Annotated in this window: 94 protein-coding genes, 1 tRNA gene and 6 pseudogenes (2 of these 101 cut by a window edge); 32 read left to right on the top strand and 69 right to left on the bottom strand. The window is 41.5% G+C overall.

From position 1 onward, the window contains the following. Window positions 1-1,382: the final stretch of a phosphoenolpyruvate carboxylase gene (gene ppc / locus H4W00_RS07560; protein ID WP_209956949.1), read on the top strand. Its footprint begins 1,399 nt before the window's first position; only the last 1,382 of its 2,781 coding nucleotides appear in the window; its start codon lies off the left edge, out of view; its stop codon occupies window positions 1,380-1,382. A 324-nt stretch (window positions 1,383-1,706) separates the two neighbouring features. Beyond that, window positions 1,707-2,894 carry a sugar transporter gene (locus tag H4W00_RS07555; RefSeq protein ID WP_209956948.1) on the top strand — a complete coding sequence of 396 codons (1,188 nt, stop codon included), beginning with the start codon at window positions 1,707-1,709 and terminating at the stop codon, window positions 2,892-2,894. 33 nt (window positions 2,895-2,927) lie between these two features. Here the strand turns inward: H4W00_RS07555 and H4W00_RS07550 are convergent, their stop codons facing one another. The 5 genes from H4W00_RS07550 to H4W00_RS07530 all read right to left on the bottom strand — a co-directional run bounded on the left by H4W00_RS07550 (window position 2,928) and on the right by H4W00_RS07530 (window position 8,536). Further along, complete coding sequence (locus tag H4W00_RS07550; RefSeq protein ID WP_209956947.1) at window positions 2,928-3,311, bottom strand: DUF1971 domain-containing protein; 384 nt, start codon at window positions 3,309-3,311, stop codon at window positions 2,928-2,930. A 615-nt stretch (window positions 3,312-3,926) separates the two neighbouring features. Further along, window positions 3,927-4,688, bottom strand: a complete 762-nt coding sequence (locus tag H4W00_RS07545) for an SDR family oxidoreductase (protein ID WP_209956946.1) — start codon at window positions 4,686-4,688, stop codon at window positions 3,927-3,929. Between the two features lie 224 nt (window positions 4,689-4,912). Continuing rightward, window positions 4,913-5,707: an SDR family NAD(P)-dependent oxidoreductase gene (locus tag H4W00_RS07540; protein WP_209956945.1), complete on the bottom strand. Its 795-nt coding sequence runs from the start codon at window positions 5,705-5,707 to the stop codon at window positions 4,913-4,915. A gap of 3 nt (window positions 5,708-5,710) precedes the next feature. Next, window positions 5,711-6,718 carry an NADP-dependent oxidoreductase gene (locus tag H4W00_RS07535; RefSeq protein WP_209956944.1) on the bottom strand — a complete coding sequence of 336 codons (1,008 nt, stop codon included), beginning with the start codon at window positions 6,716-6,718 and terminating at the stop codon, window positions 5,711-5,713. Between the two features lie 12 nt (window positions 6,719-6,730). Further along, on the bottom strand, window positions 6,731-8,536 hold the full coding sequence (locus tag H4W00_RS07530; RefSeq protein ID WP_209956943.1) for an acyl-CoA dehydrogenase: 1,806 nt from the start codon (window positions 8,534-8,536) through the stop codon (window positions 6,731-6,733). Window positions 8,537-9,045: 509 nt separating this feature from the next. On the opposite strand from H4W00_RS07530, the gene H4W00_RS07525 reads away from it, so the two are divergent. After that, window positions 9,046-10,044 carry a GlxA family transcriptional regulator gene (locus tag H4W00_RS07525; RefSeq protein ID WP_209956942.1) on the top strand — a complete coding sequence of 333 codons (999 nt, stop codon included), beginning with the start codon at window positions 9,046-9,048 and terminating at the stop codon, window positions 10,042-10,044. A gap of 14 nt (window positions 10,045-10,058) precedes the next feature. On the opposite strand, the gene H4W00_RS07520 is transcribed toward H4W00_RS07525, so the two are convergent. Then, window positions 10,059-10,229, bottom strand: coding sequence for a hypothetical protein (locus H4W00_RS07520; protein ID WP_209956941.1), 171 nt, complete (start codon window positions 10,227-10,229; stop codon window positions 10,059-10,061). 477 nt (window positions 10,230-10,706) lie between these two features. Here H4W00_RS07520 and H4W00_RS07515 point away from each other — a divergent pair, with 477 nt between their 5' ends. After that, entirely contained in the window at window positions 10,707-12,065 is a 1,359-nt protein-coding gene (locus tag H4W00_RS07515) for a GntP family permease (protein WP_334684910.1), read from the top strand. A 99-nt stretch (window positions 12,066-12,164) separates the two neighbouring features. Beyond that, the gene (locus H4W00_RS07510) at window positions 12,165-13,313 is read left to right on the top strand and encodes a glycerate kinase (protein ID WP_209956939.1); all 1,149 of its coding nucleotides are present in this window, start codon (window positions 12,165-12,167) and stop codon (window positions 13,311-13,313) included. Window positions 13,314-13,732: 419 nt separating this feature from the next. On the opposite strand, the gene H4W00_RS07505 is transcribed toward H4W00_RS07510, so the two are convergent. Continuing rightward, window positions 13,733-15,259 carry an acetyl-CoA hydrolase/transferase family protein gene (locus H4W00_RS07505; RefSeq protein WP_209956938.1) on the bottom strand — a complete coding sequence of 509 codons (1,527 nt, stop codon included), beginning with the start codon at window positions 15,257-15,259 and terminating at the stop codon, window positions 13,733-13,735. Between the two features lie 574 nt (window positions 15,260-15,833). On the opposite strand from H4W00_RS07505, the gene H4W00_RS07500 reads away from it, so the two are divergent. Continuing rightward, a complete protein-coding gene (locus H4W00_RS07500) occupies window positions 15,834-16,328 on the top strand; it encodes a hypothetical protein (RefSeq protein ID WP_209956937.1) in 495 nt (164 codons plus the stop codon). Window positions 16,329-16,785: 457 nt separating this feature from the next. Here the strand turns inward: H4W00_RS07500 and H4W00_RS07495 are convergent, their stop codons facing one another. Continuing rightward, window positions 16,786-17,250: a hypothetical protein gene (locus tag H4W00_RS07495; RefSeq protein WP_209956936.1), complete on the bottom strand. Its 465-nt coding sequence runs from the start codon at window positions 17,248-17,250 to the stop codon at window positions 16,786-16,788. 271 nt (window positions 17,251-17,521) lie between these two features. On the opposite strand from H4W00_RS07495, the gene H4W00_RS07490 reads away from it, so the two are divergent. Then, window positions 17,522-18,214, top strand: a complete 693-nt coding sequence (locus tag H4W00_RS07490) for a peroxiredoxin (RefSeq protein WP_209956935.1) — start codon at window positions 17,522-17,524, stop codon at window positions 18,212-18,214. A 365-nt stretch (window positions 18,215-18,579) separates the two neighbouring features. On the opposite strand, the gene H4W00_RS07485 is transcribed toward H4W00_RS07490, so the two are convergent. From H4W00_RS07485 to H4W00_RS07470, 4 genes are all read right to left on the bottom strand, one after another. Next, a complete protein-coding gene (locus tag H4W00_RS07485; protein ID WP_209956934.1) occupies window positions 18,580-18,963 on the bottom strand; it encodes a rhodanese-like domain-containing protein in 384 nt (127 codons plus the stop codon). 291 nt (window positions 18,964-19,254) lie between these two features. After that, window positions 19,255-19,593 (bottom strand): RidA family protein, encoded by a 339-nt coding sequence (locus tag H4W00_RS07480; protein ID WP_209956933.1) that lies wholly within the window; start codon window positions 19,591-19,593, stop codon window positions 19,255-19,257. Between the two features lie 72 nt (window positions 19,594-19,665). After that, window positions 19,666-20,913: an NAD(P)/FAD-dependent oxidoreductase gene (locus H4W00_RS07475; protein WP_209956932.1), complete on the bottom strand. Its 1,248-nt coding sequence runs from the start codon at window positions 20,911-20,913 to the stop codon at window positions 19,666-19,668. 371 nt (window positions 20,914-21,284) lie between these two features. Beyond that, complete coding sequence (locus H4W00_RS07470; RefSeq protein WP_209956931.1) at window positions 21,285-23,474, bottom strand: ATP-dependent helicase; 2,190 nt, start codon at window positions 23,472-23,474, stop codon at window positions 21,285-21,287. A 508-nt stretch (window positions 23,475-23,982) separates the two neighbouring features. Here H4W00_RS07470 and ychF point away from each other — a divergent pair. The 3 genes from ychF (at window position 23,983) to H4W00_RS07455 (ending at window position 27,657) form a co-directional block, all read left to right on the top strand. Beyond that, entirely contained in the window at window positions 23,983-25,074 is a 1,092-nt protein-coding gene (gene ychF, locus H4W00_RS07465) for a redox-regulated ATPase YchF (RefSeq protein ID WP_209956930.1), read from the top strand. A gap of 300 nt (window positions 25,075-25,374) precedes the next feature. Next, window positions 25,375-26,847, top strand: a complete 1,473-nt coding sequence (locus H4W00_RS07460) for a deoxyguanosinetriphosphate triphosphohydrolase (RefSeq protein ID WP_209956929.1) — start codon at window positions 25,375-25,377, stop codon at window positions 26,845-26,847. A gap of 126 nt (window positions 26,848-26,973) precedes the next feature. Continuing rightward, on the top strand, window positions 26,974-27,657 hold the full coding sequence (locus H4W00_RS07455) for a TetR family transcriptional regulator (protein WP_209956928.1): 684 nt from the start codon (window positions 26,974-26,976) through the stop codon (window positions 27,655-27,657). A 160-nt stretch (window positions 27,658-27,817) separates the two neighbouring features. On the opposite strand, the gene gspK is transcribed toward H4W00_RS07455, so the two are convergent. The 7 genes from gspK to H4W00_RS07420 all read right to left on the bottom strand — a co-directional run bounded on the left by gspK (window position 27,818) and on the right by H4W00_RS07420 (window position 34,127). Further along, window positions 27,818-28,930, bottom strand: coding sequence for a type II secretion system minor pseudopilin GspK (gene gspK, locus H4W00_RS07450; RefSeq protein WP_334684909.1), 1,113 nt, complete (start codon window positions 28,928-28,930; stop codon window positions 27,818-27,820). A gap of 72 nt (window positions 28,931-29,002) precedes the next feature. After that, window positions 29,003-29,758 (bottom strand): type II secretion system protein GspJ, encoded by a 756-nt coding sequence (locus H4W00_RS07445; protein ID WP_209956927.1) that lies wholly within the window; start codon window positions 29,756-29,758, stop codon window positions 29,003-29,005. After that, window positions 29,755-30,333 carry a type II secretion system minor pseudopilin GspI gene (gspI, locus tag H4W00_RS07440; protein ID WP_209956926.1) on the bottom strand — a complete coding sequence of 193 codons (579 nt, stop codon included), beginning with the start codon at window positions 30,331-30,333 and terminating at the stop codon, window positions 29,755-29,757. Before gspI ends, H4W00_RS07445 begins: the two co-directional genes overlap by 4 nt. Further along, window positions 30,330-31,007: a prepilin-type N-terminal cleavage/methylation domain-containing protein gene (locus H4W00_RS07435; protein WP_209959048.1), complete on the bottom strand. Its 678-nt coding sequence runs from the start codon at window positions 31,005-31,007 to the stop codon at window positions 30,330-30,332. Before H4W00_RS07435 ends, gspI begins: the two co-directional genes overlap by 4 nt. A gap of 407 nt (window positions 31,008-31,414) precedes the next feature. Further along, window positions 31,415-32,098 (bottom strand): TetR/AcrR family transcriptional regulator, encoded by a 684-nt coding sequence (locus H4W00_RS07430; RefSeq protein WP_209956925.1) that lies wholly within the window; start codon window positions 32,096-32,098, stop codon window positions 31,415-31,417. Between the two features lie 198 nt (window positions 32,099-32,296). Continuing rightward, the gene (locus H4W00_RS07425) at window positions 32,297-33,085 is read right to left on the bottom strand and encodes a TatD family hydrolase (RefSeq protein ID WP_209956924.1); all 789 of its coding nucleotides are present in this window, start codon (window positions 33,083-33,085) and stop codon (window positions 32,297-32,299) included. Between the two features lie 178 nt (window positions 33,086-33,263). Further along, window positions 33,264-34,127: an SAM-dependent methyltransferase gene (locus tag H4W00_RS07420; protein WP_209956923.1), complete on the bottom strand. Its 864-nt coding sequence runs from the start codon at window positions 34,125-34,127 to the stop codon at window positions 33,264-33,266. Between the two features lie 533 nt (window positions 34,128-34,660). Between H4W00_RS07420 and H4W00_RS07415 the strand changes: the two genes are divergently transcribed. The 3 genes from H4W00_RS07415 to H4W00_RS07405 all read left to right on the top strand — a co-directional run bounded on the left by H4W00_RS07415 (window position 34,661) and on the right by H4W00_RS07405 (window position 37,206). Beyond that, entirely contained in the window at window positions 34,661-35,434 is a 774-nt protein-coding gene (locus H4W00_RS07415; RefSeq protein ID WP_209956922.1) for a ferredoxin--NADP reductase, read from the top strand. A gap of 160 nt (window positions 35,435-35,594) precedes the next feature. Then, window positions 35,595-35,681 (top strand) — tRNA-Leu (locus H4W00_RS07410). 166 nt (window positions 35,682-35,847) lie between these two features. Beyond that, window positions 35,848-37,206 carry a tyrosine-type recombinase/integrase gene (locus tag H4W00_RS07405; RefSeq protein WP_209956921.1) on the top strand — a complete coding sequence of 453 codons (1,359 nt, stop codon included), beginning with the start codon at window positions 35,848-35,850 and terminating at the stop codon, window positions 37,204-37,206. Between the two features lie 214 nt (window positions 37,207-37,420). On the opposite strand, the gene H4W00_RS07400 is transcribed toward H4W00_RS07405, so the two are convergent. Next, entirely contained in the window at window positions 37,421-40,618 is a 3,198-nt protein-coding gene (locus H4W00_RS07400) for a type III restriction-modification system endonuclease (RefSeq protein WP_209956920.1), read from the bottom strand. Window positions 40,619-40,628: 10 nt separating this feature from the next. Then, complete coding sequence (locus H4W00_RS07395) at window positions 40,629-42,209, bottom strand: site-specific DNA-methyltransferase (protein WP_209956919.1); 1,581 nt, start codon at window positions 42,207-42,209, stop codon at window positions 40,629-40,631. A 99-nt stretch (window positions 42,210-42,308) separates the two neighbouring features. Between H4W00_RS07395 and H4W00_RS12610 the strand changes: the two genes are divergently transcribed. After that, complete coding sequence (locus tag H4W00_RS12610) at window positions 42,309-42,647, top strand: IS630 transposase-related protein (protein ID WP_334684838.1); 339 nt, start codon at window positions 42,309-42,311, stop codon at window positions 42,645-42,647. A gap of 13 nt (window positions 42,648-42,660) precedes the next feature. Continuing rightward, a pseudogene (locus H4W00_RS12605) lies at window positions 42,661-43,152 on the top strand (IS630 family transposase); the annotation flags it as partial. Here H4W00_RS12605 and H4W00_RS07385 read toward each other — a convergent pair. The 6 genes from H4W00_RS07385 to H4W00_RS07360 form a co-directional block, all read right to left on the bottom strand. Continuing rightward, window positions 43,153-43,407 carry a hypothetical protein gene (locus H4W00_RS07385; protein WP_209956918.1) on the bottom strand — a complete coding sequence of 85 codons (255 nt, stop codon included), beginning with the start codon at window positions 43,405-43,407 and terminating at the stop codon, window positions 43,153-43,155. It lies immediately after the preceding pseudogene. Between the two features lie 12 nt (window positions 43,408-43,419). Continuing rightward, complete coding sequence (locus H4W00_RS07380; RefSeq protein WP_334684908.1) at window positions 43,420-45,336, bottom strand: ATP-dependent helicase; 1,917 nt, start codon at window positions 45,334-45,336, stop codon at window positions 43,420-43,422. Further along, window positions 45,333-47,168, bottom strand: a complete 1,836-nt coding sequence (locus H4W00_RS07375) for an ATP-dependent nuclease (protein ID WP_209956917.1) — start codon at window positions 47,166-47,168, stop codon at window positions 45,333-45,335. Before H4W00_RS07375 ends, H4W00_RS07380 begins: the two co-directional genes overlap by 4 nt. 21 nt (window positions 47,169-47,189) lie before the next feature. Beyond that, a complete protein-coding gene (locus tag H4W00_RS07370) occupies window positions 47,190-48,098 on the bottom strand; it encodes a DUF4391 domain-containing protein (protein WP_209956916.1) in 909 nt (302 codons plus the stop codon). Further along, window positions 48,095-51,406: a helicase-related protein gene (locus H4W00_RS07365; RefSeq protein WP_209956915.1), complete on the bottom strand. Its 3,312-nt coding sequence runs from the start codon at window positions 51,404-51,406 to the stop codon at window positions 48,095-48,097. The genes H4W00_RS07370 and H4W00_RS07365 overlap by 4 nt, the downstream gene beginning before the upstream one ends. 86 nt (window positions 51,407-51,492) lie before the next feature. Further along, window positions 51,493-52,572: a hypothetical protein gene (locus tag H4W00_RS07360; RefSeq protein WP_209956914.1), complete on the bottom strand. Its 1,080-nt coding sequence runs from the start codon at window positions 52,570-52,572 to the stop codon at window positions 51,493-51,495. Between the two features lie 111 nt (window positions 52,573-52,683). On the opposite strand from H4W00_RS07360, the gene H4W00_RS07355 reads away from it, so the two are divergent. Together H4W00_RS07355 and H4W00_RS07350 are read left to right on the top strand one after the other, a co-directional pair. Continuing rightward, a complete protein-coding gene (locus H4W00_RS07355) occupies window positions 52,684-53,580 on the top strand; it encodes a competence protein CoiA family protein (RefSeq protein ID WP_209956913.1) in 897 nt (298 codons plus the stop codon). A gap of 161 nt (window positions 53,581-53,741) precedes the next feature. Beyond that, the gene (locus H4W00_RS07350; protein ID WP_209956912.1) at window positions 53,742-54,944 is read left to right on the top strand and encodes an AAA family ATPase; all 1,203 of its coding nucleotides are present in this window, start codon (window positions 53,742-53,744) and stop codon (window positions 54,942-54,944) included. Between the two features lie 196 nt (window positions 54,945-55,140). Here the strand turns inward: H4W00_RS07350 and H4W00_RS07345 are convergent, their stop codons facing one another. Next, a complete protein-coding gene (locus tag H4W00_RS07345) occupies window positions 55,141-56,553 on the bottom strand; it encodes a purine-cytosine permease family protein (protein ID WP_209956911.1) in 1,413 nt (470 codons plus the stop codon). A gap of 163 nt (window positions 56,554-56,716) precedes the next feature. Between H4W00_RS07345 and H4W00_RS07340 the strand changes: the two genes are divergently transcribed. Then, entirely contained in the window at window positions 56,717-57,700 is a 984-nt protein-coding gene (locus tag H4W00_RS07340) for a polysaccharide deacetylase family protein (RefSeq protein WP_209956910.1), read from the top strand. 112 nt (window positions 57,701-57,812) lie between these two features. Here the strand turns inward: H4W00_RS07340 and H4W00_RS12600 are convergent. The 15 genes and pseudogenes from H4W00_RS12600 to H4W00_RS07275 all read right to left on the bottom strand — a co-directional run. Next, window positions 57,813-57,884, bottom strand: a pseudogene (locus H4W00_RS12600) (hypothetical protein); the annotation flags it as partial. 167 nt (window positions 57,885-58,051) lie between these two features. Then, window positions 58,052-58,465, bottom strand: a complete 414-nt coding sequence (locus H4W00_RS07330; RefSeq protein ID WP_334684907.1) for a hypothetical protein — start codon at window positions 58,463-58,465, stop codon at window positions 58,052-58,054. A 115-nt stretch (window positions 58,466-58,580) separates the two neighbouring features. Then, window positions 58,581-58,952, bottom strand: coding sequence for a hypothetical protein (locus H4W00_RS07325; RefSeq protein ID WP_209956909.1), 372 nt, complete (start codon window positions 58,950-58,952; stop codon window positions 58,581-58,583). A 17-nt stretch (window positions 58,953-58,969) separates the two neighbouring features. Further along, window positions 58,970-59,323, bottom strand: coding sequence for a hypothetical protein (locus tag H4W00_RS07320; RefSeq protein ID WP_209956908.1), 354 nt, complete (start codon window positions 59,321-59,323; stop codon window positions 58,970-58,972). A 4-nt stretch (window positions 59,324-59,327) separates the two neighbouring features. Beyond that, window positions 59,328-60,686, bottom strand: a complete 1,359-nt coding sequence (locus H4W00_RS07315; RefSeq protein ID WP_209956907.1) for a hypothetical protein — start codon at window positions 60,684-60,686, stop codon at window positions 59,328-59,330. A gap of 39 nt (window positions 60,687-60,725) precedes the next feature. Beyond that, window positions 60,726-60,890, bottom strand: a complete 165-nt coding sequence (locus H4W00_RS07310) for a hypothetical protein (protein ID WP_209956906.1) — start codon at window positions 60,888-60,890, stop codon at window positions 60,726-60,728. A gap of 373 nt (window positions 60,891-61,263) precedes the next feature. Beyond that, window positions 61,264-61,518: a hypothetical protein gene (locus H4W00_RS07305; protein WP_209956905.1), complete on the bottom strand. Its 255-nt coding sequence runs from the start codon at window positions 61,516-61,518 to the stop codon at window positions 61,264-61,266. Window positions 61,519-61,736: 218 nt separating this feature from the next. Continuing rightward, complete coding sequence (locus H4W00_RS07300) at window positions 61,737-62,162, bottom strand: hypothetical protein (protein ID WP_209956904.1); 426 nt, start codon at window positions 62,160-62,162, stop codon at window positions 61,737-61,739. A 17-nt stretch (window positions 62,163-62,179) separates the two neighbouring features. Continuing rightward, the gene (locus tag H4W00_RS07295) at window positions 62,180-63,109 is read right to left on the bottom strand and encodes a hypothetical protein (protein WP_209956903.1); all 930 of its coding nucleotides are present in this window, start codon (window positions 63,107-63,109) and stop codon (window positions 62,180-62,182) included. A gap of 18 nt (window positions 63,110-63,127) precedes the next feature. Further along, window positions 63,128-63,403: a YkgJ family cysteine cluster protein gene (locus tag H4W00_RS12740; protein WP_442966441.1), complete on the bottom strand. Its 276-nt coding sequence runs from the start codon at window positions 63,401-63,403 to the stop codon at window positions 63,128-63,130. A gap of 12 nt (window positions 63,404-63,415) precedes the next feature. Next, entirely contained in the window at window positions 63,416-64,678 is a 1,263-nt protein-coding gene (locus H4W00_RS07290; RefSeq protein WP_209956902.1) for a tetratricopeptide repeat protein, read from the bottom strand. 577 nt (window positions 64,679-65,255) lie between these two features. After that, a pseudogene (locus H4W00_RS12595) lies at window positions 65,256-65,747 on the bottom strand (IS630 family transposase); the annotation flags it as partial. A 13-nt stretch (window positions 65,748-65,760) separates the two neighbouring features. Beyond that, window positions 65,761-66,099 (bottom strand): IS630 transposase-related protein, encoded by a 339-nt coding sequence (locus tag H4W00_RS12590; protein ID WP_334684838.1) that lies wholly within the window; start codon window positions 66,097-66,099, stop codon window positions 65,761-65,763. A 155-nt stretch (window positions 66,100-66,254) separates the two neighbouring features. After that, window positions 66,255-66,743: a translesion error-prone DNA polymerase V autoproteolytic subunit gene (gene umuD / locus H4W00_RS07280; RefSeq protein ID WP_209956901.1), complete on the bottom strand. Its 489-nt coding sequence runs from the start codon at window positions 66,741-66,743 to the stop codon at window positions 66,255-66,257. Further along, entirely contained in the window at window positions 66,744-67,967 is a 1,224-nt protein-coding gene (locus H4W00_RS07275) for a Y-family DNA polymerase (RefSeq protein WP_209956900.1), read from the bottom strand. 294 nt (window positions 67,968-68,261) lie between these two features. On the opposite strand from H4W00_RS07275, the gene H4W00_RS07270 reads away from it, so the two are divergent. The 4 genes from H4W00_RS07270 to H4W00_RS07255 all read left to right on the top strand — a co-directional run bounded on the left by H4W00_RS07270 (window position 68,262) and on the right by H4W00_RS07255 (window position 73,482). After that, the gene (locus H4W00_RS07270) at window positions 68,262-69,188 is read left to right on the top strand and encodes an NAD(P)-dependent oxidoreductase (protein ID WP_334685000.1); all 927 of its coding nucleotides are present in this window, start codon (window positions 68,262-68,264) and stop codon (window positions 69,186-69,188) included. 3 nt (window positions 69,189-69,191) lie between these two features. Further along, window positions 69,192-70,730, top strand: coding sequence for an aldehyde dehydrogenase family protein (locus H4W00_RS07265; RefSeq protein ID WP_209956898.1), 1,539 nt, complete (start codon window positions 69,192-69,194; stop codon window positions 70,728-70,730). Between the two features lie 222 nt (window positions 70,731-70,952). Continuing rightward, on the top strand, window positions 70,953-72,116 hold the full coding sequence (locus tag H4W00_RS07260; RefSeq protein WP_209956897.1) for a M20 aminoacylase family protein: 1,164 nt from the start codon (window positions 70,953-70,955) through the stop codon (window positions 72,114-72,116). Between the two features lie 49 nt (window positions 72,117-72,165). Beyond that, on the top strand, window positions 72,166-73,482 hold the full coding sequence (locus H4W00_RS07255) for a DUF3100 domain-containing protein (RefSeq protein ID WP_209956896.1): 1,317 nt from the start codon (window positions 72,166-72,168) through the stop codon (window positions 73,480-73,482). Between the two features lie 176 nt (window positions 73,483-73,658). Here the strand turns inward: H4W00_RS07255 and H4W00_RS07250 are convergent, their stop codons facing one another. From H4W00_RS07250 to H4W00_RS07210, 9 genes are all read right to left on the bottom strand, one after another. Beyond that, entirely contained in the window at window positions 73,659-74,564 is a 906-nt protein-coding gene (locus tag H4W00_RS07250) for a LysR family transcriptional regulator (protein ID WP_334684906.1), read from the bottom strand. A gap of 241 nt (window positions 74,565-74,805) precedes the next feature. Further along, window positions 74,806-75,051 (bottom strand): helix-turn-helix transcriptional regulator, encoded by a 246-nt coding sequence (locus H4W00_RS07245; RefSeq protein WP_209956894.1) that lies wholly within the window; start codon window positions 75,049-75,051, stop codon window positions 74,806-74,808. 959 nt (window positions 75,052-76,010) lie between these two features. Next, window positions 76,011-76,922: a recombination directionality factor gene (locus H4W00_RS07240; RefSeq protein ID WP_209956893.1), complete on the bottom strand. Its 912-nt coding sequence runs from the start codon at window positions 76,920-76,922 to the stop codon at window positions 76,011-76,013. A gap of 130 nt (window positions 76,923-77,052) precedes the next feature. Next, window positions 77,053-78,138 (bottom strand): YqaJ viral recombinase family nuclease, encoded by a 1,086-nt coding sequence (locus H4W00_RS07235; protein WP_209956892.1) that lies wholly within the window; start codon window positions 78,136-78,138, stop codon window positions 77,053-77,055. Window positions 78,139-78,269: 131 nt separating this feature from the next. Continuing rightward, a complete protein-coding gene (locus H4W00_RS07230) occupies window positions 78,270-79,262 on the bottom strand; it encodes a DUF932 domain-containing protein (protein ID WP_209956891.1) in 993 nt (330 codons plus the stop codon). A gap of 568 nt (window positions 79,263-79,830) precedes the next feature. Next, window positions 79,831-81,378: an amidase gene (locus H4W00_RS07225; protein ID WP_209956890.1), complete on the bottom strand. Its 1,548-nt coding sequence runs from the start codon at window positions 81,376-81,378 to the stop codon at window positions 79,831-79,833. 255 nt (window positions 81,379-81,633) lie between these two features. Next, window positions 81,634-82,152 (bottom strand): AmiS/UreI family transporter, encoded by a 519-nt coding sequence (locus H4W00_RS07220; protein ID WP_209956889.1) that lies wholly within the window; start codon window positions 82,150-82,152, stop codon window positions 81,634-81,636. 561 nt (window positions 82,153-82,713) lie between these two features. Next, on the bottom strand, window positions 82,714-84,054 hold the full coding sequence (locus H4W00_RS07215; protein WP_209956888.1) for an amidase: 1,341 nt from the start codon (window positions 84,052-84,054) through the stop codon (window positions 82,714-82,716). Continuing rightward, on the bottom strand, window positions 84,054-85,331 hold the full coding sequence (locus H4W00_RS07210) for an MFS transporter (protein ID WP_334684905.1): 1,278 nt from the start codon (window positions 85,329-85,331) through the stop codon (window positions 84,054-84,056). Before H4W00_RS07210 ends, H4W00_RS07215 begins: the two co-directional genes overlap by 1 nt. A gap of 112 nt (window positions 85,332-85,443) precedes the next feature. Between H4W00_RS07210 and H4W00_RS07205 the strand changes: the two genes are divergently transcribed. From H4W00_RS07205 to H4W00_RS07195, 3 genes are all read left to right on the top strand, one after another. Further along, complete coding sequence (locus H4W00_RS07205) at window positions 85,444-86,397, top strand: Lrp/AsnC family transcriptional regulator (protein ID WP_209956886.1); 954 nt, start codon at window positions 85,444-85,446, stop codon at window positions 86,395-86,397. 114 nt (window positions 86,398-86,511) lie between these two features. Further along, on the top strand, window positions 86,512-86,745 hold the full coding sequence (locus H4W00_RS12735; RefSeq protein ID WP_209956885.1) for a helix-turn-helix domain-containing protein: 234 nt from the start codon (window positions 86,512-86,514) through the stop codon (window positions 86,743-86,745). 69 nt (window positions 86,746-86,814) lie between these two features. Further along, a complete protein-coding gene (locus tag H4W00_RS07195) occupies window positions 86,815-87,438 on the top strand; it encodes an IS30 family transposase (RefSeq protein ID WP_209956884.1) in 624 nt (207 codons plus the stop codon). A 243-nt stretch (window positions 87,439-87,681) separates the two neighbouring features. On the opposite strand, the gene H4W00_RS07190 is transcribed toward H4W00_RS07195, so the two are convergent. Together H4W00_RS07190 and arsH are read right to left on the bottom strand one after the other, a co-directional pair. Continuing rightward, window positions 87,682-88,992, bottom strand: coding sequence for an arsenic transporter (locus H4W00_RS07190; protein WP_209956883.1), 1,311 nt, complete (start codon window positions 88,990-88,992; stop codon window positions 87,682-87,684). Between the two features lie 58 nt (window positions 88,993-89,050). Next, complete coding sequence (gene arsH, locus H4W00_RS07185) at window positions 89,051-89,767, bottom strand: arsenical resistance protein ArsH (protein WP_334684999.1); 717 nt, start codon at window positions 89,765-89,767, stop codon at window positions 89,051-89,053. 178 nt (window positions 89,768-89,945) lie between these two features. Here arsH and H4W00_RS07180 point away from each other — a divergent pair. After that, window positions 89,946-90,168: pseudogene (locus H4W00_RS07180) on the top strand (integrase core domain-containing protein); the annotation flags it as partial. A 151-nt stretch (window positions 90,169-90,319) separates the two neighbouring features. On the opposite strand, the gene H4W00_RS07175 reads toward H4W00_RS07180, so the two are convergent. From H4W00_RS07175 to H4W00_RS07160, 4 genes and pseudogenes are all read right to left on the bottom strand, one after another. Further along, on the bottom strand, window positions 90,320-91,759 hold the full coding sequence (locus H4W00_RS07175) for an amidase (protein WP_209956882.1): 1,440 nt from the start codon (window positions 91,757-91,759) through the stop codon (window positions 90,320-90,322). A 461-nt stretch (window positions 91,760-92,220) separates the two neighbouring features. Then, a complete protein-coding gene (locus tag H4W00_RS07170) occupies window positions 92,221-93,705 on the bottom strand; it encodes an amidase (protein ID WP_209956881.1) in 1,485 nt (494 codons plus the stop codon). Window positions 93,706-93,776: 71 nt separating this feature from the next. Continuing rightward, entirely contained in the window at window positions 93,777-94,535 is a 759-nt protein-coding gene (locus tag H4W00_RS07165) for a 5-oxoprolinase subunit PxpA (RefSeq protein WP_209956880.1), read from the bottom strand. Between the two features lie 146 nt (window positions 94,536-94,681). Further along, a pseudogene (locus H4W00_RS07160) lies at window positions 94,682-94,831 on the bottom strand (IS3-like element ISPar1 family transposase); the annotation flags it as partial. A gap of 357 nt (window positions 94,832-95,188) precedes the next feature. On the opposite strand from H4W00_RS07160, the gene H4W00_RS07155 reads away from it, so the two are divergent. The 3 genes from H4W00_RS07155 (at window position 95,189) to H4W00_RS07145 (ending at window position 96,495) form a co-directional block, all read left to right on the top strand. Next, window positions 95,189-95,341, top strand: a complete 153-nt coding sequence (locus tag H4W00_RS07155) for a hypothetical protein (RefSeq protein WP_334684904.1) — start codon at window positions 95,189-95,191, stop codon at window positions 95,339-95,341. Between the two features lie 117 nt (window positions 95,342-95,458). Then, complete coding sequence (locus tag H4W00_RS07150) at window positions 95,459-95,944, top strand: winged helix-turn-helix domain-containing protein (protein ID WP_209956879.1); 486 nt, start codon at window positions 95,459-95,461, stop codon at window positions 95,942-95,944. Next, the gene (locus H4W00_RS07145; protein ID WP_209959040.1) at window positions 95,941-96,495 is read left to right on the top strand and encodes an IS630 family transposase; all 555 of its coding nucleotides are present in this window, start codon (window positions 95,941-95,943) and stop codon (window positions 96,493-96,495) included. The genes H4W00_RS07150 and H4W00_RS07145 overlap by 4 nt, the downstream gene beginning before the upstream one ends. Before the next feature lie 169 nt (window positions 96,496-96,664). On the opposite strand, the gene H4W00_RS07140 is transcribed toward H4W00_RS07145, so the two are convergent. From H4W00_RS07140 to H4W00_RS07130, 3 genes are all read right to left on the bottom strand, one after another. Beyond that, complete coding sequence (locus H4W00_RS07140; protein WP_209956878.1) at window positions 96,665-97,351, bottom strand: hypothetical protein; 687 nt, start codon at window positions 97,349-97,351, stop codon at window positions 96,665-96,667. Window positions 97,352-97,719: 368 nt separating this feature from the next. Continuing rightward, window positions 97,720-98,334: a YceI family protein gene (locus tag H4W00_RS07135; RefSeq protein WP_209956877.1), complete on the bottom strand. Its 615-nt coding sequence runs from the start codon at window positions 98,332-98,334 to the stop codon at window positions 97,720-97,722. 491 nt (window positions 98,335-98,825) lie between these two features. Further along, window positions 98,826-99,956 (bottom strand): S-(hydroxymethyl)glutathione dehydrogenase/class III alcohol dehydrogenase, encoded by a 1,131-nt coding sequence (locus H4W00_RS07130; protein ID WP_327192329.1) that lies wholly within the window; start codon window positions 99,954-99,956, stop codon window positions 98,826-98,828. A gap of 495 nt (window positions 99,957-100,451) precedes the next feature. On the opposite strand from H4W00_RS07130, the gene H4W00_RS07125 reads away from it, so the two are divergent. Then, on the top strand, window positions 100,452-101,324 hold the full coding sequence (locus H4W00_RS07125) for a LysR family transcriptional regulator (protein ID WP_327192328.1): 873 nt from the start codon (window positions 100,452-100,454) through the stop codon (window positions 101,322-101,324). 295 nt (window positions 101,325-101,619) lie between these two features. Next, complete coding sequence (locus H4W00_RS07120) at window positions 101,620-102,003, top strand: VOC family protein (RefSeq protein ID WP_209956876.1); 384 nt, start codon at window positions 101,620-101,622, stop codon at window positions 102,001-102,003. Between the two features lie 503 nt (window positions 102,004-102,506). Here the strand turns inward: H4W00_RS07120 and H4W00_RS07115 are convergent. From H4W00_RS07115 to H4W00_RS07090, 6 genes are all read right to left on the bottom strand, one after another. Continuing rightward, window positions 102,507-104,195, bottom strand: a complete 1,689-nt coding sequence (locus H4W00_RS07115) for an AMP-binding protein (protein ID WP_209956875.1) — start codon at window positions 104,193-104,195, stop codon at window positions 102,507-102,509. A gap of 146 nt (window positions 104,196-104,341) precedes the next feature. Next, on the bottom strand, window positions 104,342-106,036 hold the full coding sequence (locus H4W00_RS07110; RefSeq protein ID WP_209956874.1) for an AMP-binding protein: 1,695 nt from the start codon (window positions 106,034-106,036) through the stop codon (window positions 104,342-104,344). 238 nt (window positions 106,037-106,274) lie between these two features. Further along, window positions 106,275-107,378 (bottom strand): CaiB/BaiF CoA transferase family protein, encoded by a 1,104-nt coding sequence (locus tag H4W00_RS07105; RefSeq protein ID WP_334684903.1) that lies wholly within the window; start codon window positions 107,376-107,378, stop codon window positions 106,275-106,277. Continuing rightward, the gene (locus H4W00_RS07100; RefSeq protein WP_209959031.1) at window positions 107,371-109,548 is read right to left on the bottom strand and encodes a 3-hydroxyacyl-CoA dehydrogenase NAD-binding domain-containing protein; all 2,178 of its coding nucleotides are present in this window, start codon (window positions 109,546-109,548) and stop codon (window positions 107,371-107,373) included. Before H4W00_RS07100 ends, H4W00_RS07105 begins: the two co-directional genes overlap by 8 nt. A 272-nt stretch (window positions 109,549-109,820) precedes the next feature. Further along, window positions 109,821-111,029, bottom strand: a complete 1,209-nt coding sequence (locus H4W00_RS07095) for an acetyl-CoA C-acetyltransferase (protein WP_209956873.1) — start codon at window positions 111,027-111,029, stop codon at window positions 109,821-109,823. 136 nt (window positions 111,030-111,165) lie between these two features. After that, window positions 111,166-112,317: an acyl-CoA dehydrogenase family protein gene (locus tag H4W00_RS07090; protein WP_209956872.1), complete on the bottom strand. Its 1,152-nt coding sequence runs from the start codon at window positions 112,315-112,317 to the stop codon at window positions 111,166-111,168. 307 nt (window positions 112,318-112,624) lie between these two features. Here H4W00_RS07090 and H4W00_RS07085 point away from each other — a divergent pair, with 307 nt between their 5' ends. Next, on the top strand, window positions 112,625-113,359 hold the full coding sequence (locus H4W00_RS07085; RefSeq protein WP_209956871.1) for a TetR/AcrR family transcriptional regulator: 735 nt from the start codon (window positions 112,625-112,627) through the stop codon (window positions 113,357-113,359). Window positions 113,360-114,210: 851 nt separating this feature from the next. Here the strand turns inward: H4W00_RS07085 and H4W00_RS12730 are convergent. After that, a pseudogene (locus H4W00_RS12730) lies at window positions 114,211-114,600 on the bottom strand (GMC family oxidoreductase N-terminal domain-containing protein); the annotation flags it as partial. A 77-nt stretch (window positions 114,601-114,677) separates the two neighbouring features. Continuing rightward, window positions 114,678-115,343 carry the end of a betaine-aldehyde dehydrogenase gene (gene betB / locus H4W00_RS07070; protein WP_442966463.1) on the bottom strand. Its footprint extends 819 nt past the window's final position, so 666 of the gene's 1,485 nt are visible here — the last part of the coding sequence; its start codon lies beyond the right edge, outside the window; it ends in the stop codon at window positions 114,678-114,680.

The following is a 115,343-nucleotide window of genomic DNA, read 5'->3' as shown; positions in this document are numbered from 1 at the left end:
ACAACTTAACCGATAAAACCCGTGAACAATTGGCCTTGATGAACTCGGTAGCGACCTTGCGTAAACTGGTTGGGCAAGATACTTTTGGTAGTTATGTTATTTCGATGACCAATAACGCCAGTCAAATATTAGAAGTATTGCTATTAATGCGCTTTGCAGGTTTATGTAAAATTAATGATCAAGGTCAATTGTCTGCTGACTTGCCAGTAGCACCCTTGTTTGAAACCATTGAAGACCTTAAAAATATCGACAAGATCTTACCTGCCGTTTTGGACAACCCACTTTATCGCGGCCTGCTACAACACTCGGATAATACGCAAGAAATCATGCTGGGTTATTCAGATTCATCCAAAGATGGCGGTATTATTACCTCTGCATGGCAGCTTTATAGTGCACAGCAGACCATCAATCATATCGCTGAAGAATATGGCATCAAAACCCGATTGTTTCATGGCCGTGGTGGATCAGTGAGTCGGGGTGGCGGGTCAACCCATAAGGCGATTGCCGCGCAACCAGCGGGTACCTTGCACGGACAGATTAAAGTGACCGAACAAGGCGAAGTGCTTTATGCCAAATATGCCAATACTGATACCGCTGTGTTTGAGCTCACTATGGGCATCACCGGCACCCTTAAAGCCTGCTCCTCAAGATTTGTGATACAACCGCCTGAGCTGCCAAGTTATGAAGCGCTGTTTGCTCGTTTAGCTGATGCCGGTGAGCATCGCTATCGCGAACTTACTGACCACACTGAAGGGTTTTATAAGTTCTATTCACAAGCGACCCCAGTGGCAGAAATTTCCTTATTAAATATTGGTTCACGCCCAGCGCATCGTAAAAAAGGCTTACCAAGCAAATCTACCTTACGGGCGATTCCTTGGGTATTTGGCTGGTCGTTAGCCCGCTTTACCCTGCCTGCTTGGTATGGTGTCGGCAGTGCGTTACACAGCGTTAAAGAAGACGAAGAATTGATGAAGGAAATGAATGACTGCTGGCCGTTTTTCAGTGTGTTTATTAGCAATATCGAAATGGCCTTTACCAAATCTGAGATGAGTATTGCTCATGCCTATAGCCAATTGTGTGACGACGACACATTACGTGACCAGATTATGACAGCGGTAACCGATGAGCACCAACTGACTTATTCAGGCTTAAACTCTTTGCTTGATCAGCAGTCTTTATTGTCTAGCCAGCAAAATCTTGCTGCTTCCCTACAATGGCGAGATGCTTATTTAGACCCGATTAACTATATACAAATCGAGCTATTAAAACGTGCCAGACAACAAGACATGACAGGCGATGATAAGCATGGTGATCTTGACGTTGAAGATCCATTAATCCGTAGTATCAATGCCTTGGCAGCAGGTCTGCGCAATACGGGTTAATGGCTAAAGCGACGTGTTTATTGAGTAAACATAGTGAACAAACACTGGGTTAATGTTATCGAGCTACTACCAAGAGTTCTGGTAATATTAGCCCCGTTTTATGTGAAATGAGAGTTATGTCATACGAGAATGATTTATTATTAGTATCACACCTGCTATAAAAACCCCTAGTAAACCTGTTTAACGGCAGCTATTGGCTTGGTATTTGGCCACGCCATCCTCATATTATCCCTATTGTTGTACGACTCAGTCGTCATAACCCTAAATCTTCATCCCCATTTTGGGCCAACCGTGCGGTATCAGCACCTTTTTTTGTTGAATTTTATGAAACACAACCTCGAGGCAGGCACAGACTCTCTGCGGACTCAGTATTTTAGAGTAATCTTAATGGGTATCAGTGCGTTCGTGGTGAATACGACAGAATTTGTCCCTGTGGCGTTGTTAAGTGATATTGCTCAAGATTTTTCTATTACCACGGCAGAGACTGGTTGGATGCTGACGCTTTACGCTTGGATCGTCGCTGCCATGTCATTACCGCTGATGCTGCTGACCGGTAAATTAGAGCGCAAGCGGCTGCTACTGGCAGTTTTCGTGGTATTTATTGCCAGCCATGTACTGTCAGTTTTTGCCTGGAGTTTTCAGGTATTATTGATCAGCCGAGTTGGTATTGCTTTATCACATGCAATATTTTGGTCAATTACGGCGGCGATAATATTGCGGGTGGCCCCCGAAGGTAAAAAGGCGCTAGCACTTAGTGTCCTAGCTACGGGTACCTCATTGGCGATGGTGCTGGGGGTTCCTATAGGCCGATTGGTTGGTCAATGGTTTGGCTGGCGAACCACGTTTGGTGGTATTGGGGTGATTGCCTTTGTGGTGTTTGTTCTACAAGCCAAGCTGTTGCCAACCTTACCCAGTATGTTTGAAGGATCTGCCAGAAAAGTGCCAGAACTACTCAAAAACCCATTGTTGGTCTGTCTGTATTTGTTCTGCTTTGTGGTCTTTACTGCCCACTACGCTGCTTACTCTTATATCGAACCATATATGCGTCAGGTCGGCTCAATCAGTGAAAACTTGACCACTTTTATATTACTGCTATTCGGCGGTGCTGGACTGATTGGCAGTGTGATATTCAGCCGTTGGGGTGATAAATCCAATACCAAGTTGATGCTGGTATCCACGATACTAATGTTGCTGTCTATGGTCACCCTATTGTTAGCGGTCAAATCAATATGGTCGCTGAGTGTGATTACCTTACTCTGGGGCACTGCGCTCATGCTGCTGGTAATCTGCACCCAAGCTAAAGTCATTATGATCGATGATAAGGCTCAAGACGTGGTGATGTCGATGTTCTCTGGCGTTATTAACTTAGGTATTGGCACCGGTGCCCTGCTTGGAGGCTATGCTGTCACTCATATCTCGCTGTCGAGCGTAGGGTTCATCGGTGCTGCTGTCGCTAGTATGGCACTGCTACTTATAATATTTATGATCCAACGCTTTCCTGCATTACGCTAAGCGTTCAGAACACAGGCTCGTAGTGATTGATTATTACTCATTTGGTTTATCGAATAATGTTTCAATCGGTTTAGTATGAATACTAGAGCTATTGAACATCGATTTATTGCCAGTATCACCTTCAGTCCAGAAGTTAATGTTAAATTGAGCATCGTCACTTAATTCGACACGATGCCAATATTCAGGCGGGCTGACGGCAAACTGTCCTGCTTGAATGACTATGGTTTTCTCAGGATCAGTGGCGGCCTCATTAGCGAATCCATAGAAGGTAACAGTACCTTGCATGACGCAAATTTGACCGAATACGCCTTCGGCAGTGTTGTGATGGGTGAGTAAGGCTTTGGGAACTTTATCTTTGGTAAAAAAGTGAGTCGAACGTTTTATTTTCCAATGGCTCGGGATGATCAAAGGGCTCATGATAACTCCTCGGTTGATAGGGTTCGTTTATTGTGGTCTGGTTTTAAACTAACAGCGTCATCTAGCAAAATAGATATTTTAATGACACGCCTTGATAATAATGCCTGAATGACCCTTATCTATCAATTACATCTTAACAACCATTGTAGTAACATCCATTACAATTAGTTTGGATGATTAGTTTGGATGATTAGTTTGGATGATTAGCTTGATAATTCATAGTCAATGAAACGTAATATCGATACATAACCTACTGCTGGCATAAGTTTTTCTTGTTTGCTGCGCCTACGCAGACAGAGGCTGCAAAAAGCTCATACCAGCAGTACCGTCACGTTTTTAAGGTATTTTAACGACATATAGCAAATGAGAGGTCTAGCCAGCCCTTTGGATCCATTTACCACGTCTGTTTGATGCAGTATCAGTCATCAAAAAAGCCGCATAGTTTTAATAGACTATGCGGCTTTTTTAAGATAACTCTATTTTTTAGATATGGTCAAACAACTATAAAGCGTCTACCAAGAAGACTAGTGTCAACGGCACTTATCGTATATTAAGCCATTCTAACGCCGTAATAGATTCGTAGTTGGTTCACTTTGTCTAATCTAAGCTAATTAGCTAGGCCAGCATACCACCATCAACAATCACACAGGCACCAGTGGTATAACTTGACGCATCAGATACCAAGTACAAGACCGTACCTGCCATTTCATCAGGTTGTGCAACACGCCCTAACGGAATTGATTTAAGCGCAATATTGAGTATTTGGTCATTTTTAGTTAGCGTAGAGGCAAACTTAGTGTCCGTTAGTCCTGGCAGCAAGGCATTGACCCGAATATTTAAGGGGCCACATTCCTTGGCAAACGACTTAGTCATACTAATAACCGCAGCTTTGGTGATTGAGTAGATACCTTGCATATTGCCAGCGACCACGCCATTAACCGATGCGGTATTTAAGATGACCCCACCGCCCTGCTCGCGCATCATCTTGCCAGCAGCAGTCGACATAAAGAAATAACCGCGTATATTGACATCTACTGTCTTTTGGAAAGCGGCTAAGTCCGTATCTAATATATGACCAAAGTAAGGATTGGCCGCTGCGTTGTTCACCAAAATATCAATTTGACCAAATTCATTTTTGATGTGCTCGAAAATAGCTGTTATTTGCTCCATTTCTCCCACATGACAAGGGAATGCACTGGCTTTGTCTCCGTCAGCTACGATGCTGTCAGCAACCGCTTGGCAAGCATCAATTTTACGGCTAGAGACAATAACATGAGCGCCTCTTGAGGCCAGCAAGCGTGCAATAGATTCCCCAATACCGCGACTGGCGCCAGTGACTAAAGCAATTTTACCTGTTAAATCAAATAAATCTGTCATCGTTATTCCTTATATTTTTGAGCGCTAATTCTTTACTGTTAAAGTTAATGACTCACTTTCTATCATCAATACATAAAATCGATACATAATAAGTGACGGTCAAAAATCTGCCAATGGATTAAGAGGCTGTTGATTACTAGGCAGCCAAGCGTAGACAGTAGCTCTATGCCAGCAGGTACATCGAGCAAGGCTTACACCCTAATGATTTAGCCGTTATTTGACTATCAAGCCAACATACCACCATCAAGAGTAAAGGCCTGACCATTCATAAAGCTGCTCTCGTCACTGGCCAGCCATGCAATGGCACCTGAAACCTCATCCACAGTCCCTAAACGGCGTAGCGGACTGGCTTTTATTAGCGATTGCTGGGCGCGCTCATCCATATTAGCCATGGTGTTACGTACCATCGGCGTATCAATAAAGCTTGGACATACCGCATTAAAGCGAATATTAACCCGGGCATATTCATGAGCGGCAGATTTGGTAAGTCCCATGACCCCGTGCTTAGCAGCGCTATAAGCGGAAAGCAAGGGTGCTGAACGCAAGCCTGCGATAGAAGCAACATTGATCACATGCCCGCCACCATTAGGTGCCATACAAGTAATGGCTGCTCGCATACAATGCCAGACGCCTTTTAAATTAACAGCGATATTACGGTCAAAGTCATCGTCGCTGAGTTCATGCATGGGTGCAGGCTTGTGATCGATACCGGCATTGTTCACCACCACATCAAGGCCACCCAGCTCTTGTATAGCAAAGGCAAACAGAGCGCGTACTTCATCAGCGCTGGTTACATCCACCTTTTTAAACACGACTGTATGGCCAGCATCCTGCGCTTGTTGTGCGACAGCCCTACCAGACTCTTCAGCCAAATCGCCAATCACTAGCTTAGCACCACGACTCGCTAGTAAAAGTGCACTTGCCGCACCAATTCCTGAAGCACCGCCGGTGATTAAAATCCGTTTACCGGCTACATTACTAGCAACCGCTGATGCCAGTTCATTTGTGGTCAGTGTCATAACTTATTCCCCTACCTTAAGTACCAATTTACCAAAATTCTCACCTTTAAAGAGCATCATTAACGTATCGGGGAAGGTTGCAATACCTTCAACAATGTGGTCTTTGACGGTCAGCTCACCCGACTGTATCCAGCCGGCAATATCCTGCGTAGCAATAGGATATTCTTTGATGTTATCAAACACCACAATGCCTTCCATGCGGGCGCGATTGACCAATAACGATAAATAATTTGAAGGCCCTTTAACCGGTACCGTATTGTTGTATTGACTGATAGCGCCACAAATGACAATGCGTGCATGGCGATTAATATGGGTGAGAACATCATCTAAAATCTCACCGCCAACGTTGTCAAAAAACACATCGACCCCTTTTGGACAAGTCTTTCTTAGCGCTTTTTTTACATTTTCATTTTTGTAGTCTATGGCGGCATCAAAACCCAACTCATCCACTAAGAACTGACATTTCTCAGCGCCACCAGCGATACCCACCACTCGGCAGCCTTTAATCTTAGCAATTTGTCCGACTAGCCCACCAACCGCGCCCGCAGCACCAGATACTACGACAGTCTCTCCAGCTTTTGGCTGTCCCGTTTTTAATAAGCCAAAATAGCCGGTCATGCCAGGCATACCTAAAACGCCTAAGTAATAAGGTAATGGCGCTAGATTGGGATCAACTTTATACAAGTCAGTACCGTCACTGAACGCATATGACTGTACACCATTGTGGCCACAAACATAGTCGCCTGCCACAAAACCTGCAAGTTTACTCTCCACTACCTGTCCTACGGTGCCCGCACGCATAACCTCACCGATTTGTACCGGTTCTATATAAGACTTTGCATCGTTTAACCAACCACGCATGGCTGGATCTAAAGAAATATACTCAATTTTTATCAGTAGTTGACCATCAGTAACGACCGGTAGTTCTGACTCGGTATAATCCCAAGTATCGGCGCTAGGTTCGCCAATGGGCCTTGCTTTGAGCCGCCATTGTTTATTTATTGCTGTCATTCTGTTCTCTCCTTAGAACCAGTCAGCTTGCATATCCGTGCAAACTTCATTGGTGTTCATTAATAATTTTATATCACGCTTGATGGTCGGTAGTTCCCAATCAATAAAGTATTTCGCAGCTTGGATTTTACCGTTGTAAAAACTCTGTTTTTCAAGGTCTGGGCTCGCGCTTAATAATTGCTCCGCTTTGCTGGCTTGACGAATCCAAATCCAACTCACCACAATGGTGGCGAAAATATTCATGAATGCTTGAGCATTACCTGTGAGGGTAATCGCCTTGTCAGTCGCTAATACGCCACCTAAATGTACCAATACGTCATGCAGTTGGCCCATATAAGGGGTTAGCTTAGCAGCCAGTTGTGCAGCTTCTGGCGTGCTAATATTTTGTAAATCATGAGTGACTTCACGTTTCAGGATTTGAATCCCAAGGCTCTGGTTTTGCCATAATTTACGAAAAGACAAATCTAAGGCTTGCACGCCGTTCGTGCCTTCATGAATCGGATTCAGTCGGTTGTCACGCCAAAATTGCTCCGCATGATATTCACGTGTATAACCTGCGCCTCCTAATACCTGAATACCTAAGTCGTTGGCTTTGGGCCCATATTCAGAGGGCCAGGCTTTTAAGACTGGAGTCAGTAAATCTAGTAGCTCAGATAGCTCAGCTTTTAGAGTTACGTCGTCACAAGTGTTGATCCGGTCAATTAGGTTTGAGCCATACAAACATAACGATATGCCGCCTTCGGTATAGGCTTTTTGCGCAAGTAGCATACGCTTAACATCACCATGATTGATGATAGCGGTGGCATCATGTTCGGGCTTGTTATTGGGTGCAATTCTACCTTGAGTCCGGTCTTTAGCATAAGCCAAAGAGTATTGGTAACCGCGATAACCGATCATTGCCGCGCCAAAACCAACGGCTATCCGCGCCTCGTTCATCATCTTAAACATATAGCGTAAACCGAAGTGCTCTTCACCGATTAAATAGCCATAACATTCGCCTTCATCACCAAAGCTTAATGAGGTTGAGGTCGTGCCTCTATAACCGAGCTTATGCAATAATCCAGTCAAATGAACATCATTACGCGCGCCTATCGACGAGTCATCATTCAATCGATACTTTGGTACTGCCAACAAGGAGATGCCTTTGACGCCGCCAGGGCCACCCGGAACTTTGGCCAGTACTAGATGGATAATGTTGTCAGATAATTCATGGTCGCCACCTGAAATATATATTTTGCTGCCTTTTACCCGGTAAGAACCATCGTCTTGCTGAACAGCGGTGGTTCTAATATCAGCGAGTGACGAGCCGGCATGCGGTTCAGTTAATGCCATCGTTCCGGTAAACTCTCCAGTCAACATGCGCGGCATAAAGGCCTGTTTAATATCGTCACTGGCAAAGTGCGAAATGACATTAATCGCTGCTGTGGTCAAAAATGGATAGGCTGTGGTTGAAGGATTGGCCGCCATAAAATAGCCTGCCACCGCTGTCATGACAGTTTCAGGTAATTGCATGCCACCATCTTCAAACGAATAACGACCAGCGATAAAACCTGATTCTCTGAAGGCATCAAAAGCAACTTTGACATCGTCTATCATGCTGACCTTTTTACCATCAAACTGCGGTTCGTTCTGATCCGCGATATGGTTGTGTGGCAAAAACAAATTGGTCGCCATTTTTTTTGCTGTGTCTAATACAGCGTCGAAGGTGGCACGATTGTGTTCTTCAAACTTAGTGCTGTTGCAAAGCGCTTCGGTGTTCAATACGTCATATAATTGGAAAGGGAGTTCAAAGTCGTGGATCAAAGTATCGGCTGCCATAATAGGGTCTCTTTAGTAAGGCTAAAAAATAGGGCTGATAAATAATACTGGGAAGCTCAAGTGATCATGAATTATTGATTGTGTCGCTTTGGGTGTTAGAAAAAACGTAAACCAAGCAAAACAATAAATAGCTCGCCGATTAATATTAGTCTACTTTGTACCTTTACCCCATTGTCATTTATGACATAATAATGGTGAAATGAGACATTTAATTCGTTAAGCTATCACTTTAACGATAGCCGTGACGGTCTACGGTTAGACTGGTTTAAAACAGATAGTGCCTGTCAGTTATAGAGGCTTAAAGCATCGAAAAACAGCTTAGTGGCAAAGCGATTGAGGAAATATTACCCTTATCAACTCGACTTGAAGGTTTGTTAATTATTTTTGTCTTATTCAGTATCCGCCACATAATTATGAACAATGACACACCTTATCATTCTAACTTTCACCAGAGCATCTTTGTAAATAACAGCGATCCATCATAAAATTACTAAGGAATCTCAAAACTAATGACTAACGCACAGCCTTTTAAGGTCATAATTCTCGGATTTGATGGGGTTCTGGGTAGCGCATTAACGGGCGCATTAGACTTATTTTCATTTGCTGGCGTCAGTTGGCAACGATTTTTGGGGCTAAGAGTAGAACCCAGATTTAGCGTACAAATTGCCAGTGTCGATGGCTTAGATATTAGGTGTAGCAATCGCTTGGTTATGCAAGCCCATTGCGATATCGGGGATGTGGCTCATTGTGACTTGTTGTTAATTCCAACCATTGGTGATTCAGTTGACAAGGTTTTGGCGCAGAACCTAAGTTTGTTGCCACATTTAAAACGCTTGGCTGATACCCAAGCAGACATTGCTAGTAATTGTAGCGGCGCCTTTTTTCTGGCAAAAGCGGGATTACTTGATGGCTTAATAGCAACCACTCATTGGGGCTATGCGAGTAAGTTTAAAGCAGACTTTCCATTAGTCGACTTACAGGAAAATCAGTTTGTCACGCAGTCAGGTAATATATTTTGCGCGGCAGGCGGTAGTGCCTTTTATGACCTGGCTTTACTATTAATCGAGCGTTATTGTGGACGAGAAATTTCCACCCAAGTGGCGAAAACCCAAATCGTTGATAGTAAAAGAGGCAATCAGAACAGTTATACCAATGTTAAATTATACCGATCACACTCCGACCAACTGGTACAGCGCGTGCAAGAATTCATCGAGGACAACTTTGATCAGCCCATACAAGTTAGTGACTTAGCAACCATGGTAAACATCACCCCACGGACTTTAAATAGACGCTTTCAAACCTGCGTGGCTATGCGCCCTATTGAGTATATTCAAGCGATAAGAATCGAGCAGGCCAAACGCTTATTAGAATCAGGGGATGTGACTATAAAATCTCTCGCTGACCAGGTCGGCTATAGTGATCTGTCTTCATTTACACGCTTATTCAAACGCGCCACAGAGCTCACACCCAAGGAATATCAGAACAAGTTTTCCCGACTGTCGATTTAGAGCAGGTAACACAACTATTGGTTGGCTTGGAGTGCCGATAACGCCGGCGTACTAAGTTCACCATAAGCGACTGAGCGTGGCCATTCGGCAGCCACTTGCGATACTTCTTGCCTAGCATCAATCATCTTAGCAGCGTTAATCCAACCGGCATGACCCACTGCTAATATTGGCGTATTTATAAACAAATTATCTTGCTCAACGACACGAGTACATATAGTTAAAATACCTTAAAAACGCTAGGGTACTGCTGGTATAAGCTTTTTTTAGCCTCTGTCTGCGTAGGCATAGCAAGCAAGAAAAACTTATGCCAGCAGTAGGTTATGTATCGATATTACTTTTCATTGACTATACATAATGTCAAAGTATATAGCCGTTGCTTTATCGAGTAATGGTTTCTACTTTTATAGCCATAGTAAATGCACTCATAAGCGAGAGCCAGCAGCAGCACGTGAACATACAAATGTCTAATCATTGCTAAAAAGTGGTATGGTGAAGTCGCTATAAAATATACAGCTGTGAAACAAATACGACTCCCTAGCAAGTTGTATTTACGATAAGATATGCACCTCAAAAAATCGTCTTGCTGTTGGTAAATAACCGATAGTCAGCTGCATTGACATTCACTCAAGATATAAGCAGAACTCAACCTCATAGGGATCATGATGATAGTATTTTGGCTTTTACTGACCATTCTTTTTATTATTTTTGCCACCGCAAAGTTAAAGTGGCATCCTTTTTTAGTCTTAATACTATCAGCCTTTTTAGTGGCGTTATTTTATCAAGTGCCTCTTGATACGGTCGCAAAAACTATCTCCGACGGTTTCGGTGGTATCTTAGGTTATATTGGTCTAGTAATCGTGTTCGGTACCATCATTGGGCTGATCCTGGAAAAGACGGGCGCTGCTATTGTTATGGCAGAAGCGGTCATTAACTTTCTAGGGCCACGCTTTCCAACCTTGACCATGTCTATCGTTGGGGCAGTAGTCTCAATTCCTGTGTTTTGTGACTCAGGTTTTATCATCTTAAACTCTTTAAAAGAGTCTTTGGCTGAGCGCTTGCAAGTATCCAGTGTGGCGATGAGTATTGCTTTGGCGACCGGCTTATATGCGACCCATACTTTTGTGCCGCCTACGCCTGGGCCTATTGCTGCAGCAGGTAATTTGGGGCTTGAGTCAAACCTAGGTTTGGTGATCATGGTTGGTATTGTAGTGACCAGCGTGGCGGTATTGGCAGGCTGGTTATGGTCAAACCGTTTCCTAGATGTCGAACCAGATAATATAGATGCTGACAATGTGCCAGCAGCTGCTGTCCCTGCAAATATGAAAGCTCGTGAAGATTATAATAAAATGCCATCAACAACGATGGCTTTTTTGCCTATTATTGTGCCTATCGTTTTGATTTGCCTATCCTCTGTGGCCAACTTCCCTACTGCCCCACTAGGCACTAGTTTCCTTATTGATATCTTGGTATTCATTGGTAATCCACTCACTGCCCTACTAATCGGTTTATTTCTAGCATTTTTATTGATAAGTGGTAGCGATAAAACTCAGCAGATTAGCGACAGCGTGGCCCAAGGCTTGGTGGTAGCCGCACCGATATTATTAATCACTGGTGCTGGCGGCGCATTTGGTGCCATGCTAAAAGTCACCCCGATCGGCGACTATTTAGGCACTACCTTATCAGCATTAGGTTTGGGCATATTTATGCCATTTATCGTTTCAGCCGCTCTCAAAACAGCACAAGGCTCTACCACGGTAGCATTAGTAACTACCTCAGCAATGGTTGCGCCATTATTAGGACAGATCGGGCTTGATAGCGATCTGGGTCGAGTTTTTTGTGTGATGGCAATCGGTGCCGGCGCCATGACTATCTCGCATGCCAATGACAGCTTCTTCTGGATCGTCAGCCAATTTAGTCGCATGAGTGTGGCGCAGGCTTATAAAGCCCATTCAGTGGCCACCGGTATTCAAGGTGTCACCAGCATCATCTTTATCTGGCTATTAACATTAGTATTTATTTAATTTAGCCATGACCAATAGCTACTTTTTAAGCACTTGTTAAAAAATTCGTTGATAAGTAAGTTAATAGCAAATAGATAATAGACATTTTAAGAGAGTGTAATGAAGATTTTAATTGCCCCAGACTCGTTTAAAGAAAGCTTAGAAGCCTTAGAAGTTTGCCAGGCTATCAAGTCCGGATTTAGTCAGGTATTTCCAGATGCAAGTTATACCTTGATACCGATGGCCGATGGCGGTGAAGGCACGTCCGCTGTTTTGTCTTATGTACTCGGCGGACGATGGAAAGCCGTGATCGTGCACGACCCACTCATGAGGCTTATTAGCGCAAAATACTTGCTATTGCCCGATGCTACTGCAGTGATTGAAGTCGCGGCAGCATGTGGCCTGCATTTATTGACCGTAGCAGAGCGAAACCCTAGTATTGCTAGTAGCTACGGGGTTGGTGAACTCATCAAAGATGCTTTAAGTGAAGGGGCAAAACGCATTATCATCGGTCTTGGCGGTAGTGCCACCAATGATGCTGGGGTTGGCATGTTGACTGCATTAGGCATGGTTTTTTATGACCAGCAAGGCCAGCCTTTAGTACCAGGTGGTGATCAACTTGCCCGCTTGCAACGGATAGACAGCTCAGCGTTCAATCCGAATATTTTAAATACTGCCTTTGAAGTGGCCTGTGATGTGACCAATCCGTTATGTGGCCCGTTAGGCGCCAGTGCTATTTTTGGCCCACAAAAGGGGGCCAATCCTGAACAAGTTGCGCGTTTAGACCAGTCTTTAAGTCACTTTGCGACCGTTTGCCATCAGCACGGCAGCTATCCCAATAGTGAGAACTATCAAAATATTGCAGGTGCAGGCGCAGCCGGTGGTCTTGGGTTTGCATTGATGACTTTTTGCGGCGCACAGTTACAGTCAGGCTTTGATACCGTGGCTGATGCTGTTGATCTATCGCAGCATATTGCTGGTGCTGACCTTGTGATAACTGGGGAAGGCAAACTCGACGCGCAAACCTCAATGGGCAAAGTGGCTGGTGGTATCAGTCAACTTGCTAAGCTCAGTCACACACCGGTTATTGCTATTTGTGGCAGTGTCGATGGGCTTAAACCGGCCCAGACTACTCAATTCGATGTGGTGATGCCCAGTATTCAAAAAGTAGATTCTATCGATAAGGTTTTAAAATATGCCTATGATAATATCGAAACCACAGCGGTAAATATCGCCGCTGCTATTCGGTTGGGGCAAAATATGAAATAGCTGCTTTGATTAAAAGCAGTTTCACAGAATTCGGGATGGGCTCGAATATTCAGTGCCCTCTTCATAATTCTTAATATTATCTATAATTTTTATAAAGTTTTAAAATACTCAAGGTTGAGTAAAGAGACATATAGTCAATGAAAAGTAATATAGATACATAACATATTGCTGGCATAAGTTTCTCTTGCTTGCTGTGCCTACGCAGACAGAGGCTGCAAGAAGCTTATACCAGCAGTACCATAGCGTTTTTAAGGTATTTTAACTATACCTGTCTCTAGTATCTTTGAAGTCTAAAATTATTTCTAGTCTGGCCATTTCTGTCACCCACAAAAAAGTCCCTTACCTGAATACAGATAAGGGACACTTTATTTTACTGGCTTTGCTTACTTTACTTTTAACAACAGAGTAGCTATATGCACTTACTTAATGCGCATATCGCCCGTTTCGACGTAACGTTGATGCCATGATAACGATTCGTTGAGCATGTGCGGCGTTTGCATGCCAGCCGTTGTAGAGGCACGATCAAAGTAATCTTGCAACATCGGACGATAGTCTGGATGCGCGCAATTATCGATAATCGCTTGAGCACGTTGACGCGGTGCGAGGCCACGCAAATCAGCCAAACCTTGCTCAGTGACAATTACCATCACATCATGTTCAGTGTGGTCATGGTGCGATACCATCGGCGTGATGCAAGAGATAGCACCATCTTTGGCCACTGATGGCGACACAAAGAATGAGGTGTAAGCGTTGCGCGCAAAATCACCTGAACCGCCAAGGCCATTCATCATGCTAGTGCCCATGACGTGAGTCGAGTTGACGTTACCATAAAGGTCACACTCGATCATCGCATTGATCGCCAAAACACCTAAGCGACGTGCCACTTCAGGGTGATTGGTGATTTCTTGTGGACGTAAAACAATGCGAGCACGCAGCTCTTCAATATTGGCATTGAAAGTTTCAAGCGCATCTGGGCTTAATGACAGCGCAGTAGCAGACGCCATAGTCATTTTACCAGACATGATCAGATCCAACATACCATCTTGTAACACTTCAGTATAGCCAGTCAAATTCTCAAACGGGCTATTCTGCAAGCCTGCCAATACTGCGTTGGCCACGTTGCCCACCCCAGACTGTATCGGCAATAAATTTTCTGGCAGACGGCCTTTTTCGACTTCATTATGAAAAAAGTCAATGATATGGCTGGCTATTTTATTGGATTTTTCATCTGGATCTGCAAACTTGCTATTGCGATCTGGCGAGTCGGTTAAGACAATAGCCACCACTTTATCTAGGTCACAATGTAAGTACGGAACGCCAATACGCCCACCTGGAGTGACTAGTGGAATTGGTTTGCGATTCGGCGGCATACCAATATCATTATAAACGTCATGCATACCCTCAAGCATTAGGCTTTGCTGGGCGTTAACTTCTAAAATGATTTTATCGGCATTTTCCAACCATGCATTACTAGTACCAATGGAAGTAGAAGGAATGAGGCGACCATCTGGCAAAATACCAGACACTTCAACCACAGCCATATGCATGTCGCCATAGAAGCCAATCGTACTTTGTTGCGCCACATGCGATAAATGCATATCAAAATAATATGCTTCACCGGCATTGACTTGTTTACGAAGCGCCGGCTCTGATTGATAAGGGGTACGCCATTTGATGCCTTTGGCTTCAGCCAATACGCCATCACACTCGGTAGCAGTAGACGCTCCGGTCAACAGACCAATTTGAAAATCTTCACCGCGCGCGTGGGCCGCTTCCATATGTTTGGCAAGCGCCGCTGGTATGGCTTTAGGGTAGCCTGCACCGGTGAAGCCACTCATACCGACGTTCATATCATTTTTAATAAATGCAGCCGCTTCATCAGCAGACATTATTTTTTTACTCAAGCCTTCGTGAAGCACGCGCCCTTCATGGTTAATTGAACTCATACAGTTTTTCCTAGTAACTTCCATATTAAAATCAATCCTCATTATTATGAGGAAAAGTTGAAACGAATCCACTAACACGATTTCGTTGCAGCATATTGCCCAATTTTATTACAAATTACCAGTAGATTGGCTTAAATATTAATATATAGCAGCCTCATCATGCTTTTTTTTGGCAAACCTATTTCGTTAGTACGCATTCTAAACGACGCAGCAAAGTTTACGATCATAAAATCTATGCTCTTATGACCGCACTATACAGCTCTCAAATAAATAGACAAGCAGCTGAAATTATTAAGTTTAACTAATATTTTATGTATTCAAGCTATATTATAAAACAGCTGAAATCCTTGATAAATAAGGGAAAAGGTGTTTACAAATTATAAATAGGAGTATATTATCCAGCATGGTGACAAACGCCTTCATGTCGCTCGTCTCAATCTTCGAGATCGAGTACTAGAGTCCACTCCAGCCCTCAGCCAGTGTTATGTGGCGCAGGGCTTTTAAGCCTTTTGAACGCTGACTGAGACCAGCTATTTATCCCATTATTAAGTTGCTCTCAGGAAGGAAAAGCACTATGACCAATAACAACGCTCCAATTGGACGATTTTCGGAAAATAAAGTTTCGTTTATTCTGACGGTACTGTTCGCAGGCGCACTCGCCACGGTTATCTTTGATTTCTGGGGTCCATCGCTGTCTCCCATCCTCGGTTTTACCGAGCTCTCAACCATTAAACTCCCCACGACTATGATCGAGGTCGTATTCGGTGCAGCACCAACAGGTGTCCCTGAACTGGTGCACTACCTCACCGGCTTGATACTTTATCCCTTGGGTTGGCTGATCGTCGTACGACCGATGTGGAAGGCAATCATGCCGTCGCTTCACTGGACAATCACTGCTTTGGCCTACGGAATCGTGCTATGGGTATTCGCGCTCTACGTCGTCGCTCATCTGATTATCGGACTGCCGCCGTTTATCGGTTTCACAGGAGCCACTTGGGTCGCGCTGGTTGGCCACGTTCTCTATGCACTGGTTTTTGCATGGGGTGCAGAGACGCGACAGTTCAGATAAATAAAGAGGGTGTTCTATATTTCAATCTATCAGAGTAGGAATTTAAAATCTGTTATTAACGACTGTTATTGAAATAAAAATCTTGCCCTAGTGCGTTCTAAAAATAAAGTATAAAAACTCCTTGTATGAACTGACCCCCATAAGTTGGACACAACTTATGGGGGTTTTTATGATTTACAGTTATCCAAAACTTCTGGAAACCTGTTGGTCTAAACCAGGTGCATTCAAACGAAGGTACGAATGTTCGAAGATGCCTAGGCTGTAAAGCGCCAACACAGATATAGTTTGATGATTACCGTCAAGCAGTATGATGAAAATTTATTTCTTCGTGCATACCCTGTTATACGACTGCTTTCTTTAGAACGAAAGCCTTTTTTGGAGACGATGAGTACAGGTTAAGACTTTGCGCTATTGATTCCTAAACAGCGTTTCTCTACTGTCAAGGCTAGAAATTTGATTAAAAACTGGCTATCTTAGTTTCTCGGTCAACCATTAGTTTAGCGATGGCTGCTGGGTCTGCTGCGGTCACACCATCAATTAGCGCAGATTGATCAAGACCTTTGCCAGGCAAATAAATGGCACAGACTTCAACTTTAGTTTTTGTCTTTTCCATAACCGTCTTCATCAGGCCTTGAGCGCTCATATTCATAGGCGGTTGACCAGCAGTCACACTTTTTGGCGCATCACGTAGGGCCATATCGCCAGCTGCACCACAGAGCAATACATGGGTTGCCGCACCTTGCTGAGCTGACTGCATAGTAAGCACCATCGACATCAGCTGCACTTGAGCGTCGTCCGAGGTGACAATCACTAATAAAGGCGGTGTTGATACTTTAATATGACGCGTTTCTTCGGCAGAAGCAGAACCAATTGCTAAGAAAGTAACCGCCGCAGTAAGTGCAGTAATAAGAATTCGTTTCATAATTTCTCTCCGTTTGTTGCAAGGTTATCGGCTCTCAAGTTAGCCTACTTGGCGAACAGCCGCTACAGGGTTATTTTGATTGCCCTATTTTGAAATGTAGGACTAAAGGTATATTTGTACATAAAAAAATGGTAATTTACAAAATATGTTTAGAAAAACTCAATAAAATCATTAATCATATAATATTTATTATAATAATAACATGTTATAGTGATTCTGTTGTAATTATTTAACTAGCTACTATATTCAATTACCTACTAAGGATTAGCCAATGAGAAACCGTCAACACGCACGCGAAAACTGTTCATGCCAAGACGACGTGGCACCAACCAACGCCATTCAGTTTCCGCAGCTTAATCAACCTGCACCGGATTTTAATGCGCTTACTACTGACGGTAAGAAGTCATTGGACGATTATAAAGGTCAATGGTTGGTACTATTTTCTCATCCTGCAGACTTTACCCCAGTATGTACTACTGAATTTATCGCATTCGCTAATAAAGCGGTAGATTTCCGTGCTAAGAACTGTGAGTTATTGGGATTATCTATTGATAGCGTGCACTCTCATATTGCTTGGATGCGTAATATCAAAGAAAACTTTGGTGTAGAAATCACCTTCCCTATTATTGCTGATCTATCCATGCAGGTTGCTAAGGCTTATGGCATGATTCAGCCGGGCGCGAGTGATACTTCGGCAGTGCGAGCCACCTTTATTATTGATCCAGAAGGTGTGTTGCGGGCGATGGTCTATTATCCAATGAGCAATGGTCGATCTGTAGATGAATTCTTACGCTTACTTGATGCCTTACAAACCAGCGATGCCAACAAAGTTGCTACTCCAGAGAACTGGAAAGTAGGCGAACCAGTCATTGTACCGCCACCACGCACTGCTAAAGAAGCGGAAAGCCGTGCTGACGAAGGCTATGAGTATACCGATTGGTACTTTAGTCAAAAAACTCTGTAATGAATAGGTATGGTATTTCGATATAGTTTAAATATTCCGAGATAAAGCCAGTCAATAAAAAAGCCCCGCTACTGGATAAGTAGCGGGGCTTTTTTATTTATGCGTTGTTCGCTAATCACTTACTAAGTTTATAATTATCACACTATCATTTAACAACTGATCTATGACCTAACAATAAGGCTGTTTTAGATAGGTAAAATGGTTAAGGGCAGCTCATAATATTTTACCGCCGTCTTATCGTCGTAATAAAGTCAGCCGATGTGATTATCGTCATAATGTGATTATCGTCATAAAGAGTGTTAGTACGTCACAAAGACTAATCTTGCTTTAAAATAAGAGCGTACTTTGACTGTTAACATGCGTTATTAACCAAAATCAACGTTATCATTTGGCATCACTGTTGGCTTACCCGCTTCAACCCAAGCATCATAACCACCAGTAACAGAGACCACATTTTTATAGCCAAGCGCTTCTAAAGACTGAGCAGCCAATGCCCCTCGTCCACTGGATTTGCAATATAATAAGATTGAAGTATCAGTACCATTAACAGCCGGCAGATCAGACACTACAAATTCCAGCATACCACGAGGCACCAATACCGCCCCTTCAATATGACCTGCAGCATATTCAGCAGGCTCTCGTACATCGATAATAACGTCGACTTTGTGGCAAGTAGCTTCTGCCTGCGTCACTGATACTTCTTTAATTTGTGCTTTTGCAGCAGCTACTAAGTCATGTGGAGTTTTCATAGTAATACCTTAAAATATAGCAGGCAGGTAATAACCAGCTAGGTGGCAGCTTCATGCCCAAATGGTTAAAGATATCTATTCAGATACCTTAAAAAGCTAAATATAATACTTCAGAACCAGTACACTATACCAAAGTACAATATGTTATTTGCTAAAAGATGTCTACAAAGTTTCATTTGTTTTAATAGATATGGTCTGCCACTATTCATAAGATAACACCTACCAATAATAAAAGGACCTGATAATAGCTATCAGGTCCTTTTTTTTACGACAAAATATAAGGCTAACGGGTTATTCAGCTGCAATGACCGTCACTTCTACTAACAGCTCAGGACGTGCTAGAGCGGACTCGCCACAAGCACGAGCGGGCGGCTGAATGCCTTCAAACCACTTATCCCATACTTCATTCATCGCGGCAAAATCTGACATGCTTTTTACCCAGACCGTAGCTGATAGCATTTTTGATTTATCACTACCGACTTCTTCAAGCAAACTTTGAACTTTCTCTAGGCAAGTTAACGTTTGCGCTTTGATATCGTCTTCAGCATTGCCTACTTGACCTGATAAATAAATGGTCTGGTTATGAATGACAATTTTGCTCATACGTTGACTGCTGTGCAGCTTTTGCATTACGGTTTGTCCTTATTATTTTGGCGTTACTGTATTAACGTTTAGGTATTAAAAGTTTAAATAAGTAACCGCTTATTTAGAAAAACGCTGGGCGTTAAATGGTGCAACATCGACCGTTGATGGCTTATTATGAATCAGCTCTTCAACCAGACGCCCAGTAATCGGCCCTAAGGTAAAGCCTTGATGGCTGTGACCAAAGGCAAACCATAATTTGTCATGCTTGCCAGCTGGGCCAATGACCGGCTTCATATCTGGCATACATGGACGTGATCCTGCCCATGCTTCAGATTCTACTGCTTCCTCTAATGGTAATATTTTTTTGGCGAGCTTCAGTACAGTTTTTAGCTGTCCGAAATTCTTTGGCGCATCCATGGTAGTCATCTCAGCACCGGTAGTAATGCGGATACCTTGCTGCATTGGCCCCATGACAAAGCCTTTATCCATGTCAAACATACTGTGATTGATAGTGTTTTTGCCGGTAATTTTAAAGTGCTGATGATAACCGCGCATTGGAAATAGTGGCAGGTCATATCCTAACGGTTTGATTAACTCGTTAGACCAAGGTCCAGCAGCTATAACCAAATCATCGCTATAGTAAGTGTCACTATCGGTGATTACTTTCCAACCATCTCCATCAGGAGTAATCGCTTTCACATTGCTTTCTTTTATCTCACCGCCCATCTCTTGAAAGCTCTTAGCATACGCTTTGACCAAGGCACTTGGGTTGGATACTTGCCATGAGTTTAGCCAGTGAATTGCGCCAACAAAACCATCAAAATTAGCATTAGGCTCAATCACTTTTAATTCAGCAATGGTCAATACTTTATGTTCGACCCCTTGCTCGCGATCACTAATAGCGGCAGCGGCAGCCGTTTTCAGAGTTTCTTCAGAACGATGTAGTTGCAGCCAGCCATCACGTCTAATCAGCTCATCGGCGTTTGAAGCGGTAATCATAGTCTGATGCTCGCTAGTACAATGCGCAATCAGGGTCTGCCACTCTGCTTCTATTTTTTTGACCGAGGCTGGCGTAGAATACTTCCAATACTGTAGTAGCGCTTGATGATAACGTAGAATAGCTGGTATTCGATAACGAATATCAGTACCACGATTGGGCATGACTCTAACCAATTCTGTTAGCTGTCGAGGAAAAGGATGGGTATGAATGGCTTCGCGCTGGATCAATCCCGCATTACCGTATGAGGTCTCGAGTCCCGGTAGCTTTCTGTCTAGCAGTAGAACTTTGGAGTTGTTTTTTTGTAGATGCCAAGCAGTCGATGTACCGACCATACCCGCACCAATAACAATAGCTTCGTAGCGCATAGCATAACCTTTTTTGATATGGATATAGAACCTTGAATATTAAGGCCATAGTAACGCCATTATGACAAATATTAAACTACTATCTAACAGATTTTTTTGTTATCCATTACTTTTATTTATGATAAATTCATGAAAGGAAATTAGAAGGAATAGTGTAGAAAATTACATTTGATAGCCATACCGTAACGCAAGACCAAACCGCTTAACAATGATCTGGTTTTGCTTTAAGTTGCTGATTTATTTTAAAGGATGGTTCTATATTGCCTGCAATAAATCACATTCCACCTTACACGCCTACGCTTCCTCAATTTTATATCTTTCTATATCGAGCGTAATGTACACTTACTAGCGATCACGCACAGACTAGTTACTCACCACCACACTGGATCATCACTTTCTTCCATGGAGTTTTTTGCTTTTTCGACCATCACTTTATCAGCAGGCAACTCAGCGATAAATCTAGATACCTTATCAAAGTAACCTGAGTAGCTAGAAAAGTAATCAGGCGCGGTCAAATATAATCTAGTCTTAGCGCGGCTGCAAGCGACGTAAAACAACTTACGCTCCTCTTCTAACTCTTCAAAATTAGCTAAAGATCGGTAGTGCGGCGTCATGCCATCCACTAACGAGTTTACAAATACTATCGGCCACTCCAGTCCTTTGGCACTATGAATGGTCGAGATGGTTACTTTGTCCCTATCTTCACTACTGCCATCATCAGGCTGACCCATGGCACTGACCGAGTCATTAGGCGGATCAAGTGCCAGATTCTCTAAAAATTTATCCAGACTGTTATGTTCTTGTGCTAGATTTTTAAGTACCCGAAAGTCTTCTGTGCGCTCACGCCAATTGTCTTCAATAAACTTCAAAATGGGAATATAAAACTCAAGAATCAACTCGATAATTTCTTCAACAGATTCTACTTGATCAGCTTTACTGAGCAGGGTATATAACGGCTCAAGTTGCGGACTTTTTTTGGTAAATGACGGGATAAGTAGCGGCTCAAACGAATTATTATCCGCATTGATAGCTTGGGTAAGTCTGGTCGCAGTTACCGCCCCCACCCCTTTAAACAAGGTTAGAATACGATGCCACGAAATAGTATCATTAGGGTTATACAGCACTTTGACAAATGCCAAGACATCCTTGATATGCCGTCTTTCAATAAATCTAATACCGCCAACCACGATAAAAGGAATATTACGTTCCATAAATTCTAGCTGTACATAGTTGGACTGAAACGAGGTACGGCACAGTACGGCAAAATCGTCATAATCGTACTCTGATTTGAGTTTGATAATGTTATCAGCAATATACTTAGCCTCTTTACTCTCGTCACTTAGACGGCAAAAGGTAGGTTTTTGTCCTTCAAACCCTCCTTTAGTAGCCGCTTCAGAATAGAGCTGCTTTTGATACCCCAAAGTAATTTGTTCTGACAAAGCATTGATATAGTCTAAGACTGCTGGGGTGCTGCGGTAGTTTTGCTCCAACTTAATCAGCTTGGCTTCTGGATAGGTTTCGCCAAACAATAAAATATTCTCATAATTGGCCCCGCGAAAAGCATAGATACTTTGATTGTCATCACCGACCACCATTAGCGATACCGTTGCAGGCGCGCAGATCAGATCAATCAGCTGCTTTTGTGGAATGTTGGTATCCTGATACTCATCGACCATGATGTAGCGATAGGTCTTTTGTAGCAGCTGGCGAAATTTGTCGTTGGTCTTTAGGTGACGCACTACCTGGCTGATAATATCGTCAAAATCATACAGATGATTGGCACGCTTATAGTCATGAAAGTCGATTGCCAATTGCTCAATGATCGGAATATGAATCGCGATATCAGGATAGTTGCTTTCAATTAGATCACGAATAGGGACACGTCTGTTTCTGGAAGTTGAGATAATATTTTGTAAGGTTTTTTTACGCGGAAAAGCCTGCTTATTGGTTTGAGTGGGATACTTCTTTTCTTTATTAATAAGATCGATGGCGTCTTCTGCATCCGCGGTATCTAAGATAGTAAACCGTGGATTAATACCGAGTAGGCCTGAATATTGGCGCAGCAGCATGTTACAGAACGAATGAAAAGTACCACTAGCAATATCATTTAGCGCTTTGCTATTGTTTGAACTGTCATCCGGTCGATTGTCATTAGGGAGGCTGCCTGCCAGCAAGGTTTTGGCACGACTTTTAATCTCATTGGCTGCCTTTCGGGTGAAGGTTAATAGTAAGATTTGACTGGGCGGCACACCATTTTCTACCAAATAACTGGTGCGGTAGGTTAAAGTTTTAGTCTTCCCTGACCCCGCTCCCGCTATAACCAGTACCTTGCTAGCAATCGTGGTAGCAGCTAATAGCTGATTGGGATTTAGCTCGCGGGCATAATCTACTGTCAAGCCTAGATCAGCACTGAGCCTTTGACTCAATAACTCAGAATCAGCATCAATCAAGTTTGCTTCTAACTTTTTAATCGCCTGCGATAAGCGCTCAAGCTTGGGTTTCATATCAACGAAGTTTTGTGGATAGCTATAATCGCGAGTATCAAAAATTGTGGTATTCATTGTTAAATATTGCCTTTCATATTATTTTTAGCGCGACTTATTATTATCACTGGTTTAAAAAAGTAACTAATTTAAAAGAGTAACCGGCGGTTCGTCATGATTTTGGATAATGCTGACTTTAATGTAGCTACCATCCGCAAGCACGCTCGATAATGACCTATAGATAGCTTACCACAATAATGTAAACACCTAGCTTGACTACTAAAATGTACAAGAACTTAATCACACAAAAACTATTAATTGTTGGTGTTAGTAAGTTCAAAATAGGACTGTTAAACAACATTACTGTTAAACCGCAGCGTTATAAAAAAACTAAGCACAAGCACGACATCAGGACGATTAACAAGGTTGATGGTTAATACCATGCTGATTTTATTGTTAGCAGGCTATTGTAGCAATCTATAACAACCTTCCCCATATTAGAGTAAAGTTTGCTACAATAGCGCCAATTTTTATTCCCTATTATATTAATTTATTTCACACTATACTAATTGATTGAGAGACTGTTATGGGTTTTAACTGCGGTATCGTCGGCCTACCAAATGTGGGTAAATCCACCTTATTTAATGCCTTGACCAAAGCGGGAATCGCCGCTGAAAACTTTCCGTTTTGTACCAAAGATCCCAATACCGGTATCGTGCCAGTACCCGATCTACGCCTAAAAAAGCTGGCGGATATCGTCAAGCCTGAGCGCGTATTGCCGACCACCATGGAGTTCGTTGATATTGCAGGCCTAGTCGCCGGTGCCTCAAAAGGTGAAGGCATGGGCAACCAGTTTCTAGCCAATATCCGTGAAACTGATGCTATTGCGCATGTCGTACGCTGCTTTGATGATGATAATGTCGTACACGTCGATGGCCGCATCAGCCCGATTGATGATATCGAAACTATCAATACTGAATTAGCCCTGGCTGATTTAGACGCCGTTGAGCGTGCTGTTTTTAACTTAACTAAAAAAGCCAAAGGCGGCGATAAAGACGCGGCAGCAATGCTTGATGTATTCAAAAAAATCGAACCATTACTTGCTGAAGGTCAGCCAGCGCGCGCCGCAAACCTTGATGCCGATGAGAAAAAGCTCATAAGAAGCTATGGTTTGATTACCCTAAAACCAACTATGTATATTGCCAACGTTAGTGAAGATGGTTTTGAGAATAACCCGTATCTTGACGCGGTACGTAACTATGCGACTGGCGACGAATCTATTGTCATTGCGCTATGCAATCAAATCGAATCTGAGATTTCCCTGCTTGATGAAGCCGATAAGCAAGACTTCTTAGAAGCTATGGATATGGAAGAAGCGGGTCTTGATCAAGTCATTCGTGGTGGTTATGACTTACTCGATATGCAGACTTACTTTACCGCTGGGGTTAAAGAAGTACGTGCTTGGACCGTTGCTATTGGCGCGACTGCTCCGCAAGCGGCTGGCGTGATTCATACTGACTTTGAGCGCGGTTTTATTCGTGCCGACGTTATCGCCTATGACGACTTTATTGAACATAACGGTGAAAAAGGCGCAGCTACTGCCGGTAAGTCACGTCTAGAAGGCAAGACTTATATCGTACAAGATGGCGATGTGATGCATTTCCGCTTTAACGTCTAAGCTCCCTGCTGATTTGACGACGCGTTTATTATTGCTTTTATTGACAGTACTTTTATTGACAGTCTTTTTATTTAAATGGCCTTAAAATCTAATTACTAACCAGCCAGCCTCGTTGCTGGCTTTTTTGTGCGCCTGATTTTAGTATAGCGTTAAGGCTAGATAAAAATCGCTTCTGGCCACACGGTATCCATTTTAAAGTAAACCGCCTATAGTAGGTATGACAGCTGTATAAAAAACTCAGAAGAAAGAGTCAAAACCAGCGTAGCACTTTAACAAAACCACAATAATGGAATATGAATTATGGGCGCTCATTTTGATAAGCCGCATAACACTAGTGACCATTGGGCGCGATTATTTAACGCCCAGCGCTTGGGTAGTAATAAAAAAATGCCCGCACAAGACACTGCTCGGAGCGCTTTTCATAAAGACTATGACCGCTTGGTATTTTCACACTCATTTCGCCAGCTCAATCAAAAAACCCAAGTGCATCCCCTGACCAATCAATTGGGCATTCATACGCGCTTGACTCATTCACTAGAAGTATCCTGTATTGGGCGCTCATTAGGGATGATGGCAGCAGAAAAGCTGCATGACAAATTACCCAATGGCTTGCCGGCGGGCGTCACACCCGCTGATGTTGGCGTGATCGTGCAAGCGGCTTGCTTGGCGCATGATATCGGCAATCCTCCTTTTGGCCATGCTGGAGAATATGCGATTCGCGACTGGTTTATGCACCCCGAGCGCAAATCGGTATTACGGCACCTTAGTACCAATGAGCAGCTGGATCTCTTGGCGTATGAAGGCAATGCTCAAGGGTTTAGATTGTTAGTACGCAATGAGCATCATCCCGACGTAGGTGGTATGCGCCTAACCTGTGCGACCTTGGGCGCATTTATGAAGTACCCGTGGCTGGCCATTCATAGTAATGAGCTTGCTGTTGATACTAATATTAAAGACCCTATTGATACGTCCAATGGTAATAGTAATCACCAACAACCAGCGCCTAACGTACAAAAAAACCTACAAAAATTCGGCTGTTTTTATAGTGAAGCGGTGCAGTTAGAAAAGTTAGCCGCTTGTTTACACTTACCTCGTTCAGAGCAGCATGATGGTTTCGCGCGTCATCCGCTGGCTTATTTATTAGAGGCAGCAGACGATATTTGCTATGCACTAATAGATTTAGAAGATGGTATTCACCTCAATATGCTCAGTTATACGGATGTGGCCAGTATCCTTTATGAGCTGATTGGTGAACGCCCTGCTACTATCACTCTGTCGCCACAGATGTCTATTAGACAAAGTTTGGCATCGCTACGGGCGCGGGCAATGATGCGCCTAGTCAATACTGTCACCGATGCTTTTGTTGCTAATGCAGATGCCATGCTGGCAGGGACACTCGCCGGTAGCTTATTTACGCATTGTGAGCCTACCGTGCGACGCGGTATCAGCCAGGCCAAGCAACTGGCACGTGAGAAAATTTTCAATCATCCAAGTAAAGTACGGGTGGAGCTGATGGCCAATCAATGCTTGCATCGGCTGCTCGACGCCTTTATGCCACTGGCATGGACCGCCCTTGCTACTACGCCAAAATCGTTTGAGCAACAACGTCTGCTAATCTTGCTACAGCCACATCTTGACGAACACCAGCGTGTGCTATCAGACAATATTTATCATAATATTTTAAATATTCTAGATTTTATTACAAGTATGAACGACCACGAGGCTTATAGATTGGCGCAAGAGTTGCAAGGCCATTGGGGTACAATGGTTTAGATGATGGGCGAAGCAAGGCTTAAGTCAGTTATAAAAACCACTCTACTTGCTACAGCTACGTATTTCATTCGTATTTTGGCAGCGAAATGAGTATGATAAACATCTACCGGGTAATGTTGAACTATTATGAGCAGTCGCGAACAAAAAAAACTTCAAACTCGGCATGCATTTTTCAATGCGGTGCTCGATTTATGTATGACAGGCCAGTCTTTTAGCTCTATTAGTCTTCGACAAGTAACGCGCGAGGTTGGCGTTGTGCCGACCGCGTTTTATCGTCATTTTGATGATATGGAGTCGCTTGGCAAGGCATTAGTGGTTGAAGAATTGGGCAATACCCTAGCTATATTACGTGATAGCCTACAAATTGGCCGCAAACGTAGCTTTGATCGGCAAATTGCTAAGAGCATTCAGCTATTTTTGTACACAGTTAGCGAACAGCCATACTATTGGCAATTTTTGGTCAGCGAACGTTTTGGTGGTTCAGAAGCAGTGCGCAAAGCTATTAACGATCTGGTAAAGATGCATGGTCAGATTTTGGGGGAAGACCTAGCACTACAGCCAGCCTTTGCTCACATCAATACCTACGACCGTCGCCTACTCTCTGAGGCTGGGGTAAATATGTTCTTTTCTTGGATTATTGATTGGTTGGAGCTGACTTATTCTGAGGATCATGATGACGAAATCGACTTGGCAGAAATTGAAGACAAAAAACATGTGATGCTACACAACTGTACTCGCCAAGCGCAAATGCTATTTTATGGTGCTTATAACTGGAAATCGAGCGAAGAAACCCTACTGACTGATGAATAGCATTTATTTTTAGTCTTGTTGGCGTATGCAGTTGGTACATTGAAAAGGGGTTTCTAACAGCTGTAGCCTAAAAAATTAAGCCAGTACCACTCAAGCCAGTACCACTCAAGCCAGTACCACTCAAGCCAGTACCACTCAAGATAATCACTGGGTAGGTCATTCAGAAGCTAGGTCGGAATGCCCATAAGCGCTGTGCGACCACTTTAACAACCTTAGGACTGTCACTTTGCTGACTGCTATCGTTAGCGCCGCTATTTGCATTACTATTATCGTTATTGCTACTGTTGTTAATATCGTTATTACTGTTGATAGCACCATTACCAACGTTATTTATGTTGTTGTCTGCACTGATCTTGCTAATCAATACAGTTGCAAAGCGCTGCCTCGCCTCGTCAATATTTGAGTCATCTGTAGCGGTAATGAGCGCCATGAACGCTTGGCTATCAACGGCTAGTAGCGGCTTAAGCGCTTGACGCTGCTCATCCTCCAAACCGCTCAAGGGTGCCAGTTGCCATAAATCATCAATAGACCCTATGGCCTGCTTAACGCGCAAATCAGTAAGCGCTTGCATCTGATTCGCAGTAGTGCCATCCATTAATGCTGCCAGTAGCGTAGGACTTGCAGTATTGACATTAATAGGTAAATAATAGGGCACAGCGGTAATATAAGGGCGCAAGGTTGCTAACCCCTCAGCGCTGACCCCGCGAATCTCTTGTAGCTGCTCTACACTGACTAAGGGTTGGTTAGGTAGCGTTTCATTTGCAACACTACTTGTCTGCTGAGCATAAACCACACTCTCATCCCCACCATCTTTATAGATCTCGCTATCCGCGTCTTGCCAATCAAGCACAGCAATCGCAATATCAGCTTCGAGGTTTAACTGGGTTAATAAGCGCTGAAATACGGCTAGAGCCGCAATATCCACTGCCCCATCATGATATAAATTATTGATATTAAAACGGCTGGCTTCATCACGCAGTTCAGTAGCAATAGTATGGTTACCTAAAGTGTAAGGCGGTAGCGGCTGCGCCCAAATATCTTGAGCGCTATCAGTATCATTGAGTTTATTATCAGCACGAATCACCGTTACCGCCAGCTGCTGTCCTGCATTAATGTCTTGTAGCAGTTGGTCTTGGTTAAATAATAAGCCACTACGACGAATAGCAATCTGTTGACTGGCCAGCATCGCCCCTGCGACCACTGTAATACTGACGACCAATAATAAAATAGTCAATAGCGCCACACCGCGTTGAGAGTTCGGTGTCATGGGCATAAGCGGCTCTTTTTATTAATGGGTTGGCGCATTTTAAACGCTACTTTTGGTGTTGTTGCTCATAATATTATTCTACGGTAACGATTGCGGAGCAAGTGCCCATCGCCACGTTATAGGCATATCCTGATAGGTAAAATTGAGCGCAATACCTTTAGGTAAAAGGATGGTCTCAGGTTTATCATTGGCTATTTGTCCTAGTGCTATACTAAAATTATTATTATTACCGCTGTCTGTGCTAGGAAATTCGCTACTTATTTCTGGTAAGTAGGCTTGCCAGCGCCCTGCAGTTACTCCGTCAAGCAATACGCTGTCGAGGCTGACACCATCACGACCACCTTGAATACTAGTGTATTGCCGGCGAATTAAACGCTGATCAGCAAAGATATATTCAACACGCTGAACACTGATGCTACTTTGATACCGCGGATCAGGATCAGCAAATCTTACAAAACTAACGTGCTCGCCATCAAGAGTCATAAGTGGCTTAGCCGCGATGGCCGAACTTTGATTACTGCTAGCGTTATTGCTATTAGCATTATTAGAACTGTTATTACCACTGTTATTACCGCTGTTATTACCACTATTATTAATAGTGTTATTACTCGCGTTTTGAGCATCAGGTGCTTGATAGGCAACAATCTGTCCCATATCTTGCTGTAGCTGTAGATAGGCGTATTGCAATACTGCCAAATTGTCAGCATGATATTGTGCGCGCTCACGGGCCCGATTAACGCTGTCAAATACCTGCCAACCAGCGACTGCCAGCATCGCAAATATCGACATTGCTACCATTAATTCAAGTAGAGTAAAACCACGCTGTAATCTCACGGCTTGCCGCCATTTGCATTTGAGCGACCCAGATCCAAACTACCCACATCTTGTTCAGCGTTACTGAGCATCACATCAAGATCAGTAACAGTCGTGCGCGTCTGACCGTCCATCACAGGGGCGACCCTAATGTTTACCTTTTTTAACGCCGACGTCTGAGTATCCACAACGGTCATGGCCACCTGCCAGTCACGACCTTGAGCATTGACGGTCTGTGTGCTGTCAGCAGTGAGCCAGGTTTCTTGAATGCGTAAATCAGCCGCAGCATTTTGCGCTACAAAGTGCGCCAGCGTTCGCGTTCTTAATACATCAACTGAATTTAAGTAAGCACTACTAGCACGGCTAGCAGCGACTGCGACCACGGCTAAGATAGCCAGCGCTACCATTACCTCAATCAGAGTAAACCCGCTCTCGCGCTTTGGTGCTAATAAAGAAGGGGCTGCCAAATGATTGCTTGTTGGCTGAGTGATTAGATTAGCTTTCGGCCTAGTTTTAAAGTTAGTTTCGAGCTTAATATCACACTCAGATTCGAGTTTAGTTTCACGTTTAATTTTATATTTAAATAGTAACGTCATAACCCTTGCCCTATCACAGTACTGCCGTCAGGCATGATAGTAATCACCTCACCAACTAAGCGCGACTGATGCCGTACCTCTATAGTCACTGGCGCGGCTTGTCCCGTACCGAACCATAATACTTGTGGTACTGTTTGAGCGGTAAACCAAGGCTGCAATGCTCTAGTCTCTACTGCGCCATTTGTACTATTCATATTACTGCTGTTATTAACCGCTTCTAAGCTTTGAATGCTCAGGCTAACGCCAGCAGGCATTTCTGGTAAAGTGACTGCAGGCTCAAGATCCCAGCTGGGGGTTGGTGATTGCCTTTCATTGGCACCAGACATATCTGCCGATAGCTCCATCGCATTTTTGGGCGTATTGTCAGCGTTATTGGGATTACCAGTCGTTTGGTAAGCAATATAAGGGTTTGATAAGGTGACAATGACGGGGGTCACTTGACCTTGCTTATCTACCTGCAAACTGAGTCCCATCGGCTGCATACGTTCAGCAGATAATAGCCGGACATAGCTGAGCGAGTCAGTGAGGTGTTCATAAAACGCGCGATTTTTACGGGACTCGCTACTACCGACTGATAAGCTAATCATACCCGCGAATATAGATATAATAACCACTACCACCACAATTTCAACCAGTGTGAAACCAGCCTGCGAATGGCTGACTGTTGATCGTATTAGCCTTAAAGATGATGTCTGAGAAGATAATTTTTGAGAAGATGATGTTGGAGAGGGTAATGTTGGAGAAGGTAGTATTCGAGAAGGCGGTCGCTGAAAAAACAGTATTTGAGGAGGTAGTACGTAATAATGATTTACTGGAGAGTTATGGGGAAAATAAAAACGAAACTGAGATAAGCTAAGACTTATAGGCTTATTCTTATTGAGGTGAGACACCTCGCTGCTCACTAGACACGAAGGGCAAGCAGCCACTGAGCTGGACTGAGTCTTGGCAGTGACTGGCATGCTCCCCCTATTATTATATCGTAGTATGTAGAGCGATGAGTAGATACGGTCAGCCTTTAAACATTTTGGGTGCTTAAACACTGCCGTTTTGCAACAGGTATAGAATACTCTAATGAACGCTGCTAATAGTTAGCGTTACGATGTTCTTCTGACTCCGTTTCAATCTGCTCTACCAACTCTTGCATGTCTTCATCCATGACTTCTTCATCAGCAGCAGGATAATGGCTAGGCAACGCTAGCATCTGTTGGACAAAAGCGTAACGCAGGGTGTCACGGCGACCTAAATAACGCTGATAAAAGCTAGAGTTCAATAGACCTGCACCGCCCTGACCCATAGCCCAAATAGAAGATAAATAATCTCGGGTACTCAGACTACTGCGCTCATCTTTTAAATAAACGCTAATGATTTCAATCAGGCGCTTCATGCGATGGCGACGAATATCATACAGCTCGCCGAACAAGCGATTAAGACCAGTTACCGATGCCGCGAGGCGCTCTTCGATTTGATTCAGGAGCATGGCTTTTTGCGGATTCAATAGCTGCTGAAAAATCACCCTTACGATTCCTGCCGATGGACTGTCATCAATACGATTGATCTCAAACAGTTGCTCTTCGTAACGAAGAATAATACGCAGATATAACTCATCTTTGCTGGAGAAATGCTTATATAATGTCCCTTTGGCCAAATCAAGCTGGTCTGCTAGACTGTCCAAAGTGATATCACCATCGCCCGATTCAAGTAATAGTTGCTCAGCCATCGCTAAGATATTCTCTTCTCGTGCTTTGAACTGGTGTTGACGACTCATGCTTTCTCCTAGAATCTGACAAAATTAAGCGTATGGCCATAGTACGATAGACAGTACAATAAATAGCGTTCTGGCGATGACTATGAAGCAATCATAAAATAACTATAACAAGTTACTGCACTCGCTTGTATCTTATGGATACTTAACAGCTTAATGAGTAATTTAAATAAATGACTGATTGGTCATAGCATAACGATTTTAGTGGTACTGTGCTAGTAAATTCTCGAAGTTTTTTGCAGTCAATGCCGCAACTTCTTCTACATTATAGCCGTACAAATCTGCTAGACAACTTGCGACGTACGGCACATAAGCAGGCTCATTAGATCTACCGCGTTTGGGAACGGGTGCTAAATAAGGGCTGTCTGTTTCAATCAGCAGTCTATCTCTAGGGACTTTTTGCGCCGCGTCGCGTATGGTTTGCGCGCTTTTAAAGCTGACAATCCCTGAGAATGAAATATAAAACCCCAAATCAAGTGCTTTTTTAGCGGTCTCCCAGTCCTCGGTAAAGCAGTGAATGATGCCATGCTCAGCGCCTTCCGCTTTTAGGATATCGATGGTGTCATGTTTGGCCTCACGAGTATGGACGATAATTGGCTTCTTTAGCTGTTGGCTGGCATGAATATGACGTGCAAGACTGGCCTGTTGCTCGTTCTTATTGTCAGTCGACCAATAATAATCCAACCCTGTTTCCCCTATTGCCCATACGTGATCGGCATTGGCGGTCGCCACCAAACGCTCTACAGTCGCTGATTGCAATACCGCGATATCTTCGCACGGATGAATGCCAACACTCATACCCAAATTTAAAGTTTCATCACCATAAGTGCTGACAATAGTAGCAATCTCATCATATTCAGCAAAATCACACATAATCGCCATCGCACGTGTGACATTAGCGTCTTTCATGGCGGCAATTGCCCCAGCTAAATCACCATCGTGACGAGTCAAATCTAAACGGTTAAGATGGCAATGGCTATCAGTAAACATAAATGATCTCTTCAATAGAAAATATATTAATAAAAAATATTCTTAGTTAATAGTTATTGCCTTAGTCGTAAGGTTTTTCAAGACCATTATGGCAATGAAGGCGCAAGCAAGGTTTTTAGACCACGTTTCTACTGCGTCCATTTAGGATCAATAGTCATTAATATGAAATAAGTACGATTCAATCCAACTCTTTAACCGCTATTATCTGTAGCTGTCCTTCTGCTATCTGTTGAAAACTCACATCAATAGATTTATAGCGCATGACAAACAGACTGTTTGGCTCATTGCGACGATAAGCGGGACGTGGGTCTTGCGCGATTAACGCTTTAATGTGTTCAAGATCAGAGTCTATCAGCTGCTGTTGTATTTGATTTATAACGGCAGCCACAGTCGTGCGTTTATCATTACTACTGTCATTAGCCTGCCCTGTGTTGATTAGTTGTCTACACTGCTGTTGGGCCAGCTCAGTCATTGTCACGGTTAATGGCGCTGGTGCTAGCGCTGCAAAGCCACTGTCTGCAGCAATATGAGCATCGCTGTAGGCGACATAAGGCTTGATATCAATAATCGGGGTGCCATCAATCATGTCAGCGCCACTAATCATTAATAGCACTCGCCTTTCTACTACCTCAATACGTTCCAACTTGACTACCGACAATCCTAAAGCGGATGGGCGATACATACTGCGACTGGCAAACACCCCTATCTTTTGATTACCACCCAACCTCGGCGGTCTCACTTGTGGGCGAAAGTTAGTCTCGCTTGGTGTGCTTACTTCAGCTATGGGGCTTGCTTTATCTAAATCGCTTGGTTTATTTATATGTTTGGTTGTTTGTTTGGTCATATGGTTTTGATGAAATTGCCAGCTGATCCAAATATGGCTAAAGGCTTCTAATCCTACAAATGCCACTGGCATATCATAAGGCGCAATCATTTCAATCACACTATTCAGGGCTACTAGATTCGGTTGCCTTGGTGCACCAAATTTCTGTGATAGTGGCGCACGATGATAGCCAATGATCGGTGCAACATGACAAGACATAAACCAACTCCTAGAACCGTAAACTGTCTATAAGAGACAGGCCAATCAAACCATACACAATTATCCGCTAACGATATTCCATATTATCATGCTACGAGAGCCTTGCTTGGCGGATTTTTATTTTAAAGTTTGTTATTATGAACGAAGATGTTTATTGAGAATAGCTTGCATCCATACTTTTAGTTAGCAACATGTAGTTAGCAGCATGATTGTAATTAGAGTCATAATGATTAGAACGGTACTTTGACTTTACAGACATCATTGCGACCTTATAAAGCCCCGTAGTCATGTTAAAATAGCTGGATTAAAATAATCACTTATAAAATACTGACTTAGCTCAATGCACTATTACTGTTGTTAGCACCTTGTAAAATTTAAATATCGCCTTATAACCTTGCTCAAAGTCTTAGACCTAGCATGATAGGCCTTTAACTTAGTCTATTTAATTTAATATCTTTAACTCAATACAGATGCTCAATTTAATATTAACCCCAATTTATTGCCGCAGATAGCGACTAATCAACGAGGACTTTATGTCAAAACTTCGCACCGAAACGGTCACAGAGGTTCAACACTGGAACGACGCTCTATTTAGCATCAAAACCACACGTGACGATGGCTTACGCTTTCGCAACGGCGAGTTTGCGATGATTGGTATGGTTATTGATGGCAAACCTCTATTACGCGCTTACTCGATTGCCAGTCCTAACTATGAGGAACATTTAGAGTTCTTTTCTATCAAGGTTCCTGATGGCCCTTTGACCTCTCGTCTACAACATATCAAAGTTGGTGACGAGTTATTAGTCAGTAAAAAACCAACGGGCACTTTAGTATTAGATGATTTATTACCAGGTAAGAACCTATATATGCTGTCAACCGGCACCGGACTGGCACCGTTTTTGGCGCTAGCACGTGACCCAGAAGTGTATGAGCGTTTTGAAAAAATTATTTTGGTACACGGTGTCCGCCACGTTGATGATCTGGCTTATCGTAATATGTTCGAAAATGAGCTACCGAATGATGAAATATTTGGCGAAGACTTTCGCGAAAAGTTCATCTACTATCCTACCGTTACCCGCGAAGACTTTAGAAATACCGGTCGTATTACCGACTTGATGAAGTCGGGTAAATTCTTCGATGATATCGGTCTACCTCCTATGAATAAAGAAGATGATCGCGTTCTGATATGCGGTAGCATGCCCTTTAATGCTGAAGTATCAGAAATTTTAGATGGCTTTGGCCTGACAGTCTCGCCACGTATGGGCGTACAAGCAGACTATACTATTGAGCGTGCCTTCGTTGGTTAAGCTGAACACCTGTTTATTAAGCGGTCACCGCAAAAATAGTACGATTATGATAAATAATTCTTGACCCTCAAAATTAGGCTGTTATAATATGCAGCCTATACAGCTAACCCTGTAGCCCAATTCGATAATGTTTAGCAGCAAATACATTATCACCTAACACGCCGGTGTGATGGAATTGGTAGACATGACGGATTCAAAATCCGTTGCCTTTAAAAGCGTGTCGGTTCAAGTCCGACCACCGGTACCAATACCTAGTCCTATACTATCTTATAGAGCATCCAAAGCCCCTGATACTAGGGGCTTTGTTGTATCTGACGTCTTATACTGTCCAGCTCTATCTATCCTAATCCATGCATTCTGAGTATACTGTCAAGTATACCGAACTTTGAGTGCACTCACGGAGATCTAGGCTCATGGATAGAAAAGCGATCAGTTCTGACCGTAGTATCAGCAGTCACAAGCCTGAAGATAGGAAATACTTCGTTCCTATCAAAAACCATCCCAAACTTTTCTTAATGGTGCGTCCTACTGAGACAAAGTCATGGATGTATCGTTATTACCCGCCTTCTAATCCTAAGCAAAGCATTATCTCCATCGGTACATACCCAAGTATCTCGTATGCTCGTGCCTGTGAAGTTTGGCGTGAGTATGAAGACTTGTTAAGCAAAGGTATTGATCCTAAAATCCACCGTGAAGATATAAAGAAAAGTCTTATTAGTAAAACTAAAAACTCTTTTAATCACTTTGCTTGGGAATACTTCGATACTCTTGAACAGAGTCAAAAAGGTAATACGCTCATTCGTAAGAAAGGTCGCTTGGAGCTTATCTGCTCTTACATTGGTAATGAGCCTATTAGTGAGATTGACTCACCTAGAATGCTTGAAGTGCTTTTAGACATTCAAGCCAATTCTTTGAATAAAGACGGTAAGCCCACTGACAAAGCGGAACGCTGTGCAGGTATCGCCAGTGATGTATTTGTTTACGCCGGTGCTCGCGGGTTTTGTAGCAGTAATCCTGCTTCGCTTATTAAAAGCCAATTAGCTAAGTCTAGTTACGGTCATCGTCCAGCAGTTACCAAGCCAGAAGACTTAGCTAAACTACTACGTGCTATAGAGACTACACAAGGTGATCTTAATACGATTAATTCCCTTAGGCTATTAGCTATGCTCTTTATACGTAATGGAGACTTGAGACGTATGAGGTGGGCTGATCTAGACCTAAAGGCTAGTAGGTGGCAGTTAAAGCCATTAAAGGGGCAAGGCAAGTTGAACATGGTTAAAGAGATGGTCGTTCCCCTACCACATCAAGCAGTTGCTATTCTACTTGAACAGCAAAAAATTAATGGGCATACCGAGTATGTTTTCTATAGTCAGACGGCTAAGAAATATCACATCATCTCAGACGTTACTGCTAACAACCGCTTAAAAGATCTAGGCTACCAGAACATACATTGCGCCCATGGTTTTAGAGCAACTGCGAAGACTATCCTGCAAGAGCAGTTAAAGTACTCTCTAGTGCTTGTAGAGATGGCCTTAGGTCACACTACTAAAGATCCTAATGGAGCGGCTTACGGGCGATTTGATTACGTTGATGATCGTGCGGAGATGATGCAAAAGTGGGCTAACTATTTAGATGCGCTGCGTGAGGGTAAAGATACGGCAGAGTTTAGAGTAGATGCTCAAACACAAGTTGATCCTACTACCCAGCTGCAAGCATTGATCGCTCAGCTGGGAGAGGACAAGGTACTAGAGCTATTGAGAAATAAGGGATAGACCTTTATTCTTAAATTAATTGAGCGATATACTATCAACTAAAAACTATCTTTTTCTGAATTCTTTAGAATATATCCATCTTATAGAGAATTATTCAACACAGAAAACACTTCGAATAAATTATTGTAAGTTTAATTGTCCGAATTACAATATAAATATTTGAGCATATAAAAATCGAAGACCATGTTAATCATGATCTTCGATTGTCATTCAATTAGCTAAAGTGTGTGGAGAAAGTATTATAGTTATCAGCTTTCACGAATTTAGCTGGGTTTTCTAAATCTACGCCATTGCTATCTTTGCTCAAAGCCTTGAAGTGCTCAATACCACAATCAATCTTGGCCTTTTCAGCTGCTCTCAAATCATCAGAAAAAATGCTTGATTTAGTTTCAACCACAAAGTATAGCTGCTCACCCATCTCATCATCCTTATCAATCAGTACAGCCCAATCAGGGTTATAACTACCTAATGGCGTATCTATTTTGAACCAAGCAGGTAGTTTAGTATAAAGCTTAACTTCTGCTGATTGCTCAAGCTTCTCAGCAAACTCAAACTCAGTATTAGAATCACAAACGATGTAATCATAAACTGACTTGTGTGCTTCAACCATATTTTTTAGATAACCTGTTAACTCTTCTTCTTGAAACAGTTCTTGAGCATAATAATTGTCATCACCAATGCGCTGGTACGAAATACCATCAACAATCGCTAAACGCATTTGTTTACGAATGACTTCCGCACACTGCTGAATGAATAATTGCGGGTTTTTCTTAAAGGCTTCGAGCTTATCACCCAAACCAAGCAGTATATGAATTATCGTTGAGCGTGTTAGATTCGTTTGAGACTCTAAGTAGGTTACAATATCGGGGAGCTTAAAGCTTACCTCTAGCACACCTTGTTTGTCTTGAACTTTATTACCCTCTAAATCTAAATCAGAGACGAGAAGTCCGGATTCAGCAATTTCAACTCTTCGTTTTTTCGACTCATACTTAACACTAGAAACGACAACAGATGCTCTAATCTCTTTGATACACGCTTCTACAAGCTCACTAACGCTAAAATTCACTCTATAGGTAGTTTTATACTTGATACGATCCCAAAGGGCTTTAAAATCATCACCTAATACGACTTGCTTACCCTCTTTCTCCTTCAGTTTAGCAGTCTTCTTTTCCTCGTGTTTCTTGATACTTAAACCTCTTGCAACTTTAGTTAAGGTAGCAAGAATAGCTTCAGTATGCTCTTTTGCACTTTCTGGTAGAACGACCGTATTATCAGCTAAATCGATTTTTAGAGAATCTTGAATTTTGCCTTTATTATTTATATAACCCTGATTTTCAAGATGCTGATAAATTTCTTCTGATTTTTTTGCTCCAAGAAATTCTTTATCATTATGCTCATCGGATATTACGATATTGGCAAACTGATGTTTTTCTACCACACCAAACTTAATACCTTCTTCTTCTTCAATTTCTTTCTGGAACTTAGCTACAAACTGATCATAAGATTCGTTTACCATAACTGTTAGTATGTTTACTTCAAAACCGTAAGGTACTCGCTCACCCGACTGATCTACAGCTAGACGCAAACCACGACCAACTTCTTGGCGCTTTTTCGTTTCCGATTTTGTCTCATTTAAAGTACATATTTGGAATACGTTTGGATTATCCCACCCCTCTTTTAGAGCAGAGTGACTAAAGATAAAGCGTAGTTTCTCATCCATTGAGAGTAATTTTTCTTTATCTTTCATAATGAGGTTATAAGCTGACTCATCAGCAATAGTTTTACCACCTTCACCTTTTGCTGAAAGCTTAGATTCTGCAAACAACGGATTTCCTAGCGCGTCTTTCTTTCTATCTTGCGCAAAGTAACCATCATGAACAGAGCTTGCCAACTCCTTGAGAGCTTGTTCATTGATAATTGGCTTTCCAGCATCATCCTTATCCCATACTGAAGGGTATAAAACACGATACTTTGGTTTTTTAAGCTGTTTTATAAACTCTTCTTCAAACCAACTGGCAAACTTACCTTGTACAGGCACACCATCTTTAGTGTACCCACGGTAATTGGCTACTTTATCAATAAAGAATAAACTAAGAACTTTAATTCCTTTTTGGCTAAGAACTTTAGAGTGATCCATTGGATCAACTCCAGTGGTAATTTTTCGATAAAACTTCAGTTCTTTTTCTAGATGCTCTTCTACTGTTTTTGATACTTGCAATCGTTTGTAGGTGTCTTGATCAACTTCACCAATAGCCTGATTGAGCTCTATGATGTCATCACGACTAGTAAAATCAATATACTCGCTGCCTTCCTCGCAATAAATATCGTTGATCACATAACCTTCATAAAGATCCCTTCCACCAGAGGCTTCGAATAAGTCAGTACCTGCTTTTACTGTGATAGATTTACGAGGCTGCAACTTACCTGTTTTGGTCTGAGCATCGATTTCAATTTTTGCAGTGCTTGGTGACTTCTTGTTATCAACACTAACAAGCTTAATATAGGCTTGGTTATGATTATCTTTAATTTCTAATGAAGCAACTTCAATTTGTTTTACTAATTTACGCTCGAAAGCATCTCTCGAATCCAGCTTATAGAGTTTATTAAAATCCTCATTTAAGGTAGCTGAATAGCGAAATGTACATAATGGATTTAAGCTAGCAATTGCTTTCTTACGGTTGTCTGTAGAAGCTACTGACTGAGGTTCATCAATGATTACTATTGGGTTTGTCGCTTGAATAAATTCAATGGGCTTCATACCGTTAAGTCGATCATCAGTACGATGAATGAGGTTGGCCTTAGTCTCTTTTTCAGGGTCAGTAAATGACTTACTGAAAGCATCAATATTGATTACCATAATCTGAATATAGTCATTAGTAGCGAAATTTCTTACTTGATTTCGATCTGATGAATCATAAATAAAATAATCATACTGGATATTTTTATATTCTTTCCTGAAATGCTCTTCTGTAATTTGTAGAGACTTATAAACACCTTCCCTAATGGCCACTGAAGGAACAACAATAATAAACTTACTCAAACCATAACGCTCGTATAGCTCAAATACGCTACGTAGGTAAACGTAAGTCTTACCTGTGCCTGTTTCCATATCAATAGTAAAATCGAGGCTAGGAAGCGCTTGTTTGGTTGTTTCTGTTTGCTCTAACCCATTCAACAGCTGAACATTGCGAGTATTTTCATACAGCTCTTCTGGTAGCAGACTAAGTGCATTAGCGACACCAATGTCATTATTCTTGGCAAATAGACCTAACTGCTCATTACTGAGAGCGCTACTAGAAACAGAGAAATTGGATTGAAAGGTTTCTTGGCCCTCAAACACACCTACAACAGCGCTAACCGCATCTTTTTGGTGAGATAGGTCAGGATCAAATTTTATTTTCATTTCAGACATTACTTATCCTTTAGATGCTTTTAACATCGTCAACGCCAGCCTGTTTTAATATCTGGATAGCATTTGTTTTTACGTTGCTATCAGCAAAACCTGCATCTTTAAATACAACTTGAGTTGTTTCTGGATCCAGCTTATCTTTAAGCTTAGCAATACCTTCAACCAATTCACTTGTAATTCCATCGTCTAAGCAAACAATCAATGCGCCAGCACCAACAACAAAGACCTCTTTACCATTTATAATTTCAGTCTCTACTGGAACTGTGAGTGCAATACCGTATTTAAGTAAAATCTCATAAAGTACATCTTCGTTTGAGCGACCCGCTTTGATGGATTCAGTTGCTTGTTGAAGCACTTGCTCTAGGTTGTCAAAGTCAGCATCCCAAGGACGGATATTTGTCTCATCGAGCTGAAATACCTTGAAACCATAACCTTCTTTCATATCAAGTTTTGCTTCAGCCCTTTTAATACGTTCGATGGCGAATGTTGATATTTTTTTGAATCCGGATTTAAATGCTTTAGAGTCAGTAGGATACTCCTCTGGCAACTGGCAAAGAATGTATTTTCGCGCTTTATTATCCTCTAGATTTTGTCTATATATAGCTTCTGCTAAAGTTGCTGACCCTGCAAAAAAATCTAAAGCTAAGTCGCCATCGTTTAATCCAAGCTGAACAAACCTCTGTAACATCTTTACAGGTTTTGGGGTTTCAAAAAATACATTCCCATCAAATAAATTAGCTAAATCTTTAGAAGCAGTACTGTTACTCCCAACATCATTAAGCAATGTTGAGGCGGAAACCCCATTTCGTATATCTTTTAAAAATTTCTTATCCATTGGACGACCGTCGCCCTTCTTTCCCCAATATATAGAACCGTCTTTTATTTTATCTAACATTTGATCTTCCGGTACAATCCACATTCTACCTTCAGGTGGCATATGCTTCTGCCCTGTTATAGGATTAACAATTTCATAGATCAAGCTGGGAGTGGCTCTACCACCTTTAGCAGCTGCGGTTAAATTGTCTGGAGCCCATCGACCTCGAGGGTCATTATCAGGATTTTTATACTTCTTGTCTTTTTCAGTATCCCGAGGTAGTAAGTTCAGATTAACCTCGCTTTGGTTTTTTGCATAAACTAAAATATATTCATGCACACCTCCAATAACTACATTGTTTGGAGCAGTTTTTTTAATCCACACAAAAGGTTCGATGAAGTTCTCTTCACCAAATATTTCGTCACAAATAGACTTTACATTAGAGTACTCACTATCATCAATGGATATAAATATCACTCCATCATCTTTCAATAAGTTTCTCGCAAGCTTTAACCGGGGGTACATCATAGATAGCCAATTTGAATGATAACGCCCTGAAGTGTCATAATTTGTACTTAACCTATTGCCACTAAGGTCAACTTGACCTGATATCTCTAAATAATTTTTAATATTATCTTGAAAGTTATCCTTATATATAAAATCTCTTCCAGTATTATAAGGAGGATCGATATAAATCATCTTTACTTTTTTATGGTAAGACTTTTGCAACAGCTTTAGTACCTCAAGATTATCGCCTTCAATAAACAAATTTTCTGTCATGTCCCAGTTTACGCTTTCTCCCTTGCTAGGGCGTATAGTCAATTTCCTTTAAAAATGTTATAAACTAAACCAACTAACCTATTACTATTATAAATACTCATGACTTATTCACTAGATTTTCGCAAACAAGTCCTTAAAAGCTTGGACGGGGGTATGACCTTTGCTCAAGCGGTTGATTTCTATGATCTTAGTCCAACCACCATACAAAACTGGAAGCGGCGTGTCCACAGCAAAACAACAAGGCAAACTAAACCTCATAAGATAAGCGATGACGTTCTGCTCAATGATGTTAAAGAGCATCCTGACGATTACCAGTATGAGCGAGCTCGTCGATTAAACTGTAGCCCATCAGGCATTTATCACGCCTTAAAGCGCTTAGGTATTAGCAAAAAAAAAGACCTTAGAGCATCCAAAAGCTTGCCCCCTAAAGAGAGCTAAGTATCTAAGCAAACTCAACGACTATATCACTCAAGGCTTTGCTATTGTATACATGGATGAAAGCGGCTTTGAGTCTGAAACCCTGCGTCCCTTTGGCTATGCACCCATTGGAACCCCATGCATTGATAGCTATAACTGGCAAAGTAAAAAAAGAACCAACGTTATTGGTGCTTTATATGAAAAGATACTGTTTGCGCTTGATTACTTTAATAAGAATATCAATGGCGACATATTCTACAACTGGTGCAAATATACCTTAATTCCAAGCCTTAAACGTAAGTGCGTGATTGTGATGGATAACGCAAGCTTTCATAAACGTGTGAAAAGACTGCTTAACAGGCATGGTCACAGGCTTCTATTCTTACCCCCTTATAGCCCTGACTTAAACCCTATTGAGAAAAAATGGGCACAAGCAAAGTTTCTACGCCAAGGATGGATGGAAAACGACTTATCTAAATTGTTTTATGATATTAATCCTTGTCATAACACTTTTATTTTGAATTGACTATAGTGTGCCTGTTGAAGGCATTTGAGCGATTTGACGCGCTTTGGTCTTGCCATTCCAAGTAAAGTTATAGCGCTCTTCTGAATCATCAATTTCTTCTCCTAAAACTGCTTTAAGAGCCTCAAAATCAATTTTATTTTCAGAAAAAACATCAGGGAAAAGCTGCTTAAGCTGTTCAATGTTTTGCTGTGTAATGTCTAAGCTTTTCGCTTCTGGGCTATCGCTAGTAATTTTGTCTATAACTTGATTTTTCATAACTTTTCGCTTTTATTCATTAATTATTGGGTTAGCTGACAAGGTGTTGATGAATCTAGAAGCTTGATGAAACTTAGCTTTACCCCAAGGCATCATTCGGTATTGTGGGTAACTAATGTATAACCATCTTTTTGCTCGTGTTACTGCAACAAAAGCATTGTTTTTTTCTTCATTTAAATCTTTTTGGCTGGTTGCTCGGTAGTCTGGGAAAACTCCATCACACATACCAATTAGAAAGACGATATCTTTTTCTAAACCTTTCATTGTATGGACTGTACTTAGTGTTAAACCTTTACCTTGTGTTGCGGAGTCGAGTTTCCCTAATGTCATTGCATTTATAAATGATTTAAGACTTACACCTAAACTTCTACGTCTAAAAGTAGTCCATCTTTTTTGGAACTCATCAAGTTCTTGAATACTAATGACCAATTCAACATGTTCTTTCTCAGTAAGTTTTACTGAATTATATTCATCCAGCTTATCCTTAAGAGCCGTACAAAATTTACGGATATTTGGTTGTTCAGCATCTATTTTGTGAATCTCTTGTAAGAGAAAAGCTTGAGCGTGTACTAACGGTAGATCTGATGACTCAATTAACTGCGACCAAGCAAGTAGAAGGTTATTGTCGTTCCACTGGTCAGGCTGTTGAACTTTCAATAAAGAGCACAGCTTCTTTCCATCGATCCAATCTTTAGGATTTAACTTCAAACGAATTGCGTAATCTAAAACTCTGCCGAACAAAGAATCAGGTTCAGCTTGTCTTTCACCCTTATTGAGGTGATAAGTAATATTATTTTCATCAAGCTTTTCTTTTAATTTGTTAAAAACAAATTTATTTCGTCCAATAACAACCATCTTTTCTAGAGAAATTTCACCCTCAATCTCATTATGCTCTTTTGCTTCTAAAAGACCTTTAATACCTCTAATCAACCAGTTCGCCTCAACCTCTTCATTTAAACAGGGTTGTATTTTTGCACATCCATTGAATGCCGCTTTATGGTTAATCTGAGAGTTAGGCTTAATCACATTCGCCAACTTAATCACTTCTTTGCTACTTCGATAATTTTCTCTCAAAGTGAATGTTTTAGGCTCAAAATCACTTAAGAAATCTTTTTCAAAGTAATCTTTTGATCCATTGAACCCATAAATCATTTGATTAGGATCTCCTACCATCAAGATACTTTTAATCCGCTCCCCACAAAAAACCTTTATCAGTTCATATTGAGCTTTATTTAAGTCTTGAGCTTCATCAACACACACATGTTTATACATAATCTGATATGTTCTGGCGATGTTAGAATGTTCATTTAAGATTCTATAAGCTAAGAACAAAATATCATTAAAATCTATACCACCACTGTTTAATAATGCTTCTTGATAATCTTGGTAGATATCATAAAACCGTGGCTCATTTGGAAATCGAGTTTCAATTTCATCACGCTCAGTTAGTAACTCTCTCTTAATTTCAGCAAAAGCATCCATATAACCTTGCATGACCTGATTTCGCTTACGCTTTTCAGCAGGGTCATTTATGTTTAAATACTCATCTACATCAATATTGCTGTCTCTCAATGACTGTAAAAACAGCTCCATTCGGTCTTGATCTCGCTCATAGATATGCAAGTCGTTGGACAAACCAATAGTATGTCCATAACTTTCTATAATACTTTGAGAAACTGAATGAATTGTAGATACCCAAGTACGCTCTTCTACTCCAACAAAATCAGCCAAACGCTCTTGCATTTCTTGAGCTGCCTTGTTCGTAAAAGCAAGAGCTAATACCTTATCTTTCTTAGTATTATTAAGAATATATCTAATTCTTTCAGTCAAGACTCTCGTTTTACCCGAACCAGCAGAAGCAAGGATTTGAATCGCTGATTTAATGTCAAATTCTACAATCTCTTGCTGTGAGGAGGATAAAGAAATCATAGTTCTGCTCCTGCTTTAATTTGCTCAAACAATGCAATAATTTTAGGTGGCAAAGCTTCAGGCTCTAGAGCGCTTAAGTGATCAGCAACAACTTTGGCGTATTTAGTTTTGTCAGAATCTAAAATTTCCAAAATTGCCTTTTTATAACCATCATCATCAGAATAATCGTATATACCACATTCATAAATTGGCTGATTGCAAGTCTCACATCGTGGTTTATCTGAGATTACAGCTTTAGTCTGGTTGCCTTGTTTGTTTGAAATATACTTGGTAATTCTGTCATCACCATCATGTGCTTTTATGGCGGTCTCGATCTCTCCTTGGAAACCACTGTTTAGCAAATATCCTTCAAAATCAGTATCTTCCAGTATTGTCACGTTTGTGGCAGTCGTTATATCTATCCCACCAAACAAGGAATCAAATACTTTTTGTAAGTCTTTTATTGGTTTTTCTTCCCCATCTGAAAAGATAAAAACAGGTATATTGAAATCTCTGGCAAATGTTAAATATGGCTTGTATTTTGAACCTGACCCACCAACTCCGATGAAATTTATTCCTAAGTTGAAAGGAGCTTTAGAAAAATATCTTTCGAACAATAAGGGAAGAGCCTGAGCTTCAGTCTCTCCTTCTGATAAGACTATTGCAGTAGAGAACAGCAATTCACCTTTAGAGTGAATAACCTCACGATGAATTTTTCTTAGCTCTTCTGGTTGTAAAGCTTCATTTAGAGAAAAAACACGAATACCTTGACCATTACTTTTAGCTATTACCCTCAAGTCTTGTTGATTTGCCAATGCAGCCAAGTAAGGAGAATGAGAGCTTATGATCGTTTGCCCCTTAATGTCAGTCAATTGCTTATAAAGTGTTCGTTGAGCATTTGGGTGTAAGTGTGCTTCAGGTTCTTCTGCTGCAATGATAGGGAAAAAGCACTCTTCCTCCTCTACATGCTTTTTCTCCAAAATGTCTATAAATGCCTTGACTGTGAGCATAGAAGCCCAACTTCTCGTTCCCATTCCATGATATTCCATAGAAAATGAGTTCGCTTCATCTTCACCAAAATGAATTGAAAATTGCTTTGACAAATCTCTTATTTTTTTAGGAAATGGTGTTATATCGGTTTGACCTTGACCTTCAAATGATTGATTTAGTAAATCAAGATGTTTTCTCAACTCACTTAAGACTGTACTTTTCTCTACCGCACGTTCATTGAGTTCTGCTATCAGGTCTTCAAGAGCTTCTTTATCATCACTTTCAAAACTTATGTCAGATAAAACCTTACCCATATAAGAATTTTTCTCACGTAAATCCTGACAAATATCTCTCTGAGCATCTATAGCAACAAATGGTATAGCATCGATAAGCTTTGAAATTTTATTATTTATCTTAGCTGATTCATCTGTCCAATTTTCAAATCTAGGCCATCGAGATAACGGATAGCGACTAACTTTAAAGCCGCCTTTAATACTGTCTTTTTCACAAATCGTTCTTATTGCTACGAAGTCATTTTCTTCAATATCAGCTTGAACCCAGTCACCAAAAACCTCAATCCATTCATCAGAGAACATATTTGTTCTTTGACTATTCTCATCTACAGGGACAATAGAGATGTCCACAATAATTTCTGAGCATACACTGTCATTACTATTAATGTAAAAATCTTCATCTGTTAAGTGTCTTCCATAATCACCAAGAGCAACCTGCAACGCTTTTATAATAGAAGTTTTACCTGCATTGTTCTGACCTATAAGAACTGCAACTTTGGGTAAAGTTATCTCTAAGTTTGAGATCCCTCTAAACCCAGAAATTCTTACTACATTAATTAGAATAGCCATAGAGCCTAACTACCTTAGTATTTACAGAGAACGTTTCAATTTACTGATTGAGTTTTTAACGTTCTTAGCTTCAATGTTGAGACGCATTTTGACGTTCATCTGTGTTTCTTTTTTAATCTTGTTCCTGATGCTACTCAGTTCTGCTTCTAACCCTTCTAACTTTCGAAGCAATGCTGTTTTATCTTCGTTACTCTTCTCAGAAAAACCCAAGCTAGATGATGTGTCACTTTTCTCACCACCAGCTTCAGGCTTATAAGTATTCTGAGATATTGAAGAGCTTTTGAAATTGTAGATTCCAGAAACTTTACTAGCTTTTAATCCAATAAGCATTGAGATAAAATCATGATAGAGCTCAAAGTAATTAAGACTTGAGGCGTTCACCAAAGAGAAGTCATTGAGAAAATCATTTTCATTGTTACTTAGTTTTTCTGGATGCAACCAATCGCTGTTATAAATATGCTCAATGACCAGCCTAGTTTTATCAGCTTGGTTAATGCGCTTATCAGCCAAACTAATTGCTAATTCATTCTGTAGCTCAACTAACAGAACTACGGGATAAGGAATTAAGGTATGCATTAGCTTGGTTATATTTGTGAGTCTGTCTTTGTGCTTCTTACCAGCTTTTAGCACAACACGGATTACCGCTACTTCTAGGTATTCAACTGTATCAGTCACATACATAGAAATATTAACTGTGTCTGGCTTCAGTGTATTGCGCCATTCTATAGATTGAATAACGTCCGTGACTAATTTTTTATCATGACTACTAAGCTCATTGCTATCTATGAGCATTTTTTTAGTGACTCGAGTACCGAGAAATGTAGACTCAGGAAGCTTTAAGTGGTCACATACCTTGTCTATTAAATCACCACGAACTTGAGAATGATCTTTTTCTTCAGAAATAGCTCGAAAATCTATATATTCCATCATAAGATAACCATATAACTGATCACTTCAAAGTCATTTACGTTTTGAGTACTTGATGCTGATAAGACAGTACCGCCTCTATTAAACAGGCTCATAGTACCAATCTCTTCACTTTTACCAGCAATGTTTTCCACCGCTTTAGCTAAAAGATTTTGATAATGTTTCATCTGCTTACCATTTTTAGTTCGTCTAGCAAACTCTTGATAAGCTTTACTGGACTGGCTAATCTCCGTTAGCTCCGACCCTAGCTTTTTACATAGATCAAGAATATTCTTGGACTGGGTAAAGGAAAGTAAGACCTCTTCTTCATCAGAGACATAAACAAGATAGTAAGGTGCGAGAGAATAGCTGTCTTCAACTTGCACTTTACCCTTGATATCTTTTAGACAGAAAATAACACCTGGTTCAACCTCATCCTGTAATCCTGCAAACTGGCTTGATTCTAATTCAAATGCTTCTTTAGATATAATCACAGGAGCGAACAAACCAATTGGAGTTTGCTCTAGCAAGCTAGTATTATCTTGCTCATTGTTACTAATAAAGCCTGTTAAATCCATTCTAAAGTCATTGAGAGTGAGATCTGTGATTGATACACCACCAGATATTTCCTCAAGGTCCACGACGGCATTTTGAAGCTGTTCAAGCTGCTTTCTGCGATACTCAAGGTCATTCATCCCTTTGTTTATTTTTGGGTCTTGCTCAATTATATTTTCTTCACCTGTTGCTGAAATATCAAGTAAGACCATTCGACCACTAACTCTAGCTTCAAGATTAATATACTCATCTAATTCCATGTTTGGCCAAAAGTTAACAAGCTGAATGACATCATTGGTTGAACCCAAACGATCAATACGTCCAAAGCGCTGAATGATACGAACTGGATTCCAATGGATATCATAGTTAATGAGATAATCACAGTCCTGAAGGTTCTGACCTTCTGAAATACAATCAGTAGCAATTAAAATATCAATCTCTTCTTTAAACTCAGGGAATACTTTGTCACGTTCTTTCGATTTAGGTGAGAAGTGAGTAAGAAGACTGTTCAAGTCTGTTTTGAACTTCTTACCATCAGTTCCACGTAAAGTCGTTTCTGTACGTTGCCCTGTAATAATAGCTGAATGGAGACCTAGCTCTTGCTTGGCCCATGGAGAAATATTTTTATACAGGTATTCCGCTGTATCAGCGAATGCTGTAAAAATAATTACTTTTTTATTACTTCCGTTTATCGGGTCTTTACATTTACCATAATAATTACTTTTTAGTATTGCTAGCTTCGCATCCCGTGCTGCATCTATACTTTTAGATACACGTAAGATTTCTTGAAGAAAAACACTATCTGCCTCTAAATCTTGAGTGAACCTTATTAAATCCATATCTTGGATACGAACTTTTGTTTTATTACCTATTAGGTATGGCGCTAACTCTGGAGATTCGAATTCGAGGTCGTCAATTTCTTCAATTGATGGAGCCACAAACTCTTCTGTCTGCTCATTCATCAGGTTGGAGTCAAAATGCTCTATTTTTTCTAGCAGCACGTTCACTTGAGTTAGTAATTTCCCTAATGTTAGTGTGAACGAATGAATTGAGCTCTCCATACGCTTTAATAAGTTAATGCGGATGAGATGAATTAAGCTTTCTTCACGATCAATCTGCTTAAATACGCTTTTCCCACCTTTAACTTCTTGGTCATACCTTCTGGCGTATTCAGCTTTTTTATCTACTCTGACGTACTTTATTGGTGAGTAGAACGCTAAAGATAGTCTACGAATATTTTTATTTACTTCTTCTAAAGGTGGAAACTGATCCTTTATGTCTATTGAAGCCTTAAGATTGATTGGTAGCAGACGTGTAGGGAATTTACCCATGTCTGATGTACCATAATACTTTTCAATATGTTTGCGAGAACGAGCAATAGTATAAATATCAAGCAACTTAAAATAATCAAAGTTCATGGAGTCAAGCAAATCTTTTGAGGTACGCTCATCAGGGTCTTGCTCTGCCCATTTTGAAAACCTTGTTTGAGCTTGTCTTAGTGTTCCTTCAATACTGCTAATGCCATGATCTAGCAAAGCTAGATCATTTGCTTCAGTAATAAAGGCAACTTGGTTTTTTATATCGTTTAAGCGGTTATTTACTGGTGTAGCAGAAAGCATCAGTACTTTCGTTTTTACGCCAGCTTGAATAATATCTTCAAGTAATCTTTGATAGCGATTACGCCCATCTTTTTTAGGATTATTATTCCTAAAATTGTGCGACTCATCGATTACAACGAGGTCATAGTTACCCCAATTAATAGTTTCAAGATTTATATCACCTGAGAACCCAGTGGTACGACTCATGTCCGTATGGTTTAGCACATCATAATTGAAACGGTCACTTGCAAGTAAGTTACGCTTATCGTTCTGTGTATAGATTAGCCAGTTATCACGCAACTTTTTTGGACAGAGAACTAAGACCTTATCATTACGAAGCTCATAATACTTAATTACAGCAAGCGCCTCGAATGTTTTACCTAAGCCTACACTATCAGCAATAATACATCCGTTGAAGTGTTCCAGCTTATTGATTGCACCTAACACGCCATCCTTTTGAAATTTATAGAGCTTATTCCAGACGATAGTATCTTTAAAACCTGTTTTTACTTTCAAAATTTTATCTTCTTGCAGCTCACCAATAAAACCTTTAAAGATGCTATATAAAGTAATGAAATAGATAAATTGCGGTGTTTGATCCGAGGTTAGCTTTGCTAATTCTGCCTGATAAAGCTCTTTAGCTTCTTTGACTTGCGCCTTGCTACCCCAAACTCGATTAAAAAAAGCAAGCAACTCTTTGGCTTGATCAGCATTGGCAAGGGTTATCATATCAAAACCCTTAGATTCAGTTAGACCCAGACCTTGGCCGTTAAATTGAGCCCCGTTGATAGCAACCGATTCAGACATTGAATCAACATGTATGACATGTTGATGAACTGCACCAATCTGTTGTACCAGTCGAATTGATGATTTTTCTTTTAGCCAATGTGCAAAATCTTGAGCTATCGCCTTTTGCTTTAGCTGATTACGAAACTTGTTTTCTAACGCAGTACCATTTAACGCACCAAATGGAGACTCATTATCTGATGAGCTTAAATAATCAAATCCTTTAGCTTGAGAGAAGAGCAGTCTGGCTGAATCAACCTTATTAAGTGATTCTTTCAAATGTTCGTATGCGTATATAGAGAAGAGGCCTGTCATTACTGCAAGCTTGTCATTATCTTGAATCGAACTAATAAGAGTATCAGATACTTTTTCTACTACGTTATCTATTAGCATACCAATTAGTTACCCTTTTATCTTAATCAAAATTCTATCCATATTAACAGCCTCTTAGTTTTTCACCAATGTATCGCCCTTACTTCTTAGTTCTCATACTTTATATCTGCTAAATAATTTGGCACACCTAAAAAGTAGCCTTTCATAGTCATTCGATCAAAGCTGTACACATGAGCATAAGGCGCTTCCTTACAGCGCCCTACTAGCGGTGACTTTTGATCGGGCTTACCATTAGCAAGCTCGATTACTCCAGAGCAAATAGGACAAATTGCAGTGAACTCCGTGATTCTCGCTATATTCAACTTGTCTTTATTACGATACATTTCAATATCCATGTTATCAGCGTTAATATTAGTAAAGAACATAGGTGCTTTAATCACGCGATGTTGAGGTATCGACTGTAACGGCATAAGAAAATATCGCCAGTTAAGATAAGCCACAGGAATAAATAGTACAAAAACCATAATTTGCCAAAGTTTAAAGCCTGGTAAGTCATTCAATAACAAAAGGACTAGTATTGAGCATATGACGATAAAAATATCCAGCAGAGCACTTAGCATTAGCAACAACATAAGTGAGATTCCGCTCACACTCAGCATCTTGAGCTCACCTTTTTTGAAGAAAAGCCTAACAAGTAAAGAGAGCTTAATATCAGAAGTGGCTTTACGCTCGTAAGTGACACTACTTACATCCTCAGTATCCTCGAGCTCCTCATCAGACTCTACAGCAGCAGATTCATCTATCTGTTCCTGCGCTACACCCTCATTTTCGATAACCTCAATATCCATCCATATGAATGTTTTATTCTTTGACCCACCCCCTGATGCTGAAGTGACAATGATCGGCTTATATCCTAGGTCTATAAATGCTCTTTTACAATCCGGTTGGTCCTCAATAAATGCTGCCAAAGTTAGTTCAAGCTTCGACGTCTTAACCGCATTTTTAGCAGTTTGACTGTCTACGCTTTTTTCATCAATATTTTTCGCTTTGGCATATATCTGTTGCCTTGAAAGTTTCTCAGGCTCAAACCCCTCATCTGAATATTCAATTTTTCTCAGCTGCTCATTGACGATAATCTGTAGATACTTATCCCAAAGGGTATCACGAGGGTAATTTAACAGCTGATCCTTCAGCTCATTAAGTACTATTAAGTGCTTGTTTTTCATATTATTGTACCGGTTAAACCCCTGTTAGAACCCTAATAGCCAGCTGTTTTAGAGGCAGGATTCTCCTCATAGTTACCTCACTCCTAACCAACTAACAAGAGGATCGTAACTATGTCAATGTCAATCGCTGTTAATGAGCAAAAGCAAATCGTCAATGTTAAGCAAGTGGATCGAGGGCTGGCTTGTATGTGTTTTTGTTTTGAATGTGGTGAGCCTGTAGTGGCTCGTAAAGGTGAAAAGAATGAGCATCATTTTGCGCATCTCAACAATAAAGAAAGCTGCACTATTCACCCTGAAAGTATCCTACACAAGTTTGCTAAACAAGTCATTATGCAAGAGAGGTATCTAACACTGCCATCACTACCTGATGACGAAAATAGTGAGGATAAAACTTGGGAGTTTGATCAGCTGATTGAGGAACAAGCTGTTGGCTGTATTCGACCTGATATAGTCGCAACGGTTGACGGAGAAATGATGTTCATTGAGGTTGCTGTGACTTCTTTCATCAATACTGATAAAGCAGATTTTATTAAGCAGTTGGGTATTAAGACCGTTGAGATCGATTTGAGAGGAATCATCACACAAGGTATTGAGTTGCCAAGTGAGGAAGCAAAGGATCATATTTTAGACTGTGTCAGTAATAAGCAGTGGATATTTCCAGTACCGAAGTCGCTCACAATACCAGTAGCCCCTACACCATTACCTGAGCCTCTCTATAATTGCCAGAGCAGCACTGATGAGAATAGCAACGGAAGCTTTGATAAAGGCTATACGATCTATCGCTTTACCATTAAGCATGCTTGGGTAGATGTCAGAGTCTTTAATTCAGGCATGGTGTCCATTAAGTGTGTGACCTATAACCATGATGTTATTGAAATACTAAAACAATGGCGTAACGAAGGCGGTGGTCAGTACAATCAAAAATATAAATCATGGAATTACTTTAAGCCGTTTTCAGACACTGTCTTTCAACGACTGCAAGAAATGGATATGACACCTACTGCTTAAATATGACTCAACTTAATAATACGGAGAATAAAACTATGACACTCACCACTATGAGGATACGGAAGATATGCGTGTGCAAACAAGTACCTGATGATACATCATAAAGATAAATATGCTATATTATCAAAGAAACCACAATATTTTGTTAAAAGTGACTTAATATGATTACTTATATTCGCTTTAATAATTTTTATTCTTACTCAGAGTCTACTGAGGTGTCATTCACTCTGGGTAAACAACCTACTAAGACTGACTATGATTTTTATGTTGATACCACGCAAGGCCAGTATCGATTAAATAAAGTCACCGCTGTGCTTGGCGCGAATGGCTCCGGTAAAACACAGCTATTAAAGGCCATTGCCTTTTTACGTTGGTTTATGTGTGAATCTACTAGCAGCCTTGACTCAGAGCAACCTATTTCTTTTAGCCAGTTTGCGTTAAGTAACAATGAGATATCCGAATTTGAATTTGGCTTTTTACTTAAAAATGCTGATGGCATTTATGATGAATATCGCTATGAGTTAACTTTGACACAGCATAGCGTGGTTAAAGAGGCGTTATACAAAAAGACCAGTAGCCAATTTAGCTATATATTTATACGCCATCATGACGGTGACGAGCTTAGCTATAAGCATCGTAACTTTGTAATTCCCTCTTTAGCAGATGATGTGAAAAAAAATGCCTCGCTTATCAGTTATGCTAATTTGCTAGATGAACCCTTGGCAGAATCTATTACAGGCATGTTCGATCACTATAAAACTAATGTGGTCTCAATGGGTAGGCTTGGCAGCCTTAGCCAATCTATACCTGAAATGACAGAATTGTTTGCAAAGGATGATGGTTTAAAACAAACCGCTGAAAGGCTACTTTGTCAGTTTGATACGGGCATAGATGAGATTAATATAAAAAGCGTGATGATGGTAAACGAGGGTAAACAGCAAGAAGTACTGCTACCTTTTGGTGTTCATAAAGTGGGTGATGAATCATTTGAGCTTATGATTTATGAAGAGTCTAATGGTACACAATCAGCCTATAGCTTGCTTGGGCTCATACTGCCAGTGCTTAAGAATGGTGGTGTCGCTATTATTGATGAGCTTGATAATGACTTACACCCCCTACTGTTACCTGCCATTTTTGATTTGTTTCGCTCGTCACATCACAACCCTCATAATGCTCAGCTTATTTTTAGTTGCCATACCCCTGAAGTGTTTAACTTATTAAACAAGCATCAAATTTATTTGGTCGAAAAATACGAGCAGGCTTCAGAATCTTGGCGGCTTGATGAGATGGAAGGGATTCGTAATGACGATAACCTTTATGCAAAATACATGGCTGGCGCGTTTGACGCGATACCAAATCTATAAGGAGCTAGATTATGGCAAAGCGTAAACCTACTAGGTCAGTCAACAAAACCTTAGATACTTCACAGTAAGACAAGAACCCTCTAGCTAATAGCAGAGTGTTCTTTAAAATAAAAGAAACATTATATTTAATTTTGCTAACTTTAACATTCATGTAAAATATTTCAAAAACCTTATTTAATACTTTTCATTCGCTAAATTAACTTGAAATAGGAGATGAAAAACCAGGACTTATAACTTGCTTTTGTTCAGCACGAGAAGACATGAGCATTGACAAAACAATATGTAAAACAAAGGTAATTATTAATGCGGCTAATCCTGCTGGGAAATCAAGTGGTATAGATATTTTATATTGAAATAAAACTCCCATAATCGCTCCAACTATGAATGAAATTATGGCAGGCCATCTAACTGGCGGCATGTCATTTGGATTTGCCGTCGCATACTCAGAACGTCGAATGATATAGAAATCTGCTAGAATTGGTCCTGCCAAAGGAACAAATGCCGCCCCTAAAATTGTAATAAAGTCACTGAAAAAATAACTATAAAAACCTAATGCCCCTAATATGCTACCAATAACTCCCATTGTAATAACGATTTTACCACGTGGTAACCTAATGCCCATGGACTCAGCTGAAGGGCCTATATATAAAGCATTACAGTAAAGCTCAGACATATTAGTCGTCCAAAGAGCTACAACCCATAATGAAACACCCATTACCGTTAAGATGAGCCCATTCTGAACCATCCACGTTATGAAGTTCGCATCTCCAGTTGTTATAGCGCCTAAATAACCGACAACATTCAGAAGAGGATTGGTTAATATAAAGCAGGCCATTGCACCAATTAAGACATGTGATGTGCGTTTAGCATAACGAAAGATATCAACACCCATAATAACGCCAGCAATCCAAGCGCCAATCATTACAGTAATTGCAGTACCTCGTGATAACCCTTCTCGAGTTGACGCCTCAACCATAACTTTATCGAACCCACCAAACTGTTTGACCATTATATACGAAGCGACTACAGCAATAATCAAAACAAATGGTGCCGCGTAAGTTGAAATTTTTTCAATTGCAGCAATACCTTTCCATGCAGAATATGTAAAAATAGCTCCCCATATTAAACAAATTAGAATATATTCTAGACTAAGGCCATTGATAACAGTTATTCCTGTCACGTCTCCTAGTGCTACGTTAAAGATATCACCTACCATACCTACAATTGAAGCAAACCAACCTAAAGTTAAAAAAGCCATGATCAGCATGGGCAGGATCATACCTTTTTTACCATAAGAAATACGAGATATGAGGGAAAGATTAAGTCCCGTCTTCATAGCCGCAAAACCAAGCAAAAATGTAAGTACTAGTAGGACACCTTCTCCAACTGATATAGCGATCAGAGCATCAGTGAAAGACATTCCGGGATTACCGTCTTGACCCGCTAATAATCCTCCAATAATAAGTCCAGTGGGTACATAACCAAAACCTACCCAAATCGCAAACATTGCCCACCATGAACGCCTTTGACTGGCTGGCACAGGTGTAAGCATATATTCTTCATGATCGTCTTGCTCATCCGTCTGAGCTATATGTAGGTGATCAGACATACGTAGTTCCTCCGTTGAACTTTTTAAATATTAAACACATAATTAATATACCTTTACAAGATAGAAAGGTAAAGGTAAGGATTTATTCATTTGTTTCTTTAAGACAGGGTATGTAGAATGGGACATATAGGTTTTTTTATCGAGTTTATTAAACGGAGTTAATATGTCTGAAAAAGAACAGATTACAAAAAATCATTGGTATCGTAATAACGACTTACCAAATATAAGTGGTCCTGATCGTGAGATAGAAGGATACGGAGAACATCCTCCAAAAATACGATGGAATAATGATGCTAAAGTCGCCATCAACATTGTCGTCAACTACGAAGAAGGGTCAGAGAAAACCTTTGCTATGGGCGATGGTATGAATGATGGTATGCATGAGTTGCCATTTGATGTCGATGATCAGCGTGATCTTGCCAAGGAGTCTATGTATGAGTATGGCTCTCGTGCAGGTGTTTGGCGCTTATTTAGGATATTTGATCGTTATAAAATTCCAGCAACCTTTTTCGCAGCCGCTGTAGCACTAGAGCGTAATCCTGATGTTGCTAAAAAAATGAATGACCGTGGAGATGAGATCGTTGGTCATGGTTATCGCTGGATTGATCATTATGAATATTCACGTGAAGAAGAAAAGGATCTTATAAATTTAGCTATGGACTCTTTTCAAGAGACGCTTGGTCGACAGCCAATAGGATGGTATTGCCGTGAAATGTCAGTAAACACGCGCGAACTTCTCGTTGAGGATGGACGCTTTGTTTATGATTCAGATTACTATGGTGATGATCTACCATTTTGGACTTTTGTGGATGGAAAGTCACATTTGGTAATACCTTATTCGTTAGTCAGTAACGACTGTCGATATATCATAGGTACAGGCTTTGGAGCACCCTCAGATTTTGTTGAAACAGCATCACGTATGTTGGATCAATTATTAGAAGATGGTGACGATTGTGGTCGTATGATGTCTATTGGTATACATCCGCGTATTACTGGGAACCCAGCACGTGCACATGGGCTAGCAGAGTTTATTCGATACGCACAGTCTAAAGAGGGTGTCGTTTTTATGCATAGAGATGATATTGCCAAAAAATTTATGGAACAAGTACCACGGCCTACATCTCCAAAAGACCGTCCTAATAATTAAAATACCTTAAGCCTTATATTTTTAAGACTTAGGTATACTTATAATTAGAAATGCATATATAGAAACATTTCTAAAAAAACCTTTTAATTGAATTAAAAGGTTTTTTAATACGTTATATTGAACGCTCAGCAATCTCACTCGCTACCCACACTACCCTAACCTGTGTTAATTGTACCTTTTTGGGAAACGTTAGTTCTTAGCGATAAGAGCTTATTTAGACCGTTTTATAGATGATAGAACGACTAAGAGTAGTGTAGCTACTAAACATCTTTAATACTCATATAATTGATTTTTTCCTGTGAGAAACAATACATTAACGATCGCCAGGCTCACTACTCTCAATCGTTCAAACTAACTATTAGACTTCAGCATATCCTGCTGCTCACCACACACCCTCAGACCAATCTCTCTAGCCTCACTTAGATCAGCACCTCGCTTGATACTGTAAGGCACGTTTGGGATCATATCTGCTTGCTCAAGGGATTCGGCAGCTGCTTTATTGAGTGGCGTGCCAATGTAAGACTCATCGGTAAAGCCTTCTGGTTCAAAATAGACTTCACGACCAAAGCTTGGATGAGAGCCACATGAGATCTCACCACTTGGCACGGTAAATGGGTAGGGTTTGGTCTGTTTTTCTAACCATGTTGTTTCGTTTACTTCAACAAAACCTGAGCCATACAAATCATCATCTTGTGCCGCTGGCGTGCATGCAACTAATGCTATAGCTACTAAGCCAATTAACCATCTAGTAATATGAATTTGCATTATGTGTCATCCTAACCGATTAAACCAATCATCATTTATCATTCGACATTTGCCTATCTGCTTCTGAAGTAGCGACTAGAGAGAAGTAGGCACTGACTGATTTTGATCGAATATCCTACTTATCCATTAATCTCAAAAACTGTGGGTTAGTTACCTGCATCTGCATGTTATTTTTATATTCCTCAATCTTACCTCTGGCACAAAAACGTCTACCGACATACCCATCTATCTTACCAAAACGCTCTTCAAACCAGCGATAATCCTTATTCCACACGAGCACTGTTAGCGATTGGTTAGGATATTTCTTATCTAAGTTGAGGTAATGCCTGTTAGAGAAATGCTTAGTCTCAGCTAAGGTGCCACACGCCATGACTGTTTTCCCAACATTAAACGGAGCCTTGAAAGCTTCGATCTTGGGCTCAGCGGCATGTGACAATGTAGCACTAAACAGCACAGCACTTATAACGACGGTAAGTTTTTTAAACATAATGACCTCAATAATAATTAGCTGGAACTGATACTTTTAAAAAATAGGATAATGGCTATAGCAATAGCTATGAATATAGAAAATCCGATAACAAGCTGGCTCACTGTCATGTGATTTTGGCTTGCTTTTTCTCTTGCTTCAATTTTTCTCGCCTCGTCAGCAAGCCTCACTCTCTCAGTTACAAGTCTCCGCTCTTCTGCTTCATTCAGTAAATTTTTGGCAGCTAACGCAGCATCAGCTTTATCATTTTCTCTCTCTCGCTCTTTCTGCCTCTTTCCTTGTTCACTGTATTCTTGATCATACATTGAAGACAAAGCGGGCAGTATCAGCAAAAAAAAGAAAATGAGTATACCTATCAAAAAGTTCCACATACCTCTACTGCAACTGATTCATGGAAGACAGCTTAATCTGCGGTGTGCCTTTATAAGAGCTGACAGTACCCTGGACGCATATCTCCCTACCTTCATATTTATCTACATTATCAAAGTTACTCATATCAGAATTCCATACCACTATGGTGGCATCTTGATTGGGGTATGATGTACCAAGATTTAGATACTTGCCTTTGCTAAAACCCGTTACCTGAGCAACGTAACCACATACGACACGGTAATCACCAATATGCTTATAGGCTTGTGCAGCGGGTACTGTGTTAGAGACCGCTGCTTCGTAGCTTTGATTATTCTGCGCCTGATTAGAAGGGGGTTGATAGACATCAACTTTCTCAGCTTCTCTTTTAATTACAGCAACAGGGGGCGACGGAATATTTTGGAGTACAGGTTCAACAGGAGTGTCTTCAAACGTCGGTGTATTAACGTTGCTCTGAGCCGCGACGACTGCCGCACTTGTATTAACGTCATCATAATTTGTTGATGCTTGCGCATCATCATTGATTGAATAACTAGTATCGCTATTACCTTGCTCATTTTCTGCCTCATAAACTAAAGACGACGGCTCATCGACTAAAGCTATTGGCACATTATCATTGCTTTTACTAAAGAACGCATTGGCACCTAACGCCACAATTATTAACCCAACAGAACCCGCTATGAGCATCTGATGGCCTGTGATGTTTGTTTTAGCTGGCTCTTTAGGTTTACTTACGATAATTGGTTCACTTGGAATGTTTTGTACTTTAGCGGAGTTATTTTGATTAATGTTGGCTTGTAGCTCTACAATTGCTGCTTGGATGCTAGCAATTTCGCTACCAGTAATCGTAGAAGAGGATTGGTTATGGGTGGCTTTCTGCTGAGTAAGCTCATTCTTTAACTGATTGAGCTCTTGTTGGTATTGATCAACTCGTTGCTGACTTTGTGTTTGCAACATTTTCTGACTGAGCTGATTCTTACTTTGTAGCTCTAGGGTTTTTCGAATCTCGATGACGACCTTGTCTGGCTCGTGATTCATTTTATTATTAGTGTACCTAAGCAGTACACCATAGATAGCCATTAAGTCGTTCTGTCTTTCTAACATGTCGTTAAAGTCACGATAGTTATTTACCTTCCAGTAACCGTCTAACTCAATAGGCAATTGATAGCCTTTTGACTTATTTGAAATCATAAAGTCAATGTATCTATTGCCGCCGTTTGAGTCGTTAAAATGAAATTGAGCGGTTACGTCTTCCGGTCTTATCTCAGGTATTTTAGCTAAAATGGTTCTGACAAAGTTTTCTTCGTAACCTGCAATATGTTCAATCTGCTTGCGATTTGCCGCTATCCATTCGTCCCAATTCATCACTACTTTCTACCTTAGACATTTTGTAATAATTTTCATTTAACTCAGAGCACTTAAACAACTTAGATAGTATTTGGCACCAAATTCAATGATCGCGTTATTTTGGTCTTCTTCTAATGCATAACTAGGCTCTGAATAAGCAGTCACGATTATTGCTTTATAAAACTCTCTATTACAATCATCACTTTCATCAGCTTCTTTCATTGCAGTGACCATGCTATAACCTGATTGTCTAACACTCATTATACCTTCAGCTAAGACTGCCACTGATCGACATTTATCATCATTCCTTATAATGATGTTTTCTTCTGCATAGGAGCTATTTAAAAATGCGAATAACGATAAACAAATTAGTAAGTTTTTTATTCCTTGATTCCACTCTGGTTTATTAAAAGTTAAACTATAGTTTAGAAACGTTATTTTAAAGATTTTGTGCTAGATTATTACAATTTCTTTAAGTTTTGAGTGCCGTAATTATTGTAAGTTTATTGCTACACTACACTTTCATAGACTATCTTTTAACGACTGAACTACAGAGATATGAATCTCTATAGTTGAACTAATATATCCATCATACTTATTTTTTAGAACGAACAGCATTAGCTATGATGTTCTGAGTAATAGTTTTGCCGTTACTCAGAGGCAGATCATTCTCAATGTCTTCCACACTCATACCACCGATCATATAGTCAGTGCCCACAGGTGTTCGCGCTATTACCAACTCAAACTTATGTGGTTTCGGACCTTTCTTATCAACATGACGCAAGGTCAAACCGTTATTACTGGCTAAATCACGTATATCACACCAGTCGTGCTTCCGTCCCTTACTCATATTTTTTTATCCTTGAAAAATGGAGTGATCGCTAACTTTTTTATGCTTGGTTAAAAACAGCAGAAAATAGTCATTTCTCATATAAACCATAAACAGGTTAGCTACTCCAAATTATTTAAACTGACCGCTAAATTTTAGTATATTTATTTTTTTATGACAGAGTTTGAATTCTATATGTGTTAATACTGTCGAAGTAGTGTTTAAATCAACTACGACAATTAAAACTCAATCCTATCAACTGTTGGATCATTCATAGCCATAAGTACTTGAGCCGCTTCTTGGAGAGGTGAAGACTTGACCGTATTTTCAATAGTACTCATCGCCATAGCTATTAATTCAGAATTGTTACTTTCAATACCTTGATCAAGTCGAACGAACATTTCATCAATAACGTGTCTGCGCTCTGCAAAGCGCTCTTTTAAATATGACTCTAAGAACTCTCTCTGATTGTTGGTTTTAGTCAGTTGTACTTCTTTCCAAGCAGCAATTGCTTCACGCTTAGTATGTTCAGTCTGACAAATGGTTTTATAATCTGCGTAAGCATTAACTAACATCTCAAAGCCCTGAGCTGCGCTAGACACAGGGTTTTTAGAGGAAACTGTTTTTATCGCTTTTTTAGAGTTCGCTACAATAACATCTTTCATATTGTCAATCTTCCTAGTTAGATTTCGAGGTAGCCTTCACATTTATAACGAATATTTTTTATCGGTTGTTTATTAGGGTCTAAAATAGGTTGATCCAATATATTCTTGAGCCCTTTACCCATAACAAGCATAGTTTTGAACGCTTGTGAGTCTGAGTCATCATATACTTTTATTTTTTCAAATCTTTGTACACCCCTAAGTAACGCCATTTGGACTTCTAATGCATTGGTAATAATAGATTTTACTTCTATCTCCATTACCTCAATCGCAGAAATATTTACTGCGCTTCTAGCCTCACATTCTCTTGCTTGGGTTAAGGCCTTTTCTCCTTTACCAGCTAAATGCAATCCAGTAATTGCCAACGCAGGACCGGTGACTATGCCACCTAACACCATAGTTCCCCCAGCCATCCCAAATCCTCCTGAAGCAAGAGAACCACCACCAAGCCATGCTAAGGTAGCACTTTTGGCAGCTGCACCTGATAAGGTTGAGATTGCTGTGCCTGTTGATGCTGAAGCTAATAAGCCGACTGATCCGTATGCTCCTACTCCTGTAAGTGCTCCAGCCGCCGCACCGCTTAAAAGACCACTTTCAAGATTAAGTGATGCCGTTACTTTCTTTTGTATCTCTCTAACTTCTTCAGCAGTTATTGTTTCATCAAAGTTTTTAATATTTGCGCCAGCGTTTTTCACTTTTTTTATCGTATCAATGACATGCTTAATTTGGTTGTTGAAAATATCGACTTTTAACTGACCTAAATTTCTAAGCTCATCGTTAGCATCGATATTAAGGCTGACTAATTCCTTACGTTTTAAGTCCAATGCTCTTTGGGATCTTTCAATAATTCCGCTAGCATTAGACAGGTCTGATACGCCTTTAGCGCCTTTTGTCAATCCAAAACCTGAGGCCGCCAGTGCGCCTGCGCCTATAATAAAGGGGATAGGCATAATAGAATCCTTTCTCAGTTATATTTGTATAATTGGTAATTTATTTTCTTGCTGTACTGACTGACATACTTGAATATTTAAACGGATATACTCATCGTAATCTATAGCAGAAAAAGTAGAATGATACATCTTTTCAATATTACAAATTTCGGGTCTTGTATTATATATAGTGCAATTCTTGTTCTTTGTATCAAACCATTTGCATACGCCGTCACCCCTATCCAATGTTGAATATAACTTATTTTTATCGAGGTTTTGACAGCACCAGCCGCACTGATTACAAGGAAAGCTCATTATAAATTCACTTTATGCTGCAGCATCATATTGTAATAAAGCAAGCTTTTCTTCAATCTCTGCTAGCCTATTATCAATGTTGTCTAGCGCGTCTGTTACTAGCTTTGAATTAGAGACAATTTCCTGATTGATCTTCTGCTCACTATTTTGCTCCATGTATGCATTTATACAGTCTGCTAGTCTCTCACCATAGAGACAAGAACTTTTACTTATTAGACTTACCTTATAGCCGTTTATAATTAAAACTTTATTGGCTTTATCATAGTAGGTAGATTTAATATCATCGACTATCTTCCAGTCTTCTGCATAATTTTTTAAATGTAGCCTGTAGCTATGCTCATATAGGTGTAAAAATAAACCTGTACCATAATTTTTAACTACAAGAGAGGTATCAATCATAAGGTCTGCATTTAAAATATCTGCTTCATAATTGGTTTTTTGTCTAATGTCATAAGCTTTGTCACCAAATTTAGATATCTCATCGGAACTCATACTTTCGAAAAATAAAACACCGCCACCTGGGCTTTGAGGAACTCTTTTAGATTCATCACGAAAATAGCTATCAAAAAATTCGCGTAACGGAATAATTAATTCATTGCTACTGTTTGGATGTCCAATGTGGTTTTCAATTTGTTCTGTCCTATTTGAGGTAGCCTTGTCTTTTTCATCAAGTAACTCTTGAAACCACTCTGGTGTCTCAACGTGGCCTTGATCAGCAGCTTTTTGATACCACTCAAATGCTTTTTTATCGTCTTGGCCGACACCTTCACCTTGCTTATACATTTCCGCGATACAGGCTTGAGCATCCGGTAATCCTTGATTCGCTGCTCTTTGATACCACTCAAATGCTTCTATACTATTCGGTTGATCTACAAAGTCTTTATCTCTAAACATTTCTCCCATAAAATACTGAGCAATGGCATGACCTTGTTTAGCTGCTTTCTGCATCCATTCAAAAGCCTTAGCGTAATTTTCTAGATTACTAACACCACCAGCATACGCAAGTGCAAGATTAGTTTGTCCTTCATCATAATCTTGAGTAGCAGCTTTTTCGAACCACTCAAAAGCCTGCTCATAATCCTGCTGAACACCATGGCCGTTTTTAAACATGGCTCCAAGCATATTTTGAGCAGTAGGATAATCTTCACTAGCTGCTTTTTCAAACCATTCAAGCGCTTTGGCGTAGTCTTGAGCAATACCATTGCCGTTAAGATAATCCAATCCGATCAGCGTTTGTGCTTCAAGATAGTTTTTGTTAGTAGGATTACGGAACATGGCGTTACTCCAATTTCTCAAAATAGAATTATAGTTTCTCAAGAATACAATTGAATAATACTAACTTTTGTATGTTACAAATAGGATGATTATACTCAGATATAAAGACTTAATACTAGCTATAAATAATTGGTTTAAAACCTTTATTTTACATGGCTTTTGAACGCCCTCTTTCGGCATCGAACAGCTTACAACAATTTCACTAAGAACAAAAAATAAACTGCCTTACTCATCAGAGTTAAGGCAGTTTGAAGAAATTATTATAAATGCTCATTAAGCACAATATTAATCGATTATGCGATTTCACTTGCTACCCTTAATGATTCAACATTCTACAACTCATCACAACTAGGCTGATATTCATTGTCACAAGATTTGCTATACCACTCTTGCGACTTAACGTTGTCTTACTCCAATCCTCTGCCCTCAAAGTACATCAAACCAAGACTGTTTTGCGCTTCAGCTATACCCTGATTTGCGGCTTTTAGATACTATTCAAAAGCTTTACTATAGTCTTTGGCAACTTCTTCGCCGATGCTGTATTTCGCGCCGAGATTAAACTGAGCTTTCGCTATAGTCAATTCAAAATAAAAGTGTTATGACAAGGATTAATATCATAAAACAATTTAGATAAGTCGTTTTCCATCCATCCTTGGCGTAGAAACTTTGCTTGTGCCCATTTTTTCTCAATAGGGTTTAAGTCAGGGCTATAAGGGGGTAAGAATAGAAGCCTGTGACCATGCCTGTTAAGCAGTCTTTTCACACGTTTATGAAAGCTTGCGTTATCCATCACAATCACGCACTTACGTTTAAGGCTTGGAATTAAGGTATATTTGCACCAGTTGTAGAATATGTCGCCATTGATATTCTTATTAAAGTAATCAAGCGCAAACAGTATCTTTTCATATAAAGCACCAATAACGTTGGTTCTTTTTTTACTTTGCCAGTTATAGCTATCAATGCATGGGGTTCCAATGGGTGCATAGCCAAAGGGACGCAGGGTTTCAGACTCAAAGCCGCTTTCATCCATGTATACAATAGCAAAGCCTTGAGTGATATAGTCGTTGAGTTTGCTTAGATACTTAGCTCTCTTTAGGGGGCAAGCTTTTGGATGCTCTAAGGTCTTTTTTTTTGCTAATACCTAAGCGCTTTAAGGCGTGATAAATGCCTGATGGGCTACAGTTTAATCGACGAGCTCGCTCATACTGGTAATCGTCAGGATGCTCTTTAACATCATTGAGCAGAACGTCATCGCTTATCTTATGAGGTTTAGTTTGCCTTGTTGTTTTGCTGTGGACACGCCGCTTCCAGTTTTGTATGGTGGTTGGACTAAGATCATAGAAATCAACCGCTTGAGCAAAGGTCATACCCCCGTCCAAGCTTTTAAGGACTTGTTTGCGAAAATCTAGTGAATAAGTCATGAGTATTTATAATAGTAATAGGTTAGTTGGTTTAGTTTATAACATTTTTAAAGGAAATTGACTATACACCTTTATCAGCTAACTGTTTAGTTATTTGATAGTCTGAAGCCGTAGCGAATATAGGTATGCTTAATAAGAGACTCAATAAAACTCGTTTATTCATACCTTTGTGCCTTAAAAATATCAGTCATTGATAGCTTACTCTTAACGCTTAAACCGCCTAATACTACTGCCCACCACACCAAACAGCTCAAGCGAACCTTTAACGATAATATCAGAATAGTTGATTCAGAATAGTTGATGTTGTGAGCACGCAAGATAATGTGCTCCCCTAGTATCAGCTGCTTTGCCGTAAAGCCATCATCAACCAGCGCAATGACGATATCTTTGTTCCTAGCACTTATCGATCGATCCACAATTAAAATATCATTAGGGTAAATGCCAATATCGATCATGCTGTCCCCTTCAACTTCCACTAAGTAAGTCGTCGTCGGGCTATGAATGAGCAAGGTATTTAGATCGATACGGTTTTGCACATAGTCGGTTGCTGGACTTGGGAAGCCTGCTCTAACTTTATCACTATAAAGGGATAGTAATATCGTCTCACCTTCATCGGTAAGCCTGCCTATTATCTTAACGCTCATTTAGTCCACCTTAGGGAGTTGTTTGATATTAGTGGTATAGCATTGTGATAGCATATTGCGGTTCATATGCCATTTCTGCTTGTCCTTGATGCCTTCGCTGGCAATAAACACCGCTGCTTGTTGATTGCTGTTTTGGCCGTACTTCTTATTAAGCTTATCCATGATAGCGATTACTTCTGCGCTTCTATTGGTACAGTGACTACTGCTTTTACCTGCATCCTCACTACTATCCTCTGCAAATAAGTCAGGCTGCACCTCATGGTGCTGGCAGATATCAAAGAGCATGACACCTGCTTTAGCGTAGCGTATGTCTTTTTGAAATATCTGAGTCAGTATTTGCTGAGCTGCAGCGATCATCACTCTAGTATCAGCTGTAGGTGTTACAAACTGAGATTGACCGGAGATTGAAGCATAGCTCTCTGTGGTACTGAACGAGCTACTCTTAGCGAAGACGCTAAGGTAACTACAGACGCTCCCTTGCTTGCGTAGTTTGCTAGCCGCTTTTGACACATGACTACAAACAGACTCGCTTAGCTCATCAGGGCAAGTAATGCGGGTAGAGAATGAACGTGAAGAGACAATCTGCTTTTTAGGCTCTACGGTTTCGATACCGATACAGCACTGACCATTCAGCTCTAGGCAAGTGCGCTCTAGTACAACACCAAAGTGCTGTCTTATCTTGGCAGGTGCGCATACGGCCAACTGATAAACGGTATGAATGCCCATCTCATTGAGTCTAACCTTGTATCGACGACCCACACCCCATACCTCACCCACATCCGTGATTTGCATGATGCGACGTATCCATCTAAGATCTTGTAGGACACAAACGCCTTTAGTAGCTGGGTGCTTCTTAGCAGCGTGATTGGCAAGCTTAGCCATAGTCTTAGTGTTACCCATACCAACCCCGACTGCAATACCTGTGTGCATCTCTACGAGCATTTTAAGCTTAGTGCCGTAAGCGTTTAGGTCTTGCATGGCGACAGGATAGTCAGCTAGATATAAAAAGGCCTCATCGATTGAGTAGACTTCAACAGTGGGACACAGTGTCTCTAACGTTGTCATGACGCGCTGTGAGATATCAGCATAAAGGGTGTAGTTTGAGCTGAATACAGTGACGTTGTGTTTCATGCAGAAGTCTTTGACCTGAAAGTAGGGCACGCCCATCTTAATACCAAGTAGCCTAGCTTCACTGGAACGTGCTACTACAATCAACAAGCGCATACATGGCGGTCTCGGTATGTTGTCGGCATAAAAAAAAGCATTAGACCCAAGCACTTATATTTAAGCAATGGGATGAGATGACTTTGATTGTAGAGATAGGCTGAAAGAAAATTCAAGGGCAAAAGTGACTAAAACGACGACGGCTGTCGTGAATTTTTGACGTGGATGTACTACTGTTTACCAATTTCCATGAATAACAGGATGGGATGAGGAGAAATTCATCTCATTGCTTACGTTGGTGTTGCTTTTTTTAGAACACAAAATTTTGTTTGCTATGGTTCTTCTTAATGGCTTATTAGCCATAATAAAAGTAATAGAAAGTACCAAAACAAGGAGGTAGGCATGACTACAAAAACTATAGGTATCGTCGGGCTAGGCCGTATGGGTAACGGTATGGCTCAGTCTTTGCTTCGCAATGGTTTTAAAGTGTTTGGCACGGACATAGGGGAAGCGCAACGCCAAGCTGCCAGGGAAATCGGTGTAAATGTTGTTGCAGATATTAAAGCTCTGTGTGCTGAATCTAGCGTCATCATTCTATCTTTACCAATGGCAAAGCATGTACAAGCAGTTGTTAAAGGCAAAGGTGGCATTATTGACTGTGCTCAGCCTAAAACCCTGATTATTGATACTTCTACCTCAGAACCAGATGTGACGCGCGCACTCTCAATAGAGCTGGATCAGTTAGGCCATCAGTTATTAGATTGCCCTGTCAGTGGCGGTCCGGCGGGTGCTGAAGCCGGTACTATGGTGATGGTTGTTGGAGGTGAAAGTAGTTCCCTTGAACGTGCGCAGCTATATCTGGACGCTTTGAGCTCAAAAGTGGTCTACATGGGAAAGTCTGGCAATGGGCATGCGGCTAAACTGATTAATAATCTACTATGTGCCGCACATTTAGTGACCACTGCCGAAGCAGTAGCTTTGGGCACCAAGGCAGGACTCGATCCTGCAGACCTTATTGCCGGTTTGAACGCCGGTTCAGGTCGTAGTGCAATCAGTGAAGTTAATTTCCCTCGCTGGATTCTCAATAAAGGTTTTGATTCCGGTTTCACTATGCAGCTGATGCGTAAAGACGTTCGTCTGGCAAAAAATATGATTGGTGAGATGGGATTAGAGTTACCTTTGGCTAAACAGGTAGCCGAAATTTGGTCGCAGAGCGAAGAAAACATACCTGATCAGGATGATTTTAACTGCATCATTAAAAATGCCGGCTTGGGAGAATAGATTATGAGTTTTGTAGTAGAAGGAAATGGTGAGCAGGAAGTTGAAATATTGCTTAATGAACTGCTGGGTACTTCAGAGTTTGGCAGCTTTATTGATGGAGAGTTGGTTGCAGGTAATGGAGATAATATCGATCTGATTAACCCAGCAACCGGTCAGGTCTTTTTAACCTATTGTGATGCGGGGAAATGTATTGTTGCAACAGCAGCAGATGCTGCTATAAAAGCTCAAAAAGTATGGTGGTCAATGACTGCCAGTGCAAGAGGTCAGTTAATGTGGAAGTGCGGTATGAAAATACGCGAAGCCGCAGAGTCTCTGGCACGCCTAGAATGTATCTCTGCAGGTAAGCCTATTCGTGATTGCCGGGTTGAAGTGGCAAAAGTCGCAGATATGTTTGAATACTATGCGGGTTGGTGTGACAAAATTATGGGACAAGTTATTCCCGTACCAACAAGTCACTTGAACTACACTCGTCATGAGCCTTATGGTGTGGTGACTCAAATCACACCCTGGAACGCACCTGTATTTACAGGAGGCTGGCAGATCGCTCCTGCCATCTGCGCAGGAAATGCCGTCTTACTGAAGCCATCTGAATTAACCCCATTAAGTTCAACAGTACTCGCTAAAATTCTTGAGCAAGCAGGTATCCCGCGTGGTTTGGTGAATGTAATTAATGGACTGGGGCACACGACAGGCACTGCCGCAATTGCTAATCCTGCAACTAAAAAAGTGGTTTTTGTCGGTTCACCACAGACCGGTGCTCTCATTGCTTCGGCATCTGCGCAACGTGTAATCCCTTGCGTGTTGGAGCTGGGTGGAAAGTCAGCCAATATAATTTTTCCAGATGCTGACCTTGATCGTGCGGTAGTGGGCGCGCAAGCTGCGGTATTTTCTGCTGCTGGACAGAGCTGTGTATCGGGTTCTCGGTTACTGGTTCATCGCGATGTGTATCAAGAAGTAGTGGAACGTGTTGCCTCGGCAGCCAGTAAGTTGCCTGTGGGTTTGCCATGGGATGAAGGCACGATGGTGGGGCCAATTAATAACCAGAAACAGTTTAATCATGTGCACTCGTTAGTTTCTGACGGCATTGCTGAAGGTGCTGTTGTTGCCGCAGGCGGAAAGTCAGGTGAAATTCGTGGCGGTGAAAATGGTTATTTTTATCAGCCAACCGTTTTGGCCAATGTAAAAAATGATATGCGAGTAGCACAGGAAGAAATTTTTGGACCTGTTGTTTCTGTCATTTTATTCAATGATGAAGAAGAAGCTGTAGCGTTAGCGAACGACAGTCGCTTTGGTTTAGCGGGTGCCGTTTGGACTGCTGATGTAGGCCGTGCTCATCGAATGGCCGCTCAAGTAAATGCGGGAACATTCTGGATAAATAGCTATAAGGCAATCAATGTCATGTCGCCGTTTGGTGGCTTTGGTGAGAGCGGCTATGGCCGATCTAGTGGCTACCAAGGCTTACTCGAATATACACAGACTAAAAGTGTATGGGTCGAAACAGCAAAAGATTCTGCTATTCAATTTGGTTATTCAATCCAATAGTAGGTTTGGTTAATGGCATTTTTAGGTCGGGCATTAAGCTTTCTTAAATATATTACTCACGATATCCTTTCCTGTGTTTCTATGTTCTATCTAGGCAATTAATTTCAGGGTGAGTAATTTAATTTTTTCAAACTGTGGCTTTGTTGGTTCTTGTTTGGGAAGATAACAAGGATTCGATCGATATATCACCGTGTTACCTATCTATATCAAAGGAGAAAACAGATGTTAATTAACGAAACCCTACTAGGTGAAGTAAAGCAGTGGCGTAAGCAGATTCATAGTCAACCAGAGCTTGGCTTTAAAGAGTTCAAGACCGTAGCATTTATTGTCGACAAGTTACAGTCCTTTGGGATTGAGGTGCATCAAGGACTGGGCGGTACTGGGGTTGTCGGTACTCTAAAGAACGGTTCAGGCCCCACTATTGGCATACGAGCTGATATTGATGCTCTACCAATAAAAGAGCAAAACGATATTGATTATAAGTCCACTCATGAAAATTGTATGCATGCCTGTGGTCATGATGGTCATACTTCAGTTCTGCTTGGTACGGCAAAGCATCTAAGCCAACACAAAAATTTTAGCGGAACGATTCATTTTATATTTCAACCTGCCGAAGAGGTTTTAGGCGGTGCAAAAGCAATGATTGATGACGGGTTGTTTGATAAGTTTCCTATGGACGCCGTCTACGGGTTACACAACTGGCCAGGCCTACCTGTGGGAGAGATTGCGGTCAATAATGGACCTATGATGGCGTCTTTTGATACTTTTGAGATTACTTTGACTGGTAAAGGTACTCATGCAGCCATGCCACATTTAGGGGCTGATCCTATAGCGGCAGGAGCAGCATTAATCACTAATATTCAATCTATTATCTCTCGTCGAATATCTCCACTAAAATCAGGTGTCATTAGCGTAACGCAGATGAATAGTGGGGATACTACTAATGTTATTCCTGATTACGCCATCTTAAAAGGAACCGTTCGTAGCTTTGATATGGACGTACGCCAGTCCATGCAGGACATGCTCACAGAAATGGTCACAACTTTACCGCCTTTATACGGTGTCACAGGCGAGATGGATTACCATATTCGCTATCCAGTAACTACTAATGACAGTCGAGCCTATCTTGAAATCAAAGAAGCTGCTACTAAAGTACTGGGGGCTGATAAGGTAAAGACTAATGTAGAGCCATCAATGGCTTCTGAAGATTTCTCATTTATGAATCAAGTCGTTAAAGGCGCTTATTTTTGGTTAGGTGTTGATGGTAGCAGTCCTTCCAAGCCATTACACAATGCTTCTTATGATTTTAATGATGATGCTATTGAGACAGGTATAAAAGTATGGGTTTCTTTAGTTGAGTCTCAACTACCAAAAATTTCTGCATAAACCAAATAATGTAAAAACGTATAAATCATAAAATGCAAAGGGAATTGCTATGAATAATACCACTGTGCTATCGAGTACAATGACTAAGCACTTATTTGATTGGAAGCTACATTTACTAGTGATTATTGCATCGCTACTTGCAGAATGGATAGGGATCATTAAGATTCCAATTGGTATCGGTACACTAGTCTTACTGCCTTTACTATATGCATTTATATTTACAATATTGTTAAACCCCAACGTTATACCTTCAATGAAAGCTGTCATTTCTAAGGATCGAGCAAAATTTGCAAGCTACGCTGTCCTCTTAAGTATCATGCCGTTTATTGCAAAATTTGGTGTTGGTGTCGGTCCTAAAGTTGAAGAAATAATAGCCGCAGGTCCCGCCCTTTTACTACAAGAATTAGGCAATGTAGCTACTGCCTTCATAGCATTACCCATTGCGGTATTAGTGTTTGGAATGGGGAGAGAGGCTATTGGTGCTACTCACTCAATTGCTCGTGAACCTAATATTGCGCTAATTGCTGATAAGTATGGACTTCAGAGCGCCGAAGGTATCGGTGTAATGGGTGTCTATGTAATGGGTACTTTGTTTGGCGCGATTTACTTCTCATTAATGGCGGGTATTATTGCCTCTATGGATATCATGGATATTCGTGCGCTGGCAATGGCTTGTGGTATTGGTAGTGGTAGTATGATGGGTGCTTGTTCGGCAGCGCTCGCAGAAACGGTACCTGCTCAAGCGGAAACTATTACTGCGTTTGCAGCGACCTCTAACCTACTAACTTACGCCACAGGGCTATTCGTCAGTTTATTTGTTGCCCTACCAGTTACAGAATTTTTATATAAAGTTACTAGTAAGTTTAAGAAGAATAATGACACTACCACCGCTACAAAAACAGGTTTTGGTTTAAAGATACCAGAGCAGTCTATTTTATCAGTAAAGCAGTCTTTATCTCTGTTAGCAGTGATCTGTATCGTCCTATTACTAAGTAATTGGGTAGGACAAGGCGTCAATCCGATTTCTGCTCTACCTGCCATGTTAATTCTGTTCGCTTGTTGTATCGTTGGCGTCTTATTAAAGGAAGTTATTCCTGTCAATGTCCCTGCTATTGCTTGGATATCGATTGTAGCTATTTTGATATCTTTGCCACAGTTTCCAATGAGTGAATATGTCTTAGTAGAAACAGACAAGTTGGGCGTATTACAACTCATTACCCCTGTGCTTGCCTATGCAGGCTTTGCAATCTCGCAAATGGAGGTGAATCTGTTTAAAAAATCCGGATTCAAAATTGCAGTGGTTGCCTTGCTCACCTTTACTGGCACTTTCTTGGGATCAGCTATCATTGCACAATGGCTACTTTAAGAAGTTGTGATACGAAGCTATATATAATAAGTCAGCTTTGATAAATCAAATTTAATAACTGTCGTTTAATATAAAAAATGAGCGTAGCTGCGTATGAAAAATATTTACGCTCATAAAGTGCTCATCGGTGATTCAAAACAGCGTCCAGCAACTCGATGTTGCTGGGCGCTGGCCGCTTACAAATCTTTCATCCATGACTTCAGATGCTGTAGTAATTCATGCGGGCCTTGGGATAGATGACGACCCAACCGAGTTACGATATGAGCTTCACCGCTTGACAGTAGCGTATTGTCTATAGGGATTGCTATCAAATGTCCTTCTTTCACTTCTTTGGACACTACAAAATACGGTAGAAAAGTAAATCCCATATTTGAGCGGGCAAAATTCTTTAGTACAGAGAATGAGTCAGTAGTTAGAATAGGGTTAAAGCGAATCTTTTGTTGAAATTCGGCCATCGCCAGTAACTGACGTACGCCAAAACGACTTTCAGCCAGCCCTACTGGGTATTCTAAAAGCTCCTTCAACTGCACTGGTTTTTTTCGATCAGCTAACGGGTGATCGGGCGAAATAATAATATACATTGGCTGACGACTGACAACCTGTGAGCGAATGCGCGGATGACTGCTGGTATGGAACACTAGTCCGATATGCGCTTCATCTTCTTCAACCTGACGAATCACTTCGTTTGATCCACCAATACTGATTGAAAGTGTCAGCGCCGGATATAAGCGGGCAAACTCAGATAATGGGCCCAACATCAAATCCCCAACAAAACCATCACCCACTGCTAGCTTTATATGACCCCGCTGTAATCCCAACAACGCCTGTAATTTGGAAATACAAGTCTCTTCAGCGGAGAGTGATTCCCGATAAAAATGTAAGAGAATAATACCAGCTTCTGTCGGCGTTACTCCTTTGCGATGCCGTTCAATAAGAATGCATGCTAATTCTTCTTCTAACAGAGATATTTGCCGGCTGATGGCCGAGGGAGCAATATTGAGCTTATCTGCTGCAGCCCGGATCGTACCCATAGTTACAGCCTCATAAAGATAGCATAACCGCTTTCCATTAATCTCTGTCATTGCTTCCTCTTGCTCCGGTCTTGGTTTCATTGAATAAGTACAGCACGGTGGTGTATTAAAAAGAATGCTGCGTAAATGAAGTTGAGACAATTATATTTGTCAGAGCCTATTTCACAACCTCAAATATATCATATACACATGTCTGATTGAATATGAGCCAATCCGACCTACAGAATAGCTAAATCTATCATAAGAATGACCGTCTCACATTTTAGTGAAACGATTGATCTACTGACTAAGCTTACCTTGCTTCAATCTTAGCATTAATCCATTCTGCAATCTCACTCGCTACCCATACTACCCTTACTTTCGTGAGCTGTACTTTTTTTGGAAATGTTGGGTCATAACGATCAGACTCTTCATTGATAAGCTCGTATATTGTAGAACGACTAAGACCAGTGTAGCCACCCACGTCCTTGATACTCAATAGCTGAGGAATGTGAGTGCATTGATTGATTACAGACTGTGTTACGTTTAGGTTTTCCATGATTTAGCTCCTTAATGAGTGATTGAGAGCATTCCCCTCATACTCATAACGAGTCCTATAATTTCTTACCTCATCCCAGGCTGCCCTATCAGATTAAGATCAGCTTTCTTCAAGCCATAAAAAAAGACAGCTGATTCAGTCAGCTATCTTGTTATCTATCTATCATTTCCCCGCTTTCACACTTTCACGCTTTCTCTCAAGCTTTTCTAGATACAGACCACTGAATAGGTTTCAAGGCATGTACCTAAAACTGGTACAAAGCAGTCTTATTGGTTGTACGTAGTTATTGGTCTACGTACTGACCGAGCGTTACACATACCAGAAGCGATCAGCATCATTAATGCTCGAAATACGTTATGAGACATCAGCGTTAACATTGATGATCTTAAATAAAAAAGTAAGAGAATGAGCTACTTCGCTACTCAATAAGTAAACCATGTTGCAGCTTCTCATTTTTTCCATACGATTAGCATAAGCGCCCTCCTTAGAGGGCGCTTATGCTTCATGGTCATGTGCGAGCATTTGATGTGGCTGGCTACTGAGTGATTCCAATCGAGAGTTACCCGGTATATCTCCAATACTCAATTGACAACACTGATGATGATATTTTGGTATATATCATTAGATTCATTTGGATTAGAGTTTGTTTGTTATTGATAGATAATGTTTAATAGATTATGTTGATTGTCATTAGGACAATCAATATCGACTGTCTACATTTGTATTAACTACAGGATTAGGTTGTCGTTTATACAATCGCTACCGCTCTTATATAAACTCCGCTTCTTTATTCATTCATCCATCCTGAACATAACATCTGTGACGACTGTAATTTTTAACATATTCCGATATGTTGGGAGAGTCAGATGGTTGTCACGTAAATACGAGAGATATTGAATTTAAACAAAAAAAAGAGCGGATCCCGTCAGCTCTTCTCCTTCATTACTTAAATAAATTTATTAACTCACAGCGGTCACGCTTTGCCGTAAGCCTTGTTCAATGCTGGTCACGTTATGAGTGGCTGTGCCATTCTGCGCATGCCCCTGCTTGCTGTTACTAGCATCGCTTGCCTCAACCGGATAAAACTCTTCGACGACCTCAAACGCCTCGTCAGTATCGGCCTCAAAGCAGGAGTTCACATAACCCTGTTTGGCAGCTTCTTCTAACGCCGCCTGATCAAAGCCGTGTTGACTGAGCTCCGCATCAATAGCCTGCGCACCTTGAACGGCTTCTTTTAGATGGATACCGTCACGTAAGGTTAAATCCACAAAGTAGATCGGTGTCCGATAGCTTTGCGTGGTGCTCTTACCTCTTAGAGTGAGTTGTAGTGGTAAGCATGACAGCTTATTGCCCGATACCGCAGCAAAGTAACTGAGGCGTGCTGCCAGCGTTCGAATGCTGTTAAAGCCTGTGGTGCGAAAGATAAAGGTTCCTAGCTCATCGTCTTCACTTAGATTAACGTACAGACGACCATAGGGCTTACAAGCGCCGCCTTGTGCCAGTGGACAGCGATCAGGCGATGGGCATGGGTGACTCTCAACGCCTTTGTTAGTGCGACGCTGACAGCTCTCACCGTCGCCCACGCAAACGGGTCTGCCTGTTTGCCGATCAAATAGCGTGTACTCTGCTCGCAGATTGAGTTCTGGATCATTGAACAGCAGTCGTACCGGTATTTGTCTAAGCTTACCGTTACTGTTTGCGCGCAATTTTTCATCAAGTGGATGATTGACCCAACCGTCTTTATTTTGAACTTGGCTGGTGATGGTAAATTGATCGTCTTTAGCAGGTAGACGCTTGCCATCTTTGTGAACGACTTTGCCGATGCTGATACGACCGAGAACTGGTGGGGTGATAGTGAGGCCCTTAATCATGGTGATATTCCTTATGTGATGTATTGAAGCCATAAAAAAGCCCACCTATGACGGGTGGGCTCGTTATGCGCTTGGTTTATTTAGTGGGTTAATTTATTGAAGGGTAATTGTTGGAAAGTTGAGTATTGGCTTAGCTGTCGCTTAGAATGACAAAGCGACGGCTGCCCGGGCGTGTTTTACTGAACTGCGTGAGCAATTCAGGCTTTGCTTTGAGCAAAGCCTTGCTATCAAGAGTAGTGCTGTCTTTAGAGCGCTTCCACGAGATCGCACCCTGGTCAAATACGGCGACCTCGTGGTCTTTGATGAGTGTTTGCAGCTGGTGCTTAATCTGATCGTGCTGCTGTTGCAGCTCATCGATAGACGCGCGCTGAGCAAGTAGCTTAGTAAACAGTTTGTTAGCCCCGTCATCGGCGCTAAGATCAATCTTACTCGACGGCTTAGGGGTTGGATAAAGCTGCTTTAACGCACGGGCTGCGGATTCAGAATGGTCCGGGGTTGGCGGGGTGTCGGTTTCCACATACTGCCAGAACAGACGTTCATGCCACAGAATGCTATTAATCAGCTGCTCATCGCGCTCAACCTTAAATATCTTAGCCTCGTGTCCACAAATCAACACGCAGATATGCGCCGCTTGTTTACCAGTGACCGCCAATTGATGCTGTACTTGGCACGTCACATACAAAGGCACCCCCTTCTTCCAAAGCTTAGCCCCGTGCTCCCCTGTTGTTTTACACTCTAATATCTGCACTTCATCGCTGCCAGTGATGGCGTAGTCTAAATTAGCCAGCATAAAGTAATTGTCAGGATCAGGATGCTGCAAGATCGCATTGACTCGGCGCACTTTATTGCCTGTGTGCTCTTGATAGTATTTCGCCACCATGGGCTCTAACGTATTGCCCCAGTACAAGGGAGAGTAGCCATCAATATCATCATTTAAGTGTGAGTGCAGACGACCGGTCTTAATCATCCATAGTTCCAGCATAGACAAAAAGGGGTGAATACCACAGGCGGCGGCGTCAGAGCTGCCAATACCTTGCTTACGAACTTTTAGCCAGTCCTCATGGCTAAGCGCTTTGGTATTAACCAGGCGTTTGGCAGTGGTTGATTGATTTACAGGAGATGGGCGACCCGTAGTGGCTGGTGGCTTAACCTTAACGCTTAGATTCCGGCTTGCGCTCTGCTGAGTAGTACTGTTATTTAAAGCGATGGTGTTCATAATAAATTCCTTAGATAAATGAATCGTTGATTGAGAGAGTTGGTTAAATCATAGGCATAAAAAAACCACGCCCTAAGACGTGGTGATTGGTGGTGTAATAAGACGACTGAGTTAACGGTAGACTCAAGTTACTACGCAATCAAGGTTAGTGCGTCCTCTAAGCCTTTCTGTTTTAGTTTAGCGCCTGCACCGAACCATGCTGAGTTAAGACGGTTGTCTGTATTCATGGCACGTCTTTCATGATCCACATATTCCGTGATGCTACACAGCAAGCCATAAGCCGTATCACGAGCGGCATCAAGACCCGCTCCGCGACCTTGACCATTGAACATGGTCATCACTTGATTCATAGCCTTAGCATTAGGAACCGCATCCTTTTGCTTTTTCGCTTGGTTGAAAAGAATGATGTCATTGTCCTGATCGTTGAACACCCGGCTTAAATAATTGGCAGCTTCCGCTTGAGTGACACGGCGTTCAGACAGCTGCTTCATCTCATAAGAGTGCTGCTCCCACTGCTTCACCGACACGCCCAGTTGCTGCTTGACCTTGTCCGCATCAAAGGAGGTAGAGTGCGGAACTTTCACCACATCTCCTGAACCGTCCGCTAAGCTAATCGCTAAGGTGTTATTACACACCACACGGATCGATGTGAACTGTGCTGTGGTCGCCAAAGTGCCGTCACAAGCCGTTGCAAGCAGTAAGTAGCCATCACTCACATCCTTTCCCTTAAGCATTGCTGACTGACCTGTACGGGCCAATGCCCATAGCTTGCGGCCACCCTTTAAGACTCCAGCAGTCTCCAATTCAAAATCCGACTGTTCAGTAAGATCACGATAGAACTCTAGAATCTCACGAGGTTGTACTTCTTGATAGCGTTGACTGACAACCGATAACGGCTCAAAGTTATCGCTACGGTATAAAACCTTCTGCTCAGCAAAGGGTAAGATCAGGTTATGCCCCTTTTCATTGCTTGCCATATAGCTGACGTCTGACGATTCGATACGCCAATCAAGCCCCGCTTGCTTAGCCCAGACCTCGATAGGCTGCTTAGGGGATAACTCATTACCCAAGCCATGCCATGGGGTTTCGCCGACGTAGGCCATTGATTCGATTAAATGTGCCATGAGAGTATTCCTTTTATTGATTGATTTAGAGCATTAGTTGATTAAATGTGAGGGTTTTAACACAGGGTTGAGGGCGACAGCTGATAGCAAACTCAGCCAATGATGAAGTACGGACTACCAGTGCTACACAATAAAATGCCATATAGACTCCTAACAATAGAGCGCATAAAAAAGGCCTGCGATTAAGCAGACCTTAGAGAGGGAAGATTAGATTGATAGACCGCTTGCTTGACGCAAATGATCGTATGTTCAGGTAAGTGGTATGTATCTGAAATTAGTTAGCTATGGGTGGTAAGCCTCTACGTTTGAGACCATCCCATATTCTGTGTAACTGCCTGATTACGCGCAATGATTTCACGATTGATGTCACCCTTCTCTGTAGTGATACCTCGGCGCTCCACGGCGGTTGCTTATAGTATGCTATGACTTTGATCTTAAAGTCTAGATCGTAACGCATAAAATAACCCCATAAGTTGTATCCAACTTATGGGGGCAGTTCATATTGGCAGAGCCCTTTTGAATCGCACCGCCGGAGACGGCGGTTTACCTGGTATTAATCAGAGTTTCCCTAGGCCTTTTTAAGTTCCGGCGCCTTGCGGTGCCTTGTTCCCTGTTCGTAGGCGTACGCGATGGCAAGCATCTCGGCTTCGGTCCACTGCCGCGCAACAATAACGAGATTGAATGGGGCACCGGAGGCGTAAAAGCCAGCTGGTATCGTCACCGCCGGCAGGCCGGCGATATTCACCTCGCTGACTACCATTCCATCGATGGTTTCGTCTCCGTGCAGCGGACCTAAAGGACCCTGCATTTGCGGGTAAATGACCGCATCAAGCCCATGCTTGTTGAAAACTGTGTTGAATATATCGAGATAGGTTTCCCTCAGATCGATGAACGACGTCATATCTGTGGGTGTAGATGGTGACTTCGCTGATTCTACGAATGCGGGCACATGACTCATATAGTTCAACGTTCCGTCCGGCCCAAACGCATCTTCTTTCTGCGTCGCTTCGGCAAATTCCGCGAATGTCTTCAGAGCGACACTTGAACCCATGCGCTCGAGATATTTTTGAATGTCATAGGCAATTGATTCCATTCCGCGCGCGTCGAACTCGGCTCCAGGCAAGACCGCCTTGCGAAGTTCCATAAATCCAGAATTGGCAAAAGGGTCGTCTACGAGTTCTGCTCCGAGTTTCTTCAATTCTTCTTGGGCGCGCTCATAAAGGCCTGTCGTCTCCTCGGAAAACGTCGAAGCGCGCCAGCCCGGCCCGTAGAGACCAATGCGCTTGCCCTTCAGCGCATTTTTGTCCAACTTCGAGATATAGCCGCCTTTCGGAATCTTACCCACGCATGCTAGCGTCTTGGGATCCTCCATCGAGAACCCTGCAAGCGCGTCCAGCGTCAGTGCCGCATCGCGTACACACCGTGCGATGGGGCCGACGACGTCGCGCAAGCTGGAGAGCGGCAAAACGCCCGTATTAGGAACGAGTCCGTGAGTCGGCTTTATGCCCACAAGGCCTTGCGCCGCGGCAGGGTTTTGAATCGAGCCGGCGGTTTCTTCCGCCAGTCCGAGCACGCAGAAATTACCGCCGACGGCAGTTGCGGTCCCGCTGCTGCTGCCACCGGGTAGGAACTCTCGGTCAACTGAATTGTAAGTAGAGCCAGCCCACGAACCATTGGAATGCGAACCGGTATGGCTGAGCACCGGAATGTTAGTCTTGCCTAGGATCACCGTGTCGGCTTTGCGCATGCGTGCCACCACAGGAGAATCGGTCTCAGGCAGCAGGTCGACGCCGCCGGTCTTGCTGTAGAGAAGCGACCAGCCACCGGTGGTCGGAAAGCCCTTCATATCCATGGCCTCTTTGACGACGACGGGGACACCCGCCAGGGGTCCCAGTGTTTCCCCAGCGGCGCGACGCTTGTCAATCGCGCGCGCTTCTTCAACTGCCTTCTCGTTGAAAAAGACGATTGCATTGTAGGAAGGGTTGAATTCCGCGATGCGCTCTAAGTAAGCCTCAGTCAGCTTTTCTGAGGTGAACGCGCCACTTGCGAAACCCGCCTGTACTTGCTCGACAGTCAGTTCAGTGAGGTCGATGGTCTTTGCATTTACATTAGTCATTTTTTATTCCTTTTTTTTAATATTTGCTCTATGGTTTGATATCCTTATCTCGCAGAAACTCTTTAATATAACTAAGACATAAAAACCTCCTATACATAATAATTAGTGCATCAAGTTCAAAGCATGATAACGTTCTACTGGTACAAATTTTACTCGCTTGCTGGGTGGCTGCGCCACTCCAGAGGCTTCGAAAAGTTTATCCTAGTAGCACTGTATTTATTCTAAAGTGAATCGACTATATTTGACTAACGTTCCTTAATATATCTCATATATATTTTGCAGGATTAGTAGTCCTGGTATCCATCCAGTCGTAACTGCGCAAAAAATCGTAAATAGACCAACTTGTCTCTGAATATTCTTTGATAAGCTGAGCATAACAAAGAATAAAAACCAAAGAACTGACCAAGCATACCAGTTAAAGATGCTCCAAATACTGATGTCCATACTTATTTTGAACGTCGAATTTAATGCTATAGTTAGAGCTGTAAGGCTTACAAAAAAGCAAAACCAACCTAAACCCTTTGAATTTGACTTTAAAAATTGATTTGCGCCAACCCATATGTATGTAAAAGCAAAAAGAAAGGTAAAAGCACCTGCACTTATTAGATTCAAATCTTGAGATTTGTTGAATACTAAATATATCGCGATTAAAAAACTTAGAAATCCTACTAGTAAGTTTATTACTGCAACTTCTTTATCTTCAATTTTACCTAGTAGCCAGAGTCCGTTAATAAATAAGACAGCGCCAACATAAAGTAGTGTTAAACCTAACATGATTATTTTCCTATATTATTTGTTTTAATAATCATCTATAAATAAAAAAGGTCTCTTCACCCTTAAGTTGTTCGTACTCATTCCATTTTTTTCAAGTTTAGTTAAATGCTCATCGCTAGGGTGTATCCCTTTAGCGTTCAGTGTTTCCTTTAGAGATATACTCATATTATTTACCTTTCCCTGTTATTGAAATATAAGACTAAAACAATAATGGAAATAAAATAAAACTTCATTTCTTTGAATTAGTCTTATTAATATAGGATTTAATTAATCACTTGTCAAGTATATAAAAAATATAATAATATTTTTTATTATTAACTATTAAATAAAATATTAAATTAGTAATTCTTTATTAAAATGACCTTTGTTTAAGTCAATAATATACCTGAAGCTCATGTAATAGAAAGCCACATAAATTAATTAATTAATTACAATAAAAAGTAACCAACATAATTTAGGGTATAGCGCATTTTTAGATTAAATATTAATATAAATACACTTACGTAAATAAATTTAATATTTAGTTTTTTGAATTAAAATATTCTCTATAGTATTACTGGATTAAATGTCAGCAACTTTAGGCTTGATATTAAGGCTAGAAATAATATTCTGAACTTGTTCCAACAATAAATGATCATTGCCACGATAAGAGACTAATTGCACTCCCATCGGTAAGTTTGTCGAACTGCTACCGATTGGAAAAGAAAAGCATGGCGAGTCAAGATAATTAAAAGGTCGTGTATAATTCCCAACATGAGCAAAACTCTTATCTTGTGCATCTAACTCAACGGCAAAAATTGGACTAACCGGTAACAATAAGCAATTATTTTCAACCAATGACTGTTCAAACGACTGTTCAAACGAGCTTCGCTGTGTAATTACTTGTTGATAATCTTCTGATGAAATATCTTTGCCCCGTAAAACTCGCTCTCGTACTACTTGCCACATCTTGGTGTGCACATTTTCTGCGTCCTTGCCGTGATATAAATAACTTTCATATGCAATAATCATCGATGTGCGGTCAGATAGCGCCTCAAAGTTGAATTCAGTCGGTGGCTGCCATTTTTTAAGTACAAAGCCATGCGCTGTTAATTGAATTAACAGCGCATTCCATAAATTTAATATTTCATCATCTAATGGATATGGAAAATCTTCTTCCGCCAAATAACACAACTCATTAAGATCGGATCGAAGTTGAGGGATCTGAGTATTGCTAAGAAGTGCATATAGTTCGAAAATGTCTTCACTTCTTAAAGCAATCGGTCCTAAAGTATCTAAAGTTTTAGACAGTGCGACTGCACCAGAAGCAACGATCTTATTACTCGATGGTTTAAATCCAAAGATGCCATTTAATGCCACAGGCGTACGAATGGATCCACCTGTATCGCCCCCGATGGACAAAGGGGACAAACCAGCAGCCACAGCAACACTCGCACCAGATGAAGAGCCACCCGGAGCTAATTGCTGTTTAGACCATGGATTATATGGCGTGCCTTGCATTGGATTTTGTCCAGAGAGCCCAAAAGCTAACTCCGTCATTTTGACTTTGCCTAAAATTACAAAGCCTAAACTTTCAAGTTGTCTGACTAAAGCACAACTTTCTGGCGCAATCTGATCTAAATAAACAGTACCCGCTTTGGTGACATAGCCTTTTACATCTAAATTATCTTTTAAAAGAATTGGGATACCGTGAAACTGACTTAAACGCTTAGTTGCTACATTTAATTCATCTAATTGCCTAGCCTGCTCTAGTGCCTCAGTTTCAAATAATACTGAAATGCAATCTAAGTTTTCATACGTTTTAATACGATGAATATAGAATTCAACTACATCAACAACAGTTATCTCTTTTCTTGCAATCATCCTTGCAATCTCGAGTGCAGAAATATTTAACAAGTTCATCAGATGTCTTCCAGTTTTTTACCAACCGTTTCAGGCATTTTAATAAAGGTGATCAGCGTTAAAATTGCACCAACGATAACCATGAAATAAAAATAATCTTGTTTACCGTTACTTTGCGACCAAGTTAGAACATACGGTGTCGTACCACCTAGCAACGCGACCACTAAGTTATAGGGTGCGCCAATCCCAACCGCTCGAACTTCCGTTGGAAATTGTTCGGACATTACTGCAGGTCCAATTGAGGTATATAAGGCGTAGAGCACTAAGCCAAACATCTCAACCAATAAAATTGAGCTAAATGAGCTGTCCATCCACTTAATCATAGGATAGAAAAACAATAAGTACCCTAAAGCAAAAACGATTAACTGTGGCTTACGTCCAATTTTATCGGATAGCCAGCCAAACAAAGGCTGACATAGCATAAATACAACCAAGGCAATGGTGTTGGCAGCGAAAGCAACTTTCGATTCCGCACCCAGAAAATTAATGGCATAGCTTGGGACATAGATAACAAATATATAAAATGCAAAAGTAGTTAAAATCGAGATTCCAGCTATTCTTAAGGTTTCTTTTGGATAACTTTTGATCAGCACCAGTAAAGGATTTTTAACTTTTTCCTTAGCATGCGTCATTTCACTATCAGGCACAGAGCGACGAATCCACATCCCAACAAGACCACCTAGGGCGCCCAATAGAAAAGGAATGCGCCAACCATAGTTACTCATTTGCTGATCTGTTAAAATACTGGTTAATAACCAAGCTAAGCCTGATGCGAGTAATATCCCCATGGCTGCACTAAAGAACATAAAGCTTGAATAAAACCCCCTTTTTTCTTTTGGTGCCATTTCAGATAGATAAGTTGCAGCAGAGGCGAACTCTCCACCTAAAGATAAGCCTTGTAATAATCGTGCTAAAACTAAAATAATCGGGGCAAAAATACCAATTGTTGTATAGGTTGGTGACAAAGCAATCATTAGCGAGCCACCAGCCATCATCATGATCGTGGTTGCTAGTGCAGATTTTCTACCATATCGGTCAGAAAATATTCCCAGGACTATCCCACCAAAAGGCCGCATAAAAAAGCCAATAGCAAAAATAGCAAAAGTAGCTAATAATGATGCCGTTGCATCTGTAGAGGGGAAAAACTGTTTGGAAAAGAATACGGCAAATGTTGCATATATCGTCCAATCAAACCACTCGACAGCATTTCCAATTGTTCCTGCAAGAATGACTTTCTTTTGTGATACATTTCTAACCATAGACGTTGAGTTTTTCATATTAGGCTCATCCATAAGTTCCTATGATTATAGTCTAGACAAATAAATCCGTTTAATTTTGTTTTTAGACTTAAATTTAGGTTATATTTAATTTTTAGACAAGTCAACCATTATGAATGAACATTTTAAAATAGATGATATCGACAAAGCTTGCATTAACGCTTTATTAGAAAATCCACGAGGTTCATGGCGAGAACTAAGCTTGGCCAGTGACATTCCTGAGAAAAAACTCTCTAGACGAATTAGCAAGCTTTTTGATGAACATATTATTCGTACCGTGATTGAACTGAACCCGCTGGTAGTTAACAATGGATTTACCGTGCATGTCTGGTTGAGTATTAAGTTGGGTAAAGTAAAAGAAGTTGCACAGTTTTTCTCTGAACGTCCAGAAGTTAGAGTGGTGTTTTTAACCACGGGTATAGCTGAAATTTTTTTAGAGATTGGCTTAGAGAAACCAGCCGACTTACACCCCTGGATGCATAATATCGTTACACAGCTGCCAGGCATTAAGACAGTAGAAACACAAGTGGTGTTAAAACCTTTTTCTTGGGCAAGTAAACTAAAAAAAACCTCTGTCCCTTCATCTATAGTGGCTGAACACTTATTGTCCCCAGATGAATTAAAGTTGATTTATGTCTTATCGCAAGATGGGCGAATTTCGATCAAAAGTCTTTCTGAAGCTATACAGATGAGTGAACACAGAACCTTAAAAATGATGAATGATCTGCTGGCAGAAGAAGTGTTTTCCATACGATTAGATTTTGAGCCAAATCTTATTGGCTATGATACTGAGGCAATTGTGCTAATAAAAGCTCGACCTGAATCTATCAATGAAATTGTAAGAGCACTTTCCGAACTTAAAAATACCAGATGCTTGTTTGGTATTAGTGGGGAATCACAATTTTTTTGGCATGTGTTATGTGACGATCTAGCTGATTTATGGTATTTAACCACCGAAAAGTTGAGCCAACTAGATGGTATTCAGTCTTGTAATACAAATATGATTACTAATGCTTACAAACGTGCTGGCTATATGCGTGAAGGGACTAAAACGCAATTACTCTAAAGCAATTAAATCTTAGATTAACACGTGAAGTGCAATTTCAAAGAGCAGGTGAAAAAGAGGCCTAGATGCGCTAGCATCAAGGTTACTATCCACCGCCAAAGTGAGATTGCAACCATGAGCTATACACATCTAAGCCTAGGGGAACGATATCAGATTTATGCCCTTAAAGGGGCAAACCACAGCATTAAATTTATAGCAGGCGAATTAAATAGAAGTCCTAGCACCATATCAAGAGAAATCAGACGAAATGAAAGTCAGCGTGGTTACCGACCAAAGCATGCCCACACAACGGCTAAAGCGCGGCGAGCAAACAACGCCTTCACTATTGTTTCAAACGTCTGGGATTAGGTCATTGCTAAGCTAAAGTTACAATGGAGTCCGGAATAAATAGCAGGCGTCCATGGCGGTATCAGCCACATGAGTATCTATCGCTACCTGTGGACAGACAAAAAACAAGGTGGCGGGTTATGGCAGTGTCTAAGACGTAAAGCCAAACCTTACCGTCAAAGGCTGACTGACGAGACTCGTGGTCGCATCAATGATAGGGTCTCTATTCATAAGCGTCCGCAAGTAGTCGAAGACCGATCCCGTATTGGTGATTGGGAAGCCGATACCATTATTGGTCAAAACCACAAACAGGCCATCGTGACGGTAGTAGAGCGCCGAACAGGTTTGCTTAAGATGCAACGGGTCACTAAAAAGAGCGCTCATCTGGTGGCAGATGCTATGGTAACTCTACTGACCCCAGTTAGACTACACGTTAAGACGATTACCTCTGACAATGGTAAGGAGTTTGCTGAGCATAAAGAGGTGAAAGAACGCCTCTACAGTATGTTCTACTTCGCTGATACTTATGCGTCATGGCAACGAGGAACAAACGAGAATACCAATGGTCTAATCAGAGAGTACTTGCCTAAAGGCTGTGATTTCAGACAAGTATCTGATGATGAAGTACAAGCCATTGAGGATAGATTAAATAGCAGACCAAGAAAACTATTGGGATTCAAAACACCAAATCAGGTATTCTATGACATTATTTAGCGTTGCACTTGGTGTGTTAATCTAGGAATAGAAAAACCCTCTAACTGGAGTTAAATTACTAAAACTTCAGTTAGAGGGTTTCGCTTAAAATTCGTTCAGTCTAGGCCAATAATCCTTGCATTTTCATACAGGTTTATGGGTAATATCTTCTACCCCTAAATGTTCTCTTATAGGCTCTTCCAAAACCTCCTTCATAAGACCATTTACGGCCCCTTGTATGGAACAAAAAAAATGAGCTCCGGCTTAAATACTGGGTAACACAGGCAACCAAAACACCAAAGCTAAAAGCGTTGCGAGTAGTACTGGTGGAGTAATGACTAATCCAATCTTCATATACTGACTCCAGCTAATTTTATAATCCTTCTCTGCCAGTACATGTAGCCATAACAAGGTTGCTAAGCTACCAATTGGGGTAAATTTTGGTCCCAAATCATTACCAATAACATTGGCATAAATCATCAGCTCACGCGTTGCAGCAGGTACTTGTGCCTGATCAATAGCGAGTGCGCCGATAAGTGTTGACGGTAGATTGTTCATCAATGAGGCCACAATAGCGGAGAGAAAACCTGTCCCTAACGTTGCAACTATATTGCCTTGTTGCCCTAACCAATTTAGTATTTGCGCGCCATATGCCGTGAGTCCTGCATTACCCAAACCATAGACCACCAAATACATACCGATTGAAAATAAGACGATTTGCCAAGGAGCTTTGCGTAGAACATCGGTTACAGAAAACTTTGTATCACGACCGCCTTGCCACCAGCGACCTGCGATTGCCATAAGTACCAGCGCTGCGATACCAGTCACCAATGAGATCACAAGACCTAGTGACTCAGTGGCAAAATAAGCGATAAGTAATAAGGCCAACAGTGGAAAGGCCGCTCGAAAAACCAAAGGGTCTTTGATAGCGGATTGCGGTGAGCTAAGGCTATCCATTGAATAGTGCTTCGGAATATGGCGCGCATAAACAAGCCATAACACCAGTAACGTTGTAATAACCGACACGATATTCACTGGCACCATGACTGAAGCATAGCGACCAAAGCCAATATCGAAATAATTGGCACTAACGATATTGACTAGGTTAGACGTTACTAAAGGTAGGCTTGCCGTATCAGCAATAAAGCCAGTAGCAATAATAAAGGCTAAGGCTGATTTGGGTGCAAAATCAAGGCGCAATAGAATAGCGATAACAATAGGTGTGAGTAACAATGCCGCCCCATCATTGGCAAAAAAAGCGGCAATGAACGCGCCTAAAATAACAATCATGGGGAACAGTCGCCGACCTTTTCCATCACCCAGTCTTGCCACATGCAACGCCGCCCAACCAAAAAACCCAGCCTCATCTAAAATCAATGAGATGATGATGAGCGCGACAAAGGTAAAGGTGGCATCCCAAACGATGTCCCAGACGATAGCCACGTCTGATAATTGTACTACCCCAAAAAGCAAGGCGACTAATGCGCCACCCATTGCACTCCAACCTATCCCCAGTCCTTTTGGCTGCCAGATCACTAAAGTCAAAGTGACGATAAAAATCGCTAACGCGAGCATAAAGGTGCCTTAATAAAACAATGACGTTAAAAATATTTGGTGTTATGGCAATCTGGCGTTAAAGAGCTTTTTGATGGACGCGCCGTGAAACTTCATCACTGCTTTCTACGCGTTCAGAATAACGATCGGTTAGATAAGTGGAGCGACCACGTGTGAGCCAAGTAAATTTCACCAATTCCTCACACACATCGACGATACGCTCATACAAAGGCGACTGTTGCATTCGGTTATCGTCATTAAACTCTAAAAATGCTTTGGGGATAGAGGATTGATTAGGTATGGTAATCATGCGCATCCAGCGCCCAAGAATACGCAGTTGATTGACGGTATTAAAGCTCTGACTGCCGCCACTGACTTGCATCACTGCGAGCGTTTTGCCTTGAGTCGGACGTACGCCGCCTAATGATAACGGAATCCAATCAATCTGTGCTTTCATGATACTGGTGATACTGCCGTGGCGCTCAGGACTTACCCATAGCATGCCTTTTGACCATGCTGCCAACTCGCGCAATTTTTGTACTTTTGGATGATCAGCATCGGTACTATCAGGTAACGGTAGACCAGAGGGATCAAAAGTACGTACTTCGCAACCATACCAGCGCAATATCCGACTTGCTTCCTCGCTTGCCAGTTTAGAAAATGAGCGTTCACGCAAAGAACCGTATAACACCAATATCTTAGGTGGGTGGCGCGGGTCATTTGCACTAATTAGAGCATCAATATCAATCGGTTGCATTTGTTCCGCATCTATATTTGGTAAATCATTCAAATCGATAGATGGGTGTAAGGCGTTACTTTTAGCATATTGTAAGACTCCGCCATCTTCTTTGGTAAAACGACTGACTGGATTGTCCAATAATTCAAATACTCGCTCTGAAGGTCGGCATAATGCTGCGCCTTTATCGGTCACCACAATAGGACGATTCATCAAAATAGGGTGCGTCATCATGGCATCAATAAGCTATATAGAACCTGGCAATCCACAGCAGAATGCCTACGTTGAGCGCTATAATAGAACCATGCGCTATGATTGGTTAAATAAACCAAGAGTTGTTTACTGATTTATACCAAGTCCGTCAGCAAGCAGAGGACTGGTTATATCACTACAGTCACGAGCGCCCTAATATGGTTAATGGCGGCTTTACGCCTACACAGAAACTAAACCACGCAACTTAATTCTATTTATTAGGTGTCTTATGGTTGGGATGATGACCCTGTCAGCTATCTGCTCGGCCAGTTTCTTGATATCGGATTTGTTAGTCATTGCTTATTCTTCGGTTAGGGGGTTATAAGCAGTTACACAGTTTTTGGGAAAAGCTCAGTTTTATTAAATCACCGGCCATCTATTCGCCCATGGTTTAGCTGTTTCAAACGCAGCAGATGCACGTAAAACTGTTCTATCATCTAAATGACGACCTACTATTTGTAATCCTATAGGTAATCCACACTCTGTCCAACCGGCAGGAATAGATGCTGCTGGTTGACCTGTCATATTAAAAGGAAAAACAAAAGATAACCAATGAGACTCATGTACTGACTGGCCATCAATCTCCGTTGGGCCATTGATACCAACTTCAAATGGTGGAACAGCAAGCGTTGGAGTTAGCAGCAGGTCATAATTCTCCATAAACTTACTCATTTTCATATTTACTTCTTGTCTTAACATATGTGCATTAGTTAGTTCTTCTGCTGTGTAGTTATTCTGAATAAAACTCATCATCGTCGAGCCTAGCAATCCATCTTTTTCTCTAGCAATTTTTCGTAATCCTGCTAAGTCGGTATCTCTTGCTACCAGTGTCCAAAACTCTTCAGGAGCTACATTAAATCCTGGGTGAACTTCTTCTACATGACACCCTAGTTGGCTAAATATTTTTACCGCCTCCTCTGTTATTTTTCTAACTTGAGGGTCCACGGTAGCGTAGCCAAGATCAGGGCTCCAAGCTATTCTCAAACCTCTGATATCTTGGTCTTTAATTATATTTAGGTAATCAAGACCTTCATTAGGTAGACTATGCCTATCCATGTGGCTTGGTCCAGCCATGACGGAAAGCATAAGAGCGCTGTCTTCAACCGTACGTGTTATCGGACCATTACATTCCAGTGATTCCCAACCACTTGCGCCAGGATATCTTGGATCACGACAGCCAGGGTATAACGGAATTCTTCCAAAAGAACCTTTCATGCCATACAACCCGGATAAACTTGAAGGAATTCGAATCGATCCACCACCGTCATTACCTATTGTCAGTGCTGTCATCCCAGTAGCCGCTGCAACTGCGGATCCTCCGCTAGAACCCCCTGGAGTTAGTTCTGTATTCCAAGGGTTCCTTGTAACGCCAAGTAAGTCACTATGTGTTACTCCTTGATACCCAAATTCTGGTACATTTGTCTTCCCGATAATAATCGCTCCAGCTTCTCGTAGGCGCTCAACGCAAATATCATCTTCGTCAGGAATAAAATTTTCATATAATTTTGAACCAAATGTAGTCCGCATGCCTTTCGTGGATATCAAGTCTTTTACTGCAACTGGAACACCATGCAGTACACCAACCTTCTCTCCAGCCATTATTTTTTCTTCAGCTAACTTTGCAGCTTTTCTAGCACCTTCTTCATCGAGTGTACAGAAAGCATTTAATTTAGGATTCAAATCTTTAATTCGTTTAAATATAGCATCCACGACTTCAATAGGTGATGCTTCTTTTTCACGTATAATTCTTGCTTGTTCCGTTCCCGACATTTTATAAATATCTACTATAGATTTATTCATTGTTAGTTTTCTCCTTTGGAATTGATGCGTTAGAATAATTCTATGTAGTCATAATATTAAGAGAACTGTCTACAGAATTATTAAGATTTATCAAATTAACTGAATAGTTTAAATAAGGTTTTAAACTATTCAGTTAATTTGATAACTTTGAGGTTTAGTATTAGTGATTTTTGCGAATATCAGTGTAGCGTTTGAAGCCTACATCGTCTTGATTGAGTAGTTTTTCTATACCTAGTATGGCGCTTTATTTGTTAAGAATAGAGAATTCAGCTTAAAAAGTTATAACACTTTTTCAAGAGGTTTAATGAATACCTTTGAAAAGCCTCGGATTAGCATATTAAAAAGGTGAACGAAACATAAAACTTGTCGCAAACTTTGGCTCAGCCACTCAAGAGAATTCTATTTTATCGCCTCAACACCTGTATCTCGAGCCGTTAAGGCGAATCTCAAAAGTTAAAAAATTATAAATAGTTAGGCGTACGACGCACATTATTAGCCTGTTCAAATGCGTAACCCAGCCGGAATAAATCTGGCTCGTGATATGGCAAAACAACCAGCTCCATACCCACGGGTAAACCATTTTCACTGAATCCGGCAGGTAGGCAAATCGACGGCATCCAGGTCTGCGAAGCAATCAAAGTATTCGTTGGGAACGTTAATACTTGATGCTTGCCGTCACGGACATCCTGTTTTGACGGTGGAAGGATCTGAACGCAGGGAAACACTAACGCGTCCAAGTCATTTTTCGCAACAATTCCGGCAACAAGGCGTTGGAACTTGTCGCGAGCGGCAAGCTTGCGGAAATAATCAGGCTCATCTTCTGGATTTACCGGTCCTTCAAAGATATCAATTAAAAGATCCAGCACCGGGTGGAACGTGCCATTTGCTTTGATTTCTTCGAGGCTTTTGGTCGGCATACCTTCACGTGAGGCTAAAAACTTATTGATGTCATGCCGCGAGTGTGAACCATACAAAGAGGTTTCGATAATGTGTTCCATCATGTCTGGAATTTCTACATCAACAAGTATGGCTCCTACATCTTTAGCTTTTTCGAGAGCCGAGTCAATGATACCGTTAACTTCTGCAGACTCAGCATTATCGTTTGACCCATAAGCGTTACGTACAACTCCCAGACGCGCTCCTTTAAGGCTATCGGCATCCAAAGCATTAGTATAGCTGCCTTTATGATCAGCAATACACGCCGCGGTAGTATATTCATCGGTTGGGTCATAACCTACCAATGCATCAAGAAGGAGAGCGGCATCTGTAACCGTGCGCGCCATCGGACCTGCTGTATCCTGAAAAACTACAAGCGGCGACGTGCCATTGCGGCTTATCAGGCCGGGAGTAACACGGACACCGACAAGATTCGTAAAACTAGCGGGTATACGAATGGAACCACCGGTATCTTCGCCTATTCCGACCAATCCTAGGTTCGCTGCGATCGCAGCCGCTGTCCCGCTGCTAGAACCACCGGGATCATACGCCAAAACATATGGATTCTTAGTCTCACCTTGTTTTGAACAAAATCCGAACCATGATGTTGCAAAATCGGGCAATGTCGTTTTGGCAAGAATAATCGCCCCTACCGCTTTCATCTTTTTGATAATGGTTGCGTCATCTTTTGGCTGGTAACCGTCCTGAGCTATGGAGCCGAAAGTCGTCATCATATCTTTGGTTTCTACTTGATCTTTTACTAGCACCGGCACGCCGTGCAATGCGCCAACAAATTCGCCTGTCCTTGCGAAATGTGCGTCAAGGCGATCGGCTTCATCCAGTGCGATTGGATTAATAGTAATGATAGAATTGAGAGTAGGCCCAGATTTATCAATTGCCTCTATCCGTTCAAGGTACGCTTCAACCAAACTGCGCACAGTGAGCGATCCATTTTTGAGATGCGTTTGCATATCAGTGATGGTTAACTCTTCAATTTCAAAATCTTTCATAATTATCTTCCTTGGAATTATGTTTACTTATGTTGCTCACGTTTAAACGCCTAGCTTAAATTATGATTAAGTTAAGGCGCGGCTACTTTAATACCTGCGTTATCAAGAACTGCTCGTACCGTTTTAATCAGTGAGAGGGCTCCCGGAGTATCGCTGTGAATACATACAGAGTCGAATTTAACAGTCACTATCTTACCGCTAACTGACTCTACTTCGTTGTTTTGGCATGCGCGTAACACTTTTTGTGCCACTAAATCAGGATCAAGTTGCTTAACCTTGCGAACGAATACAATGTTTCCTTCCTCATCGTAATCACGATCTGCGTAGAACTCATGAACTCTTGGCAACCCAACGTTTTTTGCCGCATGGTCAATGGCTGAGTTCGCTAGACAGTAAATAGATACGTCAGGAGCGACAATTGCTAGAGCAGATGTTAGCTTTTCGGCAAACTCCTCATCACGTGCTGCATGCATAAACAATGCACCATGCAATTTAAAATGATGCATCCTGAGGCCTTCAAGATAGGCAAGTTCGCGTAGAGCACCTAGTTGGTACAGAGCGTCATTCACCAATTCATCGGCGGACGCCGAAATGTGGCGGCGTCCAAATCCTACTAAATCATGAAACCCTGGATGAACACCAACGCATACTCCATGACGAGATGCCAATCGTAACGTATCAATCATAGTAGAAGGGTCACCGGCGTGAAAGCCCGCTGCAATATTGGCGGAGCTAATCAATGGCATGATATCGCGATCAACATCATCACCAATCGACCAAGCGCCGAATCCCTCACCCATATCTGAATTCAAATCGATCTTTATTGTCATTGAAATTTTCCTTGGAAATACGTTCATATTTAGGGCAATTAAAAAACTATATTATGAATTCATATACAGTAATATCCATAGATATGAACGCCATGGGTATTGACACCTGCCGTCAAATCCTTACAAACGAACTTGGGAGATTTTAATCAAGCAGCCTGACGGTAAAAGTCAAACCACATCTGCCTTAGCGTTTTATAGCCTAAACCCTTTTGAATCCTAGTCTGATTGTATTCAAGATCAATATATTTAGTAATATTGCTGATAGCATCAAATCTTTTTTTATAGTCTTGGTGATATCTTTGACACCAGCTAAGATAACGTTTGCATCGCTATTCCTAGCTGCCGAGTAGTTACACTTAAGTTACCATTGTTGTCTGCAATTTTTTTGACCGCTTCTGCTTTGAATTTCGTACTATAGCTCTACTTTTTCTTAGTTATGCTAAACTCCTCATCGAGTCGTTAGTTTATTAAGTTTATCTCTACGGCTTCTGCAACATAACTCATACCTATTTATGTTATGTTCAATATACTGAACATGTTTTCAGTATATGAGACCCAATTATAAGAACAGAGCATTATACTTTGCAACCCCTATTCTCATGTTAATTGTTACTCTGATTCATTTTTTCTTTTTACTTATATATAGGCACTTTATGAACATAACAGCTGTTCCTGCACTAGATAAAACGTTTCAGATTTTAGATTTGATTACTGATAGCACACAGCTTTTGACGGCGGCTCATATTGCTAAAGAGCTCAACCCACAATATTTTGCAAAGCCTGTTGCCCAAGCATATCATTTATAAAATCCATATATGCTACCGGCTTCCCCGAGCCCACTACCCAGAATAGTATCGATTGAGCTATGCTGAAGAAATGGCAAAAACTAATACCAAACCCATAATATATAGTATAATTCAACCATGACTATACCAACAGACACCCTAAAAGATCATAACTTTGGCAAACTCTCGAAGACCGAGCGTAACCCCAGAGCCCGTCAACGTCTCCTTATTCTATATCAATATAGCATAGGCAAAGCCACTAACGACATTGCCAAAGACCTCTACATTCACCCTGAAACCGCCAGACGCACCAAGAAACGTTATCTTCAACGTGGACTTGACAGTATCTATGACCGTCCCCGCAAAGGTCGACACAGTAAACTGGCGGAAGCCGACATAGATGCCTTTAAAGCCATGATCGTCTCTGAGCAAGAAAAGCGAGCTGGTGGCCGTCTAACCGGTAAAGACATCCAACAGATAGCCAAAGAGCACTATAATGCTCACTATACCGTTAACGGTATTTACGAGATGTTAAAGCGTATCGGTATGAGCTGGATAAGTGCTCGTAGTCAGCACCCAAAAGCCAATGATGCGGTACAAGAAGCTTTTAAAAAAACGTTATAACCCATGTCGAAGAAGTATTACCTGAAAGTATTGACTGTCAACAAGTCGATATCTGGTTTCAAGATGAAACTCGCATAGGACAACAAGGATCACTGACTCGAGTTTGGCATTACCGCGGTCAAAGACCTCGGCTTATCAGACAACAACAGTTCTTATCAACCTATATCTTTGGTGCTTTCTGTCCTGCTACGGGAAACAGTGTGGGACTGGTTCTGCCTTGGGTTAATAAGCAAACCATGCTCTTGCATATGCAAGAGATCAGTAAAGCGGTTCCCGAAGGTCGTCATGCGGTGGTGGTGATGGACGGGGCATTATGGCATCAACCAAGCTTGAATCTACACAATGTGACGATGCTTAAACTGCCCCCTTATTCACCTGAGCTAAACCCGTCTGAAAACGTGTGGCAGTATCTCAAACAGAATGAGTTGTCTAATCGCTGTTATGAGGACTATGAGTCTATTGTTGATGCGGCTTGCTCTGCTTGGAATAAGTTGCTTGAGCAGCCAGAGAGGGTTCGCTCTTTGACTACTCGGACTTGGGCGCAACTTTAGTTATTGGGGTTGGTATTAGATGGATTTAAACCAACTTCGCAAGTTTTGTGACAACTCAAAATTTAGATAAAAAAATAAAAAGCCCTACCGATTCGGTAGAGCTTTCTTTACTGGAACTAATTAACTACTAAATAGTTTAAATTAAGTCAGTTTGACCCTCTTTATAATACTATTCGGCATTATCTAGTAGCGTATTAAGCGCTTCTACCATGTCATCATCTATTATGCTGTCTTCTATATAGTCGACTAGTTCATATATGGTAGTTAAATCCATTTCTCGGATACCTGAGCTGGCTAACGCTTCGTTAATAGACTCTAAGCTTTCTTGATTGTCAGGATCACCTAGTAAATTCTCTTCAAATCCATCACTTACAAACCAGTATATTTTTTCTAGTAAAGACTCTTTTTTGGTTAAAGTAGAATAGCTATCGCCATGGACAAACAAATTAAACTGATAAGACATCTCTACATCATTAATCAAAAAAGTACGCTTACATTCTAAGGTATAGGCCTGTGCCCCTTTGACTTCATAGCCATCGCCCTCTACAAGATCTTCTTTTACTAAGCCTCCTAGTATCTCATAATCCCCTACTTTTACCTTATGGTTATAAATGATGCAGGAATCGGCAACTGCATCAAAAACAACTGCACAAATATCTAAAGTATTATCATCAATATCATAAAAACCTTTTAGAACTGATGGGAATTCTTTTAATTTTTCATCAGGTACTTGGGTCAAAAATTGTTGCTCATATATCTTAATCATATCTTCAGGAGAATAAGTATTGCCGCTATTAGTCTCGTTTCTACCTGTGGGCTTTAGAGGTATAAGGTTGTATGGGTTATTATTGGTCATTCGGTACTGCCTTTTCTTTAAGTTAAATTTGTTAGATGTCTGTTACTACAAAGTAGTAGATTATAGAGCTGTAGCAGCGTACTGAAATTGGAAATCGCTCAAGAGGTTATACTAACCTAAAAGAAGAACACCAGTACGGCCAACAGCTAGAAGCCGTTTAACTAAGAACACACACTCGAGACCATCATATCAACATAATAATCAAACGCAAAATAGCAGATGTTACTAATTCGCTGGAGATAGGGCACTCAATGTCAGATAATTGACCGCTCAAGTACCCTACAGAAAATTATGAAATATAGCGTAACATTCTAAAAAAACCAAGACTTATCATAGTAAATCTCAGCCTTTTTTATTCTCGCTGCTAGCTATTGCTTAGCAGCCTCAACTTGGATATTTAAAGTCAGATACTTGGTTATTCCTAATAAAGAGTACTTACTTAGGCCCCACTTAGTCCGATCAATCACAGTCGTAAAATCACCACCGCAGACTGATTTTCTGAGTATCGGGCTAAAATAACAGTTAAACTTGGTCGCGGTTAAGGTTATCGGATGAGTTTCACCATGTAGCGTTAGTTTGCCATCGACTCGCGCAACCTTTGGGCTGGCTTGGTCAGTCGCAAAATACCACTGGGTCGACTCAAAATTAGCCAACGGAAATTGTTCCATATCAAAAAAGTCACTACTCTTTAGCGTAATGTCGAATTCTTTATTGCCAGTGTTTAATGAATTTATTGGTATAACCAGCGATACGTTGCCAGTCTTTGCTTTTGGATCGTATTGCAACTGTCCCGTGATATTATAAAAGCCACCGGTATTAGTAGAGGTTTTGAAGTGATCAATGGCAAAACGGGCATTGGTATGGGTAGGCTCAATATTATAGGTGGCGGCATGGCTGCTACCGACACAACCGACTATCAATAATAGCGCGCCTAGTGATTTACGCCAATCAAACAGTACTTGGTCAGATGAAAGCGGGGGCATAATTACATTCCTTTGTTAAATGATTTTACCTGCGGAACGCTTCCTTAGTGATAATAAACGCTTTCTTTACATCATGATGAAAAAGTAGCATCCAAGCAACTTATATCTCATTTCTTGATTTTAAATTAATACAGTTAATCCAATTTAAAAACGCTACAGTGCTGCTGTTATGAATTTTTCGCAGCCTCTGTCTGCGTAGGCACAGCCAGCAAGAAAAACTTATGCCAGCAGTATGTTATGTATCGATATTACTTTTCATTGACTATACCAGTAGCACGCTGACACAAATACATCTATATTATTTTGAACTGGCTATAGAAGTGAGTCAGCCTTGTTCGTACTGTCTGTCTGCCTGTCTGCCTGTCTGCCTGTCTGCCTGTCTGCCTGTCTGCCTGTCTGCCTGTCTGCCTGTCAAAATGTAAAATGCTGCCCTATAAAGGACAGCATTTTTACTAAAATTAATATCTGATAGTGACGGCTTATCTATTTAATTAAGCATCAAAGTGGATAACCGAGCGGATACTTTCGCCTTTATGCATCAGATCAAAGGCTTCGTTGATATCTTCAAGTGGCATAGTATGGGTAATGAAATCATTTAATGGGATCTCGCCTTCTAGATAACGCTCTACGTAACCTGGCAATTCTGTACGGCCTTTAACACCACCAAATGCTGAGCCTTTCCAGACTCGACCGGTCACTAGTTGGAATGGACGGGTTGAAATCTCTTTGCCCGCGCCAGCAACTCCAATGATAACCGACTCGCCCCAGCCTTTATGGCAGCACTCAAGCGCTGAACGCATGACATCGACGTTACCGATACATTCAAATGAATAGTCCACGCCGCCATCAGTCATTTCAACGATGACTTCTTGAATAGGCTTATCGTAGTCTTTAGAGTTGATGCAATCAGTTGCCCCTAACTTTTTGGCCAGCTCAAACTTATCTTCGTTAATATCAACACCGATAATACGGCTGGCTTTGGCCATGCTTGCACCGATAACGGCTGCTAGACCGATGCCGCCCAGACCAAAAATAGCCACGGTAGAGCCCTCTTCAACCTTGGCAGTGTTCATGACTGCGCCCATACCAGTAGTGACGCCACAACCAAGCAGACAAACTTTTTCTAACGGTGCCTCTTTGTTCACTTTTGCCAAAGAAATCTCTGGCAAAACGGTATATTCAGAGAAAGTTGAGCAGCCCATATAATGATAAATTGGCTGACCATCTTTATAAAAACGGGTGGTGCCATCTGGCATCAAACCTTTACCTTGAGTTTCACGTACAGCTGAACATAGATTGGTTTTACCTGAAGTACACATTTTGCACACACCACATTCGGCGGTGTATAAAGGAATGACATGATCGCCGACTTGCACGCTAGTCACGCCTTCGCCGATTTGCTCAACGATACCGCCGCCTTCATGACCTAAAATAGCAGGGAAGACTCCTTCTGGATCTTCACCAGATAAAGTATAGGCATCAGTATGACAAACACCACTAGCAATGATTTTTACCAATACTTCGCCTTTGCGTGGCAGCATGACGTCCACTTCTTCAACTGAGAGTGGTTGATTTGGTCCCCAAGCAATGGCGGCTTTAGATTTAATAAATTTATCTGACATAATAATCCCTATTTTTTGGTAATTTGGCTGTTGTTAATTTGGTTTTTAATAACTGGAATTTTAATCTTTCTGTTTTAGATGACTATTTTTTTGGATGACGGTCTTTCTAATTGGCTATTAATGACTAAGCCGTTAGCAGCTAAGACTGACAGTCTATTTTAGGCAGGCATATAGTCAATCTAATTTACAAACGATGCAGTGCTGCTGTTATGAATTTTTCGCAGTCTTTGTCACGCCTGCGAGCAGCAAGCAAGAAAAATTTATAACAGTAGTACGCTAATACAAATATATCTATTTTATTTTGGACTGGCTGTAGCTCCACTTTTAGCGATCTTGTTTTAGTTACTGTATATCAACGAGCGTTAGCCGTGCATCTATAATGACAGTCGGTAAGAGACTGTAGCATGTTTGAATTTATACTGCCATTTTATACTATTTCTGAACCAGTGATAATATGCTATATTTGAAAATATCTTTTACATAATGGTAATAATCATGAAATGGCAAGGCGTCAGTGAGTTCGTCTATGTTGCAGAATACGAAAGCTTTACTCAAGCTGCAAAAAAGATAGGTATCTCTACCGCACAAGTCAGCCGTCAAGTCAGCGCCTTAGAAAAGCGTCTCAATATTAAGTTACTTTATCGTACCACGCGCAAGGTGTCGTTAACCGAAGAAGGTCATATTTTTTATCAGCATTGCCGGGCAGTGCTTGATGGCTTAGATGCTGCTGAACAAGCGGTGAGTAATTTGCAATCAAAACCGCAGGGTAAAATCAAACTCACTGCACCCGTCACTTATGGGGAGCAACAGCTATTGCCATTAGTGAATGATTTTATGTTGCAGTATAGTGATATTGAAGTGACCGCATTTTTAAGCAACCAAAAGATTGATTTGGTTGAGGGTGCTTATGACTTAGCCATTCGCATTGGCAAGCTGAACGACTCCACCATGATGGCCAAAAAGCTCAGTTGCCGCACCAATTTTGTCTGTGCGTCGCCCTCTTATGTTGATAAATATGGTCGACCCTATTCTTTGGCTGACCTTAATCAATATAATTGCTTACTGGGGACTCGAGATTACTGGCATTTCAAAGAAGCGGGTAAAGAGAAGAATATTCGAGTGACGGGTAACGTACATTATAACAGCGGTTATAGTTTGGTTGATGCCGCTTTAAAAGGTCTGGGCATCGTACAACTCCCTGACTACTACGTACAAAAACACTTAGAGTCAGGAGAGCTGATAAGCTTGCTAGATGATTATAGGGAGCCGGAAGAAGAAATATGGGCAGTTTATCCGCACAACCGTCATTTATCCCCAAAGATTAGGCTGTTAGTAGACTATCTAGTAGAATACTTACCAAGAGTATAGCTGGACCATAATAATGTTGACTGGCGCTACCTCCACCTACCTCATATTTCACTTTGCTAGATTGCAGACAGCGACTACTCTCTCTTGGGTGATTAAAAGTTACCTTAAGCACCTAAAGAACGCGATTGTTACCAAGCTTTCTATTACCAAGCAGTAAAAGTTATTTACCATTTAGCGGGTTACCTTTGCGGCGGAACAATATATGATGTTTGCTATCGATGAACGAAGCAGTTAACCTGCTTTATTTCAATAAATAACTATCCGTCAAAAACTATTCACATCTGGAGAGAAACATATGAGCATTTTTACTCATGTTACTGTTGGTACCAAGGATTTAAATAAAGCGCGTACCTTCTATGATAGCGTGCTAGACACATTAGGACTTAAACGCATTGCTGATTTGGGCGAAGCTGGAGCAATATGGGGTAAAGATGCGCCTTCTTTCTTCGTAATGAGACCTATTGATGGCGAGCCAGCAACTATCGGTAATGGCGTTACAGTCAGCTTTGCTGCTTCTAGCCGCGCTGCTATTGATGCATTTCATGCCGCTGCATTAAGTGCTGGTGGCACGGACGCAGGACTACCAGGAACACGTGGTTGGGCGCCTAACGCTTATGCCGCTTATGTTCGTGATTTAGATGGCAACAAGCTGACCACTTATTGCTTTGATGCTGAATAAAAGCGGTCATACCGTTCCGCTATTTATCGTTGAAATAGCGACCAGGTGAGTAATAAAAGAGTCACAAAAATCCCGCCATTGTGCGGGATTTTTTCGTATTGACTGGCATCAAATTTATTACAGCAAGCCTTGATCTCTATGACTGTTTTACCTAAGATATCTAGTCAGTTAATCGATATGGAACATTATGATGCTGCGGTCAAACTATTAAAACAACAAGACAAACCCTGATTGCAGTAAATAATAAACAGATCATAATATAGTCGATACGTCTAACAGATATAGTCAATGAAAAGTAATATCGATACATAACCTACTGCTGGCATACGTTTTTCTTGCTTGCTGTGCCTACGCAGACAGAGGCTGCAAAAAGCTTATACCAGCAGTACCATAGCGTTTTTAAGGTATTTTAAGCCATCTGCTATCAACGAGCTATAAACGACCAGAAATAGCCGTATATAACTCGTCAGAATAGAGTTTTATAAAGAACCATGGCCCATCAATTAAGAAGCGGCACTGGCTTTTTTTCGTAGCTCATGGCGTAGTATTTTACCAACAGTAGACTTAGGCAGCTCATCTATAAACTCAACATGACGAGGACGTTTATAGCCGGTCAAACTCTCTTTGCAGAAGTCTTTAATATCTTGCTCAGTAAGACTGCTGTCAGATTTCACTACATAAGCTTTGACCGTTTGGCCCTGATCTTCGTCATCTACGCCAACTACTGAACACTCAGCAACTTTAGGATGCATACCAATGACGTTTTCTACCTCATTGGGAAATACGTTAAAGCCACTAACGATTAGCATATCTTTTTTGCGATCATATATCTGAATAAAGCCTTGCTCATTCATGGAAGCCACATCACCAGTCTTGAGATAACCATCGGCCGTGAAGAAGCCAGCATTATCGATGTTGTGATAACCTGAGACGATGTTATCTCCTTTAATACACATCTCTCCAACTTCACCCAGCGCTAGAATATTGCCCTCATCATCACGAATATCGATCTCGACCCCAGGCAAAGGTAAACCGATATTACCGTTGTAATCAGTATTGTCCAAGGGGTTGGCAGTACCAACACCTAGGCCCTCTGACATGCCCCAGCCTTCAAGAATCGGCAGACCCGTCGTGTCTTTCCACTTCTTGGCGGTGGCTGGGGTTGCTGCCATCCCACCTGAAAGTGATAGCTTTAAATTTGAAAAATCAAGGGTCTTGAATTTATCATTGTTCAGTAATGCCTGATACAGGGTATTGACCGCAGGCAAAATGTGGAACGGGCGCTGCCCTAGTATCTTAACAAAGCCATCAATATCACGCGGATTAGTTACTAAGGTTAGGTGTTGCCCGACACGAACACCGAGCAGCAGTAGAATGAAGGCATAAATATGATATAACGGTAGAGCAATGATGGTGTTGACCTGAGTATCTCGAGGCAGCTTCTTGTAAACAGGCTTAAACCACTCTTCGAACTGAGTAGTTGCTATCACTACGTTATAATTACTGACTGATAGCCCTTTCGCAACCCCTGTCGTCCCGCCTGTATATTGTAAAATAGCTAAATCATCAGGTTGGATCACAGGGCGTGAATAAGGTAAAGCTTTACCTTGCTTCACTACAGATTTGAAGCTGAGTACTTTGTACTTAGAGTTCGACTTTAACCCATGACTTGGGATAGCTTTTTTAATATGTTTAGCCGCTAGATTCACAACGGTACCTTTTACGGTACCTAGCATGTCGCCAATCGTACTAATGATTACCGTCTTGACCTCGGTATCATTAACAACTTTTTCTAAAGTTTCACAAAACGGCTCTAAAATGAAAATTGCCGAAGCATTTGAATCAGTTAATTGATGCTTAAGTTCACGTGCGGTGTATAGAGGATTAATCGAAGTCAAAACCAAACCAGCACGGATGACACCAATAACTACTGGCAGATACTGATTGACGTTCGGCATCATGATGCCGATGGTAGCCCCTCTTGCTAGTCCTAGAGTCTGCAGCCAGGCGGCGATATCTCGAGATATGTTGTTGATCTCATCATAGCTATAAGTCACCCCCATGTTAGTACTGAATTCTTTTTGAGCATATTTAGCGAATACCTTATCAAAAAAATCAGGTAGGGTTTTGTGCTCACAGGTCATTTCAGACCTTACACCTTCAGGATAACTGTCTGTCCAAATTTTATTCATAGTAAGCTTTCCTTAGCAGATATTAAGCCAGAAAATAGAACTCAGTTCAAGATTTTCTAGAGATACCTTTAGTATGAAATAAGTAGTATAAAACAAAGTCTTTTCGGCATAAATTTAAACTAATAAATTCAATTATAGCGTGAATATTAACCGCTTATAGAAGCTTTTTTACGCAATTCATTACGCAATATTTTGCCTACTGACGATTTAGGCAGCTCATCACAGAATTCAATATAACGTGGACGCTTATAGCCGGTTAAATTTTCTTTACAGTGCTCGATGATTTCATCTTCAGTTAAGCTCTTATCAGATTTAACCACAAACACTTTAATCGCCTGGCCACGCTTAAGATCATCAACCCCGACCACACCACATTCAGATACCTTAGGATGCATGCCGACTACCCCTTCTACTTCATTCGGAAAGACGTTAAAACCGCTAACAATCAACATATCTTTTTTGCGGTCATATAAGGTGACATAACCGTCTTCACCGATTGCCCCGATGTCACCAGTCTTAAGGTAACCATCGTGAGTAAAGTATGCAGAGCTATCCATATTATTATAGCCTTGCGTGACGTTATCGCCTTTTAGGCATATCTCACCGATTTCACCGATTGGTAACTCATTTTCGTCGTCATCACGGATAGTCATGTCGACACCAGGTAGTGGCATACCGATTTTACCGGTAAAGTCAGCTTTGGCAACAATGGGGTTCAGTGTGCCAACAGCCACTGTTTCAGTCATTCCCCAGCCTTGGACTAAAGCCGTACCAGTCATATCAATCCATTTTTGTGACGTCGCTGGGGTCGCTGCCATGCCGCCTGATAATGAAATTATCAAGTTAGAAAAATCAAGATTTTCGATATCGGGATGTTGAATCAGTGCTTGGAACAGAGTGTTGACTGCTGGCAAGATATGGAAAGGCCTGGTTGCCAAGGTTTTAATAAAACCATCTATATCACGCGGATTCGTGATTAAGGTAAAATGGTGGCCGGCGCGAATACCTATCATCACTACCATAAATGCAAAGAAGTGATAGAGAGGCAAAGCGATTATAGAGTTAACGACGGTGCCTTCTTTAATATTTTTATAGGTCGGTGCTAACCAGGCATCAAACTGCATGGTGCCTGATATCAGGTTGCGATGGCTCAAGAGTACCCCCTTAGCCACACCTGTCGTACCGCCGGTATATTGCACAAATGCCAAGTCGTCAATATTTTGCTCAGGACGAACGTATGGCAGAGACTTACCTTTAGACATCACGGCTTTGAGGTCAATCAGCTGGTACTGACTGTTAGACTTTAGACCGTGCGCTGGCACCGCTTTTTTGACATGCTTAGCCATTAAATTGACTAATGTCCCTTTAGCCGTACCCAGCATGTCGCCAATTTTGCTGACGATTACCGTCTTGACCTGACTGTCACTAACGATTTTTTCTAGTACCTGACAAAAAGGCTCTAGGATAAAGAGTATAGAGGCTTGGGTATCATCAAGCTGATGCTTAAGTTCGCGTGCGGTATACATCGGGTTGATTGAAGTGACCACATAACCTGCCCGCAGAATTCCAAGTACAATTGGCATATATTGGTTAACGTTGGGCATCATCAATGCCACTTTATCGCCTTTTTTTAGCCCTTGACTCTGTAACCAAGCACTGATGTTCTTAGAAATAACATCAATTTGTGCATAGGTATAGCTCACTTCCATATTGGTGCTGAATTCTCGATTGGCGTAATTGGCGAACATGTCGTCAAACAGATGGGTTAACGAAGGGTACTGATCGCTAGCAACCTCCTTTAATACCCCTGCAGGATATTTTTCAGTCCAAAATTTTTCCATAATTGGCTATCCTTAGCTCAAATTAAAAAAATGGGCAAATATATATGGCTTAAAGTGTCAGGGTAATAGAATTGAACAACGAAGCAAAGTAAAAAGACAATAACCGGCCTTAATGAACCTACTTTAGTGTCAACGCAACATTCACTAAACCAGTGAATAATTAAACAATATAGCCTACCTATAGATCATACTGAAAGTCTTTAGATAGGCTAGTAATCATTCAGCAAATTTGATGGTCTCACTCAAATAACTGCCAGCCCGCTGTTGCTTGATGTTGATCTTGATGGGCGAATAGCGGGTGCGCTTTTGCTTCTTCCAAGGTCAATACCGGAGTCACACAGACGTCTGCAGATTCAAAGGCCTGTTGCCAATGCGCAAGTGGCTGACTGGCAAAGGTCTCAGCGACAGTCTTGGCAGCAGCTTTACTATCTGGCATATTAGGCATTATCCCAAGTTGCCAGTGTTTTGTTTTGAGCTCAGGCAGCGCTAATACATCGCACAATCCTTGCCAAAACTTAAGCTCTAAAGAACCCACAGCCATATAGCGATCGTCAGCCGTCTTGTATAGACAGTAACAAGGCAGCAACCCACCTAAAAAGTCGTACTGTGGTGGCGGGGTCTGACCTGAAAAGCTCTTGACTAGGGTGCCTGTCGCTTTTGGCATGACCATATGCTGGTATAAGCTGTGAGTCATACTGACTGCGATATGTCGACCTTTGCCGGTTCGCTCGGCGGCGAATACGGCAGCTAATAAAGCAATTACTGCGGTATCGCTACCCCCAGCTAAATCTGCAAACTGGATGTTAGGCATAGCCTGTTCGCCCTCCGCGGTCTTTAACTGGTCCAGAACGCCACTCATGGCCATAAAGTTGATATCGTGGCCCGCTTTATCAGCCCATTCATGCTTAATTTCCTGCTTAGCGTCATCGCCAGTCCCTAAGCCATACCCAGTGATGGATACGATGACCAGCTTTGGATTAATGGCGTGAAGGGTTTTGGTATCTAAACCCATGCCTTCCAATACCCCAGGGCGAAAGCTATCTAACATCACGTCCGCATCTTTGAGATGGGCTTTGATTGACTCAATACCTTCGGGATTACGGAAATCGTATTTTTCAATAGTCTTGCCATGATTTAGGGCTTCAAATAGCCCGCCCAGTGCTCGGGCAGGGTCACCGTTCATAGGCTCGATTTTGATAATATCTGCCCCCAAATCTGCAAGCAAACGAGTCGCAAATGGTCCTGGTAGATTGCGAGTCAAATCGATAACTCGCAACCCTTGGAGACAATCAGTCATTTGAGCAATACCTGATGACGTATTTGAGGATATGTTGTTAGGCATCGACAAACTCCTCGCCTTTTTCAGCCATTTCTACCAATATTTTTGCCGGCTCAAAGCGTTCGCCATATTTCTTAGCAAGTTCACGGCTACGGGCAACGAACTTGTCTGCGCCCATCGCGTTGACGAACTGTAAGGTACCACCATGTTGTGGTGCAAAACCCCAACCAAAGATAGAACCAACGTTGGTATCTGCAACAGAGCGTACGACGTCTTCTTCATAACACTTGGCTGACTCGTTAACTTGAATGAACATCAAGCGATCGACTAGGTCTTGTTGTGATGGTTGCTCTGCAGTGGCTGGGAACAAATTAGTAAGTTCAGGCCACAAGCGCTTTTCACCATTTTCTGGGTAATCATAAAAACCTTTGCCGAAGCGCTTACCTTCACGACCATGCTCTTCACCAACCGTTTTAATCACTTCGTAAGAAGGATGAACCACTACTGGCTTGCCTTCTGCTTCCATATCACGGTTATTTTGCTCAGTAATATGACGGACTAGACTTAGCGTTACTTCATCTTGTAATGCTAATGGTGCCATTGGCATACCGGCTTTTATACCTGCCACTTCGATACTGCGAGGATGGACACCCTCGCCCAGCATGGTGATGCCTTCTGACACATAAGTTGCGAAAACACGTGAGGTGTAGAAACCACGACTGTCATTAACCACAATCGGGGTCTTACCAATTTGCAATACATAGTCAAAGGCTTTGGCCAAGGTCTCATCATCAGTCTCTTCACCCATGATAATTTCAACCAATGGCATCTTATCTACCGGAGAGAAAAAGTGCAGACCAATGAACTGATTTGGACGCTTACTGGCGGTGGCTAAACCAGTGATTGGCAGTGTCGACGTATTTGAAGCATAGACCGCTGACTCAGCAATAACCGCTTCAGATTGCTGCGTACATTTTGCTTTAATTTCACGGTTTTCAAACACCGCTTCAATGATTAAATCACAACCTTCTAAGTCACTATAAGAGACAGTAGGTTTAATCTTATCCAGCAATGCTTGTTTTTTCTCTACCGTTGAACGGCCACGGCTGATGGCTTTATCAAGAATTTTAGTTGAGTAGTCTTTACCTTTTTCAGCACCGGCTATCTCAGTATCCAGTAATACCACTTCCATACCTGCTTTGGCAGTCACATAAGCAATACCAGCACCCATCATACCCGCGCCAAGAATACCGACCTTTTTAGTCTTATATTTCTCAAAGCCGTTAGGACGTGACTGGCCTTTTTTGATACTGTTAAGCTGAGTCCAAAGCGTATTGATCATGTTGTTGGCTTCAGGAGACAGCACACATGCTACAAAATAACGAGACTCAACTTTTAAGCCGGTATCAATATCAACGATACAACCTTCGAACACACTAGACATGATATGGGTAATGGCAGGATAGTTGCCGTGTGACTTTTGATTGGCCATCGCGGGTGCTATAGCAAACATCTGCGCGACTTTTGGACTCATACTGTCGCCACCAGGAATTCTAAAACCTTTTTTATCCCATGGTTGCTGTGCTTTAGGATTGGCCTTGATCCATTCTTTGGCTTTTTGTAGCATGTCTGCTTGATCAGTAGCAGTGTCATCAATTAAACCGATGTCTTTTGCAGCGCCAGGACGTAACTCTGTGCCCTGAGTCATCAGCTCTAATGATTTTTGGATGCCGACTAAGCGTGGTAGACGTTGAGTACCACCGCCACCTGGTAGCAAGCCTAACTTCACTTCTGGCAGGCCGAGCTTGGTCTTTGGCGAGTCAATAGCAATACGATAATGACAAGCCAAGGCAATCTCAAGACCACCACCCAATGCAGTACCAGTCATAGCAGCGACTACCGGCTTACCAGATAACTCTAGTTTGCGCAGACTGCCTTTGAGATCTTCAACTAAGTCAAATGCCTGCTCAGCGGTTTTGATTTGTCCTAATGAATCAATATCTGCACCAACCACAAAGGTTTCTTTGGCTGAGGTTAAGATCAAGCCTTTAGCAGACTCATCAGTGGCAAAGCTGTCAGCCAGGGTGGCAAAGGATTCAGTGAACCCGGCGCCAATTACATTCATTTTACGATCGCTTTGATCAATAATTACTGTGACGATACCATCCTCATCACGCTCGGCTGAAAAGTTTGCCAATACATTAATGACGTTTATGCTATCCATGCTATCCATGTTATCTGTGCTATCTATGTTGTTGATAGTCATCCTATATCCCTTTTATATTCTGTGGCTTCCAATCTAAATTGATAGTGCTAAATTGATAGTGCTAAATTGATAGTGCTAAATTAACAGTGTCTTATATTAATAATGCTGAGTTGACAGTGTCTTATGCAATCAATGCACAATAATACGAATATTTAAAAACCAGCAGTAAGCTACGCTCTAATTAATAAAGCAGATATAGCAAATAAGGTCTAATAAACAGCCGTATTATCGTGGGCAGACTATACTCGTTCGATAATGGTCGCAATGCCCATACCGGCGCCAACGCACAACGTAACCATCGCTGTTTTAAGATCGCGGCGTTCTAGTTCGTCGAGTACGGTGGTCAGTAACATAGCACCAGTCGCACCAAGTGGGTGACCCATGGCAATAGCACCACCGTTTACGTTAACGATATCAAGTGATACGCCAAAGTCTCTGGCGGTTTTAAGTGGTACAGCAGCAAAGGCTTCGTTGATTTCCCAAAGGTCGATGTCTGATGCTTTCATACCCGCTTTGTCGAGCACTTTTTGACAAGCAGGGATCGGACCCGTCAGCATAATCATAGGTTCAGAACCAATCACGGCACCCATGGTTATTTTTGCCCGTGGTTTTAGACCGGCTTTTTTACCAGCAGCGGCACTACCCACCAAGCAAAGTGCTGCACCATCAACGATACCTGAAGAGTTACCCGCATGATGGACATGATTGACGCTTTCAATCGTAGTGTATTTATCTAAGATGACGCTATCAAAGCCCATTTTACCTGGCATGACGAACGAGGGATTAAGACCGGCTAGGGTTTCGACGTTGGTATTAGGACGGATGGTCTCATCCTTGGCTAATAGAGTCATGCCATTGAGGTCAGTGACAGGAACGACCGACTTGTCGTAATAGCCTTTGTCCCAAGCAGCAGCAGCACGGCGATGGGACTCAGAGGCAAACTCATCGACGTCCGTACGGCTAAAGCCTTCTAGAGTCGCCGAAGTATCAGCGCCAACACCTTGTGGTACAAAACCGGTAGCGTCATTGACACGCGGATCCATATACCAAGCGCCGCCATCAGAACCCATAGGTATGCGGCTCATAGACTCAACGCCACCGGCTACTACCATGTCTTCCATACCAGACATGATTTTAGCGGCTGCCAAATTAATAGACTCTAGGCCTGATGCGCAGTATCGTGACAAGGTTACGCCGGCAACGCTTTGATCCCAGCCCGCATCGAGCACAGCAACCCGAGCAATATCTGAGCCTTGTTCGCCAACTGGGGTCACACAACCCAGCACCACATCATCAACCAAGCTGGTATCAAGATTGTGGCGCTGTTGCATTTCTTTTAATAGGGTACGGACCAACCAGATTGGTGTCGCTTGATAAAGGGAACCCTCTTTTTTTCCTTTACCGCGAGGCGTTCGAATCGAATCATAGATGTAAGCTGTCTGAGTCATAAAAAATCCCTTTTTTATCTTTGATTAATAATGAGGTAATAAATAATGAGGTATTGAGGAGAACAAGTCTCCTCAATTAAGTAATCAATAATAGTAGCAGGTGCTGCAGTTTTAAAGAAGGCCGTTAGATAAGCGATTACATGAATCGTGACGCGAGCTCTTTCATGATTTCGTTAGTGCCACCGTAGATTTTTTGCACTCGAGAATCAGCGTATATACGGGCAATTGGATACTCCGACATATAACCATAGCCACCAAACAGCTGAACACACTCATCTAAAACTTCACACTGTTTTTCTGTGACCCAGTATTTGATCAATGAAGCATGCGGTACAGAAAGCTTGTTCTCTAACAGAGCATCAATAGCGGCGTCACACATACTGCGTGATGCTAGATAGTCTGCATAGCACTCAGCCATCTTAAAGCGAGTATTCTGGAATTTCCAGATTGGCTTACCAAATGCTTCGCGTTGCTTGACATAATCAAGGGTTAACTCGATACCCAACTTCATAGCACCCACACCAGTCAAGGCAATAATCAGACGCTCACGTGGTAACTCTTGCATAAGCTGCATGAATCCCAGACCTTCCATAGTACCTAACAAGTTCTTTTGTGGTACCCGCATATCACTAAAGAATAACTCAGAGGTATCTTGTGATGCCAAACCGAGTTTTTTTAGCTTTTTACCGCGCTCGAAGCCTGGAGAATTCTCAGTTTCGACCACAATAAGCGATACACCTTGTGCCCCTTTTTCACGATCGGTTTTACAAGCCACAATAATAAGATTGGCATGCTGACCATTGGTAATAAAGGTTTTTGAACCATTGATAATATAGTCGTCGCCATCTTTTACTGCGAACGTTTTGATATTTTGTAGATCTGACCCTGTACCAGGCTCAGTCATAGCAATAGCACCGATTCGCTCGCCAGTGGCCATTTTAGGCAGCCATTCTTTTTTCTGCTCTTCAGTACCATGGTTCAAAATATAAGGCGCGATGATCCCTGAATGAACCAAACCACCAAACCCGGCTTGGTTGGCTTCAGCTTGAGCATAAATAAGCGCCGCTTCATGACCAAAATCGCCACCGCCGCCACCGTACTCTTCTGGCATTGAGGCGCACAAAAAGCCATTTGCGCCAGCTTCTTCCCAAGCAGCGCGATCAATCTGGCCATTTTCACGCCACTGTTCGTCTTTTGGATCCCATGATTTAAACATTTTCAGGGCGCTATCGTGTACCATTTGATGTTCTTCGGTCATCCAGTTGGGGGTAAAGTGTTCAATACTCATGTGTCTATCCTTGACGAGGTTAACGTTCTAACGGTTAAATTAAAGTTGTGCAGTACGCACTAAACGAAACATATAAAGCTTGGTGTATATAAAATGGTAATTATAATTACCCTTTGCTATACTTGCTATATTCGTTGTATTTATTAATCTTTATGAGTCCTATAGTAGGAAATTAAAACGTAATCTGCAACTAAATAATTTATTATAGTAATATATATTACCGTTATACTATTTACTTATGTTTAGTAAATTAATAAATAACCTGTCAAATCGCATAAACCCTAGCCCTTTAAAGGAATAATGGCCCATGACCACTCTCACACCACCCCCTCAAAATGGCAGCAGTGATCCAGATTATTATGGACTCAATGAGATAAGCAATCAGAGTAAAAGCACAGACAACAAAATCAATAGCACTACCGAAACCCAAACTCTGACGCCGTTATCCGCTATGCGCCCTGCTACTTTGGATAAAATAGAAAAAGCAGTGCGTCAGTTATTTGCCGGTTACGATGCTCACGACGTCACCATGATCCAGATTGCCAACACTGCAAATGTGTCACTACAAACACTCTATAAGTATTTTGGTGACAAGCAAACAGTACTGTATGCCATTATGGATCAAGTATTGGGACGGCTAGCAGCTCGAATGTTAGATCATCTGCAGGGCATTGATAATGTGCAAGAACGCTTGCGCAAGACCCTGTGGGTCTGCTTAGACTTTGTGGATACGCAACCCGATGCCGTTATGGTGTTGTCTGCAGTGTCGGTATCACGCTATCGTAATATTGCTATCTATGAGAATAAAGAGCTGATAGATGCGTTTTTGACTGTGTTGGCAGATGGCCAGAATAGAGGGGTACTTAATGATACCGTACCGCTATATATACTGTTTGATGTGTTTATGGGATTCATAAGTCGTCTCGGCCTTATGCATATTATTCGTCAGACCCGCACACCGATGACTGCCGACTTTGACGCACTATTTGAGATCCTGTGGCGTAGCATGTCTAAGCCTGAGAAGCAGACTCAAACGGCTTGATAAATTATATATCAAGATAGATAAGAAGGTTAATGTAGTAGCTGTTCTATCGTAATCACTACTGTTTGGTGAATGAAGTTAGTGAGCCAAAAAGGGGTTTGGCAGTTATGACTTTTGAACAGCAACGACGAGAACAAGCCCGGTGTTATACCGCCCAATATCCTAAATGAACCTTAAAAAATAAACAAAAAAAACTCCAGCTCATGAGCTGGAGTTTTTTGTTATACAACGTTCATCACATACTATAACGACTAAATAATAACAACTTGCTAGCTGTAGTTGTCGTTCAAGACTGACTAGCGTTCTAGATGTAGATACTGCATATGACGCTCATACTGATTGAGAATATCGACCAACACTTGCTCTTTAGTGTAGCCAACCAGATCATATTCTTGCGAACCATCACTTAAGAACACCTCGGCTCGGTAATAATACTCAGCCAACTTACTGGAAGTATTAAGCGTGAAATTGGGTCGCTCAGCTTTCACCAAATTGACTTCGTAAATAAAGTCATCTTGCTCGCTATGGCCGACCTGTAGTTTTAGACCTTCTATGTGAACGCTGTCCTGGCCCTTACCTTGATCTATATCTTGACCAATATGCTCAGGATTACGGACGATTAAAACGGTGTTCAATCCCCCTGCTTTTAGCTCGTTCTCAACGTCAGTCATAGCAGGTAATACGATAGTCTGTAAAAAATGCTCAACTTGAGTATGTCCAGGGAAGCTAACAATACGTTGTAAACGCGCTTTCCAACTTTTGCCACTGTTAAGCACATTAGCCGTACCTATGGTACTGGCTTTGCGCTTATTGCCCTCTTCTTTTAATGATTTCCATAGAGCTATCATATTAAAATAAGGCAGACAATCTGCATAGCTCCAATCTTCTAAGCCTTCGATTTTGGCCCAGTCGTCAAAATCTAACGCATTACCACGGATATAGCACATCCCGTTAATCAAAGAGGAGCCGCCAAGGCCTTTACCGCGACCACAGTCCATGACCCGATCATTCATATAAGGCTCAGGATCAGTTTTGTAGCCCCAATTATAAATAGTCCCTTGCAACGGCATCGCCAGAGCAGCAGGCATTTGAGTACGAAAATCTAGTCGATGATCTGGACGGCCCGCTTCTAACAGCAACACCTTGATATCGGCATCTTCAGTCAAGCGCGCGGCCAATACATTTCCTGCTGACCCTGCACCGACAATGATATAGTCATATTCAGGTATGGTTGATGACATAAAAACCTCTTCAATCTTAGTAGTTAGATAACAGACATTAAAAAATAATCGCGGAAACAAACCTTAAAGATTCGCCATCAAAATACCGATTCAAATGCACCTAGCTCTACTTGAATAGACTTGGTTTGAGTATAGTGCTCAAGGGTTTGCATGCCGTTCTCGCGGCCAATACCTGAATGTTTGTAGCCGCCGACTGGCATTTGTGCTGGCGACTCACCCCAAGTATTTAACCAGCAGATACCGGCTTCGATTTGAGCAATCACGCGATGGGCTCGTTTCAAATCAGCAGTCACAACCCCAGCGGCTAAACCGTACACGGTATCATTGGCGCGGCGAATGACTTCCTCTTCGGTCTCATAAGTCAATATCGACATGACCGGGCCAAATATTTCCTCGCGAACGATACTCATATCATCCGTGCAATCACTAAAAACAGTCGGTGCAACATAGGCGCCATCAGCAAGTGAACCTGCCGTTACTCGCTCGCCGCCACATAGCAAGCGCGCACCGCTCGCCTTACCTTGTTCAATATAGCCGAGCACTCTTTCCATATGCGGAAAGCTTACCAATGGCCCCATGGTGACGCTCTCATCCATCGGATCGCCTAACTTGATACGCTGGACACGCTCTAGAACGGCCTGCTCAAATTTGGCTTGCAAAGTCTTGGGAACAAACACCCGCGTACCATTGGTACATACTTGACCAGTGCTGTAAAAGTTTGCCATCATAGCGATATCAGCAGC

The organism is Psychrobacter sp. PL19 (assembly GCF_017875835.1).
Taxonomy (GTDB): Bacteria; Pseudomonadota; Gammaproteobacteria; order Pseudomonadales; family Moraxellaceae; genus Psychrobacter.
Note: the sequence above shows the minus strand (reverse complement) of the source record. Positions and strands in the feature narration are given on the sequence as shown.

Coding starts and splice junctions, on each gene's coding strand:
- H4W00_RS07555 (WP_209956948.1), top strand. CDS start 1,707: ATGAAACACAACCTCGAGGCAGGCACAGACTCTCTGCGGACTCAGTAT.
- H4W00_RS07550 (WP_209956947.1), bottom strand. CDS start 3,311: ATGAGCCCTTTGATCATCCCGAGCCATTGGAAAATAAAACGTTCGACT.
- H4W00_RS07545 (WP_209956946.1), bottom strand. CDS start 4,688: ATGACAGATTTATTTGATTTAACAGGTAAAATTGCTTTAGTCACTGGC.
- H4W00_RS07540 (WP_209956945.1), bottom strand. CDS start 5,707: ATGACACTGACCACAAATGAACTGGCATCAGCGGTTGCTAGTAATGTA.
- H4W00_RS07535 (WP_209956944.1), bottom strand. CDS start 6,718: ATGACAGCAATAAATAAACAATGGCGGCTCAAAGCAAGGCCCATTGGC.
- H4W00_RS07530 (WP_209956943.1), bottom strand. CDS start 8,536: ATGGCAGCCGATACTTTGATCCACGACTTTGAACTCCCTTTCCAATTA.
- H4W00_RS07525 (WP_209956942.1), top strand. CDS start 9,046: ATGACTAACGCACAGCCTTTTAAGGTCATAATTCTCGGATTTGATGGG.
- H4W00_RS07515 (WP_334684910.1), top strand. CDS start 10,707: ATGATAGTATTTTGGCTTTTACTGACCATTCTTTTTATTATTTTTGCC.
- H4W00_RS07510 (WP_209956939.1), top strand. CDS start 12,165: ATGAAGATTTTAATTGCCCCAGACTCGTTTAAAGAAAGCTTAGAAGCC.
- H4W00_RS07505 (WP_209956938.1), bottom strand. CDS start 15,259: ATGAGTTCAATTAACCATGAAGGGCGCGTGCTTCACGAAGGCTTGAGT.
- H4W00_RS07500 (WP_209956937.1), top strand. CDS start 15,834: ATGACCAATAACAACGCTCCAATTGGACGATTTTCGGAAAATAAAGTT.
- H4W00_RS07495 (WP_209956936.1), bottom strand. CDS start 17,250: ATGAAACGAATTCTTATTACTGCACTTACTGCGGCGGTTACTTTCTTA.
- H4W00_RS07490 (WP_209956935.1), top strand. CDS start 17,522: ATGAGAAACCGTCAACACGCACGCGAAAACTGTTCATGCCAAGACGAC.
- H4W00_RS07485 (WP_209956934.1), bottom strand. CDS start 18,963: ATGAAAACTCCACATGACTTAGTAGCTGCTGCAAAAGCACAAATTAAA.
- H4W00_RS07480 (WP_209956933.1), bottom strand. CDS start 19,593: ATGCAAAAGCTGCACAGCAGTCAACGTATGAGCAAAATTGTCATTCAT.
- H4W00_RS07475 (WP_209956932.1), bottom strand. CDS start 20,913: ATGCGCTACGAAGCTATTGTTATTGGTGCGGGTATGGTCGGTACATCG.
- H4W00_RS07470 (WP_209956931.1), bottom strand. CDS start 23,474: ATGAATACCACAATTTTTGATACTCGCGATTATAGCTATCCACAAAAC.
- ychF (WP_209956930.1), top strand. CDS start 23,983: ATGGGTTTTAACTGCGGTATCGTCGGCCTACCAAATGTGGGTAAATCC.
- H4W00_RS07460 (WP_209956929.1), top strand. CDS start 25,375: ATGGGCGCTCATTTTGATAAGCCGCATAACACTAGTGACCATTGGGCG.
- H4W00_RS07455 (WP_209956928.1), top strand. CDS start 26,974: ATGAGCAGTCGCGAACAAAAAAAACTTCAAACTCGGCATGCATTTTTC.
- gspK (WP_334684909.1), bottom strand. CDS start 28,930: ATGCCCATGACACCGAACTCTCAACGCGGTGTGGCGCTATTGACTATT.
- gspI (WP_209956926.1), bottom strand. CDS start 30,333: ATGACGTTACTATTTAAATATAAAATTAAACGTGAAACTAAACTCGAA.
- H4W00_RS07430 (WP_209956925.1), bottom strand. CDS start 32,098: ATGAGTCGTCAACACCAGTTCAAAGCACGAGAAGAGAATATCTTAGCG.
- H4W00_RS07425 (WP_209956924.1), bottom strand. CDS start 33,085: ATGTTTACTGATAGCCATTGCCATCTTAACCGTTTAGATTTGACTCGT.
- H4W00_RS07420 (WP_209956923.1), bottom strand. CDS start 34,127: ATGTCTTGTCATGTTGCACCGATCATTGGCTATCATCGTGCGCCACTA.
- H4W00_RS07415 (WP_209956922.1), top strand. CDS start 34,661: ATGTCAAAACTTCGCACCGAAACGGTCACAGAGGTTCAACACTGGAAC.
- H4W00_RS07405 (WP_209956921.1), top strand. CDS start 35,848: ATGGATAGAAAAGCGATCAGTTCTGACCGTAGTATCAGCAGTCACAAG.
- H4W00_RS07400 (WP_209956920.1), bottom strand. CDS start 40,618: ATGTCTGAAATGAAAATAAAATTTGATCCTGACCTATCTCACCAAAAA.
- H4W00_RS07395 (WP_209956919.1), bottom strand. CDS start 42,209: ATGACAGAAAATTTGTTTATTGAAGGCGATAATCTTGAGGTACTAAAG.
- H4W00_RS12610 (WP_334684838.1), top strand. CDS start 42,309: ATGACTTATTCACTAGATTTTCGCAAACAAGTCCTTAAAAGCTTGGAC.
- H4W00_RS07385 (WP_209956918.1), bottom strand. CDS start 43,407: ATGAAAAATCAAGTTATAGACAAAATTACTAGCGATAGCCCAGAAGCG.
- H4W00_RS07380 (WP_334684908.1), bottom strand. CDS start 45,336: ATGATTTCTTTATCCTCCTCACAGCAAGAGATTGTAGAATTTGACATT.
- H4W00_RS07375 (WP_209956917.1), bottom strand. CDS start 47,168: ATGGCTATTCTAATTAATGTAGTAAGAATTTCTGGGTTTAGAGGGATC.
- H4W00_RS07370 (WP_209956916.1), bottom strand. CDS start 48,098: ATGATGGAATATATAGATTTTCGAGCTATTTCTGAAGAAAAAGATCAT.
- H4W00_RS07365 (WP_209956915.1), bottom strand. CDS start 51,406: ATGCTAATAGATAACGTAGTAGAAAAAGTATCTGATACTCTTATTAGT.
- H4W00_RS07360 (WP_209956914.1), bottom strand. CDS start 52,572: ATGAAAAACAAGCACTTAATAGTACTTAATGAGCTGAAGGATCAGCTG.
- H4W00_RS07355 (WP_209956913.1), top strand. CDS start 52,684: ATGTCAATGTCAATCGCTGTTAATGAGCAAAAGCAAATCGTCAATGTT.
- H4W00_RS07350 (WP_209956912.1), top strand. CDS start 53,742: ATGATTACTTATATTCGCTTTAATAATTTTTATTCTTACTCAGAGTCT.
- H4W00_RS07345 (WP_209956911.1), bottom strand. CDS start 56,553: ATGTCTGATCACCTACATATAGCTCAGACGGATGAGCAAGACGATCAT.
- H4W00_RS07340 (WP_209956910.1), top strand. CDS start 56,717: ATGTCTGAAAAAGAACAGATTACAAAAAATCATTGGTATCGTAATAAC.
- H4W00_RS07330 (WP_334684907.1), bottom strand. CDS start 58,465: ATGCAAATTCATATTACTAGATGGTTAATTGGCTTAGTAGCTATAGCA.
- H4W00_RS07325 (WP_209956909.1), bottom strand. CDS start 58,952: ATGTTTAAAAAACTTACCGTCGTTATAAGTGCTGTGCTGTTTAGTGCT.
- H4W00_RS07320 (WP_209956908.1), bottom strand. CDS start 59,323: ATGTGGAACTTTTTGATAGGTATACTCATTTTCTTTTTTTTGCTGATA.
- H4W00_RS07315 (WP_209956907.1), bottom strand. CDS start 60,686: ATGAATTGGGACGAATGGATAGCGGCAAATCGCAAGCAGATTGAACAT.
- H4W00_RS07310 (WP_209956906.1), bottom strand. CDS start 60,890: ATGAAAGAAGCTGATGAAAGTGATGATTGTAATAGAGAGTTTTATAAA.
- H4W00_RS07305 (WP_209956905.1), bottom strand. CDS start 61,518: ATGAGTAAGGGACGGAAGCACGACTGGTGTGATATACGTGATTTAGCC.
- H4W00_RS07300 (WP_209956904.1), bottom strand. CDS start 62,162: ATGAAAGATGTTATTGTAGCGAACTCTAAAAAAGCGATAAAAACAGTT.
- H4W00_RS07295 (WP_209956903.1), bottom strand. CDS start 63,109: ATGCCTATCCCCTTTATTATAGGCGCAGGCGCACTGGCGGCCTCAGGT.
- H4W00_RS12740 (WP_442966441.1), bottom strand. CDS start 63,403: ATGAGCTTTCCTTGTAATCAGTGCGGCTGGTGCTGTCAAAACCTCGAT.
- H4W00_RS07290 (WP_209956902.1), bottom strand. CDS start 64,678: ATGTTCCGTAATCCTACTAACAAAAACTATCTTGAAGCACAAACGCTG.
- H4W00_RS12590 (WP_334684838.1), bottom strand. CDS start 66,099: ATGACTTATTCACTAGATTTTCGCAAACAAGTCCTTAAAAGCTTGGAC.
- umuD (WP_209956901.1), bottom strand. CDS start 66,743: ATGAGCGTTAAGATAATAGGCAGGCTTACCGATGAAGGTGAGACGATA.
- H4W00_RS07275 (WP_209956900.1), bottom strand. CDS start 67,967: ATGCGCTTGTTGATTGTAGTAGCACGTTCCAGTGAAGCTAGGCTACTT.
- H4W00_RS07265 (WP_209956898.1), top strand. CDS start 69,192: ATGAGTTTTGTAGTAGAAGGAAATGGTGAGCAGGAAGTTGAAATATTG.
- H4W00_RS07260 (WP_209956897.1), top strand. CDS start 70,953: ATGTTAATTAACGAAACCCTACTAGGTGAAGTAAAGCAGTGGCGTAAG.
- H4W00_RS07255 (WP_209956896.1), top strand. CDS start 72,166: ATGAATAATACCACTGTGCTATCGAGTACAATGACTAAGCACTTATTT.
- H4W00_RS07250 (WP_334684906.1), bottom strand. CDS start 74,564: ATGACAGAGATTAATGGAAAGCGGTTATGCTATCTTTATGAGGCTGTA.
- H4W00_RS07245 (WP_209956894.1), bottom strand. CDS start 75,051: ATGGAAAACCTAAACGTAACACAGTCTGTAATCAATCAATGCACTCAC.
- H4W00_RS07240 (WP_209956893.1), bottom strand. CDS start 76,922: ATGATTAAGGGCCTCACTATCACCCCACCAGTTCTCGGTCGTATCAGC.
- H4W00_RS07235 (WP_209956892.1), bottom strand. CDS start 78,138: ATGAACACCATCGCTTTAAATAACAGTACTACTCAGCAGAGCGCAAGC.
- H4W00_RS07230 (WP_209956891.1), bottom strand. CDS start 79,262: ATGGCACATTTAATCGAATCAATGGCCTACGTCGGCGAAACCCCATGG.
- H4W00_RS07225 (WP_209956890.1), bottom strand. CDS start 81,378: ATGACTAATGTAAATGCAAAGACCATCGACCTCACTGAACTGACTGTC.
- H4W00_RS07220 (WP_209956889.1), bottom strand. CDS start 82,152: ATGTTAGGTTTAACACTACTTTATGTTGGCGCTGTCTTATTTATTAAC.
- H4W00_RS07215 (WP_209956888.1), bottom strand. CDS start 84,054: ATGAACTTGTTAAATATTTCTGCACTCGAGATTGCAAGGATGATTGCA.
- H4W00_RS07210 (WP_334684905.1), bottom strand. CDS start 85,331: ATGAAAAACTCAACGTCTATGGTTAGAAATGTATCACAAAAGAAAGTC.
- H4W00_RS07205 (WP_209956886.1), top strand. CDS start 85,444: ATGAATGAACATTTTAAAATAGATGATATCGACAAAGCTTGCATTAAC.
- H4W00_RS12735 (WP_209956885.1), top strand. CDS start 86,512: ATGAGCTATACACATCTAAGCCTAGGGGAACGATATCAGATTTATGCC.
- H4W00_RS07195 (WP_209956884.1), top strand. CDS start 86,815: ATGAGTATCTATCGCTACCTGTGGACAGACAAAAAACAAGGTGGCGGG.
- H4W00_RS07190 (WP_209956883.1), bottom strand. CDS start 88,992: ATGCTCGCGTTAGCGATTTTTATCGTCACTTTGACTTTAGTGATCTGG.
- H4W00_RS07175 (WP_209956882.1), bottom strand. CDS start 91,759: ATGAATAAATCTATAGTAGATATTTATAAAATGTCGGGAACGGAACAA.
- H4W00_RS07170 (WP_209956881.1), bottom strand. CDS start 93,705: ATGAAAGATTTTGAAATTGAAGAGTTAACCATCACTGATATGCAAACG.
- H4W00_RS07165 (WP_209956880.1), bottom strand. CDS start 94,535: ATGACAATAAAGATCGATTTGAATTCAGATATGGGTGAGGGATTCGGC.
- H4W00_RS07155 (WP_334684904.1), top strand. CDS start 95,189: ATGAACATAACAGCTGTTCCTGCACTAGATAAAACGTTTCAGATTTTA.
- H4W00_RS07150 (WP_209956879.1), top strand. CDS start 95,459: ATGACTATACCAACAGACACCCTAAAAGATCATAACTTTGGCAAACTC.
- H4W00_RS07140 (WP_209956878.1), bottom strand. CDS start 97,351: ATGACCAATAATAACCCATACAACCTTATACCTCTAAAGCCCACAGGT.
- H4W00_RS07135 (WP_209956877.1), bottom strand. CDS start 98,334: ATGCCCCCGCTTTCATCTGACCAAGTACTGTTTGATTGGCGTAAATCA.
- H4W00_RS07130 (WP_327192329.1), bottom strand. CDS start 99,956: ATGTCAGATAAATTTATTAAATCTAAAGCCGCCATTGCTTGGGGACCA.
- H4W00_RS07125 (WP_327192328.1), top strand. CDS start 100,452: ATGAAATGGCAAGGCGTCAGTGAGTTCGTCTATGTTGCAGAATACGAA.
- H4W00_RS07120 (WP_209956876.1), top strand. CDS start 101,620: ATGAGCATTTTTACTCATGTTACTGTTGGTACCAAGGATTTAAATAAA.
- H4W00_RS07115 (WP_209956875.1), bottom strand. CDS start 104,195: ATGAATAAAATTTGGACAGACAGTTATCCTGAAGGTGTAAGGTCTGAA.
- H4W00_RS07110 (WP_209956874.1), bottom strand. CDS start 106,036: ATGGAAAAATTTTGGACTGAAAAATATCCTGCAGGGGTATTAAAGGAG.
- H4W00_RS07105 (WP_334684903.1), bottom strand. CDS start 107,378: ATGCCTAACAACATATCCTCAAATACGTCATCAGGTATTGCTCAAATG.
- H4W00_RS07100 (WP_209959031.1), bottom strand. CDS start 109,548: ATGGATAGCATGGATAGCATAAACGTCATTAATGTATTGGCAAACTTT.
- H4W00_RS07095 (WP_209956873.1), bottom strand. CDS start 111,029: ATGACTCAGACAGCTTACATCTATGATTCGATTCGAACGCCTCGCGGT.
- H4W00_RS07090 (WP_209956872.1), bottom strand. CDS start 112,317: ATGAGTATTGAACACTTTACCCCCAACTGGATGACCGAAGAACATCAA.
- H4W00_RS07085 (WP_209956871.1), top strand. CDS start 112,625: ATGACCACTCTCACACCACCCCCTCAAAATGGCAGCAGTGATCCAGAT.